This window comes from Actinoplanes sp. NPDC049598 (assembly GCF_040675435.1).
Classification (GTDB): domain Bacteria; phylum Actinomycetota; class Actinomycetes; order Mycobacteriales; family Micromonosporaceae; genus Actinoplanes.
This window is the reverse complement of record NZ_JBFAOX010000015.1, coordinates 1-115343: the sequence shown is the minus strand read 5'-3', so window position 1 is coordinate 115343 and position 115343 is coordinate 1. Positions and strand designations below refer to the sequence as shown.

The following is a 115343-nucleotide window of genomic DNA, read 5'->3' as shown; positions in this document are numbered from 1 at the left end:
GACCTCCGCGGCCGCTTCGACAGCGTCCTGACTCAAGGGGCCAACCTTTCCAAAACCCACAGATCCGATTCCGTACGGCGGTAGCGCAGCCGGTCGTGGAGGCGGTTGCTCCGCCCCTGCCAGAACTCCACCGTCTCCGGCCGCACACGGAGACCACCCCAGTGCGGGGGCGCCGGCACCGGCCCGTCGCCGAACCGCTCGGTCACCGCCCGCAGGCTCTCGTCGACCGTCTCGCGGTCGGGCACCACCGTCGACTGCGCGCTGGCCCAGGCCCCCAGCTGCGATCCCCGCGGCCGCGACGAAAAGTACTCCTCGGTCTCGGCCCGCGTCACCTTCTCCACCGAGCCGGTCACGATGACCTGCCGCTGCATCGGGAACCAGGGGAAGACCAGGCTGGCGTACGGGTTCGCGGCCAGCTCGGCGCCCTTGCGCGACTCGTAGTTGGTGAAGAAGACGAAGCCGCGGGCGTCGTACTCCTTGAGCAGGACCGTACGCGCCGACGGGTGACCCGACGGGGTGGCCGAGGAGACGATCATGGCGTTCGGCTCGGGCAGGCCGAACCCGGTCGCCTCGATGAACCAGGCGCCGAACTGTGTGGTCCAATCGGCGGCCATGCCGGGCTCGAGCAACGCCTCGCGCGCGGTGTAGTCGCGCCGCATGCTCGCGGGCGAGGGAGGTTCGAGGGTCACGCAACGACCGTAAGACCCATCGGCCGTCACGTCAGGTCGGTGAGGATGGGTGTCGCACAGAGCACATACAGAGCGCATCATGCGGTGTCGACCTGCCGTTACCCAGCGAGCAAGATGAAACACCTACAGCATTCGTTCACAGGGAGAATCGTGACCTTCGAGACCGAGATCGCCGAGCCGGATCAGGACGGTGGCGCGCTGCGGTACCGCGGTGTCGACATCGAGGATCTGATCGGTCAGGTCTCGTTCGGTGACGTCTGGGGACTGCTGGTCGACGGCAAGTTCGGGCCCGGCCTGCCGCCCGCCGAGCCGTTCCCGGTGCCGGTGCACTCCGGCGACATCCGGGTCGACGTGCAGTCGGCGGTGGCCATGCTCGCGCCCTACTGGGGCCTGAGCCAGCTGCTCGACATCGACGACGAGCAGGCCCGGCGCGACCTGGCCCGGGTCTCGGTGACCGCGCTGTCGTTCGTCGCCCAGGCCGCGCGCGGGCTGGGCCTGCCGGCCGTGCCGCAGAAGGACATCGACAAGGCCGGGACCATCGTCGAGCGCTTCATGCGGCGCTGGCGCGGCGAGCCCGACCCGCGGCACGTCAAGGCCGTCGACGCGTACTTCATCTCGGCCGCCGAGCACGGGCTGAGCTCCTCGACCTTCACCACCCGGGTGGTCGCCTCGACCGGGGCCGACGTGGCGGCCTGCATCTCCTCGGGCATCGGGGCGCTCTCCGGTCCCCTCGACGGCGGGGCGCCGGCCCGGGTGCTGCACATGCTCGAGGAGGTCGAGCGGGGCGGTGACGCCGAGGCGTACGTCAAGGGTGTCCTCGATCGGGGCGAGCGCCTGATGGGCTTCGGGCACCGGGTCTACCGGGCCGAGGATCCGCGCGCCCGCGTGCTCAAGCGGGCCGCCCGCGAGCTCGGCGCGCCCCGCTACGAGGTGGCCATCGCGCTGGAGCGGGCCGCGCTGGCCGAGCTGCAGGCGCGCAAGCCCGACCGGCCGCTGCCGACCAACGTCGAGTTCTGGTCGGCCGTGATCCTCGATTTCGCCGAGGTGCCCGGTCACATGTTCAGCTCGATGTTCACCTGCGCCCGGGTCGCCGGGTGGAGCGCGCACATCCTCGAGCAGAAACGCCTCGGCCGCGTCGTGAGCCCGCACGCCCACTATGTGGGACCACCGGTCCGCAAGCCGCAGCAGGTCGAGGGCTGGGCTGATTTGGCCCAGGCTGGGCTCCGCGCATAATGCTCTCCGTGAGTGACATCCGGATCCCAGACGAGATCAAGCCGGTCGACGGGCGCTTCGGCTCGGGCCCGAGCAAGGTGCGCCCCGAGGGCGTCGAGTCGCTGTCCGCGGTGTCCCGCACGTTCCTCGGCACGTCCCACCGGCAGAAGACGGTCAAGGACCAGGTGGCCCGCCTCCGGCGCGGCCTGGCCGACTTCTTCACCCTCCCCGACGGGTACGAGGTGATCATCGCCAACGGGGGCACGAGCGCGTTCTGGGAGGTCGCGACGTTCGGCCTGATCCGCGACCGGGCCCAGTTCGCCGAGTTCGGCGAGTTCGGGGCGAAATTCGCGAAGGCCGTCTCGGACGCGCCGTTCCTGAGCGAGCCCACGATCCACCAGGCGCCCGGTGGCCAGGCCGCGTTCTTGCGGGCCGAGGCGGGCGTCGACGCGTACGCCTCGGTGCAGAACGAGACGTCGACCGGAGTGGCCGTCCCGGTCCGCCGCGTGGCCGGCGCCGACCCGGGCGCCCTGCTGCTCACCGACGCCACCTCGGGCGGCGGGAGCCTCGACGTCGACCTGCGCGAGACCGACGTCTACTACCTGGCCCCGCAGAAGGCGCTGGGCTCGGACGGCGGCCTGTGGATGGCCTTGATGTCACCCGCCGCGATCGAGCGCGCCTTCGAGATCAAGGGCTCGGGCCGGTACATCCCGCAGTTCCTCGACCTGGTGACGGCGATCGAGCAGTCCCGGCTGGAGCAGACGTACAACACGCCGGCCCTGGCCACGGTCTTCCTGGCCGCCGAGCAGCTCGACTGGATGAATTCGCAGGGCGGGCTGGCCTGGGCGGTCAAGCGCAGCGCCGAGAGCGCGGCCGCCCTCTACGGCTGGGCCGACAAGTCGTCGTTCGCCACGCCGTTCGTCACCGACCCGGCCCTGCGCTCGGCCGCGGTGGCCACGATCGACTTCGCCGGCGAGATCGACGCGGCCGCCCTGGCCAAGGTTCTGCGCGCGAACGGGATCGTCGACACCGAGCCCTACCGCAAGCTCGGGCGCAACCAGCTGCGGATCGCCCTCTACCCGACCGTCGAGCCGTCGGATGTGAGCGCGCTGACGGCCGCGGTCGACTACGTGGTCGAACGTCTCTGACCACCCCACGCGAAACGCGCGTCGCGGCCTCGAGTTGCCGCTGGGCCGCGCCGAGGGCAGGGTGGGGCGCCAGTGCTCTTGGTCACTCGACGACGCGTACTTCCTCGGGGTTTTCATGATCATCGCAGGTCAGTGAACTTGCCCGGCGTGGCTTACCCCCATCGGGTGACCGGGGAGCGTACCGTGTTCCGAAACGCGCCCGGGTGGCTGAGTCTCGGGAGCACGGGCCAACGCGACGGGACGGAGGCAACGCATGCGGCCGGTACGCTTCGTCGCCCTCTCCGAGGACGGTCAGGCCATGGTGCTCGCCGACGAGGTCGGCCGGCTCCTGGCGCTTCCCATCGACGACCGGGTCCACGGTGCGCTCACCCACGAGGGCCACGCCGCCCCCGCGGGCACCGCCGTGGCCGTGATGTCACCCGAGGCCCAGCAGGCCTCGCTGTCGCCGCGTGACATCCAGGCCCGCATCCGCCAGGGCGAGTCCGCCGAGGATGTCGCCCGCATCGCCGGCGTCCCGGTCGACCGCGTCCTGCGCTACGCGGGCCCGGTGCTGCAGGAGCGGGCCATGCTCGCCCAGCACGCCCGCCGCACCCGCCTGAAGACGTCGGATTCCGGCGCCCCGCTGGCCGAGGTCGTCGACAGCCGCCTGGCCCAGCACGGCATCGACACCGAGAAGATCTCGTGGGACGCGTTCCGCCGTGAGGACGGCACGTGGCGCATCGTCGCCACCTGGCCCTCCGGCAAGGCCACGGCCCAGGCCATCTGGGATCTCGACAAGGGCCGCCAGGTCGTCTCGCCGCACGACGACATGGCCCAATATCTCTGCGCCGAGCGGCCCACCCAGATCCTGGGTCAGGAGCCCGCCCCCGAGCGCGCCTTCACCGAGCGGGGCGGCCACGGCCTGCCGGGCCCGGCCCGCTCCACCGAGCCCGCCCGCGGCGGCCACGGCCTGCCCGCGGCCGAGACACCCACCCAGCGCCCGGCCCGCGACCCGATCCGCGCCGGCCGCGACGCCCTGCTCGCCTCGCTCGACCGCCCGCTCGGCCAGACACCCGGCCGCAGCCTCGACGCCGGCCCGGCCGAGCAGCGCCGCCCGGTCGCCGGTGGCGCCGCCGCCCTGCTCGGCGGCGGTTCCGGCTCGGCCTTCGACGAGGACTCCGACCTGCCCAAGGAGGTGCCGGCCGTGCCCTCGCTGGCCGTTCTGCGCCCCCGGCGCACGGTGGGCCAGGGCAGCGGCGGCCAGCAGGCCTCCGCCGAGACCGACGAGGCCAAGCCGCGCAAGCGCCTGCCGAGTTGGGACGACGTGCTGTTCGGCGGCGGGCCCGCGGCCCGCGAGTCGTCCTGAATCGTCTGTTCGTCGCGGTCTTCCCCCCGCCCGGCGAGCTGGCCGCCCTGCAGCGGGCCCTGCCCGCGGGCGGCCGCGTCTCGCCGATCGCCAAGTGGCACATCACTCTCGCCTTCCTCGGCGACGTGCCCTCACCCGACCCGATCGCGGCGCTCCTGGGCGCGGTGCGCCCGCCCGGCCCGTTCACCCTCCGCCTGTCCGGCAGCGGCCGGTTCGGCGCGGCCGAGTGGATCGGCGTCGAAGGCGACCGGGATCAGCTCACCACCCTGCACACCCGCATCGCGGACGGCCTGGCCGCGGGCGGCCACCCGATCGACGACCGCCCGTACCACCCGCACCTGACCGTCTCGTACCACGCGGACAGCGCCCTGCGGAAAGCCCTGGGCAACTACGTCGGCGCCCCGTGGCCGGTCACCGAGTTCTCGCTGGTCCTGAGCCACAACGGCCGCTACGAGAAGCTTCAGTCCTGGCCCCTGTGATCAGCCGGCCTCCTGGCGGATGCCGTTGAGCATCAGGCGCAGCCCGTAATCGAATTGCTCGGCCGAGCCCACGACCGGCGTCTCACCCCGCAGCGCCTCGTTGACCTGCCGCCACCGCTCATCCGGCTCGCCGGCCTCCACCGCCATGCGCAGGCCGGCCGCCGAGTAGGCGATCAGCGCTTGAGCCGCCTTCACCACATCACCCGGTCCCAGACCGGCTTCGGCGAGCGCACCCATGACGACCGCGGCCAGCCGCCGCCCGGCCGGGCCGAGCGGCGGCCGCGAGGCGACGTGCCCGGCAATACCCGGATGCCGCAGCGCGGCTTCTCGAACCCCGGTCAGCACGGCCCGGATGCGCCCCTCCCAGGGTTCCCTTGGCGCGGGCGTCTCGACCTCCTCCACCGCGAGGTCGGCCACAGCGTCGAGCAAGGCCTGCCGGTCAGCGAAATGCCGATAGATCGCCATCGGATCGCAGCCCAGGTCGGCCGCTATCCGGCGCATGGACATCGCGGCCGCGCCCTCACGATCGCCAAGCGCCAAGGTCGCCCTGGCAATCACCGCGGGAGTCAGCGCCATGGCCGCCGAGTCTACGCCGTAGACGTCATTTCGCAGATGGCGTCCGCCCTGTCTACACCGTAGACAATTCCGTCTACGGTGTAGACATGCGACTCCTCACCGTGGGCCGCCTCGTCGCGGCCATGCTCAGCCTGACGACCTTCGTGTTCCTCTTCGTGCACGACTCTTGGCGCGCGGAGAATCTCTTCCTCGTGCCCGACCTGATCCTCATCGCCGCCCTGGCGGTGGCGGCCACGATGCCCGACCACTCCGCCGCGGCCGCCCTACCGGTGGCTTTCGCCTATGCCGGCGGCGTGCTGGCCACCTCGGTCGCCTCGTATGCCGTCCGCTCCGAGCTTGGCCTGCCGAGCCTGGCCGGAGCAGTCATCGCGTTGGCCCTGACCGCTCTTCTCGCCCGGCCCAGGCCAGCCGCCCATCCGGCGGGGGCCTGACCGGCTCACCTCAAAGTCAGCGCAGCTCCAGGCCGGCGGCCTCCAGCTCGTCCTCGACGCGCAGGCGCTCCAGCTCGCGGTCGAAGCCGGCCAGGGGGCGCAGGTTCTCCCGGACGCCGAGGCACTCGCAGGCCATGCAGAGCCGCTCGTCGTAGGCGACCAGCACCGCCGCCGTCCAGCGCTGGGAGCCCAGCGACGGGCCGCCGCGCTGCTGGCGGTGGAGGCGGCGCAGGTCGAAGGCGAGCTGCTCGATCGGGGCCGGGCCGCGCCCGGCCAGAGCCGCGACCGGGTCGTTGTGCTGCATGTAGCGGTCGAGCCGGTGCAGCGCACGGCCCTCCGGGGAGTTTCGGGCAGTGTCGCGCCGCCGGCGGGCCTCATCGCGCCGGATCATTGTCGCCACCGCGTACGGGACGAAGATCGGAACCACGAGGGCCGCCGTGAGCACAGCAATGTGCACTAGGGCCACCAGAAGACGCTAAGTCGGCGGCACCCCGAACCGGAATACCCGTTCGGCGGAAATGCCCTGCCAAATACCCGTCAGGCGGCCGTGCGCTCGGGCTCGGGCGTGGCCGGCAGGCCGGCGGCGGCCAGCGGCGGCACCAGGGTCAGCCGGGGCCGGGGCCGCAGCGTCATCTCGAGCCGCTCCCCGCTGGCCCGCAGCTGCCAGACCAGAGCCACGGCGGCGGCGACGAAGCAGATGATGCCCGCGACCCAGATGCTCGACGCAACCCCGTACCGCTCGCCCCACCAGCCGGCCAGGCTGGCCCCGATCGGCGTCGTCCCGAGGAAGACCAGCACGTAGAGGGCCATCACCCGGCCCCGGAACTTGGGGTCGACACCCATCTGGACGCGGTGGTTGGCCGCCTGGGCCAGGAAGATCGAGAAGAAGCCGGTCGGGAAGAGGACGATCATCGCGACCACGAAGTTGGGGGTGAAGCCGACCGCCACCTCGAGCGCGCTGAAGATCAGGGCGGCCCCGATGACCAGGTAGACGCTGGGCCGCTTGCGGCGCGCGCTGCCGGCCAGGGCCCCGCAGAGCGACCCGGCGGCCAGGGCCGTGGTGAGCAGCCCGAACGAGGACGCCCCGGCGTGGAAGTTGATTTTCGCCAGGGCGGCCAGGGTGACCGGGAAGTTGAAGCCGATCATGCCGATGACGGCCATCAGGCAGATCGGCACCATCAGGTCAGGGCGGCGGTACGCGTACTTCAGCCCGTCGAGAATGCGGGTGTCCTTCTTACCCGGCGGGTCGGAGCGCAGCAGCTCGGCCGCGCGCATGGCCGTGTAGCTGAACACCGGGGCGATCGACAGCGCCGTGGCGATCAGGAAGACCGGGCCCGTCCCGAAGATCGCCAGGGCCACGCCGGCCAGTGCCGGACCGCCGACCCGGGCCGTGTTGAAGGTGGCCGCCGAGAGCGCCAGCGCGTTCGGCAGCAGCGGCATCTCGACCAGCTCGGAGACGAAGGACTGCCGGACCGGGGTCTCGATGGAGTTGGCGACGCCGAAGAGCGCGGCGAACAGGAACACGTGCCAGAGCACGATGTGCCCCGAGGCGACCAGGATCGCGAAGACGATCGCGGTGACCGCGAAGACCGCGTTCGCCGCGACCAGCAGCTTGCGCTTGTCGTAGCGGTCGGCGAGCTTGCCGCCGTAGAGGGTGAGCAGCAGGACGGGCAGGAACTGCAGGGCGGTCACCGTCCCGAGGGCGCCCGGCGAGTTGTTCGACAGGTCGAGCACCAGCCAGTCCTGGGCGGTGAACATCATCCACACGCCGACGAGCTTGACGAGCTGGCCGACCGTGAACAGCCGGTAGTTGCGGACCTTCAGGGATCGGAAGGTGGTGTTGAGCACTGACCGCACTGGGTGGTGCCTCCTGTTCGGTCGTACGCGTCATCGTCACGTGACGAAGCGCCGCGTCGAGCCGAACCCTCAGCCCCGGGAGACCTTCTGCAGGATCTCCGTGGCCCGGGCCAGCGTCTCCCGTTCGTCCGGGGTCAGCTGGGCCAGCTGGGTGGCCATCCACTCGTTGCGAGCCTTCTCGAACTGGGCGTGGACCGCCCGGCCCTGTTCCGTGGCCGCCAGGAGGACCTGGCGGCCGTCGGTCGGATGCGGCGAGCGCACGACGAGCCCGCGCTCCTCCAGCTTGCCGACGATCTTGGTCATCGTCGGCGGCTGGACCCGCTCGACATCGGCGAGCTCACGCGGAGTCAGCGCGCCGGCCAGCTGGAGGCTGGTCAGCGCGGAGAGCTGACTGAACGTCAGGTCGCCGATCGGACGGGCTTGCCGGACGCGCCGGTTGAGCCGCTGAATCGCCTCGCGCAGCGTCTTGGCCAGCTCCTCGGCTGTGGCCTGCCCATCCTTGGGACCCAGTTCAGCCGTCACCGGCCACTCCATCACGATTCTTAGCTTAGCTAATAAGCTTGGCTAACGACATTGAACAGGTGTGTAACCGCCGTTACAGGATCCAGCTCTCCAGCGGACCCCTCAAGAAGTACAGGACGAACAGGGCCGCGACGCCGTAGAGGATGGGGTGGATCTCGCGGGCCCGGCCCGTCGCGATCTTGAGGACGACGTACGAGATCACGCCCGCCCCGATGCCGTTGGAGATCGAGTAGGTGAACGGCATGAACGTGATCGTCAGGAAGGCCGGGATGGCGATCGTGTAGTCGGTCCAGTCGATCTGCCGGATCGAGAGGATCATCAGGAAGCCGACCACCACGAGCGCGGTCGACGCCGCCTCGAACGGCACCACCGAGACCAGCGGCGACAGGAACATGGCGAGCAGGAAGAGCACGCCGGTGACCAGGTTGGCCGCCCCCGTGCGGGCGCCCTCACCCACGCCGGCGGCGCTCTCGATGTAGGACGTGTTGCTGGAGACGCTGGCCGCGCCGCCGGCGGCCGCCGCCACTGAGTCGACCAGCAGGATCTCCCGGGTCCGGGGCGGGTTGCCGTCCTCGTCGAGCAGGTCACCCTCCTGGCCGACGGCGACCATAGTGCCCATCGTGTCGAAGAAGTCGGTGATCAGCAGGCTGAAGACGAACATGACGACCACGAGCCAGCCCGCCCGCGACCACGAGTCGAGCACGTTGAAGTGGCCGATCAGCGAGAGATCGGGCGAGCTGACGATCTTCTCGGGCAGCTTCGGCACGTTCAGCGACCACGTCTTCGGGTGGGCGATCGCCTCCACGATGATGGCCAGCACCGTGCTGCCGAGGATGCCGATCAGGATCGCCCCGCGGACCTTGCGCACGAACAGGATCAGCGTGAAGAGCAGGCCGACCACGAAGACGAAGGTGGGCCAGCCGGCCGGCTTGCCGCCGATGCCGAGCTCGACCGGGACCGTCGAGTTGGCCGCGTCCGGCACCCGGCGCACGAAGCCCGCGTCGACCAGGCCGACGATCATCAGGAAGAGGCCGATGCCGACGCCGATCGCGGTCTTGAGCTGGGTCGGCACGGCCCGGAAGACCATCGTCCGCAACCCGGTGAGCACCAGGATGCCGATCAGCACGCCCTCGATGACGACCAGGCCCATGGCGTCGGCCCAGGTCATCTCCGGGGCGATCTCGTACGCCACGAGCGCGTTGACTCCGAGCCCGGCCGCCAGCGCCAGCGGGAACCGGGCGACCACGCCCATCAGGATCGTCATGATGCCGGCGACCAGCGCCGTGCCGGCGGCCAGGGCCGCGATCGGCAGCGCCTTGTTGTCGCCGTCGAGGCCCCCGCCGAGGATCAGCGGGTTGAGCACCACGATGTAGGCCATCGTGAAGAAGGTGGCCAGGCCACCGCGGATCTCGCGCCCCAGCGTCGAACCCCGGGCCGAGATCTCGAAGAAGCGGTCAAACGCGGTGAGCATGCGCGGCCTTCCCGATCATCGACAATGTCGGAGGTCATGCTCTCAGCAACAATGACCTGCACAAAAACGAAACGATGTCGGCCCGGTCACAAGTACCCACCGGTGATCTCCGCCCACCTATCCTGGCGGGGTGGAAGAACGCAAGCCCCCGGTCGAGCCGCTGGACCCACCCATGGTCCCGTTCGCGCTCGCCGGTCTGGCCGGTTTCGCCGTGGCCGCCCTGATCGTGTGGCTGGCCGACGGCCCCGACGGCTGGCTCGAGATCTGCGTGGCCGGCTTCCTGGTCGGCATCCCGGGCCTGATCACGATGATCGTGCACGACCGGCACCGCAAGCAGCGCCGGTCCGTCACGCACGCGGAGTTCCGCGTAATCAGCTAGCTGTGGCCGAGCTCCTCAGCCGGCTCCGCTTCCTCGACCGAGCCGTGGCCGCGGCTGACCGCGACCGATTCGACCTCGCTGTCGTCGTACACCGTGGGCAGCTCCTCGACCGGCTGCTCGGCCGAGCCGAGCAGGGCCTCGGAGTGGGCCCCGCAGCCGTGGTCGGAGCTGACCGCGCGGCCGTCGTCGGGCGCGTAGAGGTTGCCGCAGACGCCGAACATCGTCCGCATCGAACCGGCCAGCGGCAGGTAGAAGCCGCAGGTACCGCAGCGGGCGTTGCGCGGGGCGGCGACCGAGATCGGCGCCTCGGGGCCGGACTCGCCGTCGTACCACCGCTGGGCGGTCTCGATGCGGCCCTCGCGGGACATCACCCGGGACCGGCCGAGGCCGAGCTCCCAGCTGACCTCCTCGACCGCGGGGTCGTCGCTGAGCACGTAGCCCTGGGCGAGCCGGTCGTCGTCGGGGGCGGTCGGCATGAGGTCGCCGACACCCAGGTCGCCCGGCTGCACCCGCTCGTTCCACGGCACCCAGCCGGGGGCGAGCAGCGCGTCGGGACCGGGCAGGAGCACGGTCTCGCAGACGGTCACGTGCCGGCTGCGTGGCACCCGGGTCACCGTGACGGCCCAGCGCCAGCCGCGGTAGCCCGCCAGGTGGCTCTCGAAGAAATGGGTCACCACGCGGTCGCCCTCGGCGATCGCTTCCAGGTGGTCACCGACATCGTCGGGATCCACCTCGGTGATTGCGCCCCGCGCCACACCGACCGCATCGGCACAAACCTGGTCGAGGCGGGCGGCGCGTGTGGTGGTCCGAGTCGTCACATATCCATTGTCCCCTACCGGGGTGGTTGATCCGCAACGACTCCCCCGGATTCCGCGCGCACGCCGACGGGACAGCACTGGCCCCGATCAGTCAGGATGGGACCCATGCCTGTGCTTCCCTCGATCGGGCGCACCGTCGGCTCCGGCATCAAGGCCGCCCGCCTGCTGGTGCGTGGCTCCGTGCGCGGCGGGGCGTGGGCCACCCGGCGGGTCGGCACGGCGCGGGCCAGGGGCGCGGCCAACGAGGTCGGCATGATCCGCCTCTTCGATCTGCACGCGATCTCCTGCGCGGGCGACACGCTGATCGCGATCGGCCTGGCCGGCACGATCTTCTTCAACGTCCCGCTCGGCGAGGCCCGCAGCAAGGTCGCCCTCTACCTGCTGATCACGATGGTCCCGTTCGCTCTGCTGGCCCCGGTCGTCGGCCCGCTGCTCGACCATTTCCGGCACGGCCGCCGCTACGCGCTCGCGGTGACCATGCTCGGCCGGGCCTTCCTGGCCTACGTGATCTCCGATCACCTCTTCGGCTGGGGCCTCTATCCGGCGGCCTTCGGGGTGCTTGCGCTCTCCCGGGCGTACGGGGTGGCGCGCTCGGCGGCCGTGCCGCGACTGCTGCCCGAGGGGATCGGCCTGTCCCAGGTCGGCGCGCGGGCCAGCGTCTACGGCACGTTCGCGGGGGCGGTGGTGGCCCCGCTCGGCCTGCTCGCCTTCAAGTTCGGGCCGCAGTGGCCGCTGCGCGTGGCCGCGATCCTCTTCGTCGTCGGCATGGTCATCTCGCTGCGCCTGCCGCCCCGAGCCGACTCCGAGCCGCCCGAGGCCGTGCCCCGCCCGTGGCGGACGATGCTGCGCCTGGGCCGCGGCGAGGACCGGCCGCTGGCCGGCCGGCTCGTCATCGCCACCCTGGTCGGCAGCGCCAGCCTGCGCCTGCTCTACGGGTTCATGCTGCTCTTCCTGGCCTTCGTGATCATGGCGAACGACCTCGACACGACGGTCCTGGGCAACGACATCGGCAACAAGGGAGCGGTCGGCCTGATCGGCGGCGCGCTGGCCGTGGGCACCTTCCTGTCCACGGCCGTCGGCACCCGCCTGCGCATCCGACGGCCGCTCGCCCTGCAGTCGACCGGCCTGACCGTCACGGCCGGCGTCGGCGTGCTGGCCGTCGTCTTCTACAGCCTGGCCACGGTCACCCTGTTGGCCCTGGTCGTCGCCATCTTCAGCGGCATCGCCAAGCTGGCCGTCGACGCCACCATCCAGGAGCGGGTCCCGGAACGCCTGCGGGCCAGCGCCTTCTCCCACTCCGAGACCGTCCTCATGATCGCCTGGGTCCTCGGCGGCGGCATCGGCCTGCTCCCCCTCCCCGGCCGCCTCGGCGTCGCCCTGGCCGCCCTGCTGGCCGTCGCCGCCGCCGTCCGCGCCGGCTGGGCCGCCGCCCGCCTCCACAACGAACGCCTGAGCGGCCGCGCCGGCGACCCCGAGCCCCCCGCGGCCCCCGAGCCCACCCCAACCGCCGCCGGACCCGCCCCAACCGCCGGACCCGCCCCAACCGCCGGACCCGCCCCAACCGCCGGGCCCGCGCCGACGGCCGCCGGACCCGCCTCGACCCCCGCCGCGCCCTCGGCCCAGCCGTCCACGCGCGCCGGAGCCGGCCCCTCGGCTCAGCCAACCGACCCCTGGCCGGACGCGCCCACCATCCCCGAACGCGCGCACCCCAACCCGACGCCGCCCGCCCGAAGCCGCCGAGCCGAGCCGTCCACGCCGCCCACTCAGGGCCGCCGCTCCGAGCCACCCACCCGCGTCGAGCCCCCCACCAAGATCGACCCCGCCGCGGGCAAGAAACGCTGGTTCAACCGCGACAAGGACAAGCCGGCCCCGCCACCCCCACCCCCGGCGCCGGCCGAGCCGAAGCCCGAGCCCGCGGCCGCCCCACCCGGTTTCCACGTCTACCGCCCGTCATCGGCCGACCACCCCACCAACGGCTCAGCCCCGGACGACGCCGACAACCGCTGAACGCCCGCGCCCCGACCCGGGCGCCGTCCGGTGGGGGTCGTTCCACCAACCAGCCATGATCGGGGCCAAGCCATCGGCCCGCCGCGCCGGTCGCCGCCCGGCCAAACCCACCCGCCGCGCCGGTCACCGCCCAGCCAAACCCACCCACCCCGCCACGCGAGTCGCCACCCGGCCAAGCCAGGTGGCCGCCCATCCCCGATCCGGCCAAGCTCGCCGACCGCGCCAGGCCAATGGGCGGCCGTGATGGGGTCAAGCCCGCCGACCGGGCCGGGCCGCGCGATTCGGCGGAGCGGTATCCGGCTCGTAGCCCTCCTTGCGGAGCCCGGACCGGTAGGCCCGGTTCATCACCAGCCGCAGCAGGCGGTCCACCCCGGGGATCGACCCGAGCGCCTTCAGCGCGACGGCGGACGGGCCGCTGTTCGCGGCGAGGTGCTTCGCCGCCAGCGCCATCAGGTCGGGCATCGAGCCGCTCTCGACGTGGGTGTCCGTGCTCCACATCCGCGAGTCGGCCACGGCCGAGTTGGTGACCAGCTCGGCCCGCTCGACCTCGATCACCAAAGCCAGATGCGGCGGCTGGCCCCGGAGCGCCATCGTCGCCAGCAGGGCCGGATCGTCGGTGATCGCGCCACGCCCGCGGAGGTGCAGCACGGCGCTGCGCCCGGGCACGAGCGCGGCCAGCGCCAGCCGGTCGTCGGTGAGCAGATTGTGCAGCGTGTCGGCGCGTTTGTTGCCCCGCCGGTCCGGGATGACGAGCGTATGACCGTCCAGGATCCGGGCCACCGCCTGCCGGTCACCGCGCGGGCTCGTGTCGCTGCCGCCGGAGGAGTCCCACGAGGAGAGCGCCAAGAACGGCGCCGCAGCCATAAACTCCGCCACCTCGGGCCGATCCAGCGGCCCGTCTCCCCCGACCCCGACGACCGACCCCAGCGGCGCGCCCGACCCCAGCGGCGCGCCCGAACCCTGCGGCGCGCCCGACCCCAGCGGCGCGCCCGACCCGAGCGGCGCGCCGGGAGAAGGCGGCGCGGCTGGAGACGGCGCCGCGCCCAGAGACGGCGCCGCGCTCGGAGACGGCGCCGCGCTCGGAGACGGCGCCGCGCTCGGAGACGGCGCCGCGCTCGGAGACGGCGCCGCGCCCGGAGACGACGGCTTCCACAGTCGTGAGCGCAGCACCGCCTGCGCGCAGTGCACATACGCCTCCCCCACGGTGAAGGTGACCCGGCCGCCGCTGCCGGTGGCCGCCGATCCGTTGACCCGCAGGACCTCCCCCACGCCCGGCAGGAGGTAGAACAGCGAAGCCGGCCCCTTCGCCGAGCCGGGCCCGCTGAACGAAAGCCGGGTAGCCGAATGGACCCGCGTAAACCCCGGCGCCCCGCCGACAAAGGTGGTCCGGCCGGCGCCGTCGGCATCCCGGTAACCGAAGGCCGCGATCGGGCTCCGGCCCAGGATGATCCGGCACCCGTCGTCGAGGGCGTCGAGCTGCTTCAGCATGATGACCGGCGCCGGACGGCCCACGATCTCTTCCACCTCAGCCGCCGCGGTCAAGAGGCGCACTTTGTTTTCCCAGCTCACGACATTATTGTGAGCAATAGCTCAGCTCTCTGGCTACTCGCTTTCGCGTCCGAGGAGGAGGCCCCGCGTGCCGTCGGCCGACCGTCGTCTTTCGCCTCGTCGCACGCCCCGGCAGGTGCGGGCCGAGCTGACCCGCGAGCGCATCCTGACCGCCGCTGCTCACGTTTTCGCCGAGTTCGGCTATGCCGCCGGCACCACCAACCGCATCGCCGAACGGGCCCGCGTCTCCATCGGCTCGCTGTACCAGTACTTCCCGAACAAGGACGCCATCCTGGCCCAGCTGCTGGTGCGGCACATCGACCGCGGCCGGTGGACGGAGGCCGATCAGCTCGACCTTTCGCCCGGGACCCTCGAGGCGACCGTGCGGGCCCTGGTCCGGGACGCGATCGACAACCACGACGACGATCCCCAGCTGCTGCGGATCATGATCGAGGAGGCGTCGCTCTCCCAGGAGCTGCTCGACACGATCGAGCGGCACGGCGAAGAACGCATCGCCCAGGTGCGCGATCTCCTGGCCCGGCACCCGGACGTACGGGTGGGGAATCTCGGCACTGCGGCCGAGTTGATTACGTTCACGGTGGAGATGAACATCCACAAGCTCCTGGCCGCCCCGCGGACCGTCCCGGTCGAGGCGGTCGAGGCGGTCGAGGACGAACTGGTCGCCATGATCACCCGCTACCTGCGAGGACCGAGTTGACAAGAAAAATGTTGGTGGTCACCGCGGTGGCGGCTGAGGCCGAGGCCGTACGGGCCGGAGCCGATCCCGCTCACGTGGTCGTCGAGCCGGTCGGTGTCGGTCCCGCCGCGGCCGCCGCCGGCACGGCCCGCCTGCTCGCCACCGGCGAGTACCGCGCAGTGATCTCGGCCGGCATCGCCGGTGGTTTCGCAGGCCGGGCGCCGGTCGGGGCCACCGTCATCGGCGCCCGCAGCATCAGCGCGGATCTTGGCGCCGAATCCCCCGACGGTTTCCTGCCGATCGAGGAGCTCGGTTTCGGCACGAGCCGTGTCACCGCCCACCCCGAGTTGATCAAGGCGCTGACCACGGCCCTCCCCGACGCGATCGTCGGTGACGTCCTGACCCTCAGCACTGTCACCGGCACGGCAGAGACCGCCGCGTCACTGGCAGCTCGCTTCCCGCGGGCCGTCGCCGAGGCCATGGAGGGTTTCGGGGTGGCGGTGGCCGCCGCCGGGCTGCCCTTCGCCGAGTTGCGCACGATCTCCAACCCGATCGGCCCCCGCGATCGGGCCGCCTGGCGCCTGAAGGAAGCCTTCGCCGCGTTATCCACAGCTTCTACCGCCTTGTGGACAACCTGTGGATAACGGCCTGTGACCCTTGCCGCTCCCACTAAGAACCACGAGCGTGAGGGCCAGGTGGCGCTGAGTGTGGGATTGGGAACAGGCGTCGCGTCACGCTGTCCCGGTGTCACCCGTTTAGCGTGGACGCCGTGGCGCTTTCACTCGCGGTTTCGCCGTGTCCCAACGACACGTTCGTTTTCCACGCTCTGGTGCACGGGCTGATCCCGGGCGCACCCGAGGTCAACCTGACCTTCGCCGACGTCGACGTGACGAACACGGCGGCCGAGCGGGGCGAGTTCGACCTGGTCAAGGTGAGCTACGCGGCCCTGCCGTGGCTGCTCGACGACTACGAGCTGCTGCACACCGGCGGCGCGCTCGGCCGCGGCTGCGGCCCGTTGGTCCTGACGAAGGACGGCAACGAGGACCTCACCGGCCAGACGGTCGCCGTGCCCGGTGACCGCACCACCGCCTACCTGCTTTTCCGGCTCTGGTCGGCCGACCGGCCGCCGGCCCGGATCGAGGTGGTGCCGTTCCACCAGATCATGCCGGGCGTGGCCGACGGCACGTACGACGCCGGTCTGGTCATCCACGAGGCCCGCTTCACCTACCAGCGCTACGGCCTGGTCTCGATCGTCGACCTCGGCGAGTGGTGGGAGCGGGACACCGGCCTGCCCATCCCGCTCGGCGCGATCCTGGCCCGCAAGGGCGCGGTCGACCCGGCCGAGGCCACCGAGTGGATCCGTAACTCGGTCAGCATGGCCTGGGCCAACCCGGACGCCAGCCGCGACTTCATCCTGGCCAACGCGCAGGAGATGGAGCCGGAGGTCGTCCAGCAGCACATCAATCTTTACGTCAACGAGTTCACGCTCGAGCTGGGCCGGGACGGACTCGCCGCCGCCGACGCCCTGTTGCAGCGTGCGACGGCGGCGGGTCTGACGCCGGCGGTCAAGCCCTTCCAGTGACGGGCTAGACCTCGAACTCTTTAGCGACCGCGTGGACGAGCTGCGCGATCTTCTGCGCGGTCCGCTTGTCCGGGTACCGCCCGTGGCTGAGCCCGGGCTGTACCTGCGACTCCAAGACCTTGATCATGTCTTCGACCATGCTGTGCAGCTCCTCCGCCGGACGGCGGCGCAGCTCGGACAGCGACGGCGGGGCGTCAATCAGCTTGACCCCCATGGCCTGAGGGCCCCGGCGGCTGTCGACCAGGCCGAAATCGACCCGCTGGCCCGTCTTCAACTCGACCACACCGGCCGGCAGCGCGCCCTTGGGCAGGAACACGTCTCCGCCCTCATCGCTGGTGACGAAACCGAATCCCTTCGCCGCGTCGTACCACTTCACTCGACCCGTGGGCACCGCTGACCTCAACTTCACTCAATGGAAACAACCGCTCACCGCAAAGGCTACTTAAGCGGCGGGCCCGGACCCAACTGCAATCTCACGCAGGAGGGCGGGAAACCCATTGAGATCGGACAGGACGTACGCGGCGCCGGCCGCCCGCAGCTCATCGGGCGAGCACGGTCCGGTGGCCACCCCGATGCCGGGCACGCCGGCGGTCCGCGCGGCCACCATGTCACCGACGTGGTCGCCGACGTACCAGCGCACGCCGTGCTCGGTCAGCGCGGCCGCCTTGCCCTCGGCGAACAGGTCACCCGCGAGCTCATCGGCCGCCATCCCGAGATGGGCCAGGTGCAGTTCCGCCAGTCTGCCCAGCTTGGACGTCACCACGACGACCCGCAGACCCCGATCGCGTACGGCCGCGAGCGCCTCGACCGCGCCCGGCATGGGCACGGTCGGGGTGATCGCGTAGTCCGGGTAGAGCCCCCGGTAGGTAGTGACCGCCTCCTCGACCTGGTCGGCCGGGAACCAGTTCCGCATCTCGGTGCGCAGGGGCGGCCCGAGCCGGCTGACCACCAGATCGGCGTCGACCGGGACGCCGGTCAGCTCGGTCAGCGCATGGTAGGCGGCCCGGATCCCCGGCCGGGAGTCGATCAGGGTCATGTCCAGATCGAAACCGACCGCCCCCCTCACGCGGGGGTCGACGGGATGTACTTGAGCTGGTTCACCGGCAGCGGGAACGTCTGGTCGTCACCGAAGGGCGAGGGCGCGGCGGCCCGGTCGGACAGGATCTCGGAGACGTCCATGTGGCCCTGCGGAGCGGCCGGCTTGGTCTGGCGCGGGCCGGCGCCACCCTCGACGGCGGTACCCGGCAACTTGTTCTGAGCGGCCACTGGTTCTTCCCCTTAAGCGTCACATCGAGAGGTAGTGAGCCAGCCCGCTGGGCTGGTCCCTTCAATATCGTCCCACGACGGCTAGCGTTGAACACGATGGCCACCACATTCGCCGATCAACTCCGGTCGCTCACCGACGAGGCGCTGAGCGCGCTCATTCAGCTGCGCCCCGACCTCGTCGTGCCCGTCCCCGCCGACGTCTCCGCCCTCGCCGTGCGCGCGCAGTCCCGCGGCTCGGTCGCCCGCTGCCTCGACGGCCTGGACGAGTTCACCCTGCAGATCCTCGACGCCGCCCGGCTGACCCGCTCCGCCACGACGGCCCTGACCTCCATCGACGCCATCCTCGAGCTCGCCCCCGGGGTGGCCGCGGACGACGTCCGCGTCGCGGTCGACCGCCTGCGGGTGCGCTTCCTGCTGCACGGCCCCGAGGACGCGCTGGAGGTCACCCGGGCCGTGGACGAGGTCACCTCGCCCTACCCGGCCGGCCTGGGCCGCCCGGCCGACTTCCTCGACCCGCAGGCCGCCGCCCTCTGCGCCGACAAGGCGAAACTGCGCCGCACGGTGCTGGCCGCGCCCCCGGCCGCCCGGGCCGTGCTCGATCGGCTGGCCGAGGGGCCGCCGGTCGGGGCGCTGCGCCGGGAGACCGTGGCCGAGCCGGTGCGCTGGCTGGTCGAGCAGCACATCCTGGTGCCGGTCAGCGAGGCCGGCCGGTCCCCGCGCCCGGACGGCGAGCTGGTCGAGCTGCCCCGTGAGGTGGGCCTGCTGCTGCGCCGCGACGGCGGCCCGCTGGGCCCGATGCGGCCGTTCCCGCCGCTGCCCGAGGGCACCGGCCGCGATCCGAAATCGGTCGACTCGGCCGGCGCCGGTCAGGTCATGGAGGCCGTCCGCAGCGTCGAGGCGCTCCTGGAGGCGCTCGCGGCCGAACCGGCGCCGGTGCTCCGGGCGGGCGGCCTCGGCGTCCGGGACCTCAAGCGTCTCGCCCGCTCGGCCGGCCTGGACGAGCCCGCGGCGGCGCTGCTGCTGGAGATCTCGCACGCGGCGGGGCTGCTCGGCGAGAGCGACGTCGCCGGCTCCGGCCGTTCGGTCACGGTGAGCCGCGCGACCGGCCCGGTCGACGAGATCTTCCTGCCCACCGGCGCCTTCGACCTGTGGCGGGCCCTGAGCATCGCCCAGCGCTGGACCGCGCTGGCGCGGGCCTGGCTGGTCATGACCCGCCAGCCGGGCCTGGTCGGCCAGCGGGACGAGCGGGACCGCCCGATCAACGCGCTCGCGCCGGACGCCGAGCGGGCCGGCGCCCCGCAGGCCCGGCGGGAGGCGCTGCTGGTGCTGACCGACCTCAAGCCGGGCACCGCCCCGCCGGTCGACGAGGTGCTGGGCCTGCTGGCCTGGCAGAGCCCGCGCCGGGCCCGCGGCCGGGAGGCGACCCACCGCGACGCCCTGGCCGGCGCCGCTCAGCTCGGCCTGACCGCGCTCGGCGCCATCACCTCGTACGGCCGCCTTCTGCTGGAAGACCCGGACATCGACGAGAGTGACCCGCTGGGGGTGCGGCCGGCCAGCTCGGCCGAGGCGCCGGGTGACGCCGTCCGGCAGCTGGACGCCCTGCTGCCGGCCCCGGTCGACCACGTGCTGGTGCAGGCCGACCTGTCGGTGGTCGTGCCCGGCCCGCCCGAGCCCGAGCTGGCGGCCGAGCTCGACGTGGTGGCCGAGCCCGAGTCGGCCGGCGGCGCGAGCGTGTTCCGGGTGACCACGGCCAGCGTGCGGCGCGCCCTCGACGTCGGCTACACCGCGGCCGACCTGCACGCCCTGTTCCGGCGGCGGTCGCGCACGCCGGTGCCGCAGACGCTGACCTACATGATCGACGACGCCGCCCGCAAGCACGGCGGCCTGCGCGCCGGCTCGGCCGGGTCCTACCTGCGCAGCGACGACGAGGCGCTGCTGACCGAGGCGCTGGCCGACAAGCGCCTGGCGTCGCTGGGCCTGCGCCAGATCGCGCCGACCGTGCTGGTCAGCCCGCTGCAGGTGGCACGGCTGCTGGGCGGGCTACGCGACGCCGGCTTCGCCCCGGTGGCCGAGGACGCGGGCGGCTCGGCCGTGCTGACCCGGCCCAAGGTGCGGCGCGCGCCGACCCGTACGTCGGTGGCAGCGCGAGCGGCCGAACATGCCGGACCACCCAGTCTCGTGGGGCCCCGGCTGGCCGGGGTGGTGGAGCAGATCCGCCGCGGCGACATCGCGACCCGGGCCGCGCGACGGGCCCCGGTGGGCGTGCGCGCGGCCAACGGGCAGGGGGCGCCCGGCCTGACCCCGGTCCAGCAGCACGGGCAGGCGATGGCGGTGCTGCAGCAGGCCGTCCGGGAGAAGGCGCGGGTCTGGGTCGGCTACGTCGACTCGCACGGCGCGACCCTGTCCCGGCTGGTCAAGCCGGTCTCGCTGAGCGCCGGCTACCTGCGCGCGGAGGACGAGCGCACCGAGACGCTGCACACCTTCGCCTTGCACCGCATCACCGCGGCCGTGCCCGAGGAGGAGTAATGCGGGCCGCATACCCCCGATGCTGATGCGGCCCGCGTAAGACCCAAACGCGGACTCCGCCGGAAAGGTTGCACGCGTGTCAGACTGGAGGGTCGTTGTTTGCTCTCCGGAGGGTGTGCACGTGAGCGGCGGACCGCTGATCGTTCAATCCGACAAGACACTTCTCCTCGAGGTCGACCACCCGGACGCGCAGGCCTGCCGGATGGCGATCGCCCCGTTCGCCGAGCTCGAGCGCTCCCCCGAGCACGTGCATACGTACCGCCTGACCCCGCTCGGCCTGTGGAACGCCCGCGCCGCCGGGCACGACGCCGAGAGCGTGGTCGACTCGCTGATCAAGTTCTCCCGCTACCCGGTGCCGAACGCCCTGCTGGTCGACGTGGCCGAGACGATGGACCGGTACGGCCGGCTCCAGCTGGTCAACGACCCCAACTACGGCCTCGTCCTGCGCGGGCTCGACAAGATCGTGCTGATCGAGGTGGCGAAGTCGAAGAAGCTCGCCGGCATGCTCGGCGCGAAGATCGACGACGAGACCATCGTGGTCCACCCGTCCGAGCGCGGCCGCCTCAAGCAGGCCCTGCTCAAGCTCGGCTGGCCGGCCGAGGATCTGGCCGGTTACGTCGACGGCGAGGCCCACGAGATCGATTTGGCCGAGGACGGCTGGACGCTGCGGTCGTACCAGCAGGAGGCGGTCGACGGCTTCTGGGCCGGCGGCTCGGGTGTGGTCGTGCTGCCCTGCGGCGCCGGCAAGACGCTGGTCGGCGCGGCCGCGATGGCCACGGCCAAGGCCACCACGCTGATCCTGGTCACCAACACGGTGGCCGGCCGGCAGTGGAAGCGGGAGCTGATCGCCCGCACGTCGCTGACCGAGGAGGAGATCGGCGAGTACAGCGGCGAGCGCAAGGAGATCCGCCCGGTCACCATCGCCACGTACCAGGTCCTGACCTCGCGCCGCGGCGGCGCGTTCACCCACCTCGACCTGTTCGGCGCCCGCGACTGGGGCCTGGTCATCTACGACGAGGTCCACCTGCTGCCGGCCCCGATCTTCCGGTTCACGGCCGACCTGCAGGCCCGGCGCCGGCTCGGCCTGACCGCCACGCTGGTCCGCGAGGACGGCCGCGAGGGTGACGTCTTCTCGCTGATCGGCCCCAAGCGCTACGACGCCCCGTGGAAGGACATCGAGTCCCAGGGCTGGATCGCGCCCGCCGAGTGCGTCGAGGTGCGGGTCACCCTGACCGAGGCCGAGCGGATGACGTACGCGGTGACGGAGGCCGAGGAGCGCTACCGGGTGGCCGCCACCGCCCGCACCAAGCTGCCGGTGGTCAAGGCCCTGGTCGACAAGCACGCCGGCGAGCAGGTGCTGGTCATCGGCGCCTACATCGACCAGCTGCACGAGCTCGGTGAGTACTTGGACGCGCCGATCGTGCAGGGCTCGACCACCAACAAGGAGCGGGAGCGGCTCTTCGACGCGTTCCGCTCCGGTGAGCTGCGGGCCCTGGTGCTCTCCAAGGTGGGCAACTTCTCGATCGACCTGCCCGAGGCGGCGGTGGCCATCCAGGTCTCCGGCACGTTCGGCTCCCGGCAGGAGGAGGCCCAGCGGCTCGGCCGGGTGCTGCGCCCCAAGGCCGACGGCCGCCAGGCCCACTTCTACACGGTCGTCTCCCGCGACACGATCGACACCGAGTACGCGGCGCACCGCCAGCGCTTCCTGGCCGAGCAGGGCTACGCCTACACGATCGTCGACGCCGACGACGTGCTCGGCCCGCCGCTCCCTCAGATCGACTGAGGCTCAGCCGGTGACGGTGGGCTCGGGGGCGGGCTCGGCCGGCGCCTCCGTGCTCATCGGGGCCGGGGCCGGCCCGCTGCTCGACTGGGCGAAGAACATGAAGCCGCAGAGCACGAAGAGGACGACGAGCGCCCCGGCCGCGATGGCCACGACGGTCCAGTTGACCTGCTTGCGCGGCCGCTCGGGGCGGGTGCCGGCCTCCTCGTGGGCGGCCGCGGCGATCGCCTCGGGGCTGCCCAACCGCTCCAGGACCTCGATGACCTCGCCCTCGGAGGCGAGGTTGCGCTCCGCCCGCTCGGCGGCGATGTGCGCCGCCAGATCGGCCAGGAGCTCGCGGCGCTGGAGCACGGGCAGCCCGGCCAGGCGCTGATCGACCTCGTGCAGGTACGCCGCCACGACGTCGGTCTGATTGGTCTTCATGCGGCCTCACCGGTCCCCACGAGTCGGTCCACGGTCTGTCGGAAGGAAACCCATTCGCTGCGGAAGTGCTCGAGCGCGGCCCGGCCGGTCACGGTGAGCCCGTAGTAGCGGCGCGGCGGCCCGGTCGGCGACTCGACCCACTTGCTCTCCAGCCAACCCGATCGGCGCAAGCGGGAAAGCAACGGATAGATCGTGCCCTCGCCGGCGGCCAGATTGGGCTCGTCGCCGAGCCGGCGCACGATCTCGTTGCCGTACCTGTCCTCGGTCTCGACCATCGCCAGGACGCAGAACTCGAGCGTCCCCCGCCGCAACCCGGTCGCCAACGACGATCCCTCTGCCATGCGGCACACGGTACCTTGCGACACCAAGTAGCGCTACGCCGGCAGTACGGGCCCCTTCTCCAACAGGGCTTCCAGGAGGTCACCGTGCTGTTCGACGCGTTCGAGGACCTCCTCGGCGTGGTACTGCCGGGCCTCCTGGTCGCCGGTGGCGATGGCCTCGACCTCCTCCCACGTCAAGGGGGTGGAGGCGGTCGGCTCCTCCTGGGCCCGCAGCGAGTAGGGCGTCACGGTGGTCTTCGCGGCCGCGTTCTGGCTCCAGTCGATGAAGATCTTCCCGGGGCGGATGGCCTTCGCCATCTTGGCGGTGATCGAGCCGGGGACCATCGCCGCCAGCTCTTCGGCGACCTTCTTGGCATACGCCGACACGACCTCCGAGTCCTGCGTGCCGGAGATCGGGCAGCACAGCTGCATGCCCTTCTTGCCGGAGGTCTTGGGGTACGCCTCGACGCCGTCGGCGGCCAGCCGGTCGCGCATCAGCACCCCGACCGCGCAGCACTCCCGCAAGCCGGCCGGCGCCCCCGGGTCGAGGTCCACCACGAGCAGGTCGGGATCCTGGCCGATCTTCCATTGCGGGGTGTGCAGCTCGAGCGCGGCCAGGTTGGCCAGCCAGACCAGGGTCGCCAGCTCGTCCACCACGACGAAGTCGACGGTCTCGCGGCTCTTGGTCGAGCCCGGCACCGGCAGCGTCTCGAGGTGCACCCATCCGGGCGTACCGCCGGGCTTGTTCTTCTCGAAGAAGTGGGCGCCGTCGACGCCGTTGGGGAAGCGGATGCGGGTGACCGCCCGCCCGGCCAGGTGCGGCAGCATCACCGGGGCGATCCGCGTGTAGTAGTCGATGACCTCGCCCTTGGTGAACCCGGGAACCGGGTACATCACCTTGTCGAGGTTGGAGAGCTCGAGGTCACGGCCGTCGATCGAGACAGGAAGCCGGTCACCGGCCATCCTCGTCCTCCTCCACGCACTCCTGCGGCGTCTTGTCGTCCCGCAACCGCAGGAACCGGGGGAAGCGCAAGCGCCCGTCCGGCGTGCGGTTGCCGTAGCGGATCTCCACCACCAGCTCCGGTCGTACCCAGTGCGCCCCGCGTGAATCCTCCCGCGGCACCGCTCCCGGCTGGAACGGGCTCTTGGCCACGGCCAGCGGTTCCAGCGCGGCGAGCAGCTCCTTCTCGGCCACCGCGCCGATGCCGCCGCCCACCCGGCCCCGGAACCGGAGCCCGTCCGGCGTCGGCAGGCCGACCAGCAGCCCGCCGAGTCTGCGGGCGCCCGCGCGCCAGCCGCCGATCACATAATCGCCCGTACGGTCGAACTTGACCTTGATCCAGTCCGGCGAGCGCGTGCCGGGCAGGTAGACCGAGTCGGTGCGCTTGGCGACCACGCCCTCCAGGCTGTTCTCCCGGGCCGCGGCCGCGGTGGCCGCCCCGTCGCCGAACGACGGCGGCACCATCCAGCTCGGCCCGGCCAGGCCGAGCTCCTCGAGCTTCTCCCGCCGGGCCAGGTACGGCAGGCCGGTGTAGTCCAGGCCGTCGTGGTAGAGCAGGTCGAAGACCATGTACGTGACGGGAGCGGTGACCATCAGACGGGCGGCCTTGCTCGTGTCCCGGACGTGCATCCGCTCGGCCAGCGCGGTGAACGACGGCCGGCCCTTCGCGTCGAGCACCACCATCTCGCCGTCGAGCAGCGTCCCCTCGGGCAGCTGCAGGCCGGCGATCTCCGGGTAGGCCGCGGTGACCACGGCGCCGGAGCGCGCGAACAGCACGGGTGGACCCCCGGCGAAGAGCGCGAGAACGCGGACCCCGTCCCACTTGAACTCGTAGCTCCACTCCGGCCCGGCCGGCAGCGCACCGGCGGTGGCGAGCATGGGAGACAGCGGCGCACCGGGCACCCGATCACCTTAGGCAGGATCGAACACCTTACGCAGGCGTCTCACTAATGCCATTCTGATCAGGAGTTCTTCTCAAACGGGGGTACGGGAGGCGACATGCGAGCGATCTGGAAGGGCGCCGTCTCCTTCGGGCTGGTGTCCATCGCGGTGAAGCTGTACTCGGCCACCGAGGAGAAAGACATCCGGTTCCACCAGGTGCACCGCACCGACGGCGGCCGGATCAAGTACCAGCGCACCTGCTCGATCGACGGCGAGGTGGTCAGCTACGACGACATCGCCAAGGGGTACGACATCGGCGGCGGCGAGATGGTCATCCTGACCGACGAGGACTTCGCCGACCTGCCGCTGACCACGTCCCGGGCGATCGACGTGCTCGAGTTCGTCCCGGCCGAGCAGATCGACCCGATCCTGTTCGCCAAGACCTACTACCTCGAGCCGGAGGGCCAGGCCGCCAAGCCGTACGTGCTGTTGCGGGACGCCCTGCAGGACGCCGACCGGGTCGCCGTCGTCAAGATCGCGCTCCGCCAGCGGGAACAGCTCGCCACGCTGCGGGTGCACGAGGGCGTGCTCGTGCTCAACACGATGCTCTGGCCGGACGAAGTACGCACCCCCGACTTCGGCTTCCTCGACGAGGACATCGAGACCCGCCCGGCCGAGCTGGCCATGGCCTCGTCGCTGATCGACTCGATGGCCGGCAGCTTCAAGGCCGAGGAGTTCACCGACAACTACCGGGCCGCGCTCCAGGAGGTCATCGACGCCAAGGTCGAGGGCCGCGAGGTCGTCCAGCCCGAGGAGACCGAGGAGGCGCCGGCCGCGGCGGTCGACCTGATGGCCGCGCTCAAGGCCTCGGTCGAGCGGGCCAAGGCCGCCCGTGGCGAAAAGGCGGCCCCGCCCGCCGCGCCGAAGAAGAAAGCGGCCTCGCCGGCCAAGAAGACCACCGCAGCGAAGAAGGCCACACCCGCCAAGAAGGCCGTGAAGAAGTCCGCATGATTAAAGTTGGCCCGTGGCACTGACGTGGTCTGAGTCTTACCTGGGCAAGGTTCGCGCGAGCGTGGGCGACACCGACACGATCCTGTTCGTGGGCGCGCGCGGCGTGATCATCGACGATCAGGGCCGGCTGCTGCTCATCCAGCGCTCCGACAACCACCGCTGGGCCATCCCGGCCGGCGCAATGGAGCTCGGCGAGAGCATGGAGGAGTGCGCCGTCCGCGAGGTGTGGGAGGAGACCGGCCTGCGGGCGACGTCGCTGACCCCGTTCGCGTTCTACTCGGCCTACACGTACACGAACGACTACGGCCACACCTACCAGCAGATCCTGATGTCCTTCAAGATCGACACCTGGGAGGGCGAGCTGCTGCGCGAGACCGAGGAGTCGGTCGATGCCGGCTTCTTCGCCCTGGACGCGCTGCCCGGCCCCAAGTCCTTCGTCATCGACGAGACGCTGGCCGACCTCGCGTCCTTCCAGGCCACCGGCCGCCTCGTCCTGAAATAGGTCGCCCTCGGGCCCCGCCATGGGGCACGATCCCGCCCGTGGACCTCACGCCCCTGCGCACCTCCCGCGACTATCGCCTCGTCTTCGCGGGCGGCACGGTCTCCGGTTTCGGGTCGTTCATCACGTACGTCACCATCCCGTTCCAGGTGGCGCACTTGACCAACGACCCGCTCATGGTCGGCCTGCTGGGCGTCTGCGAGCTGGTCCCGCTGCTGGTCATGGCCTTCGTCGGCGGCGCCTTGGCCGACTACCTGGACCGGCGCCTGCTGGTCCGGGGCGGCGAGTTCGCTCTGGCCGCGCTCACGGGCGTACTGCTGGTCAATGCCTTTTCCTCCTCGCCCCATCTGTGGTTGCTCTACGTGGTGGCCGCGCTGACCGCCACGGTCGACGGCCTGCAACGCCCGGCCCTGGAGGCCATGGTCCCCCGGCTGGTACGCCCCGAAGAGCTCCCGGCCACGATGGCGCTGCAGTCGCTCGGCATGCAGATCGCCCAGCTCGGCGGCCCGGCCCTGGCCGGCCTCCTGATCGCCTCGGTCGACCTGGCCTGGGTGTACGCGTTCGACCTGCTCACCTTCGCCGTCTCGCTCACCTGCCTCACGCTGGTGCGGGCCGTGCCCCCGCCACCCGACGCCGACCGCCCGTCCCTGCGCGCCGTCGTCACCGGTCTGCGGTACGCCCGCTCCCGCCCCGAACTGCTCGGCACCTACCTGGTCGACATCAACGCCATGTTCTTCGGCATGCCGCAGGCCCTCTACCCGTTCCTCGCGACCCAGCTGGGCGGCCCCCGCGTGCTCGGTCTGCTCTACGCCGCCCCCGCCGTCGGCTCCCTGCTGGCCACCCTGGGCAGCAGCTGGACCGCCCGCGTCCACCGCCACGGCCTGATGGTCGTCATCGCCGCCGCCTTCTGGGGCGTCGGCATCATCGGCGTGGGCCTGTCCAACACCCTCTGGCTGACCCTGTTCTGCCTGGCCTTCGCCGGCGCGGCCGACATGATCTCGGGCATCTTCCGCGCCATCATCTGGAGCCAGACCATCCCCGACCACCTCCGCGGCCGCCTGGCCGGCATCGAAATGCTCTCCTACACCACCGGTCCGCTGCTGGGCCAGCTCCGCTCCGGCCTGATGGCCCGCACCCGCCTGGGCGTGACCGGCTCCATCTGGCTCGGCGGGCTCCTCTGCGTGGCCGGCACCGCGGCCTTGGCCTTGGCCCTCCCTCGCTTCCTCCGCTACGACGGCAAGGACGGCATGGCCTTGAAGAAAGCCGCCGACGAGGCCTGGGCGGCCGCCGCCACCAGCCGCGCCTGACAGATCGAGTCACCCGGATCGCTGACGTCAGCGGAACCATCTGCGAGGTAGCTTGTCAGGTACGAGATCCACCCACTTCCCGTCTCAGTGAAGAGGGAACGATGGAAGCGACCTCCCCCACGATCGCGCGCCGACGTGTACGTATAGCGATTCGCGAGGCACGCGAGGCGGCCGAACTCACCCAGGCGCAGGTCGCCGAGGAGTTGGAGTGGTCGCTCAGCAAGGTGATCCGCATCGAGAACGGCGACGTCTCCATCTCGGTCAATGATCTCCGGCTACTGCTTCCCTACCTTGGCATCAGGGACAGGGCACAGGTCGCCGCACTGGTCAGCGACGCCCGGATCGCCCGCGCCCGGACCAAGACAGCGTGGTGGGCGGAGGGCCGCTTCCGCGAACTCATGTCCGATCCCCTGCGCCGATACATCGAATTCGAGGCAGAGGCCTCCGAGATCCGATCGTTCTCCATCCTCTATCTGCCAGGTCCGCTGCAGACGTCTGACTACGGCAAGGCGCTGACCGGTTCGTGGCTAGACGAAGAGGACAACTTCACGCAAGAGAAGATCGACACCCTCGTCGAGGCTCGTCAACGCCGGCACGAGGCGCTGATCGCGCGGACCGGATCGGTGCGCGTCTTCGTCGTGCTCGACGAGGGCGTATTCAACCGCCCGATCGGTGGCAACCGGGTCTTCGCGGGTCAGCTTCGCCAACTCGTTGAGCTTTCCGAGCGCGGGCTGACATACATCCGCATGCTTCCCTTCGACATCAAGGTCTCGATTGCCAACAACGGCAGCTTCGACCTCCTGACGGTTGGCGCCGGCCAGGCGACGGGTGAGGTGATGTACCGAGAGAACGGCATCACCGACGAGATGATCGAGAACCGTCGCGAGACGGCGCGGCACCGCAGGCGTTTCGAGCAACTCTGGCAAGCGGCCGACGACGAAAACGACACGATCGAGTTCATGAAAAAACGCATCACCGCTCTCGAAAGTGCCTCTCCCTAGCCGTGCCACAACACGCTGAAAGTCCTAGCCCCCAGGAGGGCCTTATGCAGACCGAATCACCCAGGTGGCGTCGCAGCAGCCGGTGCAGCGGCGGCACATGCGTCGAAGTAGCGGTGGTCGAGGGACAGTACCTGGTCCGCGACGGCAAGAACCCCGAACAGCGTCATCTCTCGTTCACGCATGACGAGTGGGTGGCCTTCGTCGCCGGCGTCAAGAACGATGAGTTCAACTGAGTAACCGCAAGTGCCACGCGAATTCTGATGGAGCGGGTTTCGACCTGATCGCTGGTATGCCCCGGGCCGATCGGGGCATACTTCGCGAGTGACGGCCGATCCGCACATCACCGGCTCCATCCGCTTCAGCGTGCTGCATGACGCGGCCGGGGCGCTGCTCGCCGAGTTGGACGAGCGCTACATGGTCGACCGTCGGGAGACCAAGGAACAACTGGGGCCGGCCGAGGCCCTGGTGCGGATCGAGCGGCTGATGCCGCGTACACCCGCCGCGGCGCCGCTGGCCATCGCGTTCACCGATTTCCCAGGCCTCCGCCTGCGCCTGGGCCGGTGGTGGGTCGAGACGCTGCCCGCCTGCGGATGCGACGACTGCGAGGAAGATCCGGCCCAGCTGGTCGAGGTGCTCCGGACCCAGGCGTACGCCCTGGTCGAGGGTGGTCTGTGGGAGCGAGTCAGGCGCGGCGTCGGTGGCTCCTGGTTCGAGACCCGGCTGATCGGCGTGGGCGTCAACGGCCGCCGAGAAGGTCCGCTGACGCGGCAGGACGGCCGTGAGGCCCGGCGTAGCGGTTTCGCCGCGCCCGTGCTGTGGGCGCCGTGGCCCCGGCGTGCCTAGCGTGCCTCCGGCAGTTGCTTGACCGATCCCGCCAGAGTGATCGACACGATGAGTAGCACGGCCACGGCTACGAGGGCGTTCTTGACCGTCACGTGATCGCCGAGGAAGCCGATCAGCGGCGGTCCACCCAGGAACGCGCAGTAGCCGATCGACGCGACCACGCTGACCCGCGCGGCGGCGTGGGCCGGGTCGTCCGCGGCGGCGCTCATGCCGACCGGGAAGCCGAGCGACGCGCCCAGGCCCCACAGGAGGGCGCCGAGGAAGGCGACCGGCGTGTTCGGCCCGAAAATGTACAGGGCCAGCCCGGCCAGCGAGACCACGGCCAGGACGCGGACCACGGGCACACGGCCGTACCGGTCGAGCAGGGGTGGGCCGAACCAGCGGCCGGCTGTCATGGCGGCCAGGAAGACGGCGAAGGCCAGCGTGCCGACGGCGGCCGACGCCCCGTGGCTGTCGATCATGGAGACGCTGATCCAGTCGATGCCGGCCCCCTCGGTGAAGGCGAAGGCCAGCACGAAGACACCGACCAGGATCGTGCGGGGCTCACGCCACGTGGTCAGCGCCCGGGCGAGGCGACTCTGTGTGGTCACCGGCGCGGTGGAGCCGACCATCGTGGGATCGGACGGGGTGACGGCGGGTGCCGGGCCGTCGTCGTCCGGCCCGAACGAGCGTACGGACAAAACGACGACCACCGCGATCACGACGGCAGTGGCCGCCAGATGGGCCGTGACCGAAATGTCAAAAGCCACCGCCGCCGCGCCGACGAGCGCGCCGGCCACGGTCCCCACGCTGAAACCGGCGTGGAAGCGCGGCATGATCGCTTTCCCGAGCCGCCGCTCGACGATCGCGCCCTGGACGTTCATGCCGACGTCCCAGGCGCCGTTGGCGAAGCCGAAGAAGAACAGGGACACCACCACCGGCAGCACACCGTGCCGGAAGCCGACGGCGGCGCCGACCATGGCGAAACCGAGCAGCACGCCCATCGCGCCGACCGTCCGCCGGGAGCCGAAGTGCGACACGATCTGCCCGGCGAGCAGCAGCGACACGATCGAGCCGGCGGCCAGCGAGAGCAGCACGAGGCCGAGCCGTGACGGGCTCAGCCCCAGCTCGTCGCGCACCTGCGGGATGCGGGCGGCCCAGCTGGCGGCGGCCACCCCGGCGAAGATGAAGGCCAGGTAGACGGCGCGGGTGGCCGCCCGCACCTCCGGCGCGGTCGAGGCGGTGGTGGTCACTCCGGAACTCCGAGCAGGCGGCGCACGATCGAACGGGTCTCCGCGCGATCGAAGGGGGCGGTGGAAAGGGTGCGGTGCATGACGAGGCCCTCGATGAGCGCGTCCACCCCGCGGGCGGTCACCGGGTCGATGAAGCGCTCGAGCACCGCACGGGAGCGGCGCATCCACGAGTCGGTCACGCTGCGCAGGGCGGGGTCGCGCAGCGCGGCCAGGTAGAGCTCGTAGGAGACCACCCAGTCGCGTTCGGTGCCGCCGGCGTCCCCGTTGATCAGGTCGGCCACCGCGTCGGCGAAGCCCTCGAGGTCGCGTACGTCCGCGAAGTGCGCCTCGTAGCGAGGCGACATCTGCTCGGAGAGCCGCCGGAACGCCTGGGCGAGCAGGTCGTCGATGCTGTCGAAGTGGTAGGTGATCGAGCCGAGCGGCACGTCGGCCGCCGCCGCTATCCGCCGGCTGGTGGTGCCGGCCACGCCGTGATCGGCCACCACGTCGATGGTGGCGTCGATGATGCGGCTTTTACGCTCCGGGTCGTACCGGCGCGGTGAGCGCGCCGCGGGCACCGTGGTTGCCATGCGTACGATCGTACATAGAACCCTGGATAGAATGCCGCCGTGATCGTGGAGCCGGCTTGGGACGTGGTGGTGGTCGGCGGCGGGCCGGCCGGTTTGTCGGCGGCGCACGCGGCCGCCACGGCCGGAGCGCGCACCCTCGTCCTGGAACGGGCCGAGCACCCGCGCTACAAGACGTGCGGCGGCGGCCTCCTCGGCAGCTCACTCGCCCTCTCGGCCCCGCTCATCGACGTGCCGGCCCGGGACACGATCAACGCGATCACCTTCACCCGCGACGGCCGCCGCTCCTTCACCCGCCACGCGAGCGGCCGCCCGGTGCTGACCCTGGTCCGCCGGGACGAGTTCGACCTGGCCTGGTCCAAGGCGGCGACCGCGGCCGGCGCCACCGTCCGGCAGAACAGCCAGGTCCGCGCCGTGAGCGAGAACGACCAGGCGGTCACCGTCACGCTGGCCGACGGTGAGGAGATCACAGCCCGGGTGGTGATCGGCGCCGACGGTTCGGCCGGCATCACCTCCCGCCACGTCGGGGTCACCCTCGACCAGCAGGACCTGGGCCTCGAGGTCGAGCTGGCGGCGACCGACGCCGACCGCGCGACGTGGCGCGGCCGGGTCCTGCTCGACTGGGGCGCCTTCCCCGGCTCGTACGGCTGGGTCTTCCCGAAGGACGACGAGCTCACCGTCGGCGTCATCATGGCCAAGGGCAACGGCGCCGACACCAAGCGCTACCTGCACGACTTCGTCCACCGTCTCGGCCTCGACGCCCGCGAGGTCCGCCGCGACTCCGGCCACCTGACCCGTTGCCGCCGCCCCGACTCGCCGCTGCGCAAGGGTCACGTCCTGGTCACCGGCGACGCTGCCGGCCTGCTCGAACCGTGGACCCGCGAGGGCATCAGCTACGCCTTACGCTCCGGCGCCTGGGCCGGCCAGGCCGCCGCCACCGGCGACCTGGACGCCTACGAGCGTCGCGTCGCCGCGGAGCTCGCCCCGGAGATGGCCGCTGGTCGACGATTGCTGGGCGCGTTCTCACGCCATCCCGCCATAGTCCACCTGACGATGGGCACTCCGTTGGGCTGGCGGGCGTTCGAGACCTTCTGCCGGGGTGAGCTGTCCATGGCCAGCGTCATCCGTCGCCGTGGCATCAGAGCCCTGCTCACCCTTTTCGGCGCGTGAAGTCGCGCCGCGTACGGGCTGACGGCCGGCGGCCCGTCAGCACTCAAGTCGACTTCGCCTCAGGCGAAGTCTCAGGTGAAGTCGAACTCGCCGCTCTTGACCGCGGCGGTGAATGCGCTCCACTCCGCGCTCGTGTATTCCTGAACGGCTTCGGGGCTCTTCGAATCACGAACCAGGACCTTGTCGCCCGATCGGGCGACCTCGACGCACGTGCCACCTGAGCACTTCGTCGCGCGTCGCCACGAGAGCTCTTGCGTGTTCCGACTCATCTGCACACCTCCGTGCGGTTCCCGAAGTCCACGGTAAGCGAACCTTCGACCACACGGCAGGAATGAATACTCGGGATGAAGCAGAAATGACCGCAATGACCTCTTTGGACACGCCAAGTTTCTGCTTGATCACGATTCGTCCGTTTTACGGCACCCCCGCGATGCCGAAATCCGACAGTTGTACCGCTACCTCAGGGAGAGGCGCCGGCCCCGCCCGCCCGGGTTGATGGATCTCCACGAGGCGGGCGGGGTACGGCTACGACATCAAAAGCTGAATTCGTCCGCCTTCACGCCGGCGACGAAGGCATCCCACTCGGCCTTGGTGAACGAGTACGGCGCCACCTGCGGGTTCTTGCTGTCCCGGACCAGGTAGTTGTCGCCATCTTTGGCCACTTCAACGCAGTTGCCGCTGGCACACCGGCTGCTCCGGTGCCACTGCGACACACCCGACTCGCTCATCTGACATTCTCTCCTGAGACTCACTGAAACCAGTATTTAATATTCAATTCAACAAGCTTCAGCGGGTTGCTTCGAGCTCATTGATGCGCTGCTTCACGTAGGCAAGGGTGTCGCCTTCGGTCGCCGCAACACTCCAAAGTTGGTCAAACCGTATGCGGTGTCGCTTGGTCTCGGCGGGCGTTTCCACGATCTCGTCGCCCACGCCGTTCTCCCTGTACAGAACCTCATGCGCGGAAAGGCCGGCGCCAACGGTGGCAAGCTCGAAACTGCCGTTGTTGGCGATGGCGACACCAAGGTCGAAGGGAAGCATGCGCAGTTTGAACAAGCTGCCACTGCAGAGCTCGACGATCTGGCGCAACTGGCGCGCGAACAGCTCGGCCCCGCCGAACGTTCGCAGCAGCACAGATTGATCGACGAGAATGAGGTACTCCAGGGAGCCGCCCCTGGCCATGAGCCCTTCCCGCCGGCGCCGCCGGGCATCGACCAGGACGCGGACCTTCTCCCGGGTGAAGTCGTCCACTTCCTCCACCCACGTTCCGGTCAACGCTGTCCCGTAGTCCGGGGTCTGCAGCGGACCTGGCACGTAGAAGATATTGAACGATCGAATTTTCGACGCTTCGGCCTCGTACTCGACGAACTTGCGCAGGTGATCGGACGCGAGTTCGCGGAACCGCCCCTCTTGCCACCATCCGGCCGCGGCCCGCTGCCGGGCGCGAGCGAGTCGCGCGTCGGCGAGCAGGGAGTTGACCCTGTCCTTGTCGCGCACGCCCAGCAGATTGAGCAAGTTACGGAGATCGCCAACGGAGATCGTGACATCGCCGTTCTCGATCCGGATCACCTTGCTGAGTGACCACTCGAGTTCCTCGGCCACCTGCGCTTGGGTGAGCTCGGCCCCATCGCGCGCCTCTCGGAGGGCACGACGGACGCGCAAACGCGCAACGGTAGGCGAATCGCCCTCGGCCATAGGTCCTTCATCGTTGAAGTGGCAGCGGAAGCAAGGTCGGTGCAGGATGCTACCTCGCTGATTGCCTACTGGCTATCAGCGAGGCGGCTCATCTTATTACGGTTACCAGAACGACCGCGGTGCGGGTGCCGTTTCGCCCAGGAAACCCACGTCACCCGCTCGCAGCCGTCAAGCGGCAGCGAGATTCAAGTCCCCCGCCGGTGGCCGGGCATCCTCCATGGACCTCCTCAAAGCACGTTTGACCTGGTTGAACTGCCGTTCCTCGCCACAGGAGTAGAGCATCACCTCGGTGCCACGGACCGTGGCGTACAGCTCCCACGCCCGGGAGCGACGGAACATCGACGGAACGGCGCAGGCCACGGGAACCGTCACGGCCATCAGTCCGATGGCATACGCGTGCGGAGGCTCAAGCACCGTCCAGCCGGCTCCGATCACCCCAACGGTGACGGCGGCTGCTACGGAGACCTTCACTGAAGAAGCGGGTTCGGCGATTGCTCGTACCTGCCCGACGTTACGGAGGTCGCGGACGGCGAAGCTTTTCACCGGCGTGGTCCGCCAGATGAAGAGTTCGTCGGTGACCACAGCGTCCGGCCCACGGTAGTAGGTACGTTTGCTCATGGCGCACTCCTCTCGGCTGAGGCTTGCGAGGAGAGGAAATGCGGGCCAGTATGGCGCAAGAGACGTACTATCCTCGCCCCGCTGTTGATCGAAGACAGAGCAACAGTGGACAGAGGCAAGAACGGCACCCGGTTGCCGCCGGGTGCCGTTTGTTTTCCGTCTTCCCTTCTTCCGTCTCCGCCCTTCTTGCTCTACTGGTAGTACAACACGCCAGGCGGCTATCCGCTACACATCAATCTGCCATGTGGCAGATAGCGAGAAGGCTGACTCCGCCTGAGGGCCCCGTCACTCTGACCGGGTTGTGGCGTTTCATGGGCGAACAGGCCGGGTAGGCCAACGATGGATGCCACTGTCGATCCTGTAAAAGCGCAGGTGGAAGGGCGATGAACCCGCATGGAGAGCCGACTCAAGATCGCAAACCAGGCGGTGCAACCCATCCTGGTGATGTTCCCGCTGGGGCTGTTCGCGATGGCCCTCATCTTCGACACCGCGAACCAACTGGGTGGCCCCGACATTCTGGGAACGCTGGCCTACTGGAACATCGTGGCCGGCCTGGTCGGCGGCATCCTCGCCGCGACGGCGAGCGCCATTGATCTCGCTTTCGTGCGCCGCGCCGACACCAAGCGCCTCGGCGTCCTGCGGACACTGCTCAACATGGGCGTCCTTTTCCTGTTCGCCGTCATTCTCATGGTGCGCGTCGGCAACCCCGATCGCGCCGCCGGAACAGGCCTCTACCTTCTCGAGATCCTCGCCGTCGCCATCTGCGGTTTCGGCGCCTGGTTCGTCGCCCAGCTGGCCAACGGCCGCACGCCGGCGTTTGCCCGGGCCGCCGTGGGGAACCGCGGTTACTGATCTTTTAATCGACGAAGGGGCAACCGGAATGACCACCTCGATCCAGGGCAAGCGCGTTGCCTTCCTGGCCACCGACGGCGTGGAAGAAGTCGAATACACCGAGCCCCGCAAGGCCGTGGAATCGGCCGGTGGCACCGCCGAACTGATCTCCATCAAGGACGGCAAGATCCAGGCCGTCAACCACATGGACAAGGCCGGAACGTACAGCGTGGACAAGCTGGCCAAGGACGCCGACGCCGCCGATTACGACGCCCTGGTCCTGCCGGGCGGCGTCGCGAATCCCGATTTCCTGCGCGCCGACACCGACGCCGTGCGCTTCGTCCGCGACTTCGTGGCCACCGGAAAACCCGTCGCCGCCATCTGCCACGGCCCGTGGACCCTCGTCGAAGCCGGCGCCGTCAGCGGCCGCACCCTCACGAGCTGGCCCAGCCTGCGCACCGACCTCACCAACGCCGGCGCCACCTGGGTCGACCAGGAAGTCTTCGTCGACAACGCCCTGATCACCAGCCGCAAGCCCGACGACCTGCCGGCTTTCTGCGGCGAGTTGCTCTCGGCGCTCTCTTAGAGGTACGCAGTCAAGAAGGCCACCCGAGGCGAGGGGCCGCCAACTGCAACACCGGCTCCACGCCCGGCCGCCGGGCTGTCCCGGCGGGTCAGGCTCCAGGCCCAAGAGACGAAAGCCCAGGTCGGTGGCCTGGGCTGATCAGGGCTACCGGAAGGTGTGGCACCGCCTGACTACCGACTACACACCCTGACTCCGACCGCATCGCACCCGCGGCCGGCGCATTACGTCAGGCCCGCCAGCGCGCGGCCTCGCCTACCTGAGCCGAGCTATCGGACCTCCCGCCCTGGATACGGGCCTCAGCGTACCGCCGCGGTGCCCTGGCCAGGGGGCTCTTCCAGATCAGGCTCGGGCAGCGCGCGCAGTCTCGGTAGCGGCGAGAAGATGATCCACAGCACGCCCAACAGCCCACCGCACACCGCGATCCAGACCGTGGGTTCCAGCCCGATCGTGGCGCCCAGCGCACCGCCGAGCAGGGCGCCGATCGGACGGATGCCGTAGTTGACGGTGCGGCGCGCGCCCTGTATGCGGGCCAGCATCGGCGGTGGGGTGGCGGCCGTCTGAACCGCGCCGGCGTTGATGTCGAGCATCACCACGCCCATCCCGGAGACGAACTCGGCGACGAACAGCATCGCCAGCACGAGGATCAGCGGACCGTCGGCGAACGGAACCAGGATCAGCGGTGCGGGGAAGATGACATAGGCAGCCACGAGCGTCGGGCCGATGCCGAACCGGCGAGTGATCCGACCGGTGACGACGGCCCCGATCAGGCCGCCGGTCGCACCGGCGCCGATGACGATGCCGAGTAGCCCGGCGCTTACGTTGAGCTCGGTGGTGGCGTAGAGGATGAACAACGCCTCGAACATATAGTTGAAGAGGTTGAGCGTCGTGCTGGCCAGCAGGATGGAGCGAAGTGTCACCGACCGAGCGAGATATCGGAGCCCGGAGACGGCGTTGCTCAGAGCGCCCTTGCGGGTGGACGGCGCAATTTCCACCGCCTTCGTCCGGGCCAGCAGCAAGGCCGAGAACAAGTAGGACGCCGCGTCCACGATTACCGCGATCGGTGCGCTGAACACCTGCACGAGCACGCCACCGATGCTGGGCCCAGCCACCGACGACATCGCTCGTGACCCGTTGATCAGGGCGTTGGCGTCGAGGTAGTCATCGCGAGCCACCAGGGCGACGAACAGGCTGCTGTAGGCCACCTGGAACACCATCGACAGCGTGCCCACAGCGAACATGACCACGTACAGCTGCGGCAGGGTCAGCATCTCGGCGAACCACAGCACCGGGACGGCGGCCAGCAGCAGGGCCCGGCCGAGGTCGGCCGCGATCATGACTCGTCGCTTGTGCGGGTAGCGATCCACCCATGCGCCGGCGAGCACCGAGAACAGCAGGTTCGGCGCGAGACCGGCGGCGGTGAGATAGCCCATCTGCGCCGGACCGGCCCCGGTGGCCAGCACCGCCAGCAGCGGTATGGCCAAAGTGGACACCTCGTCGCCGAAGAGCGACACTGTCTGAGCTGACCAATAGCGCCGGAACGCCGCCTGGCGCAGCAGCCTCGGCAGCCAGCGCGGCCCCGGGCCGGGCGGCTCCGGAAGGGTCGGGTCAGGCATGGTCGTACCGTCTCAATAGATCCCCATCTCTTCGAGAGAGGTAGCGTAGTCGCAAAGGATTTCTCCGGCGAGCCCGGCAGCGGTCCGCACGGGTCACCCGAAGCGCTCCTCGAACGGGTACCGTTCGTCCATCAAGGACGAAGCCAGGGCGTCTTCTCACGCACCAGGCGGAGTTGGAGGAGCGGCGCATCGTGGTGTCTCCGGTTCAGACGTTGGACGAGATCCTGCGCCGCGGCGCCGCCGCTCGGCCCGGCAGCCCGGCGCTGATCGGGGAGAACGTCCGGCTCACCTACGCCGAGCTCGACGTCCGGGTCGACGCGCTGGCCTCGGCACTGGTGGAGGCGGGGCTGGCGCCCGGCGACCGCGCGGCCGTCCTGGCCGACGGGTCGGCCGAAGCGGTCCTCGCGCTGGCCGCCACGATGCGCGCCGGCGCCTGCGCGGTTCCGCTCGACGCGGCCCACCCCGTCGCCCGGCGAGCCGAAGCCCTGCGCGACGCCGGATGCCGGATGGTCGTCTCTCCCGACCTCGTCGCCCAGACCGCCGCCGCGCCGCCCGGAGCAGCGCCGGAGAGCCCGGCGTACGCCATCTACACATCCGGGTCGACCGGTCGCCCCAAGGCGGTCGTCGTCGGGCATGCCGCCGCGGCCCGGCATGCCGCCGCGGCCGCCGACTACTTCGGGATGACGCCCGGCGACCGAGTGCTGCAGTTCGCGTCGCTGAGCTTCGACGTCGCGCAGGAGGAGATCTGGCCGACCTGGCTGGCCGGGGGCACAGTGGTGACCCGCCCCCGCGAGGTACTCCATGCCGCGGCGCTCGGACGCTTCGTCGCCGAGCACGGCATCACCGTCCTCCAGCTGCCGACGGCGTACTGGCGTGCCGTGCTGCCGGATGCCGAGATGATCGAGGCGTCCGACCTGCGAACGCTGCGGTTGGTGGTGATCGGCGGGGAGGCCGCGTCGCTGGCCGACGTCTATCGGTGGCGCGACAGCCCGTTCCACAACATCGATCTGGTCAACGGGTACGGACCGACCGAGTGCGTGGTGACCGCGACGGCATTCCGGCTCGCCGGGACAGACCCCGTGCCGGTCACCGGCGGCGGTCTGCCGATCGGCTCCGCCCTGCCCGGCCGCCGGTTGTGGATCCTGGACGACGCCGGCCGCCCGGTGGTCACGGGATCGGCCGGCGAGCTGTACGTCGGCGGAGTCCTGGCTGACGGCTACCTCGGCCGGCCCGAGCTGACGGCGGAACGCTTCCGGGACATCGAGGTCGGCGGTGAGCGGCACCGGACGTACCGGACCGGCGACCTCGTTCGCGAGTGCGAGCCCGGCGTCCTCGAGTTCCTCGGGCGACGGGACAACCAGATCAAGGTGCGCGGCTACCGGATCGAGCTGGAGGAGATCGACGCGGTGCTGCGGGACTGCCCCGGTGTCCAGGACGTCGCCACGGTGCTGGTGGCGGCGCGCACCGGCGAGCCGGTGCTGGCCTCGCTGATCGTCGGCGACGACGCCTCGGTGATCGATGAGGCGTCCCGCCGCCTGCCGGCGTACATGCTGCCCACGGTGACCGTCACCGCCGAGCGACTGCCGCTCACGACCGCGGGGAAGGTCGACCGCGTCGCCGTTCAGACCCTCCTGGTGGAGGCGCTGGCCGCGCGGCGGCCGACTCGAGCGGGAAGCCCGACCTGACCATCTCAGCAGAGGAGGAGAACGTCTGTGTTCAGGCACCGTTCGGCCGAGCTGGCCGTCACCGTCGAACCGGCCGACGCATTCATCCGCACCCCGCGCCCGGCGCAGAGGGAATGGTGGCTGCAGCGGGCCGGCGAGGAGCTGGTCGACGACCTCACGCACCTCGACCGGCTCGCCGCGGACATGGTCACCGGATCCGATCGTCCGGCCATCGCCGGTGGATGGCGGGACAGCGACGCCCACTATGCGGCCGATGAGCTGATCATCGAGGGCCAGCAGGTCATGCAGGACTGGGAGGCGCCGCTGATGCGCGCCATGGCCACGCAGGTCGCAGCCGGTGGTGGCGACATCCTGGAAATCGGTTTCGGAATGGGCATCTCCGCCACCTATATGCAGGACATCGGCATTCGCTCATACACTGTTCTGGAAGCCAACGAGGACGTTGCGCAGGCATTCGCCAACTGGCAGAAAACGGTTCCTGAGGCGGATACCAGGTTGATCCTCGGGCCGTGGCAGGAGACGCTGCCGACACTCGGTCTCTACGACGGGATATTCTTCGACACCTACCCGGCCGACGAGACCGAATACATGCAGTACGTCGTCGAGGACGTCACCTTCGCCGCCCATTTCTTTGCGCACGCGGCGGCTCATCTGCGGCCCGGCGGGGTGTTCAGCTACTACAGCAACGAGATTGATTCGTTGAGCCGCCGGCATCAGCGACGGCTTCTCGAACACTTCAGCGGCTTCTCGGTCGAGGTCGTCCGCGGTTTGGTGCCACCCGACGACTGTACTTACTGGTGGAGCAATTCGATGGCGGTCGTGCGGGCGGTCAAATAACAAATCTTGATCAACCACCGTCACTGTATGTGAAAAAAGGCGCGCTGACCAGCGTCTATGCGGTGCCGGGAGATCTTGGGCCTCGACAGGTGCTGCTGATCATGGTCAAATAGCAACGGATTCGGGCTTGCAGGGCGTCGGAGATGCCTCCAGCTGCGACAAGACTGATCTGACTGATCCGGGGGGTCGGCAATCATTCGTATCGAATCACTCCTGGGCGACCGTGCCATTACGCCGGTCGCCCCGTCCTACGACAAGCACCGGTCCGTGTGGAATGCGGTGCACGATCGGCGGCCGGCACTGATTGCCCGGTGCGTGAATGCCGCTGAAGTCTCGGCGGTGCTGCGGTACGCGCGGTCCGCCGGCCTCTCAGTCACCGTGCGCGGGGGCGGCCACAATGTCGCCGGCAAGGCTGTCTCGGACGACACGGTCATGATCGATCTGTCGCTGATGTCCGGCGTCTCGGTCGATCCGCGGGCCCGGCTGGCAACGGCGCAGGGCGGGTGCCTGCTCCGGGATCTCGACGCCGCCACCATCCCGCACGGGCTCGCGTGTCCGGCCGGCGTGGTCTCGCACACGGGGCTGGGCGGGCTCGCGTTGGGTGGTGGATACGGCTGGCTCGCCCGCCGATGGGGCCTGACCTGTGACCACATCGTCGCGGCCGAGGTCGTCCTGCCGGACGGGTCGATCGTCGAGGCCACCGACAGCGAGCAGGGCGAGCTCCTGTGGGCGTTGCGCGGTGGCGGTGGCAACTTCGGCGTTGTCACCCGGTTCACCCTTCGCCTGCGCCCGGTCGGCCCGGTCGTCCACCGGACCGGGATCTATCCGCTGGACGACGCGGCGGATGCGCTGGCCGCCTATCGCGACTTCGCGGAACACCAGTCGGCGGATCTGCACGCGGTCGGGGCGTTCAAGATCGCTTCCAATCAGGATTGGATCCCGGCCAAGCTGAACGGCCGGCCTGTCCTGCAGCTCACCGCGGCCTGGCTCGGCGACCCCCACGACGGAGACGGCGCCATCCGGCCGCTGTTCGACAAGGCCGCTCCGGCCGGAAGGCTGGAGCGTGAGATGTCCTTCGCCGAGCTCCAGGCCCTCGGCGATCACAGCGAGCCGGCCGGGCACCGCTACTTCACCAAGACCTGCTATCTCAGTGAGCTCGGCCCGGCGGTGGCCGAGGCGATGATCGCCAACGCCGAGGACATCCGATCGCCGCTGTCCTGCGTCGACTTCGAATACCTCCGCGGGGCCATCACCGACGTCCCGGAAGAGGAGTCCGCCTTCCCGGGACGGGCGGCGCCGTACATGTACACCGCCTCCGCGCACTGGCTGGATCCGGACCAGGACGACGAGGAAGCGGCCTGGTCCCGGCGCAGCATCGCGCGGCTCGCGGATCGGCATTACGGCGGTTCCTACGTCAACTACGTACAGGACCAGCCGACGCTCGGATCGGTCGACATCTACGGTGCCGACCGGTACCGGCGGCTCGCGGCGGTCAAACGGCGCTACGACCCGGACAACCTGATGCGGCACAACCAGAACATCGCTCCCGACCCGGGGGCTCGCATGACGATCGAGGAGGATGGCCGGTGACGTCGTTCGACACCACGCGTGTCTCCATCAACCCGGTGGGCCGGCGTGACAGCAACAACCCCCGGACGGTCATCGACGACCTGCGCTCCGGCTGGTACGGGCTGATCGCCGAGCTCAATGACGTGGTGCACAGCGAAACCGTCCGCTATGCCGCAGGGCAGGGCCTCAAGCATCTCTTCCTCCCGATCACGACGCGTACGGTGACCTGCCCGACCGCGCTGGGCAGCGACGCGGAGCCGGTGCCGGTGACGGTGACCGGGGTGCACACCTATCTCGCCGACTCCATGCAGTTCGCGCTCGAGTACGGGTGCCGTGTCGCCCCGGGCGGCTGCTACACGATCATGCCGTCGTTCCGGGCGGAGCAGGCCGACGAGACCCATCTCGGCCAGTACACGCACAGCGAGGCCGAGATCCCCGGTGACCTGAACGCGGTGATCGCCTATGTGACCGGCTACGTCAAGGCGCTGTCCGGCGCCATTCTGGAGAACCTCGGTGAGCGGCTGGAGGCGGCTCGCGGAGACGTCTCCCATCTGGTGCGGATGGCGGGCAGCGGTGCATTCGAGCAGATGACGTTCGAGGAGGCGGCCGCGCGCGTCGCCGACGTGCCGGGCACGGTCCGCGACGAAGGTACCTGGCGCGTGCTCACCCGCAAGGGCGAGCAGTTGCTGCTGGACCGGGTCAGCGAATTCCTGTGGGTGCACCATTACGACAGCCTGGCGGTGCCGTTCTACCAGGCCGCCGGCGATGACCGGTTCCGGACGGCCCGAGCCGCCGATCTGTTCTTCGGCATGGGCGAGGTGGTCGGCGCCGGCGAGCGGCACTCCGACGCCGAGCCACTGCGCAGATCCATGACGTTGCACGGCGTCGACGAGCGCGAGTACGCGTGGTACGTCCACATGAAGCAGGAGCTCCCGATGGTGACCTCCGGCTTCGGAATGGGCGTCGACCGGTTCCTGATGTGGGTCCTGGGCCACGGCGACATCCGGGACCTGCCGTTGATCTCCCGTATCGACGAGCCCGAGGACTGGCCCGTCGCGGTCGTCCGGCCGTAGCGCCAGGGAGGCGAGAATGACCGCGAGCACGCTCTCCCCGCAGTCGGCCCGGCACGATTCGGTGCTCCGCCGATTCCTTCACCAGGCCGGCCGTGTTCCCGACGATCCCGCGATCCGCTGCGGCGCCAACGTCACGACCTACCGGCAGCTGGCGGCGTGGGCCGAGTCGATCTCGGCCACCCTGACCGACCACGGTGTCCGCCCGGGAGACCAGGTGCCCCTGCTGGCCCCGGCGACCGCGGACACGCCGGCGGCGATTCTGGGCTGCTGGCTGGCCGGTGCGGCGTTCGTGCCGCTGGACCCCGAGTGGCCGCGGGGCCGGATCGAGACGATCCTGCGGCACCTGGAGGCCGAGCTGGTGCTGGTTCCCCGAACCCTCGAGGAGTTCACCTGCTCGGTCGATGCCGTCGCCGTTCCGCCATGCCCGCCCCCGACCGCCACAGCACAACCCAGCCCGGCCGCCGAGTCGGACGTGGCCTACGTGATGTTCACGTCGGGCACCTCGGGCGAGCCCCGGGGCGTGGTCATCGGACACACCCAGCTGGCCCACTACGCGGCGGCCAGCCGCTCCGAACTGGATTTGCGGGACCGCGCGAGCTTCGCCGCCGTCTCGACGATGGCGGCTGATCTGGCCTATACGGCGGTCTTCCTGCCGCTGACGAGCGGCGGATGCGTGCGGTTGGTCGACGCGGACCGGGCCGCCGACCCGCGGCTGCTGGCCGCCGAGTTCACCGACCGGCCGGTGGAGGCGCTCAAAATAACGCCGTCGCGACTGGCGGCACTGATCGCCGAGCCGGCCGCCGGCTGGCTGCCGACCGAGGTGCTGGTGGTGGGTGGTGAGTCGCTTCCTCCGAGCCTGGCCGAGCGCGTGGCCGGGCTGAACCCCGGACTGCGCGTCTACAACGAGTACGGCCCCACCGAGACCACGATCGGCGCGTCGTGCGCGCTGGTGCGACTTCCCGTCGATCCGCGCTGCGCCTCGATCCCGGTCGGCACGTCGCTGGGTGACTCCGCGCTGACCGTGGTCGACGAGTCCGGGCACCCGGTCCCGCCCTGGGTCCCGGGCGAGGTGGTCGTCTCGGGCCCCGGGATCGGGATCGGCTATCTCGACGAGGTGCGGGCCGGGCGGGCCGGCTTCGGTGAGCGCGGAGCACCGCCGTACCGGACCGGTGATGTCGGGCGCCTGGTGCCCGGGGCCGGCGTCGAGGTGCTGGGCCGGCTGGACGACCAGGTCAAGGTGGGCGACCACCGGATCGGGTTGCTGGAGATCGAGACGCTGCTGCGGCGTCAGCGCAGTGTCGAGGCCGCCGCCGTCGTCGCCCGGCGGGACGACACCGGGCTGGTCACCCACCTGGACGCCTACGTCGTCCGCCGCGACGGGTTCGGCGACGTGCAGGCCGAGGCGCTGCAGAAGTCGCTCGGCCGGCTGCTTCCCCCGTCGGCCGTACCGGCGGCCGTACAATTCCTCGATGCCCTGCCGCTGACCGGTAACGGCAAGGTCGACCGGGACGCGCTGTCCCCGATCGAGGTGCGCCGGATCGGCTCGGCCGGTCCCGGCGACGCGTCCGTGCAGCGGATGGTGGCGGTCTGGGCCGATGTCCTCGGCCTTGCCGACATCTCGCCGGACGACGACTTCTACCTCCTCGGCGGCCACTCGTTGCACGCCATTCGGTTGATCTCTCGGGTCAAGGCAGCCTTCGGCATCGAGCTTTCGATGGCCTCGGTGCTGACCGCCCGTACGCCCGCGGCCATGGCCGGCCTGGTCGGCTCAGAAGGCGGTGCCCGATGACGGCCGCGAAGCGCCGGCCCGAGCTCCACCCGGTCGACCGGCCCGCGCGGATCCCGCTCTCCTTCGCCCAGCGACGGATGTGGTTCCTGCACCGCTACGGCGAATCGGGAGCTGCGTACAACCTGACCTATCTCTGGCGGCTGGAGGGCGAGGTCGACGACCAGGCGCTCGCCGGGGCGCTCCGGGATGTGATGGTCCGTCACGAGACGCTGCGCACGATCTTCCCGGAGGAGGCGGGCGAACCGGCGCAGATGGTGCTGGACCCGTCGGCCGTCACGACGCCGCTGACCGTACGCCGGGTCGCCGCCGACGAGATCGACGAGGTCGTCCGGGAGCTGGCCGACCTCGACTTCAGCCTGCGCAGCGAACCTCCGTTCCGCGCGGCGCTGCTGATCAGCGACCGCCGGGTGAGCCACCTGGCCCTGTTCGTCCATCACATCGCCTGCGACGGCTGGTCGGGCGGTCTGCTGGCGCGGGACCTGTCGACGGCCTACCGGGCCCGCGTCGCGGGCGTGGCTCCGTCCTGGGCCGCGCTCCCGGTCCAGTATGTCGACTACACGATCTGGCACCAGGCCCTGCTGGGCACCGACGAGCAGCCCAGCGAGCTGACCACCAAGCAGCTCGAATACTGGACCGAGACGCTGGCCGGGGCGCCGGAGCTGATCGCCCTGCCCCTGGACCGGCCGCGACCGCCGGTGGCCAGTTACCGGGGCCGCACCACCGAGCTGACCATCCCGCCCGGCCTGCACGCCGATCTGGTCGATCTGGCCGCCGAGCGGGGCTGCACGCTGTTCATGGTGCTGCACGCGGCGCTGGCGGCGGTCCTGTCGGCGTACGGCGCCGGCCGGGACGTCGTGCTCGGCACCGCGTTCGCCGGGCGTAGCGACCGCGCACTGGAATCGCTGGTCGGGTTCTTCGTCGACACGCTGGTGCTGCGCCTCGACCTGTCCGGCGACCCGACCTTCGGCGACCTGCTCGACCGGGCCCGCGACACCGATCTGGCCGCCTTCACGCACCAGGATGTGCCCTTCGAACGCATCGTGCAGGCGCTGAGACCGGAGCGGTCGAGCGCCTACCACCCGGTCTTCCAGGTCTTCTTCGCCTTCGACGACGGTGCCACCACCAACGAGCTGCGGCTGCCGGACGTCGTGAGCACCGCGCTTCCGGAGCCGCTGGACACCGCCAAGTTCGACCTCTCGGTCGACTTCTTCCAGCAGCTCGGCGTGGACGGCAGCGCCGCCGGCGTGCGAACCGTCTTCGAATACGCGACCGACCTGTTCGACCCGGCCACCGTGGGTCAGCTGGGCGCTCGGCTGCTGCGGTTGCTGACGCTCGTGTCGGCCGACCCGGACGTGCCGCTCAGCCGGCTCAGCCTGCTCACCGCGGCCGAACGGCGCCTGCAGCTGGAACAGTGGAACGGGCCGGTCACCGACGAGCCGCCCCTCGACCTGGTCGCGATGGTGCGGCAGATCGCCGAGCAGCGGCCGGAGGCGATCGCAGTCTCCGGCGCGGACGACCGCATCACTTACCGCGAGCTGGTCGGGATCGCCGCCCGGATCGCCGATGACTTGCGGGCCGCGGGCGCCCGGCCGGACACGCTGGTCGCGGTGCTCGCCCACCGGGCGCCCTGGTATGTCGCGGCGGTGCTCGGTGTGCTCGGCGCCAGCTGCGGATTCATGCCGGTCGACGTCAGCACGGGTGTCTCGCGAGCGGCGCAGATGTTGGAGGACGGGGAGGTGGGCCTGCTGCTCGCGGCCTCCGACGTGCTCGACCGGGCCGAGTCGATCGCCGCCTCCGCCGGGCTCCCGGTCCGGGTTGTGGCGCCGGGCTCCGGCCAGGCCGACGTCGCGGGATTCGCCGCTCAGCCGAGCCGGGACGAACTGGCCTACGCCGTGTTCACCTCCGGCTCGACCGGCCGCCCCAAGGGTGTTCTGGTGCCCCACCGGGGTCTGTCGAACCACCTGAACGCGATCATCGAGCTGTACAAACTGGATGAGCGCGACGTCCTGATGTTCAACGCGCCGCTGACCTTCGACGTCTCGATCTGGCAGTCGCTGACCATGCTGGCGGTCGGAGGCCGCGTCCACACGGTCGACAACGACGTCGCGCGCGATCCGGTCGCCATGGCCGAATGCTGTGCCGAGCAGAACATCACGATCGTGCAGATCGTCCCCTCCCTGCTGCGGGCCGTGCTCGAGTCCTGCGCGGAGACGCCGCGGCTGGTCGAGCGGCTGGCCGGGCTGCGGTGGATGCTCGCCCACGGTGAGGAGCTACCGCCCGACCTGATCAGCTGGTGGCATCGGCAGGTGCCCGGCGTGCCGCTGGCCAACGTGTACGGCCCGGCCGAATGCTCCGACGACGTGTCGATCGCCATGCTGGACACCGACGTGACCGACGCGTTCGGCCGAGCCTCGATCGGCCCGCCCCTGATCAACACCTTCGTGTACGTGCTGGACGACAAGCTGGCCCTGGTGCCGCCCGGTGTGACCGGCGAGCTCTACGTCGCCGGAGCCGGCCTGGCCCGCGGATATGCGAGCCGCCCGGCGCTGACCGCGGAACGGTTCATCCCCAACCCGTTCGGTCCGCCCGGGCAGCGGATGTATCAGACCGGCGACCTGGTCCGCTGGACCCCGAACGGGGAGCTCGAGTTCCTCGGCCGGGCCGACGGCCAGGTGAAGATCCGGGGGTTCCGGATCGAGCTCGGCGAGATCGAGCACCACCTACGGTCGGTGCCCGGGGTCGGCCAGGCGACGGTCGTCGTCCGCGAGGACCGGCCCGGTGATCGGCGGCTCGTCGCTTATTACACCGCCGACGACCGGGTGCCGGCCGCCGCGCTCCAGAAGGCGGCCGCGGAGTCGATGCCCGGCTACATGGTGCCTGCCGCGTTCGTGGAGCTGACCGAGATGCCGCTGACCGGCAACGGCAAGCTCGACGTACGGGCCCTTCCCGTCCCGGATCACCGCGCCGGCGGCCGGGGACCGTCGAGCCCGGAGGAGCACCAGCTGTGCGCCCTGTTCGGCGAGATCCTGGGCGTCGAAGGGGTCGGCGCCGACGACAGCTTCTTCGAGCTGGGCGGGCACTCGCTGATGGCAACCCGGCTGCTCAACCGCATCCGGACGGTGATGGGCGCGGAAGCCTCGGTCCGCGACATCTTCGACGCGCCGACCGTGGCCGGCCTCGCCGGCACGCTGGCCGGCCGCACCCGCTCCGCGCGGCCGGTTCTGCGGCGCCGGACCCGCGAGGGCGAGCTGTTGTGATTCCCCTGTCGTTCTCCCAGAGCGGCCTCTGGTTCCTCAACCAGTTGGATCCGTCCGACACCTCCTATCACGTCCCGCTGGTGTGGGACTTCTCCGGCGACGTGGATGATCGCGCTCTGCGGGGGGCGCTGCGCGACGTCGTCGTGCGGCACGAGAGCCTGCGCACCGTCTTCCCGGACACCGATGGCGTCCCGCAGCAGCGGGTCGTGTCTCCGGCTGAGCTCGGTCCTCTCCTCGTCGACGTGCCGGCCGGCGAGGAGGGGGCGTTCATCGCCCGGCCGTTCGATCTGGGCACGGACATCCCGCTTCGCGGAGCGTTGTTACGGACCGGTCCGAGCCGGGGCCGCCTCGTCCTGGTCGTCCACCACGCGGCCTTCGACGGCTGGTCCGAGCCGGTGTTCTGCCGGGATCTGAGCCGGGCCTACGCCGCCCGCGCGGCCGGCCGGGCTCCACAGTGGCCCGAGCTGCCGGTGCAGTACGCCGATTACGCGCTGTGGCAGCACGAACTCCTGGGTGACGAGCTCGACCCGGACAGCCTCATGGCTCGCCAACTGGGCTATTGGCGAGACCGCCTGGCGGGTCTGCCGCAGGAGTCCGGGCTCGCGTCCGAGCCCCGTACCGGACGATCGGGACCGGGCCGCACCCGCCACTTGCAGGTCGACGCGGAGACCCATCGGAGCGCGGTGAAACTGGCGCAGCAGACCGGCGCGACGCTGTTCATGGTCATCCACACCGCTCTCGCCGCCGCCGTCACCAGGCTCGGAAAGGCGACCGATCTGCCCCTGGGCACGGTGGTCTCCGGGCGGTCGGACGAAGCGCTCAACGACCTCGTCGGCTATTTCACCAACACGGTCGTGCTGCGGACCGACACCTCGGGAAGCCCGACGTTCACCGAGCTGCTCGGCCGGGTCCGCGAGGCCGACCTGAGCGCGTTCGCCCACCAGGACGCCCCGTTCGAGAAGGTGGTCGCCGCGGTGAACCCCGCGCGACGGCGGTTCGGCAGCCCGCTGATCCAGATCCTCTTCTCGGTCGCGGACCGCGCTGAGCCGGCGCTCGACCTGGGTCCGGTAGACCTCACATTCCAGAATTGGGCCGCCACGGCGGCGAAGTTCGACATCGAGGTTCTGCTGGAAGAGGAATTCACCGGCGCCGGCGAGCCCGGCGGGTTGACCGGCGCCGTCGAGTACCGCTCGGACCGCTTCGATGCCGCGCTGATCGATGCTCTCGTCGACGAGTTGGTCCGTTCGCTGATGGTGATCGCCGTCGACCCCGACCGCCGGATCGACGCCGATTAGCGGGCCGTCGCCAACCAAGGAGCTGAATGTGGTCTCGCGCTTTTCCAGCATGACCGAGTTTCCGCCGCGGACGGCCGGCGGCGACCTCGAGCAGGATCTCGACATCGCCCACACCCTGCACGAGCTGATCCAGGCGCAGGCCGACCGGACGCCGGACGCGGTCGCCGTCGAGTCGGGATCTCGGCGGATCCGGTACCGCGAGCTCGATGACGCGGCTCGCGCGTTCGCCCGGACCCTCGCCGACCGGGGAGTGGGCGCGCAGGCGCTGGTCGGCGTCTGGTGCGACCGTGGTCCGAACCTGCTCGTGGCGCTGCTCGGTGTGCTGCACGCGGGAGCGGCGTACATCCCCTTGGACCCCGACCTCCCGCCCGCCCGGGTACACACCCTGCTCACCGAGGCCGGTGCCGGTCACTGCGTCGTCGACGCCTCACCGTGCGGTCCGGTGGACGGCCTCGACGTCGAGGTGGTCACGGTGACCGGCGAGGCCGGCGAGCCGTTGAGCGTCCCGGTCGATCCCGACGATCTGGTATCCCTCTACTTCACCTCGGGCTCGACCGGGAAACCCAAGGGCGTGGCCATCCCGCACCGCGGCTGGGTGAACCGGATGCGCTGGATGCAGCAGCGGCATCCGCTGCGCCCGGGCGAGGGCGTCCTGCACAAGACGGTCCTCAGCTTCGACCCTTCGGCGGTCGAGCTCTTCTGGCCGCTGATCGTCGGCGGCCGGGTGGTGATGCTCGAGCCCGGCCTGCACCGGGACCCGCAGGCCATCGCACGGGCGGCGGCGGCCCACGAGGTGGCGGTGCTCCATTTCGTGCCGAGCATGCTCGGCCTGTTCCTCGAGGAGGTGGCCGGGAGTCCGCCGCCATCGCTGCGGACCGTGGTGTCCAGCGGTGAGGCGTTGCGTCCCGAGCTCGTCGGCCGGTTCCACGAGGTGTTCGCCGGTACGCCGTGCCGGCTGCACAACCAGTGGGGCCCGACCGAGGCGTCGATCGATGCCACCATCCACACGTGTTCACCCGCCGACGCCGCCCTACCGATGATCCCCATCGGCCGGGCGCTGACGAATTACCGGGTGCACGTGCTGGACGATGACGGCCGGCCTGCTCCCCCGAATGTCGAAGGCGAGCTGTACGTCGGTGGCGTCGGGCTGGCCCGCTGCTACTGGAACGATCCGGCGAAGACCGCGGCGGCGTTTCTGCCCGATCCGGCCGTGCCGGGGGCGCGGCTGTACCGCACCGGGGACCGGGCGGTGTGCGGGCCGGACGGTGCGATCACCTTCCGGGGGCGCCGGGACCACCAGGTGAAGATCCGTGGGATCCGGGTCGAACTCGGCGAGATCGAGCGGACCCTGGCCCGCCACCCCGCCGTCGCCGAGGCGGTGGTGACGGTTTCCGAGGCGCAACCGGGGGACAAACAGCTGCTCGCGTACGTCGTCGGCCGTAACGGCGTGGTCGACCGCGACACCGTCCGCCAGTTCCTGAGCGAGCGGCTTCCGGCGTACATGGTCCCGGCCGATCTGATCTCGATCAGCGAGTTGCCCCTGACGGCCAGCGGCAAGGTGGACCGCAATCGTCTGCCGGCTCCCTCGAACGAGCCGGCCGAAGGCCGTCCTCCGCGTACTGAGTCCGAGCTGCTGGTCGCCGAGGTGTGGGGCCGCTTCCTGCCGGCCACCGACGCCGAAGCCGACTTCTTCGACCTGGGCGGGCACTCGCTGCTCGCCACCCGGGTCATCAGCGGATTACGGCGGGCCCTGGAGGTCGACCTGCCGGTGGTGCTGCTCTTCGACAATCCGACGATCGCGGAGCTGGCGCTGGCCATCGAGCACGAACTGCTGGGTGAGGAGACCGCCGATGAGTGAACTTCAGGACCGCCTGAAGGCCGCTCGGGCCCGCGTGGCCGGCAACGCGGAACCGGCCGCCGGGGCGATGCCCGGTCAGGGCGATCCGGCCCGGCATGTGTCGGCCGAACAGAAGTGGCTCTGGCTGGTGGACCGGATCCTCGGCGACTCGGCGGCCTACAACGTGGCGGAGGCAGTCCAGCTCGTCGGCGATCTGGACCTTCCCAGCCTGCGCACCGCGGTCGCCGCCGTGGTGACCCGGCATCCGGTGCTGCGGACCGGATTCACGGATCGGGACGGCGCGCCGGTGCCGGTCGTCCACCGGCCCGACGCCGTACAGGTCCGGGTGGGCGACACGTCGGAGGAGACCGATCCGGTCGCTCTCGCCGCCGCGGCGGCCGCCGAACCGCTGCTTCTTGCGACCCAGCCGCCGATGCGCGTCCACGTCTACGAGATGGCCGACCGGCGGTGGCTGGTCGTGCTGGTCGTACACCACATCGTGGTCGACGCACCGTCGATGTCGTTGCTGTGGAACGAGATCGCCGAGGGGTACGGCCGGGTGCGGGCCGGCGAGCCGCCGGTGCTGGAGCGACCGCGGCTGACCTACGCCGACGTCGCTGCCGCCGCTACGGCGCCGTCGAGCGCGGATCTCGACTACTGGACACGCACGCTGGCCGGAGCGCCGGAGCTGGAGCTGCCGCTGGACCGGCCCCGGCGTGCGGCGGGCGGCCGCCCGGGTGCGCAGACGTCTTTCACCGTGCCCGCGGCCCTGGCCGCGCGCGTCCGGCGCCTTGCCCACGACTGCGGCGCGACCGAGTTCATGGTCTACACGGCGGGCTTCAGCGCGCTTCTCGGAATGCTCAGCGGGCAACCCGACGTGGTCGTCGGGACGCCGGTGCTCGGCCGGTCCGACACCGAGTTGCAGGACGTGATCGGCCCGCTCCTCAACATGGTGGCGTTACGGATCGACGTGGCCGACGAGCCCGACTTCGTCGAAGTGATCCGGCGGACCCGGCACGCCGCGCTGGCCGGGTTCTCCCGGCATCGGGTGCCGTTCGCCGAGGTCATCGAACGGCTCGGCCGGTCCTCGGTGCGCAACCGGAACCCGCTGTTCGAAACGATCATCACTATGCAGCAGGGCGAACCACCGCTACCGCGGTGGCCGGGCCTGACCGCGTCCTGGGTCGAATTCCCAGTGGAGTACGCCAAGTTCGACTTCGAGCTGTTTCTGACCAACGGGCTGTCGGACGGCGGGGCCCGGGGCGACGTCGTCTACGCCGCCGACGTGTTCGACGCGGTCACCGTCGACAAGATGGTCACGCTGTACATCCGGCTCCTCGAGGTCGCCACCCGTCGCCCGCATGATCCCGTCATCGGGTTGATGCTGGTGAGCGCCGAGGACCCGCCGGTGATCGCCGGGCGCGACCTGGCCGACGCCCCGATGCTGGTGCACCGCATCATCGAACAGGCGCGGCTCCGCCCCGGTGCGCCGGCGGTCGGCAACCGGACCCAGGTGCTGACCTACGCCGAGCTGATGGCCCTCGCCGCTGGGGTGGCCGCGCAGCTCCGCGCGGCCGGGGTGCGCCCCGACGACACCGTCGGGGTCTGTCTCGAGCGGACGCCCGTCATGGTGGCCGCGCTGCTCGGCGTCTGGCTGGCCGGAGCGGGCTATCTCCCGCTGGACCCCTCGTACGGTGCGAAGCGCGTCGACTACATGCTCCGCAACAGCGGCACCTCGGTCGTCCTGACCGACGGCGCCACCGAGCAACTGCTGGACTGGGCCGCGGCCGGGGCCCGGTCGCTGACCGTCTCCGAGACCCGCACGGCCGTCGTCGAGCCCGCACCGGTGGATCCCGAGAACCTGGCCTACGTGATCTACACTTCCGGATCCACCGGCCGTCCCAAGGGCGTGATGCTCCGGCACGGCGGTCTGGCGAACATCGCAGCGGACTGGATCGAGATGGTGGGGCTCGAGCCGGCGGACACGGTGGCCGCGACCATCACGATCTCGTTCGACGGGGCGGTGCTGGAGCTCATGGCACCGCTCGCGGCCGGAGCCCGGGTGGAGGTGATCGACCGGGACACCGTCGTCGACGGCCGGCGCCTCGCCGAGGTCATCAGCGACGCCGGGGTGACGGTGATGAAGTCGTCCCCGGCCGGGTGGTCGTTGCTGATCGCCTCGGGCTGGAAGGGCGGCCCGATCCGGGCGTTCTCCGGCGGTGAGGCCCTCTCCGCCGAGCTGGCCCGCAACATCACCGCGCGCACCGAGCGCCTGTGGAACTCCTACGGCCCGACCGAGACGACCATCAATTCCACTCAGCAGCTGGTGCCGGAGGCCACGACGGTCCCGCCGGCGTTGGGTGAGCCGGTGGCCAACACGACGCTGGTGGTGCTCGACGGGCAGGGCAGGCCGGTGGCCCCGGGCGCTCCGGGCGAGCTCTACATCGGCGGCAGCGGGCTGGCCCGCGGCTACATCGGCGATCCGGCCGCCACCGCAGCCCGGTTCGTCCCCGACCCGGCGAGGCCGGGTGCGCGTATGTACCGCACCGGAGACCTGGTGCGCCGCCGCTTCGACGGGTCCCTCGAGTACCTGGGCCGAGCGGACAACCAGTTGAAGATCCGTGGCTTCCGGATCGAACCGGAGGAGGTCGAGGCCCGGCTGCGCGAACACCCGGCCGTCGCCGACGCCGCGGTCGGCCCGGTCGGTCGGGGCGTCGAGCGGACGCTGGCCGCCTACGTCGTGTGGAACGATCCGGCCCCGCCGAGCTGGCCGCAGGTGCGGCAGGATCTCGCCGACGTGCTGCCGGACTACATGATTCCCACGGTCCTGGTCACGATGGAGCGGCTTCCGGCGACCCCGAACCGCAAGCTCGACCGGGCGGCGCTGCCCATGCCGGTGCCGGCCGTCGGCCGCGGTTCCGTGCGCCCGGAGACCCCGCTGCAGCGCCGGCTGGCGGCGATCTGGGCGGCCGTGCTCAAGCTTGACGGCATCGGCCTGGACGACGACTTCTTCGCCCTGGGCGGCCACTCCCTGCTGGCCGCGCGGCTCGTGGCCGCGGTACGGGAGCAGCTCGGCGTCGACATTCCGATGCGGCAGCTGTTCGCCCATCCGACGGTCGGTGCGCTGTGCGACTTCATCGGTGACCTCACCGAGGCGACCGAACCCGCGCCGGCCGGACCGGCCGATGAGAGCGCGGCCCCGCTGTCCTCGACCCAGCAGCGCTTCTGGTTCCTCGAGCAGTTGCGGACCGCCCGCACCGACTTCCACGTCAACGCGACGGTCATCCTGCGCGGCGCGGTCGATCCCGGGCTGGTACACGACGCACTGCTGTCGGTCGTGGCGCGGCACGACATACTCCGCACCAGTTACGGTGACGGCTCCGTGCAGGTGGTCGGCCCGGTCCGCCCGCTGTGGGACGAAGTCGTCGAGTTGGGCCACCGCACTCCGGTCGCCTTCGCCGACGAGTGCGCGGCCGAGCCGTTCGATCTGGCCGAGGGACCGCTGGTCCGCGCCGCGTTGGGCCGTTCCGGCGCCGACTACGTGCTGGCCTTCGTGATCCACCACAGCCTGGTGGACGGCTCCTCGATGGCCATCCTGTGGCGGGAGTTCAGCGCGGCCTATCGGGCGCTGGCCGCCGGCGACCGGCCGGCCGGGCGTTCGCCGGTCCAGTTCGCCGGCTACGCCCGCTGGGAACGCTCACATCCGGACGACGGACCCGACTCGGCCTACTGGCGGCAGCGTCTGGCGGGGGCCTCGGCCACCGAGATTCTCCCCGACCACCCGCGACCGGCGGTGTTCGTCGAGGACGGTGCCGAGCACCGGTTCGAGCTGGATGTCGCCACCTCCCAGGCCGTCGACGAGCTGGCCCGAGAGAGCGGAACGACGACGTTCGGCGTCCTGTTGGGAGCGTTCGCCATCACCGTCGGTCTGCTCTCGGGCACCACCGACGTCGTGCTGGGCACGCCGATCGCCGGCGCTGGGCGCAGCCGGCCCGAGTTCGCCGAGCTGGTCGGCCCGCTGCTGAACAGCATCGTGATGCGGATCGACGTCGGTTCCCGGCAACGGTTCACCGAACTGCTGGCCACCCTGCACCTGGACATCGCGGACGCCCACGACCATCAGCAGCTGCCCTTCGAGCGGCTGGTGGAACAGCTTGATCCGCACCGCGACCTGGCTCGGCACCCGCTCTTCAACATTCAGTTCACCCTCGATGTCGGCAGCGCCGGCGCGATCGATCTCCCCGGTGTGACCGCCGAGGAACTGGACACCAGCCGGGTCAGCGTCAAGTTCGACCTGAGCATGACGCTGTCGCGCCAGTCCGGCCGCTTCACCGGATCCCTCCTTTACGCCACCCGCCTGTACGACCCGGAGTCGGCGGCCGTCCTGGCGTCGGTTTTCCGCCGGGTGCTGTCCACGGTCGTCTCCACGCCGGACGCGGCGCTCGGCGCCCTGCCACTGGCCGGAGCAGATGCGGTCGTACTGCCCCTCCCGGCGCAACCGGAGGCGGACACCACGCTGACCGAGCTGGTCGGCCGCGGTATCCGACCGGCCGCGCCGACCCTGACCGCCGATGGCGTGACCCTGACCGGCGAGCAGCTGTGGACACGGGCGGAGGATCTCGCCGCTCGGCTGCACGAGGCCGGCGCGGGTCGCGGCGTCCACGTCGGGGTGCTGCTACCCCGATCGGCGGCTCTCGTGGTTGCCATGCTGGCCGTGCTGCGCAGCGGGGCCACACTGCTCACCCTCGACCCCCTCCAGCCGCCCGCCCGGCTGCAGCGCCTCATCACCGGCCTCCCACTGGTGATCACCGATCGGCGGGCCGGCGATCCGGCCTTGCCCGGCGACGTACGGATCATCGACCCCGACGGCGTTCCCTCGTCCCCGCTGACCATCGACGGACCCGTGCCGGACGACATCGCGTACGTCACCCACACCTCGGGTTCCACCGGGACGCCGAAAGCCGTGACCACCACGCACGGCGCCGCGGCCGGTTATCTGCGGCACGTGATCAGGGAATACCGGCTCGGCCACCAGGACGTGGTGCTGCAGTTGGCGGCGCTGTCCTTCGACGCCGCCGTGCGCGAGATCCTGGGCACGCTCGCCGCCGGTGGGCGTCTCGTGCTGCTGTCCGACGAGCAGGCTCGCGACCAGCGGGCCATCGCGTCGGCACTGTCGGACAACCACATCACCGCGTTGCTGGCCGTGGTGCCGTCGATGCTGGGTGCGCTGGTGACCGAGGCCGCGCGGGAGACCCGCCGGCCCGGACTCCGGCTGATCCTCAGCAGCGGCGAGGAGTTACCGGTGGCGGTGGCCGCGGCGGTGGCCGCCCTGGGCGACCACGTCGAGGTCGTGAACCAGTACGGCCCGACCGAATGCACCATGACCACTACCTTCCACCGGTTCAGCGCAGCCGACCTCGAGGCCGGGTACATCCCGGCCGGCCGGCCGTTGCCCGATGCCTGGATCTACGTCCTGGATTCCCGGGGACGGTTGCTGCCGCGCGGTGCGGTCGGTGAACTGGCGATCGGCGGGCCCCGCGTCTCGGCCGGCTATCGGGGCGACCCCGCACTCACCGCGAGCCGCTTCATGCCGGACGAGTTCCACCCCGGGCAGCGGGTTTACCGCACCGGAGACCTCGGGCGCATCGGTCCCACCGGCGAGGTGCGATACCTCGGCCGGCTGGACCACCAGGTCAAGATCCGCGGAATCCGGATCGAGCCGGGGGAGATCGAGTCGGCGTTGCTCGCGGTGCCCGGCGTCCGGGCCGCCGCCGTGGTGGTGGCCGGCGACAAAGAACTGGTGGCCCACGTGGTGGCCGACCCGTTCGACGCCGCCGCGCTGCGTGCCGCGGTGGTCGAGACCCTGCCGCAGGCCTATCACCCGGCTCGCTTCCTGGCGGCCGACGAGCTGCCGCGAACGGTGCACGGCAAAGTCGACCGGGCCGAGCTGGCCCGGCGGACGCCGCCACCGGCCGACACCGGGGCGGAGGTGCTCGAGCCGCGGGACAGCACCGAGCTGCGCATGGTGACCGTGTGGGAACGGGTTCTCGGACACGGTCCGATCGGCGTACGGCAGGACTTCTTCGAGCTCGGTGGTCACTCACTGAAGGCCGTAGAGCTAATCGGCGCGCTCACCACCGAGCTGGGCATCGACCTGCCGTTGAACGCGGTCTTCCAGCACCGGACCATCGAGGCGATGGCTGCGCACGCCGGACGGCCCCACAACCGGTTGGTCGTGCCGCTGACCGCACCCGGCCCGGGCGGCCCTCCGCTGTTCCTGATTCATCCGCAATCCGGTGACGTCTGCGGCTATTTCGCGCTCGCCCGCGAGTGGGGACAGTGGCGGCCGGTCTACGGGATCGAGGCCGTCGGCTACAACACCGATGACGCCCCGTTGACCGACATCACGGCCATGGCCCAGCGGTACCTGGCCGAGGTACGGGAGGTGGCGCCACGGGGACCGTACCTGCTGGCCGGTTGGTCTTTCGGCGGCAACGTGGCCCTGGAGATGACCCGACAGCTGGAGGAGGCCGGCGAACAGGTCGCGTTCCTGGGCGTGCTGGATGCTCGCGCCTTCGGCGTCGACTCCACGGAGGACCGGTTCGCGGACGTGCCGGATCTGGCGAGATTCTCGCTGTCCCACGCCGCCGAGATCGCGGACGACGCCGATGTCGAGACGGTTCTCGACCGGCTGACCCGGTATCTCGTCGACCGGGGACATCTGCCGGCCGGCGCCCGGACACCGACGGTGCGGCGGATGTACGACGTGTTCACCGCCAACGGTCACGCGGCCGATCGCTTCCGGCCGGCCGAGGTCGCCGCCGACATCTGGCTGTTCAAGGCGACCGAGCAGCACCCCACGCTCTCCCGCCCGGTAGTCAGACCGGAGAGCTGGCAGAAGCTGACCCGGGGCGAGACCCACGTGAGCCTCCTGCCCGGCAACCACCACAGTCTGTTCAGCGAGGCGAACGTGGGCACGGTGGCTGCTCGGCTGCGCGACGCCGTGGACACCGTTCTCGCCACCGGAGGCGACGCATGAACCGGCTCGGCATCGTCGGCGGTGTCGGGCCGTACGCGGCGGCGCACTTCTACCGGCGGGTCCTCGACCTGTGCCCAGCGGTGACCGACGAGAAGTACACCGCCGTCATCCTGGTCGCTGAGCAGATCCCCAGCCGGATCGACCACCAGCTGGCCGGTGGCCCGGACCCGCTGCCCGCTCTGCGGGAGGCCGTCCGCCGGCTCGACGCGGCCGGAGCGGATTTGATCGCCATCCCCTCGGCCACCACGCACATCTACCGAGCCGACCTTCTCCGGGAGTCCCGGGCTCCGATCGTGGATCTGCTCCGGGAGGCCACCGCACATCTGGAGCGCGCAGGCCTCGCCCGGCCGCTGATGCTGGCCACCGAGGCGACCGCCACGCTGCGGACCTTCGATCCGCACTTCGCCCCGGACATCCGCGCGGTGTACCCCGAGGCGGACGGGCAACGGCAGATCACCGACTTCATCTACCGGGTCAAGCGCGGAGAACCGGCCGATCCGGCCCGGGCCGGGTTCACCCGGTGCGTACAGGCGCTGCTGAGCGCTCATCCGGACGCGGATTGCGTGGTGCTCGGCTGCACCGAGCTGTCGGTGATCGCCCCGGCAGCCGACGTCGGCGTCCCGGTCGTGGATCTCACCGACGTGCTGGCCCACGCCGCCCTGAACTTTCTGGCCGGCGCGGAGGTTCCGCGTACCGGCAAAGATGAACTGGAGGTCCGGCTGTGACAAATATCGATGTCGACGACCAGTGGCTGGTCGTGATCAACGACGAGGAGCAGTACTCCATCTGGGCCGCCGATCGGCCGGTCCCGGCCGGCTGGCGGGCGGTGGGTGAGCCGGACGAGCGCGAGAACTGCCTCAAGCGCATCGAGGAGCTCTGGACCGACATGCGCCCCAAGAGCTTGCGAGACCGAACTGCCGCCGCGGCGGACGGACGATGAGGACGCCGTGACCGATCGGCAAGACGAGCGGGAGTTCGCCGTCGTGGCCGGCGCGGCGTCGGCTCGGTGATCTTCGGCGGACCACCCGGGACCCGGCGGCTGCCCTGCCGTTGCTGCCCGAGCGGTCCCGCGTGGTCACGCTGTTCCCCGACCGCGGCGAACGCCATCTGGACCTGATCTTTTCGGCCGCCGAACAACCCGACATCCAGAAACGGGGAGAAGAACGATGAACGGTCAGGACACCCAGGCTCAGGTCCAGGCGCTGGTCCAGATACATCCGCAGCTCCGCGACCGCGTCGACCCGGTCCGGATCGCCGAGCAGCAGCGTCCGGCTGACGAGACCGCCGGAGACGACTTCGGCGCGGCCGGGCGTGGTGCGAGCTACGTCGTCGCGCAGCGGTCCGTCCGCACCCGGCTGCGGGGCATCGACCAGCTGACCGACATCCTGAGCAGATACAGCCGGGCGGAGTCCGATGTCGTGCTCGATCTGCTGGGCGGCGACGGGCTCGTCCACCGGGTCCTGTCGCTGCTCGGCAAGGACACCCCCCTGGTCATCACCTGCGATGCGTCACCGTTCATGGTGGAGGCGGCCTGGGCTCAAGGTATTCCGGCGCTGCGACAGCGGGCCGAGGAGCTGCTCTTCCACAACGCGTCGGTGGGTGGAGTGTTGCTCGCCTACGGGACCCACCACATCCCGATCGCCGACCGGCAACGGGTGGTCGGCGAGGCGTACCGGGTCATCGAAGCGGGGGGCGTCTTCGTCCTGCACGACTTCCTGGCGGGCTCTCCGGTGGACACCTGGTTCAGCAAGGTCGTGGACGTCTACTCGGCGACCGGCCACGATCACCGCCACTTCGAGCGCGAGGAGACCGAGTCGTACCTGCGCTCGGCCGGCTTCGGTGAGGTGGAGTTCCGGCTCATGGACGACCCATTCGTGGTTTCCGGTCCAAGCCGGACCGAGGCGGAGCTCGAGCTGGGCCGCTATCTCACCGACATGTACGGCCTCGTCCGGCTGGTCGACGAGTACGGGCCGGAGTCCGCCCACCGTCGGGCCTTCGAGCTCGCCTGCGACATCTTCCGGTACGAAGAACGCGAACCGGGACGCCGCGAGGTGCGGGTCTTCCCCGACGCCGCACAGGGCACCTGGACGGCGACCATGCCACGGGAGGCGCTGGTCGGCATCGGCCGTAAGCTGGGGTGATGGTTCCTCGGCCGGATCGCGCACTGCCGACCTGGGCGGGGTGCGCCGGGGCGCCGTTCTGCACGGGCCTTTACACCATCGCCGTTCCCTGACCAGCGCCGTCTACGAGCCGGACCTCGCCGCGGCCTTCACCATCGCCATCGTCCGATGCGGCTCCACCCCGGTTCGCAGTCGCCATGCTCCTGGCTCGGAAGGTCTCGGCCGCCGACAACCCGTACGACGCGATCTTCGCGTCCCGGCGCCGGAAGGCTGGCTACTGCCCTCAGCGCACCATGCAGATGCGGTCCAACCGAGCTACCGGTCTACGACCTGTCGACGCCGGCCAGCGTCGACCGGCGGACCGGGCTCGTGCTGAAGTAGCCGAAGGGCAAGATCAAGCGGACGGTGCCGTTGTCGCCCGAGCTGGTCGCCATGCTTCGCGAGCACCAGAAGGCGCAGATGGTCGAGCGGATCCTGGCGACGTGACGTGGCAGGACCACGGCCTGGTCTTCACAGAGGAGGACGGCCGGCCGGTCGACCCGAAGCATGACTATCTGGCCTGGCGGCAGCTGCTTGCCGACTCGGAGGTGCCGGAGATCAAGTTGCACGCGGGCCGGCACACGGCGGCGACGATCCTGATCGCGCTCGGCACGGGGATCGAGGTGGTCCAGGAGATCCTCGGGCACTCGGATTCGCGGACGACGCGCGGCTACGTCCACATCGCGTCCGAGATGGCGCGGGCGGCTACTCAGCGTATGGGTGGTGCGCTCTTCGGAGGCACTCAAGAAACGCCGAGTACGCCCTGAGCTACACCCTTGATCATGGTGAGGGCACGAAAAAGGCCCCGTGACACAGGCTGTTTCGCCTGGTCACGGGGCCTATCTGTTACCCGAGCCGCCTGACGGAATCGAACCGTCGACCTACGCATTACGAGTGCGTCGCTCTAGCCGACTGAGCTAAGGCGGCAACGATGACCAATCGTACGCCATGGGTCCGGGGGCGGTGCGGCGGGTCCGGTGTAATCGGGCAAGCAAGCTGTCGTGTGGCGGGGCTAGTGTGCCTGGCGTGACTGACGATCACCCGACGCCCGCGCCGCACCGGCAGGTCGTGCCCCGGCGGCCGACCAGCATGGATCCGAAAGAGCTGGGCTTCAAGCCGGAGCGGCCGGTCGGCTGGCTGGCGCCGCTGTTGCTGCTCAGCACCGGCCTGCGGGCGCTGCTGGCGGTGCTGTTCGGGGCTTACCTCGACAAGCGCGAGCTGCAGAACTCACTCGACGGGGGCTGGTTCGACCATTCCCGCACGCCCGACGGCGAGCTGTGGTTCGACTACGTGGCCGACCTCGGCGACGGCTTCCACGCGACGTATTCGGTGGCTTACCTGCTGGCCCAGCCCGGCCTCGAGGTGGGCGGGACGACGCTGCCGCGTGGGCGGCTGCTGCTCATGGGCGGCGATCAGGTCTATCCGCTGGCCAGCGGGGACGGCTACGAGAGCCGGATGAAAGGCCCCTACCGGGCGGCCCTGCCCGAGGCGCCGGCCGAGGGGCACCGGCCGATCCTGTTCGCGCTGCCGGGCAACCACGACTGGTACGACGGGCTGACGGCGTTCCTGCGGCTGTTCGCACGGCGCAAGGACGGGCACATCGGAGGCTGGCGCACCGAGCAGCGCCGGTCCTACTTCGCGGTCAAGCTGCCCCAGGACTGGTGGCTGTTCGCGATCGACGAGCAGTTCGGGGCGTACATCGACGATCCGCAACTGCTGTACTTCGAGAAGGCGGCCCGCGATCTGGGGCCGGAGGACCGGGTCATCCTGATGACGCCGTCGCCGAAATGGGTCAAGGCGGCCGACGACCCCAAGGACTACGACGCGATCGACTACTTCGTCCGGACCATCATCGCGCCGCGCCAGGCGACGGTCCGGGTGATGGTCTCCGGCGACCTGCACCACTACGCGCGCTACAGCGACGACGAGCAACAGCTGATCACCTGCGGCGGCGGCGGGGCGTACCTCCTCGGCACCGCCCAGCTGCCGAAACAGATCGTGGTGCCGCCCGAGGGCACGCTGACCCGCAACCGCAGCGTCAGCCGGACCTTCCCGTTCCGCCAGGCCTTCCCCGACGCGGCGGCGTCACGGCGGATGGGCTGGGGCGTCTTCCACCGGGTGCCGACCCGCAACCCGGGCTTCGTGACCATGCTCGGCCTGATCACCACGCTGACCATGCTGGCGATGGCCGGCGCGGTCGGGCAGGAAGGCGAGCAGGACATCTTCCGGCGGCTGTTCAGCATCCCGCTGGTCTTCATGATCGCGTTGATCCTGGCCGGTGCGGTGCTCTTCGCCCAGCCACCCGGCGCCGACAAGCCCAAGCACTCCCGGCATTGGATCCTCGGGCTGCTGCACGGCTTCGCCCAGATCGCGCTGGCCGCCGGCGGCACCTGGGTGTGGCTGCGGGTGCCCGCCCACGGCTGGGAGTGGCCGGGCCCGCTGGTGGTCGCGGCGGTGGTCTACCTGCCGATCGGCGGCTTCGTGGCCACCCAGTTGTGCGCGCTCTACCTGCTGATCGCGAGCCGCTTCGACGTGAACGTCAACGAGCTCTTCGCCGGCCAGGGCATCGAAGACGCGAAAAGCTTCCTCCGCCTGCACATCGACCGCGAGGGCACCCTGACAATCCACCCGATCGGCCTCGAAAAGATCAGCCGCAACTGGCAGGCCGACCCCGACGGCGCCCCGGAAAGCCCCTGGCTGCGCCCGGCCGAGCCGCTGACCCCGCACTACATCGAGGAGCCGATCAAGGTGAGCTGAAGGCTCAGCCACGGTCAGCAAACCTGGCAGACCCGGAACCTTTCACGCGCGCGCCGTAGCCTCTAAGGTAGTCGCGTGCCTAGCACTCCGCGCATCAGGAGCGCAGCGAGACGCCGCGCCATGCAAGCCGCCTCAGCGACCACAACGCCCTTACGGGCTGTGCTCTATCTGCGTATGAGCATGGACAGGATCGGCGACGGCGCAGGCCTCCAGCGCCAAGAACAGGCATGCCGCGCACTCGCCCTGGCCAGGGGATGGGATGTGGCCGATGTCGTGGACGACACGATCTCCGCCACGACCGCCCGACTCGCTGACCGCCCGGGTTGGCAACGCGTGCTTCGGAAGATCGAAGCGGGCGGCGCGGACCTCATCGTGTCCTGGCATCTGGACCGGTTGACCCGCTCCATGAAGGATTTGGAGTACCTGATCGACCTAGCGCTGGACCGTGACATCGCTGTGGCCACCGCCACCGGCGACATCGATCTGACGACGGATGTCGGTCGCATGGTCGCGAGGATTTTGGCCGCTGTCGCATCGGCCGAAACCGAGCGAAAAGCCGAACGCCAAATTCTCGCCAACGACGCTCGGGTGGCCGCCGGTAAGCCGCAATGGATCCGCCGGCCTTTCGGTTACGAGATGGACGGCACGATACGCGAAGCCGAGGCTGCAGCCGTGTTGAGGGCTTATCACGACGTACTCGCGGGCAAAGCACTGACCACCGTAGCCAGGGAGTGGAACGCAGCCGGGTTCCGGACGTCCGCGCCGGACTCGGCGACCGCCCGACCACGGACGACCCGTACCAATAATTACGACCCCTCCGGCCGATGGAACAATGTCGCGGTCCGGGCGCTGCTACGGGCACCCCGCAACATGGGGAAGTCGGCCCTGTATGGCCAGATCATGGGTGACGGGACATGGACGCCGATAGTCGACGAACCGACCTGGCACGCGATGGATTCGCTCTTGGCCGGCCGTGAACGCCCGGACAGCTCGGTAGGCAAGTTGACCCAGCTGCTATCGCGAATCGCCACGTGTGGGGTGTGTGGCGGGCCGATGGGGGCGAGTAAACGGGGCGATGTACCGATTTATGTCTGCCAGGGTCCCAAAGAGGAGGCCGCGAGCCGCGGACACTGCCAACTGCCGCTGGAATTCGCTGATGGGGTGGTCCTGTCCCGGCTGATCCAGCAGATGGCGGCAACCGGCCGAAGGGCGTTCAGGTCGCAAACCGATGCGGTGGACCTGGCCTCGCTGCAGGAGCGCGAGTCGGAGATCGAGACTCTGATGGCGGAATTGGTGGAAGACCGAACGGCAGACCTTATCGACAGGACTGCCCTAGTCACGGGCTCCGCGACACTTCGCCACGAACTAACTGAAATCAGGACGCGTCTCGGCGAGGCAGCCGGGCATGAGACCGCCGGACCGATCGACATCGCGGTGGCGCGCGCGGAGTTTAATCGGCTGAACCTTGGAGAGCAACGCGCCGCCGTACGGAAGGTATTCGCCGCCATCAGAGTAATCCCGCGCGGGAAGGGGAGACCGAAAACCGGGTAGCCGACTTATCGGGCGGAACAGATCGAGACCAAGTTCAAACCAGGCTGGGCTTGAGGACGAGCCGAAATCAGGCGGAGGTGGCTCCATCGACCTGAGACGACTCGCGACCCTCGTAGGCCTGTCTGGGGCCGCAGACTGAAGCGCGCGAGCAGGAGCACCGAGACCCATCGGAATCCAGACGCACTGTCACCGAATCCTTCGGGACGCTGTGCCCCACCACCCGACCGTCACCTTCAGGGGTGGTCACTCGACTTCCGACAGGCGGCGCGGACTCCGCAAATCGGGCGTACAGCGGATGTTCATACTTGAGGCAGCACATGAGGCGGCCGCAGGCGCCGGAGATGCGCAGGGGGTTCAGGGGTAGGTCCTGGTCCTTGGCCATGCGGATGGTGACCGGCTCGAAGTCGGTCAGGAAGGTCGCGCAGCAGAGGTCGCGGCCGCAGGAACCGATGCCGCCCTGGACGCGGGCGGAGTCGCGGGCGGAGAGCTGGCGGAGCTCGACGCGGCAGTGCAGGGTGGCGCCGAGGTCGCGGACCAGCGACCGGAAATCGACGCGGTGGGGTGCGGTGAAGTAGATCGTCGTGCGGGCGCTGTTGCCGCCGGTCGGGTCGAGCACGTGGTCGACGGCGACGACCTTCATCGGCAGCTCGTGTGCCTTGATCAGCTTTTTCGCGGCGACCTTGGCCTCGGCCTTGCGTTTACGGAGCAACTCGTCGCGGCGCAGATCGTTCTCGTCGGCGATGCCGGCGACCTTGGGGAAGCCCGAGGTCTCCTCGCTCACCCACTGCGCCGCCCAGACGCACTCCGCCACCTCGGGGCCGTCGTCCGTGGGCACCAGCACACGGTCGCCGACCTGGGGCGAGAACTCGCCCGGGTCGAGGTAGTAGAGGCGGCCGTACCGGTTGAAGCTGACCGCGCACAGCATGCCCATGACCACCACCCTACGACTTCCTCAAGCGCGCACCAAATGCCGGTTTTGGGGTACCCGGCAGGGTTGTCGCATAGATGCGGCACAACTACCCGAATAGACCGTCGTTGGGCAGACCCGTAGACGTCGCTCAACACGGAACACATCGGGAGGGAACCACCCATGACGCCCGCCAGATCGCTGGCCGCCAGTGTCGTCGCGCTCGGATTCACGGGGGCTCTCAGCTCTCCGCTGCCCGCAGTGGCCGCGCCCGCACCATGCGAACGGGCCGAGAGCTACGCGGCTCAGGCCGGGGCCGAACTGCTCCGGATCGACAAGCTCGCGGTGCAGGTTCCCGAGGTCCGCTACAAGAAGTCGCCGGTGACCGAGAGCGCCGAGGCGAGTGATGCTGCGGCTCGGGTGCTGGGCGCGGTGGACGATCCGATCCCCGATCCGGAGGACAGCGACACCCTGAGCGAGGGCATCGGGATGCTGGGAACGGCGGTGCTGGGCACGCTGGCACCGCGGCGGTCGGCGGATGCACAAGGTTCGGCGGCCGCGAAGGGCTCGCCGGCGACACCGGGGGCCGCGCAGCGATCGGCGACCGGGCAGGGTTCCAAGGCGGCGCAGCGATCGGCGACCGGGCAGGGTTCCAAGGCGGCGCAGCGATCGGCGGCGAGGCGAGGCTCTACGGCAGCGCAGCGGGCGGCGGGTGGGCAGGGCTCGGCGGCGGCGCGACCTTCGGTGGCGGGGCAAGGCCCGGCGGCGGCGCGACCTTCGGTGGCGGGGCAAGGCTCGGCGGCGGCGCGACCTTCGGTGGCGGGGCAGGGTTCGGTGGCGCCGCGGTCGAAGGCTGCGGTGGGGAGTGACGGCGACGCCGACGTGGTGCGGCCGGCGGATGCGGTGACCGGGCAGCTGGGCGAGGCGGTCGAGCGGGGCGGCGGCGTCGTGAGTGGACTGACCGAGGCCGAGGACCCTCGTGGGATCGTGCAGGCGGTCGGTGTGGCAGCCAGGAATCCCGGCGGCGACGAGGCGGATGGGACCTCGGTGGTCGAGGACGAGGGCAACGACGACGACGCGGACGACTCCGGCAGCGACAAATCGGGCGATGCGCGCGGCGACGGATCGGGAGACGCTTCGGACTCGGCCGGGAACGATGACTCGCGGACGAAGAGCGCGCCCGGCGAGGACGAAACGGAAGCACCGACCGGCGGCGTGGCGGCCGAGAAGGGCCGGAGCGCCTCGGTGTCCGATGTGGGCGTCGGTGAGACGCGGACCGCGATGATCGCCCAGGCGCAGGTTTCGTCGGCGGCCTACGGGCGCATGCTGGACGGGCAGTCCAAGGACAACACCAACCTGAGCAAGCCGCTGCTGCAGAAGGCGCCGCCGACCAACGCGAAGCCGGCGCAGCGGTCGACGCCGGCCGGCCAGGCCGGGCCGCTGCGTGTGGGCGCCGGGCAGGTCAGCGCGCACGCCCAGTGGAACGCCGGCATGGCCTGCGGTCGCACTGTGGGTGAGACGACCCGCGCGGAGTCGCGGCTCACGAACTTGCGCTTGTTGGACGGGCTTGTCCGCGTACCGCAAAAGCTCTCGAGCCTGAGCACGACGGCGCTGGAGCGTAACGGCGAGGCGGCCCGATCGGTGGCCTCGGCCACGGTGACCACGGGGCGGATCGAGCTGGCGGACGGGAAGGTTCGCGTGCGCGTGCTGCGGCCGCCGACGCTGACGACGGCCATGTCGGCCGAGGGCGGGACGGTCGACTACCGGCCGGCCGTGCTGGAGGTGTCGGGCGACGGCATCGCGACGAAGCGGCTGGCGGCGGTGGGCGACCACGCGGACATCACGCTGACCCCGGACCGCCACGCGACGGAGTCGGTGCCGCTGAGCCACCTCACCGAGCTGACCAAGCTGGGCCAGGGCAGCCCGCTGGCGGCGCCGAGCGTGCCCGGCCTGCCGCCGGTGTCCGCGGCGCCGGGAACTGCCATCCCCAAGACGGAGTCGGCCCGTGCCGGTACGCGGCTGCGCATCTCGGTCGGGGACGTTCGGCACGCGCAGAAGGGGAACGCCATCGCCGCCCGGGCCGCGGCCGTCAAGGTCTCGCTGGTCCAGGGCGCCGACGCCAGACCCGGCGCAAAGGACCGCGGGCGGACCGGCTATGGCAGCAAGCCGCAGGTCCGGACCACTTTGGACATGACGTTCGGCGTTCTGGAGTCGGCAGCGGTCTCCCCGGCCGCCGGGCAGCCCGCCGCCGGTACCGGGGGCGCGGGCGGTGGTCTCCCGGTGACCGGCCCGCGAGTGGACCGGCTGGCCATGGTCGGCGGCGGCCTCCTGCTGGCGGGCATCGCGGCAGTGGCCCTGGGGATGCGACGTCGGCGCTCCCAGCCCTGAGGGAGGCACTCCAGGGACGATCCGGAACCGGGTCGTCCGTATGGAGAGTTGTCGATCTCCTGATGGCTGAGTGAGCGGCGACACACGTCCGGTCCTGCTCCCCCGAGCGGCCCGAAGCCGCCGGAACCCCGAGACAACGATCTATGAATGGCGTTGAGTAGTCGGTACACCTGCGGGGGGTGCAGGAGGTCGCGGCGTCGTATTCGGAGTTTTCCGGTTGTCCGAATACGGCGCCGCGCCCATGTCTACACCGGGATCGGCGTGGTCAGATGCGTCGAGTTGTGTATCAGATCCTCCGCTTCGGCGTAGAGGTCGGCGATGGTGCGCAGGACGTGGGTGGCCACGGTGACGGCCGCTTGAAGGTCGGCCGGCTCGGGCGGATGAGCGACGGGCGAGGTCTGCAGGGTCAGGGCCTCGGCCGACATGAGCACCTCGGCCAGGACCGCGGCCACGGCGTCGCGGGATCGGCTCATCCAGTCGTGCAGGGCGTCGGCCAGGTCGGCCGTGGCCTCCAGGCGTTCGTCGAGGCTGTCACCGTCGCCGGCCAGGTGGGTCGCGACCCGGCGGCGCAGGTCGTCATACGTCTCGGCGGCCTCGCCCTCCCACTCACCGGGCGGCGGGAGAGCGGCGGCGACGCCGGCGCAGGAACGGGCGGCGGAGCGTAATTCGGGCACCGCTTCGGCCAGCGCGGCGGGGCGAAGCGCGGCCACCGCGGTGACGGCGTCGGCGGGCAGAAGGCGTACGCGCCGCAGTTGATCCCAAAGAGGGTCTTCGGCCGGAGCGCCGGCCTCTTCGAGCAGATCGCCCGCGCGGCGCAGCAGGGGCGTGGCGGCGTCTAGTAGTTGGTCGAGGCGATCCATCACAGCTCCCGGGCCAGGCGGCGGCGGACCGCGTCGTCGGTCTCGAGGTAGTCGTCGCGCACGGCCCGGACCGCGGTGGCCATCGCGGTCAGGCGGGCCGAGGCGCCGGCCGCTTCCTGGGCGCGGGCGGCCACGGCGGCCGTCCAATGCTCGTGCAGGTCCCGGCCCAGACGGCCGGGCGCGCCCGTCGGCGTGGCTTCGCCGAACGTGCCGGGTGGGACGGTCAGCTGGGCCATTGCCCGCTCGACGGTGCGCAGGTCGTCGGCCGCGCCATCGAGGGTCTCGGCGAGATGGTCCATGTCACTCCTCCCCCAGGGCGCGCGGCTGACCGAAGACCTCGCCGCGCAGCTTCTCGCGGGCCCAGCGAGCGGCGTCCGCCGCCGTCGCCACCACGGCCTGAAGCTCGCGGGAGAACTCGGCCGCATCGCGGTGGTGCAGGCCGCCGTGGACGCGCATGTCCGTTATGCGGCCGGTGGCAGTCACGGTGGCCTCGATCGAGCCGTCGGGCGAGTGCACGGAGACCGAGTGCGCCTCGACGGCACGGTCGAACTCGGCCCGGAGCTGCTCGACGCGACGATGTCGGTCGATGGCCTCACTGATCCACGCCTCGTCGATCTCACGCACCATTGCCGAGTCTCCTCACCGTGCGTCAGGGCCGCGTCGCTCATCGGGACCAGAACGTACCCGGAAGAGTGACGGCTCCGCTATGTCAACTTCTCCACTGTGGATAACCGGCCGGCCTGTGGATAACTTCGAGTTCTGTCGGACCGGCGCAATACCATCGTGGGCGTGAGTGAAGTCTTCGCAGATCTGGTCGGTCAGAACGAGGCGGTCGCCACGCTGCGCCAAGCGGCGTCGGCGGCGGCCCAGGTCGTGGCCGGCGAGGAGGTGCCCGCCGGGGCGATGACCCATGCGTGGATCTTCACGGGCCCGCCCGGCAGCGGTCGCTCGGTGGCGGCGCGGGCCTTCGCGGCCGCGCTCCAGTGCGAGCGGGGCGGGGTCGGCTGCGGCGAGTGTCACGGCTGCCACACCGCGCTCGGCAAGACCCACGCGGACGTACGGTTCGTGGTGCCCGAGGGCCTCTCGATCGGCGTCAACGAGATGCGGGCCCTGGTGCTGCGGGCGGCCAGCGCGCCGTCCGGCGGCCGCTGGCAGGTCGTCGTGATCGAGGACGCGGACCGCCTGACCGAGCAGGCCGGCAACGCGCTGCTCAAGGCGATCGAGGAGCCGCCGCCGCGGACGGTCTTTCTGCTCTGCACGCCGTCGACCCATCCCGACGACATCTCGGTGACGATCCGCTCCCGGTGCCGCGTGGTCGCCCTGCGGCAGCCACCGGCCGAGGCGGTGGCCGAGGTCCTGGCCCGGCGCGACGGCATCGCGGCCGAGGTGGCGGCGTGGGCTGCGGCGGCCGCTCAGGGGCACGTCGGCCGGGCGAAAAGGCTGGCCAACGACCCCGAGGCCCGCAGCCGGCGCGAGGCCGTGCTGGCCGTGCCGCGGAGGCTGAGCAGCGTGGGCGCGTGCTACGAGGCGGCGGCCGCGCTGATCAAGGCGGCCGAGGCCGAGGCGGCGGAGTCGTTCGTCGAGGTGGACGCGGCCGAGCGGACGGCGCTCGAGCAGGCGCTGGGCGCGGGCGGCACGGGCCGGGGGGCGGCCGGGGCCATGCGCGGCGCCGCCGGCCAGCTGAAAGAGCTCGAGAAAAGGCAGAAGTCGCGGGCCACCCGCTCCAAGCGCGACGCGCTCGACCGGGCGCTGGTCGATCTGGCCGGCTTCTACCGCGATGTGCTGATCACCAACCTGGGCGCTCCGGTCGCGGTGGTGCACACCGACACCGCGAACCAGTCGGCCGCGGCGGCCGAGAAATGGAGCGCGGACAGCACCCTGCGGCGCCTCGAGGCCGTGCTCGCCTGCCGCCAGGCCATCGACCAGAACGTCAAACCGGACATCGCCGTCGAAGCCATGATGCTCACCCTCTGGCGCGGCTGAGACCGCGGGCGCGGCTGAGACCGCGGGCGTGCCAGCGCCCGGGGGCGCGGCTGAGACCGCGGGCGTGCCAGCGCCCGGGGCGCGCCAGCGCCCGGGGCGTGCCAGCGCGCGATCCCGCTCGTCCTGAGCCCGGTCAGCGGTAGCGGCGCGGGCTGGGCCGTCTGGGGTAGCGCGCAGCGGCGGCCGGCACGGGCAGGGTCACCCGGAGCTGCACTCAGCAGTGACCGGGCCGGCTCGAGCCACGGACAGCCGTGATCCCCACGCCCAGGGCCGTGGGGTCGCGCTCAGCGGTGGGTGGTGCGGGTGGGGCCGTCCGGGGTGTCGTCGTCGTTGATACCGATCAGCTCGGCCATCTCTTCGAGCGGGGGCTCCTCGCCGGCGCGGGACTCGCGCGGGAATGAGCTGTCGGCGCGAGACTCGCGCGGGAGCGGGCTCTCAGCGCGGGACTCGCGCAGGAGCGGGCTCTCAGCGCGGGACTCACCCGGCAGCGGGCTCTCAGCGTGAGACTCGCGCGGGAGCGGGCTTCCGGGGCGCGGCTCGCGCGGGAGCGGGCTTTCGGGGCGCGGCTCGCGCGGGAGTGGGCTTTCGGAGCGGGTCGCCTGGGGTGAGGGGGTGCCTGCGCGGGAAGGTGGGGCGTCGGTAGAGGGCTCGGGGGGTGGGGCCAGCAGGTCGGGGGCCTCGAGGTCGGGGCCGGGGGGCACCGACGTGGAGGCGGGGGCGGGGTGGATGCTCTCGCCGGTCAGGAGGGTGGTCAGGCGGTCGTCGACGGCGGCGCCGATCTCGGCTGGGGGGCGGGCGGCGTCCAGGACCAGGTAGCGGCGGGGGTCGGCGGCGGCCAGGTCGAGGAAGGCGTAGCGGACGCGCTCGTGGAAGGAGCGGGACTCGCTCTCCAGGCGGTCGGCGCCCTCGCCGCGCGAGTCGACGCGGCCCAGGCCGACGGTCGGGTCGACGTCGAGCAGGACGACCAGGTCGGGCTTGAGGCCGCCGGTGGCCCAGGAGGACAGCCAGGAGATCTCGGCCACCGGCAGGGTGCGGCCGGCGCCCTGGTAGGCCAGGGACGAGTCGACGTAGCGGTCGCTGATCACGACGGCGCCGCGGGCCAGGGCGGGGCGGACCACCGTGGCCACGTGGTGGGCTCGGTCCGCGGCGTAGAGGAGCGCCTCGGCTCGCGGGGAGGGGGCGTCGCCCTTGTCGAGGACCAGGCCGCGGATGCGGGCGCCGACGTCGGTTGCTCCGGGCTCGCGGGTGACGACCACGTCGTGGCCGGCCGCTTCGAGGGTGGCGGCCAGGCGGCGTACCTGGGTGGACTTGCCGGCGCCCTCGCCGCCCTCGAAGACCACGAAGACGCCGCTGCGGACGAACTGCTCGTCGGGGGCGAGGGGCCGGCCCCGGATCGAGCCCCACAGGTCGGCCAGCACCGGCACGCCGCGCTTGTCGTCCATCTGGCGGAACGAGCTGATCCCCACGACCACGCCGGCCGCGCCCGCGACCAGCAGCAGCACGCGGGTGAAGGAGACGTCGACGCTGAACGCGCCCAGGTCGACGCGGCGGGAGCTGCCCAGGCCGACCAGGAAGCCGGCCAGCGTGATGGCGAGCAGCAGCACCATGCGCACGCCGATCTGCACGACGGCGAAGACCCGGCCGCGCACCGCGTCCTCGACCTCGCCGTACAGCAGGGTCGTGCCGGCCAGGAAGGCCATGCCGGCCCCGGCCCCGACCAGCAGGGCGCCGACGAGGGCCATCGACAGGTGGAAGGCGACGCCCAGGAACATCACCGAGCCGCTGGCCAGGACGATGCTCATGCCGAACCAGCGGCGGCGCGAGAGCTCCCGGATGATCATCGGGCCGAGGCCGATGCCGAGGGCCAGGCCCATGAAGATGGTGCCGAAGAGCAGGTAGAACGCGGCCTCGCCGGCGCCCAGGGAGGTGGCGAAGGTCTTGGCCGCGCCGATCACGATGCCGCCGGCCGCGAACGCGCCGAAGATGCCGAGGACCAGGCCCCGGACGAGCGGGGTGCCGCCGATGTATTTCCAGCCCTCGAGGAACTGGCGCATCATGCTCTGCTGCTGGGCTTCCTGCTGCCGCTCGGCGCTCTTGCCGCCGATCTCCTTGATGCCGAAGAAGACGGTGAGCGCGGTGACCAGGCGGGAGATCGCGTTCAGGTAGAGCGCGATCTGCACCGGTTCGGCCCAGTCGGGCAGGGTCACGCCGGACTGCTGCACCCCGGCGGTCAGAGCGGAGAGGGCCAGGGCGGCCAGGATCGGCGTGATGCCGTACGTGGTGACCAGCGTCAGCTGGTTGGAGACCTCGATCCGGGATTTGGGGATCAGGTTGGGTACCGCGGCCTCCTTGGCCGGGATCCAGATCAGCGTGATCGTCTCGCCGACGAAGGTGGCGATGGCGGCCCAGGCCACGGTGACGCCGGGCGAGCCGCCGAGCAGCGGCACCAGCGGGATGGAGCCGTAGAAGACGAAGCGGATCAGGTCGGTGATGACCATCGTGTAGCGCCGGTCGAACCGGTCGGCGAAGACGCCGGCGATCGGGCCGAGCAGCAGGGCCGGCAGCAGGCGGACGGCGATGGTGCCGCCGAAGGCCGCGCCCTGCCCGGCGCTGCTCTGGAACTGGGCGGCGGCGAAGATGCCGGTGGCCAGCAGGCCGATCCAGTCGCCGAAGGAGGCGAGGCCGAGCACGAGCCAGAGCCGCCGGAAGGGCCGGATGCGCAGCACCGACCGGAGGGCCGCCGCTCCCGACAGGTCTACCGGTCCGGTTTCCCGCTTTTCGGTGTCGATGGCCGTACCTCCCGTGATCCCCGCAGGGTGCACTCTATCGGGCGGCCACGACCGCCCTGTTCACCCACGTTCGGGTATCAAAAAAGTGAAGCCCTTTCGCGTTGCCTTCATCACGCGTTAAGTTGCTCGCGTGATCGACCGCACACTGCTGCAGAAGCGGCTCGACCGGGCCACCGCACACCTCGAGACGCCGGTCGCCGCCGTCGACCTGGCCGCCTTCGACGACAACGCCGCCCAGCTGGTGGCCCGCGCCGGTGGCAAGCCCCTGCGGGTGGCCAGCAAGTCGGTGCGCTGCCGGGCCCTGCTCGAGCGGGTGCTGGCCCGGCCCGGCTGGCACGGCGTCATGGCGTACACCCTGGGTGAAGCGATCTGGCTCGTCCGTCAGGGCCTGACCGACGACGTCCTGGTCGCGTATCCGACGGTCGACCGGATCGCCCTGCGTGAGCTGACCACCCAGCCCGACCTGGCCGCCGCCATCTCGATCATGGTCGACCACCCCAGCCACCTGGATCTCGTCGACCAGGTGACGCCGCCGGGGGCCCGCCCGGCGCCGGTGCGGCTCTGCCTCGACCTTGACTCCTCCTGGCGGCCGGCCGGTCAGATCCACCTGGGCGTACGGCGTTCGCCCGTGCACTCCGCGGCCCAGGCCGGCGCCCTCGCCCGGCGGCTGGTCGAGCGCCCCGGCTTCAAGCTGGTCGGGATGATGTCGTACGAGGCCCAGATCGCCGGACTGGGTGACCTGCCACCCGGTCGGACGCTGAAGGGCCGCGCCATCCGCCTGATGCAGTCCCGGTCCTTCCCGGAACTGCTCGAGCGCCGGGGCGCCGCCGTGAAAGCCGTCCGCGAGCACGCCGACCTGGAGTACGTGAACGGCGGCGGCACCGGAAGCGTGGCCGCGACCGGCGCCGACCCGGCGGTCACCGAGGTCACCGCCGGCTCGGGGCTGTACGGGCCGACCCTGTTCGACGCCTACAGCGCGTGGCGCCCGACCCCGGCCGCGTTCTTCGCGCTGAGCGTCGTGCGCCGCCCGGCCCCGCGGATCGCCACGGTGCTCGGGGGCGGCTGGATCGCGTCCGGCCCCGCCGAGACGTCGCGCCAGCCCACCCCGTACCTCCCGGCGGGTTTGAGGTTCAAGCCCGACGAGGGACCCGGCGAGGTGCAGACGCCCCTGGTCGGCCCGGCCGCGGCGACGCTACGGCCGGGTGACCGGGTCTGGTTCCGTCACGCCAAGGCCGGCGAGTTGTGCGAGCACGTCAACGAGCTCCAGCTGATCGACGGCGAGACAGCCACGCCGACCCCGACCTACCGCGGGGAGGGCCATGCCTTCCTGGGGTGACGCGAACGCCTCAGTTGGTCACATGACGGTGCAGGTACTCCCGGATCAGCGCCTTGGCCTCGGTCAGCACCGACTCGTCACCGCCCTGGTCGCGCCGGAAGGCCAGCTTGATCAGCGCGTCCGCCGCCTCGACCGAGATCTGCAGCGCGAACCGCAGCCGCGCCCTGTCCATCAGCTGGAACTGGTCGACCAGCAGCTCGGCCAGGCGGTCGGCGATCACCGCGTTGTTGTCGCGCTCGACGTCGAGCAGGTGCACGTCGACCACGTCGCCGAAGTGCAGCGTGCGGAAGCCGGGCACGCTGCGGTGCATGTCGATGTAGGCGTCGATCGCCGCGTCGACCCCGTCCCACCAGTGGGCGAAGGTCTCGCTGCCGAAGCGGTCGGACAGACTCTGCAGGTACGCGTCCATGTTGCGCATGGCCAGGGCCTGGACGATCGCCCGCTTGTCGGGGAAGAACTGGTAGACCGAGCCGATGGCGACCTCGGCCCGCTCGGCGAGCAGCGTCGTGGTCAGGCCCTCATAGCCGACCTCGTCGACGAGCTCGGCGCAGGCGTCGAGCATGCGTTGGACCCGGGCAACGCTTCTGCCCTGCACCGGAACCCGGCGCAGGGGCCCGGTGGTGACGGTTGGTGTCGACACGCGTCGCCACTCCCTCTCAGCAGTGATAATCGGAACGTTACTCGGATCAACGAGCGAGAGGCATCGACGGGACGCGCGGGACACGCCGCTTTCCCGGTTTTGTGCGACTGTGCGCTCGTACGGAGGACAAAGCCATAATGACGACCCCCCTGAACGCCCGCCGTTGGATCAACTGGGGCGGCAACCAGCAGGCCATCGCCGCCGACGTCCTGACCCCTGGCACTGTCGACGAGGTGGCCGCCCACGTCAAGGACGCGTCGGGAAACGGACGCAAGGTAAAGGCCGTGGGCAGTGGCCATTCATTTACCGACATCGCTGTCGCTAATGATCAGCGAATGGTGCTTCACCGTTTGAACGAATTGGTCTCGGTGCAGGGTGATCTCGTCACCGTGCAGGCCGGCATGCCCTTGGCCAAGCTGAACGTCCTCCTCGCCGAGCACGGGCTCGCCATGCCCAGCCTCGGCGACATCGATCAGCAGACGGTCGCCGGCGCGATCTCCACGGGGACGCACGGCACCAGCGAGACCTACTGCACGCTGGCGTCCTGCGTGGAGGATGTCAAGATCGTCACCGGTTCCGGCGAGATTCTCACGGTCGGCCGGGACGACGAGATCTTTCCGGCCACCCGGATCGGCCTGGGCGCGCTGGGCGTTCTCGTCGAGGTGACGCTGCGCTGCGTGCCGGCGTTCACGCTGCTGGCCGACGAGCGGCCGATGGCGCTGGCCGACGTGCTGGCCGGGCTCGACGAGTGGATCGGGAGCAACGACCACGTCGAGTTCTACTGGTACCCGTACACCGACCGGGCCCAGCTCAAGCGGAACAACCGGGTGGCCGAGCACGACCGCCCACTGTCGCCGTTCCGGGGCTGGCTGGACGACGAGTTCCTGGCCAACACCTTGTGGGAGGGCGTCTGCCGGCTCGGCAAGGCGGTGCCGGCCACCGTGCCCACGATCCAGTCGATCGCGGCCCGCGCGCTCACCGCGCGCACCTACACCGAGCGATCCGACCGGGTCTTCTGCACGCCCCGGCGGGTGCACTTCACCGAGATGGAGTACGAAGTCCCGCGCGCCGCGCTGCCCGAGGTGCTGGACGCGCTGCCCCGGATCATCGACGGCCTGCCGTTCAAGGTGCAGTTCCCGGTCGAGGTGCGCTTCACCGGCCCGGACGACGTGTGGCTGTCGCACGGCTACGGCCGCGAGTCGGCGTACATCGCGGTCCACCAGTTCTCCGGGGTTACCTACGAGCCGTACTTCCGGGCCGTGGAGGCCGTCTGCCGGCCGCTGGGCGGGCGCCCGCACTGGGGGAAGCTGCACTACCGCACGGCCGAGGACCTGCGACCGGTCTACCCGAAGTTCGACGACTTCCTGGCCGTACGGAACCGGCTCGACCCGGCCCGGGTGTTCGCGAACGATTACCTGGACCGGGTGCTCGGCGCCTGATCACTCGGCGGACGCGGCGGCCTTCTTGGGGGCCGCCTTCTTCGGCGCCGCCTTCTTGGCCGCGGCGGTCTTCTTGGCCGGCGCGGCCTTCTTGGCGGGAGCCTTCTTGGCCGCGGGCTCGGCCGTCTTCTTGGCCGCCGCCTTCTTGGCCACCTTCTTCTTCGGGGCCGGGCCCTTGGCACGCTTCTCGGCGAGCATCTCGGACGCCTGCTCGACGGTCAGCTCCTCGGGCGTCTGGCCGCGGCGCAGCGACGCGTTGTACTCGCCGTCGGTCACGTACGGACCGAAGCGGCCCTCCTTGATCACCATGGGCTTCTCGGTGACCGGGTCGGGACCCATCTCGCGCAGCGGCGGCTTGGCCTCACGGCGCTGCCGGGTCTTGGGCTGCGCCAGCAGGGCCAGGGCCTCGTCGAGGGTGACGGTGAAGAGCCTGTCCTCGTTCTCCAGCGACCGGTAGTCGGTGTCGCGCTTGACGTACGGGCCGTAACGGCCGTTCGCCGCCGAGATCTCCTTGCCCTCGGCGTCGACCCCCAGCACGCGGGGCAGGGTCAGCAGCTTGAGCGCCTGCTCCAGGGTGAGCTCGTCCGGCACGTGCGACTTGAACAGCGAGGACTTGCGGTCGCCGCTCTGCACGTACGGCCCGAAGCGCCCCGACTTGAGCTGGACCGACTCGCCGGTCGCGGGGTCCTCGCCGAGCGAGCGCTCGCCGCCACCGCCCAGGTAGAGCTCGTCCACCTTGGCCGGGGTGAGCTCGTCGGGCGCGATGCCCTCGGGCAGCGAGGCGCGGTCGCCCTGCACCTCTTCCTCGTTGGCCTCCGCCGGCAGGCGGCGCTCGAGGTACGGCCCGTAGCGGCCGACCCGGACCACGACGTTGCGGCCCTGCTCGTCGGTGAAGAGCGGGATCGAGTTGACCGAGCGGGCGTCGATCGCGCTCAGGTTCTCGGTGACCATCTTCTTCAGGCCGCCGGCATGGGCGATCGAGTCGTCCGCGCCCGCGGTCTGGCTGCCGAAGTAGAAGGAGGTCAGGAAGTCCAGCGCGGCGTGGTCGCCCCCGGCGATGTCGTCGAGCTGGGTCTCCATCGAGGCGGTGAAGTTGTAGTCGACCAGGCGCGGGTAGTGCCCCTCGAGCAGGCCGATCACCGCGAAGGCGAGGAACGTCGGGATCATCGCCTGGCCGCGCTTCTCGACGTAGCCGCGGTCCTGGATCGTCCGCATGATCGACTCGTACGTCGACGGGCGGCCGATGCCCAGCTCCTCCAGTGCCTTGACCAGCGACGCCTCGGTGTAGCGGGCGGGCGGCGAGGTGTGGTGGCCGACCGCGGCCAGCTCCTCGGCGGTCAGCGGCTGGTCCTTGACCAGGGTCGGCAGGCGGCGCTCGGCGTCCTCGGCCTCGGCGTTCTCGTCGTCCGAGGACTCCACGTAGGCCCGCAGGAAGCCAGGGTCGGTGATCGTCTTGCCGGAGGCGGCGAAGTCGACCTCCTCGTTCGCCGTGGAGATCGCGCGGATCCGGACGCTGACCGAGTTGCCGACCGCGTCGGTCATCTGCGAGGCGATCGTGCGGCGCCAGATCAGCTCGTACAGCTTGAACTCGTCGGTCGACAGCTCGTTGGCCACCTCGCCCGGCGTGCGGAAGTTGTCGCCGGCGGGGCGGATGGCCTCGTGCGCCTCCTGCGCGTTCTTGACCTTGCCGGTGTAGCGGCGGGGCTGCGGCGGAACGTTCGACGGCCCGTACAGCTCGGCGATCTGGCGGCGGGCCGCGGTGAGCGCGGTCTCCGACAGGTTGACCGAGTCGGTACGCATATAGGTGATGTAGCCGTTCTCGTACAGCTTCTGCGCGGTGCGCATCGTCTGCGAGGCCGAGAAGCGCAGCTTGCGGGCCGCCTCCTGCTGCAGCGTGGAGGTGATGAACGGCGCGTACGGGCGGCGGCGGTACGGCTTCTCCTCGACCCGGGTGACCGTGAAGGGCCGGTCGTCGAGGCGGGCGGCCAGGCCGCGGGCGCCGCTCTCGTCCAGGTGGACCACGCCGGCGCCGGTCTTGACCTGGCCGGTGGTGGGCTCGAAGTCCTTGCCGGTGGCGATCCGGTCGCCGTCGAGGGCGATCAGGGTCGCGTTGAAGCTGCGCGGGCCCTCGACCTGGCCCTGGACCGCCAGGGTGGCCAGGATGTCCCAGTACTCGGCCGTCCGGAACGCCATGCGCTGGCGCTCCCGCTCGACCACGATGCGGGTCGCCACGGACTGCACCCGCCCGGCGGACAGGCCGGGCATGACTTTCTTCCACAGGACCGGGCTGACCTCGTAGCCGTACAGCCGGTCGAGGATGCGCCGGGCCTCCTGGGCGTCGACCAGGTCGCGGTCGATCTCGCGCGGGTTGGCCACGGCGGCCTGGATGGCCGGCTTGGTGATCTCGTGGAAGACCATCCGCTTGACCGGGACGCGCGGCTTGATCGTCTCCACCAGGTGCCAGGCGATGGCCTCGCCCTCGCGGTCCTCATCGGTGGCGAGGAAGATCTCGTCTACTTCCTTGGCCAGTTTCTGCAGCTTGGCGATCTGCGCCTTGCGGTCCTGGGAGACGACGTAGAGCGCGTGGAAGCCGTTGTCGACGTCGACGCCGAGGCGGGCCCACGACTCGCCCTTGTACTTGGCGGGCACGTCGGCTGCCTTGCGGGGCAGGTCACGGACATGGCCGAAGGAGGCCTCGACAAAATAGTCGGGCCCCAGATAACCGGCGATCGTCTTGGCCTTCGACGGAGACTCGACGATGACCAGACGGGTCGTCCTGGCGTCACTCGGCACGGCACTCCCATACTTCGCACTCAGCGTTCCGCCATCCGGACTGCGGCGGAGCACAGACTTTCAACGTAACGCGCCGGACGAGCAGCCATTCCCTCCGTACCCCGAAGTCGGATGGTAACGGTCCGGCCACCGCACGCGTCCGACGGCGACACCGTACACCGGGAACATGCCGTCGTGTCGCACACAATCCAGGAAGATCACGCACCCGCGCCCCGTGGCCAGAGGTCTTCCGGCGCCGCCGGGGGCCGTTCGCCGACCAGCTCGGCCAGCCGCGCGACCCGCCGCTTTCCCTTGATCAGATATTGCCGTCCGTCATCCGACAGGCGGCCGGCCAGACCGGCCCGGACCAGCGCCGCGTCGATCTCCACGGGGTCCTTGCCGGGGCCGAGACCCAGCGCGAAGCCCCCCGCGATCGGCTCCCCGGCCGCGGCCACCCAGAGACGCAGCCGAGGTCCGCTGAGGAACAGCTGAGCGGCGGCCTCCGGCCAGCCGCGGGCAAGACCGTTCAACCGCCGGGAGTACGCCGTGAGCACCTCGAAACGGGGCCTGGCCCCGGGCTGATCTTCCACTTCCGTGATTTGCGCCTCGGCCGCATCGTCGTCGCCCGATTCCTGAGCCATCGTCACCGACTCGCCGCTATTATCCTTTTCGTCGTCTTGGACGGGCCGCCAGTTGACCACGAGCCCGCGGCTCACCAACTCGGCAGCCAGCACGTGCACCCGCCAGGCCGCATCCACGACCACCGACACCCGGGCCGTGCCGCCCATCCGGCCCAGCTTCCCCGGGCCGGCGAGCAACCCGGCCAGGTCACCCGGCGACGGCTCGGTCGTCTCGGCCCCGAAGATCGGAAGTTGCCTTCCCGACTCCGAGGTCTGCCCCGGCGTCCGGGGCGGCGGCCGGCGCTTGGCAGCCGGGACCGGCGCGGGGAGAACCTCGCGCGGGATCAGCGGCCACCCCGTCTCGGTCATCTCACCGGCACTCGGGCACTTCGTCGAAGGCGGCCTGCAACTCCTGCGAGTTGAGCTTGCTGGTGTCGAGCCCGCTCGCCTCGTAGTCGGTCTGCAGCTGCGAGACGACCTGGGTCACCTGCTGATAGAAGGTCTCGGCGGGCGCGGTCGGCAGCCCCTGGATGCCGCCCTTGGCCTTCGCGTAGGCGTCGCGCATCGCGGAGAGCGAGGTGAGGAAGCCGTCGGCGATCGTCTCGCCATCGTCCACGTCGGGCACTCCGGCCTTGGCCACCCCGGCCCGGGCGCGCTCACTCGCGTCCTCGGCGCCGGCGAACAGGCGGGACAGGTTCTCCTTGGCCTGATTGGGCGTCGTGGCGCTCTCCATCTGCTGCTGGGTGCGGGTGGTCAGCGAGCCGATCTCGCTGCGCCACGGCTCGAGCGTGGTGCAGACGGAGGTCGCCCAGGCCCGGGCGCTGTGCGCGCCGGAGCAGGCGGTCAAAGAGGTCACGAGCGCGAGTAGAGCCAGCAGTGCGAGGGGTCGGGCCGGGCGCATGGGAAGCAGCGTACGGGCATGGTCCGACAACCTCATCTGTGGTGCGGGGGCACCCGGCGCAGCCGGATGCCCCCGCGAGTTGGATCTCCATCCAACCGCCCCGCCCGGCCACCCTCGGCCGGACTGAAGGCTGAGCTGCTATCAGGCGGTGACCTTCGCGGTCGGCGTGGTGTCGCCGGCCGCGGGGGTCGGGGTGTCGTCACCCATCGAGATCGGCTTGCGCTTGCTCCAGACGACCGCGCCCACGATGATCGCCGCCGCCACGAGGGCGATGACGATGCGCAGCGGGTCGTTCTGGTCGTTGCCGATGCTCCAGGCCACCACGGCCGGGGCGATCAGCAGCGAGACCAGGTTCATCACCTTGAGCAGCGGGTTGATGGCCGGGCCGGCGGTGTCCTTGAACGGGTCGCCGACGGTGTCGCCGATGACCGTGGCCGCGTGCGCCTCGGAGCCCTTGCCGCCGAAGTTGCCGTCCTCGACCAGCTTCTTGGCGTTGTCCCAGGCGCCGCCCGAGTTGGCCAGGAAGACCGCCATCAGCGTGCCCGCCCCGATCGCGCCGGCCAGGTAGGCCGCCAGCGCGCCGGCGCCGAGGCCGAAGCCGACCGCGATCGGCGCCATGATGGCCAGCACGCCGGGGGCGAGCAGCTCGCGCTGCGCGTCGCGGGTGCAGATGTCGACGACCCGGCCGTACTCGGGCCGCTGGGTGCGGTCCATGATGCCCGGGAACTCGCGGAACTGGCGGCGGACCTCCATCACGACGGCGCCCGCGGAGCGGGAGACGGCGTTGATGGCCAGGCCGGAGAAGAGGAACACGACGGCCGCGCCGGCCAGCAGGCCGACGATGCTGCGCGGGTTCGCGATGTTGAGCAGGCCGAGGATCTCGTTGCCGACCTGGTCCGGGTTGATCCCGGCGTCGGCCAGCGAGGTGGCCAGGCTGTTGGTGTACGACCCGAACAGCGCCGTCGCCGCGAGCACGGCCGTGGCGATCGCGATGCCCTTGGTGATCGCCTTGGTGGTGTTGCCGACCGCGTCGAGCTCGGTGAGGATCTGCGCGCCCTTCTCGTCGACGTCACCGGACATCTCGGCGATGCCCTGCGCGTTGTCGGAGATCGGGCCGAAGGTGTCCATCGCGACGATGACGCCGACCGTGGTGAGCAGGCCGATGCCGGCCAGCGCGACCGCGAACAGCGACAGGGTGAGCGACGCGCCGCCGAGCAGGAAGGCGCCGTAGACGCCGGCGCCGATCAGCAGCGCCGAGTAGACCGCGGACTCCAGGCCGACGCTGATGCCGGCGAGCACGACGGTGGCCGCGCCCGTCTGCGACGACTTGCCGATGTCCTGCACCGGCCGCCGGTTGGTCTCGGTGAAGTAGCCGGTCAGCGCCTGGATGGCGGCGGCCAGCACGATGCCGATGACGACGGCGCCGATCGCGACCCAGCGCGGGTCGCGGCCGCTGGCGAGCACGCCGGCGTCGATGTCGTCGTCGCCGAAGCCGGCGAACGTGCTCGGCAGGTAGATGAAGGTGACCACCGCGACGGCGATCGCCGAGATGACCGCGGAGATGTAGAAAGCCCGGTTGATCGCCGTCAGGCCGTTGCGGTCGCTCGGGCGCAGGCGGGTGATGAAGACGCCGATGATCGCGATGACCACACCGATCGTCGAGACGATCAGCGGGAAGATCAGGCCGTCCTGACCGAAGGCGGCCTGGCCCAGGATCAGCGCGGCGACCAGGGTCACGGCATACGACTCGAACAGGTCGGCCGCCATGCCGGCACAGTCACCGACGTTGTCGCCCACGTTGTCGGCGATCGTCGCGGCGTTGCGCGGGTCATCCTCGGGGATGCCCTGCTCGACCTTGCCGACCAGGTCGGCGCCGACGTCGGCGGCCTTGGTGAAGATGCCGCCGCCGACCCGCATGAACATGGCGAGCAGCGCGGCGCCGAAGCCGAAGCCCTCGAGCACGGTCGGGGCGTCACTGCGGAAGATGAGCACGACCAGCGCGCCACCGAACAGGCCGAGGCCCACGGTGAGGAAGCCGACCACGCCACCGGTGCGGAACGCGATGCCCATCGCGGTCTCCCGGCCGCCGCTCTCGCCGGCGGCCGCGGCCACCCGGAGATTGGCCCGGGTCGCGAGCGCCATGCCCGCGCCGCCGATGAACGAGCTGAAGACGGCGCCGACGATGAAGAACAGCGAACGGCCGATCTTGACCCAGACCTCGTTGTCGGTGTCGTGCACCGGAAGGAGGAAGAGCAGGACGACCGCGATCACCACGAAGATGGCGAGCGTTTTGAACTGACGGAACAGGTACGCCGACGCGCCTTCTTGAACGGCCCCGGCAATCTCCTGCATGTTCTTGGTTCCCCGGCCGGCCTTGAGCACCGACTGGACGAACATGGCGGCAAAACCGAGCGCGATGAGCGCGAATACCAGCGCCACGATGACAAACGTGACGTTGGAACCACTTAACGAGGTCCCGGACATCAATGTCCTCCTGTACACCGACCGCGCCCGGGTCGGCGGACGAAACCGTCCGGGCGCTCCCCGTTGAAGGGGGAAACGACAACTGGGCCCCGCGGGGCGCGGGACCAGGAGCAGTAGTTGATAACTCGCGTACTGTATCGGCCGACGTGGCGATGGTCACACCCGGATCCGGCCGTGTCGTGGTGATGTTTGCCGCTGTGTTAGCCGGCGGGAAATAGGGTATAGAAGCTGATTTATCTCTGGAGGCTTTGTCCGAATTGTCTCAACGGCGCTGAACGGGCCAGACCATGCGGACCTCGGTCCCGGCACCGTCCTCGACGGGGCGTACCTGCAGGTCATCCACGAAACCGGCGAGCAGGGCGAAACCGACGCCGGTCGTCAGGTCCTCGTCGGTCAGCGTCTCGGCCGCCAGCTCGTCGGGGGGCAGCTTGGCCAACCCGATGCTCGCCTCGATCGGCGCGTGGTCGACGACCCGGACGGTGTACGCGTCCGAATCAGACATCTCGACGGTCACCAGCTCGGCCAGGCCGTACTGGTTGTGCAGGGCGACGGCCCGCGTGCAGGCCTCACCGATGGCCAGCCGGACCTCGTCCAGCAGCTCCTCGGCGACACCGGCCCGGCGGGCCACGGCGACGCCGACCAGCCGGGCCGTGCGGACGTGCACGGGCGCGGGTGAGAAGGACAGCCGAACGGTCGCCATCACGAATTCGAACCGCTGCCGTCGCTGTCCTGGGTCGCCGCCTCGATCGTGGGGTAGATCGGGAACACCTGGTCCAGCGCCGTGATCCGGAAAATCTTCAGCAGCGCTTCCTTGGAGCAGACCAGCCCGAACTTTCCGTTCGCCACGCGTAGCCGCTTCATCGCGCCGACCAGCACACCCAGGCCGGTCGAGTCGAGGAACTCGACGCCGCCGAGGTCCACGACGACGTTGCGGGCGCCGGAATCGACCAGCTCGACGAGGCGCTCCCGCAGCCTCGGAGCCGTGTAGACGTCGACCTCGCCGCCGACCTCGAGCACCGTGTGCTCGTCGACGGTCCGGGTCGCAAGGGACAGCTCCATCGCTCCTCCTCCCTGCGGGGGACGCTGATCCGGCAGCCGATCTCCCCAGCGAATCTAACCATCGCCCGGATACAGCCGACGCATGGCACCCACCGTCGTACCCGTTTGAGGTTCGCGCCATTCCGGTGTCACAGTGCTGTGCGTGACTTTGACCGCCTTCGGCCCCGCCGACCTGCTGCATCTGCTGAAGGCCCGGACCGCCTCGGCCCCGGAGTCGCCGGTCACCCACATCGAGGAGCTGCCGGCGCGCGTGGGGCGTACGGCCGCCTGGCCCGAATGGGCCTCACCCGAGCTGGTCGCGGCCCTGACCGCGCACGGCATCCCCGCACCCTGGGAGCACCAGGCCCGCGCGGCGTCGCTGGCCTCGAGCGGTACGCACGTGGTGATCGCGACCGGAACGGGATCGGGCAAGTCGCTCGCCTACCAGCTGCCGGCCCTGACCCGCCTGCTGTCCGACGAGCGGGCGACCGCGCTGTACATCTCGCCGACCAAGGCGCTGGCCGCGGACCAGTTGCGCGCCGTCGCCCGCCTCGGCCTGACCGGGGTGCGCCCGGCCACGTACGACGGCGACACCTCCCGCGAGGAACGTGAATGGATCCGCCAGCACTCGCGGCTGATCCTCACCAATCCCGACATGGTGCACCATGCGATGCTCCCGGGGCATGCGCGCTGGGCGTCCTTCCTGCGCCGTCTGACGTACGTGGTGGTCGACGAGTGCCACGCCTATCGCGGGGTGTTCGGCTCCCACGTGTCGCACGTGATCCGCCGCCTGCGCCGGACGGCGGCCCGGTACGGCGGCACGCCGACCTTCGTGCTGGCCTCGGCCACGTCGGGCGACCCGGCCGACGCGGCCTCGCGGCTGACCGGCCTGCCGGTGACCGCCGTGACCGAGGACGCCTCGCCGCGGGGCGCGATGACCTTCGCCTTGTGGGAGCCGCCGCTGCAGCCCGCGCCCGCCGACGATCTTCAGGAGCTGGTGGAGGCCGAGCTGCCGCAGGTGCGCCGGTCCGCGCTGCGCGAGACCGCCGACCTGTTGACCGACGCCGTCACGGCGGGCACCCGGACGCTGGCCTTCATCCGCTCGCGGCGCGGGGCCGAGGTGGTCGCGTCGATCACCCGGCGGCAGCTCGACGAGGCCGTCCCCGGCCTGGGCGACCGGGTGGCCGCCTACCGCGCGGGCTACCTGCGCGAGGACCGCCGGCAGATCGAGCGTTCCCTGCTCTCCGGCGAGCTGCTGGCCCTGGCGTCGACCAACGCGCTGGAGCTCGGCGTCGACCTGGTCGGCCTGGACGCCGTGCTCATCTGCGGCTATCCCGGCACGCGGGCGTCGCTGTGGCAGCAGGCGGGCCGGGCGGGCCGGGCCGGCGGCGAGGCGCTGGCGGTGCTGATCGCCCGCGACGACCCGCTGGACACCTACCTCGTGCACCACCCGGAGGCGCTGTTCGGCCGGCCGGTCGAGGCCACGGTCCTCGACCCCACCAACCCGTACGTTCTGGGCCCGCAGCTGTGCTGTGCCGCCTCCGAGGGCCCGCTGACCGAGGCCGACCTCGCGCTGTTCGGCGGCGAGCCGGCCCGCGCGGCGGTGGAGGGCCTGACCGCCTCGGGCGCGCTGCGCCGCCGCCCCTCCGGCTGGTACTGGACCCACCCCGGCCGGCCCGACGTCGACCTGCGCGGCGCCGGCGGCGCACCGGTCTCGGTGGTCGAGGCGTCCACCGGCCGCCTGCTCGGCACGGTGGACCAGAGCTCGTCGCACATGATGCTGCACACCGGCGCGGTCTACCTCCATCAAGGCGTGAGCTTCATCGTCGACGACCTCGACCTGGACGACGCGATCGCCCTGGTGCACCCGGAGGAGCCGGACTGGTCGACCCACGCCCGGGACGTGACCGACGTGGCGGTCCTCGGCGTCCGGGACCGGGTGGACGCCGGCCCGGTCAGCCTCTTCCTCGGCGAGGTCGAGGTGACCAGCCAGGTGGTCTCCTACCAGCGCCGCCGCCACGGCTCGGGCGAGGTGATCGACACCAAGCCGCTCGACCTGCCGGTCCGCGACCTGCGCACGGTCGCGGTCTGGTTCACGATCACACCGGAGGCGCTGACCGCGGCCGGGGTGGAGCCGCCGGACTTCCCGGGCGCGCTGCACGCCGCCGAGCACGCCGCGATCGGCCTGCTGCCGCTGATCGCGACGTGCGACCGCTGGGACATCGGCGGCCTCTCCACGGCCAACCACGTCGACACCGAGGCGCCCACGGTCTTCGTCTACGACGGCCACCCCGGCGGCGCGGGCTTCGCCGAACGCGCCTACGCCACGGCGGCCGACTGGCTCAGCGCCACCCGGGAGGCCATCGCCGCCTGCACCTGCGACACCGGTTGCCCGTCCTGCGTGCAGTCCCCCAAGTGCGGCAACGGCAACAACCCGCTCGACAAGCCGGGCGCCGTGCGGGTCCTCGACACCGTGCTCACCGCCCTCGCCGGTCGCCAAGCTGTCCCGGCTCAGCCTGGGCCGGCAGCGCCGTGACCGGCCCGGCCCGGGCCGCCGCCGTGACTTGGCGCGTCAGGCCGGGCAGCGGCTCCACCCGCACCGTCACCTCGACCACCATCTCGAGCCCGGTGACCGTGCAGGCAGTCATCCGCCCGCCGTTGGCCGCGACGAACCGCCGAGCCCGCTCGCAGGCCACCTCCGCCCCGTAGATCGCCTTCGCGGCCCCGGCCAGCACGCCGAGGTCAGCCGCCAGCCGGGCCTGCTGCCGCCCGAGCCGCGCCGCTCCGATCGCCGCCCCGGCCAGCCCGGCCGCGACGAGGAACAGCCCCGCCGCCAGCATGAAGATCGACGCGGCACCCCGGTCGGGCTCACCACGCGGCCTCATCGAGCGGCGCCGGGCACGGCTGACGGCTCACGGGCGGCCGTGGCCGAGCCGTCCACCGTGACGATCGCGAGGCCACTGCCGAGCAGGTGAATCGGCGCGCTCACCCGAGCCGTGACCGCGTCGCCGCCGCCGCCCAGCTCGATGACCGCGCCGGGCGGAGCCCCGGCGAGACCCGGCCCGCGTTCGCCGCGGGCTTCGGCCAGCGCCACCTCCCGGGCCACGGCGAAACACTGAGCCTGAACGGTCACCGCCTTGACCACGGTCAGACCGGCGAAAAGCAGCAGCATGAGCGCCGGCAGCCCGGCCGCGAGCTCGGCCGTGAACGCTCCCCGGTCGCGGCCGGGCCACCGGCGCCGTCTCACTTCAGGGCCCGTTCGATGACCCCGCCGAGCGCCGTCTGCACACCGGGGCTGGTGACGACCTTGAACAGGATCCCGGCGAACGCGACGGCGGCCAGGGTGCCGACGGCGTACTCGGCGGTGCTCATCCCGGCGTCGGCGGCCTCGGTCCGCAGCCGGGCGAAGTTGGCGATCAGTTTGCGCACGTGGTTCTCCTTCAGTTGTGTTCCCGCCGGCCGCCGGCGCGGCGACCGGTTGTCGAATGGGCGGCGGAGCGTCAGAGCACGTCCCCCAGCACGGCGATCACGACGGGCACGAGCCCGGCCAGGAAGAACGCGGGGAGGAAGCACAGCCCGAGCGGCAGCACGATCAGCACGCTCGCGCGCTGCGCCGCCGCCTCCACGGCGACCGCCGCATCGGCCCGCAGATCGCCGGAGAGCCGTCCCAGCGCCCCCGCCAGCGCTCCCCCGCTCGCGCTGGACCGGACGGCGGCGGCCACCAGCCGCTGGGCCCCGGTGACGTCCGAGAGGTGCGCCCAGGCCTCGGCCGGTGTCGCGCCCAGGCGCAGCGACCGCGCCGTCCGGCCGAGCCGCTCCCCCAGCGGTCCGCCGAGCGCGTCCGCCACCGCGGCCGTAGCCCGGTCGACCGGAGCCCCGGCCCGGAGCGCCGCCGTCAGCAGGTCCGCGCCGAGCGGCAGGTCGGCCGTCGCGGCGAGCCTTTCCTGCCGGACCCGGGCCGGCTCGCGCCGCCGGAGGAGCCGCTCGGCCCCCACTCCGGCGACCACCCCGACCGGCACTCCCCACCAGGTGCCGAGGAAACCGGCCACAGCCACCCCGGCCCCGACCGCCAGCGCGATCCGCCCCCGCTTTCCCCCGGCCGACGACGGCGGCCGCCGCAGCACCAACTTCCGGCGCGAACCGGCCGGGACCGGCGCCAGCAGCACCGCCACCGCCGCCGCGATCAGCAGGAGCGTCATGAGCGCGCCACCGTCACCCTCATGAGCGCCCCACCGGCGTCAGCAGAGCCGCCGCTTCCTCGAGCTCGCCGACGTCACCCGCCTGCGCCTCGCACAGCCCCGCTTCCTGGGCGCCACGGCCGACCAGCGCGGCCACACAGCACGACCGCGTCGGCATCCGCACCGGGCCGGTGGCTCGAAGGAACTCCGCCAGTTCGCACGTCTCCGTCACAGCCGCACCAGCCTTTCCGTCCAGAGAAGTCCACCGCTCTGCAGCAGCACCGCCGCCACCGCGCAGGCGCCACCGATCGGGGTCCGGAGCAGGACGTGCAGCGGGTCGGCCCCGACCACCCCACCGAGCCCCAGCCCGCCCAGCGGCAGGGCGGCCAGCAACATCGCCGTCGCCCGGGCGCCCGCCGCCTGTGCGGTGGCCGAGGCCTTCGCCCGGTCGGTGGCCCGCGCGTCGGCCTCGATCCGCTCGACGAGGTCGGCCGCCGGCGCTCCGGTGCGCTCGGCGAGCCGCCACACCGAAGCCGTCAACCTGGACAGCCGATCCGTCGCGCCGCCCCCGGCCGGGACCGCCGGCAGGCCCGCCGGCGGCAGACCCGCCCGCAGATCGGCCGCGAGGGCACCCAAGGTGTCCAGCGCGGCCGCCCGGCCGGCCGAGGCGCGGCGACGGCCCGCCCGGCGGATCAGCCCCCGCCCGCCGAGGCCCGTGTAGGCCGCTCCCACCACCGCGGCGACCGGTCCGCCGACCACCAGGCCGAGCGCCGACACCCCGCACACCGCACTCACCAGCACCCGCCGCGGCCGTCGCGCCGAGACCGCCACCATCCACTGCCGAAGCGCGCCGACCGGCACCGCCGGTGGCCGGGGCCCGCCCCGCCAGACGAGCATCAGCGCCGCGGCCACCAGCAGACTCGGTCCCCACCAGCTCATGACGCCCTCGGAGGAGGCACGAGCACGGCCGGCGCCCGCACTCCCCGCACCGCCAGCAAGTGGGCCAGCGCCCCGGCGCCCGGTCCCGAGCCGCGCTGCCGCCGCCAGGCCGGCACCACCGTGGCCAGCCGCTGCTCGCCGGCCGGCAGCAGGACGCTCACCGACTCGAGCACCCGGCCCTGCTCGGTCCGCCGGACCTGCATGACCACCTGGAGCGCCGCCACGACCTGCGCGTGCAGCGCCGCCCGGGGCAGCCCGCCGAGCAGACCGAGCGCCTCGAGCCGGGCCGGCACGTCGGCCGGGGCGTTCGCATGCAGCGTGCCCGCGCCGCCGTCGTGGCCGGTGTTGAGCGCGCCCAGCAGGTCGACGATCTCGGCGCCCCGGCACTCGCCGATCACGAGCCGGTCGGGCCGCATCCGAAGTGCCTGCCGGACCAGGTCGGTGAGCCCGATCGCGCCCGCACCCTCCACGTTGGAGGTGCGCGCCTGCAGGGCCACCACATGCGGGTGCACCGGGCGGAGCTCGGCCGCGTCCTCGACCAGGACGATCCGCTCGGTCGGCGGCACGAGGCCGAGCAGGGTGGCCAGCAGCGTCGTCTTGCCGCTGCCCGTGCCCCCGGTGACCAGGTAGGCCAGCCGGGCCGCGACGATCGCCGCGAGCACGGGGGCGACCGTGGGCGGCACCGTGCCGTGCTCGACCAGCTCGTCGAGCGTGAACGGGCGGTGCCGGAACGTGCGGAGCGACAGATAGGGCCCGTCGGTGGCGACCGGCGGCAGCACCGCGTGCAGGCGGGTGCCGTCGGGCAGGCGCGCGTCGGCGAACGGCTGCCCGTCGTCGAGCCGCCGCCCGCACGCGGCCGCGAGGCGCTGGGCGAGCCGGCGTACCTCCTCGTGGTCGCCCAGCCGGACCGGCACCCGGGCCAGGCCGCCGCCGCGGTCGACCCAGACCTCCAGGCCGTTGACCAGGATGTCGGTCACCGTGGGGTCGTCGAGCAGCGGCGACAACGGTCCGGCCCCGACCAGCTGGCCGTGCACCCGGTCGGCGAGCCGCAGCACAGCCGTGTCACCGAGCACCGCCGCGCCCGACTCCCGGCGCACCGCGTCGACCACCGCGGCCGGGGTCGCCTCCACCCCGTCCGTCGCGAACCGGTGGCGCACCCTCGCGACCACCTCGGGGGCCGGCGACGCCGGGCCGCCGCCGAAGATGGTCATGCCGCCTCCAGAAGCTCGCCGACCAGGCGGCGGCAGAGACCGGCCAGCTCGCCCCGGCCGCTCTGGCCGGGGGCGACACCTCGTTCCAGGCCCTGACACATCGCCGGCTCGGGCCGCAGCGAACCGGCCAGCGGCAACCCCAGCGACTTGGCCACGTCGCGCGGCTTTAGCCGCCCCGGCGCCGGGCCGCGGACCACCACGGACAGCTCGCTGCGATGGGCCAGCACGGTCCGGGCGACCCGGGACGCCGCGGCCACCGCCCGCAGCTCGGCCGGGACGATCAGCAGCGCCCGGTCGGCGCTCTCCAGCGCGAGCACCGCGGCGTCGTCCATCTGCCGGGGCAGATCGGCGACGATCACGTCGCGGGCCCGGCGGGCGGCGTCGATGGTCGCGGCCATCGCCATGGCCGGCACGATCGGCGCCTCGTGCCGGGCGAACGACAGCAGCACGAGATCACCCCGGTGGGGCAGGGCGCCGATCAGCGCCGGCGGGTCGACCCGGCCCTCCGCGTCGGCCAGCGCGGACCAGCGCAGACCGTCCACGTCCTCCCACCCGAGCAGCAGGTCGAGCCCGCCGCCGAGCGGGTCCCCGTCGATCAGAAGGGTGCGGTGACCGGCGTCGGCGGCGGTGATCGCGAGACCGCCGGACAGGATGCTGGCGCCCGCGCCGCCCCGGCCGCCGATCACGGCCAGCACCCGGCCCACCGGCTGATCGTGCTGCTCGGCGAAGCGGTCGACGATCCACGCCTCGGCCGTCGGCAGCTCGACGATGTGGTCGACGCCGAACTGCCGGGCCAGCCGCTCCAGCGGCGGCGGCAGGTCGCCGCGGAACACGAGGGCGACCCGCGACCGCCGGGGCAGCCGGGCCCGGCGGCCGGCCTCGAGTTGATCGGCCCCGAGCATGACCAGCGGCGCGAAACCGTACCGGGAGCGGGCGGCCACCGGGTCGGGCGCGACGTCGACCTCGGTGCCGCCGGCGGCGGCCAGGCGGAGCAGATCGTCGAGCAGATCGGGGTCGGCGGTGACGACAAGGGGCAGGCGGGGTGCGGACATGGCGCCCACCGTCGCGGAGGGCGATCGGGGTCGGCAACCGGCCCTGTGGACAGGGCAGACACCTGTGGATACCGGCCGGAGAACGCGTTGATCTGCTATGCCCGGCCGCCCACGAAGGGTGGATCGCGCCGCCGTTGGGTATGTTGTTCCGGACACGGACCAATGGGGTTGGCATGGAGAGCTCGTTCCAGCGCGCACTGGCCGACGACGGCGCGGCCACGATCACCGTCGTGGGCGAAGTCGACTTCTCGAACGCCGATGAGCTGGCCGAGTGCGTCCGCGGGGCGGTCGCCGACTGGTCGCCGCCGGCCATCCGGGTCGACCTGCGCGGGGCGAGCTTCATCGATTCCAGCGGCCTCGGCGCCCTGATCGAGGGCTACCGCGCCGCCACCGAGGCCGGGGCGTCTTTTCTGGTCGTCAACCCCACGCCGACTTTCCGGCGCGTTCTCGACGTCACCGGGCTGTGCGAATTCTTCGGCCTCGCCACGGAGGACGAAAAGGCCGATCAGACCCAGGCCACCGGCGCATAGGGAACGACCCCCGTCGGGGGAGACGGGGGCCGTCCGAGGATTCGGCTCCGGGGGGGTCGAGCCGAATCGGCTCGGTGATCACGGGGGGCGTGATCACCGAGGGCTTGTCGAAAGTCCAAGAACGGCGAACAGACAACATGAATCCCGATCGCAACAGCACAAGCATGCCTCACAGAAGCAGCGCAGTCGAGTACCGATTGTGTCCGAGTGGGATAAGCCTGCCTGTCTGACCGTTTTCACAGCGCGTCACCAACGGTGGGTGGGCCGGGCCAAGGGCGACGAGGGCCGGGGCCATACGGCTACACTTGCCGCCCGTGGGCCTCAGTGCCGCGTTTTTCGACCTCGACAAGACCGTCATCGCCAAGTCCAGCGCGCTGGCCTTCGGACGGCCTTTCTATCGTGATGGCCTGATCAGCCGCCGTGACGTCGTGAAATCCGCTTACGCACAGCTCATGTTCCGGCTGGGCGGCGGCTCCGACGAGCAGACCATGACCCGCACCCGCGACTACCTCGCCGCGCTCTCCAAGGGCTGGCGGGTCGAGCAGCTTCAGCAGATCGTCGCCGAGACGCTCGAGGAGCTGATCAACCCGTATGTCTACGCCGAGGCCGCGACGCTGATCGCCGAGCATCAGGCCGCCGGCCGCGACGTCGTGCTGGTCTCCGCCTCGGGCGACGAGATGGTCCGCCCGATCGGGGCGCTGCTCGGCATCACGGACGTCATCGCGACCCGCATGAGCATCGTCGACGGGCAGTACAGCGGCGAGATCGAGTTCTACGCCGCCGGCCCCAGCAAGGTCATCGGCATCCGCCAACTCGCCGCCGAGCGCGGCTACGACCTGGCCCAGTGCTACGCCTACTCCGACTCGGTCACCGACCTGCCCATGCTCGAGGCCGTCGGCCACCCCAGCGCCGTCAATCCGGACCGCGCCCTGCGCCGCGCCGCCGTCGAGAACGCCTGGCCCATCCTCGAGTTCCGCCATCCCATCCCGCTGAGCCGCCGCCTGCGCGATCGCCCCGCCGTCCCCGTCGCGGCCGCCCTGAGCGTCGGCGTCGGCGCCGCCATCGGCATTGCGATCTACGCCCGCCACCGCCGGACCAAAACCCCGGCATAACCCAGAGGTACGCGTCGTCTCCAGTGGGCCGCCTCTTCGGGCCGCCAGTCAGTGGTCACTCCCCACGCCCAGCCGCCGGGCGGGCCCGGCCCTCACCCTCAAGACCCTCACCCGGCCCCGCGCGCACCCTTAAGACCCTCACCCGGCCCGCGTCGCACCCTCAAGACCCTCACCCGGCCCCGCGCCTCACCCTCGCAGCCCTCACCCCTCCACGCCCTCACCCCGCCCCGCGTCCAACCCCACAGCGATCACCCCTCCAGGCCCGCACCCGGCCCGCGTCTCACCCTCGCAGCCCTCACCCCTCCACGCCCTCACCCGGCCTCGCGTCCCAGCCTCGCAGCCCTCACCCCGCCCGGCCTCTCCCGCTCGGACCGGCCGGCCCGCGCGGCCTTTCCCGCGAGGCGTTGTGGCGTTCCGCGACCACTGCGGCGGGGGCGGCGCAAGGTCAATGACCAGCGCGAATGGCTTCCGTCTGACTAATTTTTGGGACCGGCGAAACCCTGGCGATCAAGCCGCGACGGGCGTAGAAAGAACTGGCGAGGTTCGAAGCGGAAAGACCCGGATTCCCGGGAAGTTCCGATTCGGGTCTCGTGCACGGCCACCGGGAACCCACGCGCGATCAGCCACGGCAGGCACGTTGCGGCGGGACCTGGGCCACCGGGCTCCCACAGCGGACTCGCGAGGCTCTGGACCGTCGACAACGACCCAGGTGCACGCTTGATAACCCGGTCCGGACGCGCAAAAGCCGGCGCCCCATGCGGGACGCCGGCTCTATATTTTCAGCCTTTGCACCGAACCGGCCGGTCGTGGGTGAGGAGGGTGAGTTGCAACCAGCCGGCGTGACGAAGCGGGTGCCTTTCGAGGATCCGTACTATATGGGGTTGCGGGCCTTGAGATGACGGCTGCGCAGTTCCTGATAGACGGCGCGGAAAAGCTTGGGCCGTGAGTGGAAGTCGACGCCTTGCGCCCACAGTTCGGTGTTGACCGTGGAGCCGTCGGCGCGCTCAATGAGAACCGTGAGTCCGCTTTCGATCTCCCACGGGCCGAGTTTGTGGGTGGCTTTGTGCAGGCGCACGTGGGCGATCTCGGCCCAGCTCATGGTGTGTGAGCGCAACAGGCCGCGAATGCGCAGGCCGGCCGGGCCGACGTAGGCGCCCATTTGCAGAATGCGGTAGGAGCCGAGCACCCAGACGGCGGCGAGAATGCCCGCGAGGATGCGGATGCCGTGGCCACTGAGATCGAATTGGCGGACCGAGCTGTAACCCAACAGGGCCAATGCAGCGATCTCCCAGCCAATTACCAGCCAACGTCCCGTTCCGGGGGTGTAAGGCCGCTCCCAGCTCGTGTCCACGCGAGCGAGTATTCCAGCGGATTTATCAAGATCTGACAGACTGCCAAAAAGACTGACCGATCAGACGGAGGCGAGGACCCCGTCGCCGATGCGCGTGATCTCCTCGGCGGCTTCCGTGACCGCCGCGGCGTAGTGGCGCAGCCACGAACGGACACCGTCGGGCGTGCCGGTCGCGTAGGCGCCGGCCGAGCCGACGTACTCGGGCTCGCGGTGGTGGTGGCCGACCTCGACGGCGACCAGCCCGCGGGGGTCGAAGCCACGGTTGATCAAGGTGAGGTGGGCGGCGGCGCGGGCCACGACACCGGCCGGGCCGGCGAACGGGCGCAGCGTGATCAGCTCGGCGTGCACGATCGCGGCGAGCAGCAGCGGGGGTGTTTTGTCGTTTCCGGCGACCAGGCCGGAGAGGTCGTCGATGCGCGACGCGGCGCCGGTGAGCCGACCGAGATCGTCGGCAGGCACTACGCCGCGGGCGGCCAGCACATGCAGCTTGGCCAGCACCTGGCGCGGGGCGCGGGGCCAGAGGTCGACCAGGCCGCCGAGGCTCTCGGCGACGCGCAGGGCGCCCTGGACCACGGGGTCGGTGACCGTGCCGCCGCGGACCTCGTCGAGATCGTAGACATTGCCCTCGAGAGCGGCGCTCGCCACGGCGGCCCGCAGGCTGGCCTCGGCCGCGACCTGACCACCGTGCCGGCGCAGCGCCCGATGGCGCATGGCGGCGTCGACCCGGTCCCGCGCCTCGGTGAGGGCGGGGGCGACGTCGGCGAGCTCTAGCAGCGGGGCAAGCGGATCCACGCCGGTAAGACTACCGAAACAAGTACTGCACAAATGAGCGCGGAACTGGCAAGATTCGCGCAGGACTGATCAAGGATCGGTCATCCAGCGCGCCCATGATGCCACCCGGCGCGCTGGATGGCACAGCCCTCGCCGGTCCCATCACGCCTGACTAATGTGCAACGAAGAAGCCCCGGCCAGCAGTGAAGAGGAGCCGCCCTCATGAGCGAGACATTGGCGAACCTGTCGTCGGAGACGCGGCAGTTCCCGCCGCCAGCGCAGATTGCCGAGGACGCCAACGTCAAGGCCGACGCGTACGAGGAGGCGGCGGCCAATCGCCTCGACTTCTGGGCGACGCAGGCCGACCGGCTCACCTGGGCCAAGAAGTGGGACCAGGTGCTCGACTGGTCCAACCCGCCGTTCGCCAAGTGGTTCGTGGGCGGCGAACTGAACATCGCCTACAACTGCGTCGACCGGCACGTCGAGGCCGGCCACGGCGACAAGGTCGCGATCCACTGGGAGGGCGAGCCCGGCGACACCCGCACCATCACCTACGCCGACCTGCTCAAGCTGGTCAGCCAGGCCGCGAACACGCTGACCGACCTCGGCATCGGGGCCGGCGACCGGGTTGCGATCTACCTGCCGATGATCCCCGAGGCCGCGGTGGCCATGCTGGCCTGCGCGCGCATCGGCGCGACGCACAGCGTGGTCTTCGGTGGCTTCTCGGTCGACGCGCTCTCCACCCGGATCAAGGACGCCGAGGCCAAGCTCGTGATCACCGCCGACGGCGGTTACCGGCGGGGCAAGCCGTCCGCGCTCAAGCCGACCGTCGACGAGGCCGTGGCGCAGAGCCCCAGCATCGAGAACGTGCTGGTCGTGCGGCGCACCGGCCAGGACGTGGCGTGGACCGACAAGGACAAGTGGTGGCACGAGACGGTCGAGCAGGCCAGCGGTGAGCACGAGGCGCAGCCGTTCGACTCGGAGCACCCGCTGTTCATCCTCTACACGTCGGGCACGACCGGTAAGCCGAAGGGCATCCTGCACACCACCGGCGGGTACCTGACCCAGACCTCGTACACGCACTGGTCGGTCTTCGACCTGAAGCCGGCGACCGACGTCTACTGGTGCACGGCCGACATCGGCTGGGTGACCGGCCACTCGTACATCGTCTACGGCCCGCTCTCCAACGGCGCCACCCAGGTCATGTACGAGGGCACCCCGGACACCCCCGGCCGTGACCGGTTCTGGCAGATCGTCGACAAGTACAAGGTGTCGATCCTCTACACCGCCCCCACCCTGATCCGCACCATGATGAAGTGGGGCGACGACATCCCGGCCGGCTACGACCTGTCGTCGCTGCGCATCCTGGGCAGCGTCGGTGAGCCGATCAACCCCGAGGCCTGGATGTGGTACCGCAAGAACATCGGCCACGACAAGACCCCGGTCGTCGACACGTGGTGGCAGACCGAGACCGGCGGCGTGATGATCTCGCCGCTGCCCGGCGTCACCGCGACCAAGCCCGGCTCGGCCATGACCGCGCTGCCCGGCATCACCGCCGACGTCGTCGACGACCAGGCCCAGTCGGTGCCGAACGGGGGCGGCGGCTTCCTGGTGCTGCGCGACCCGTGGCCGTCGATGCTGCGCACGATCTGGGGCGACGACAAGCGCTTCATCGACACCTACTGGTCGCGTTTCGGCGCGGGCGCCGGCAGCGGAGCCGAATGGATCTACTTCGCCGGTGACGGGGCCAAGAAGGACGACGACGGCGCGATCTGGCTACTGGGCCGGGTCGACGACGTCATGCTGATCTCGGGCCATAACATCTCCACCACCGAGGTCGAGTCGGCCCTGGTCTCGCACCCGTCGGTGGCCGAGGCGGCGGTGGTCGGCGCGACCGACCCGACGACCGGCCAGGCGATCGTGGCCTTCGTGATCCCGCGAGGCAATGTGGACACCGAGGGTGACGCGGGCGAGAAGCTCAACGTCGACCTGCGCAACCACGTGGCCAAGACGCTCGGCCCGATCGCCAAGCCGCGGCAGATCATGCTCGTGCCCGAGCTCCCCAAGACCCGCTCCGGCAAGATCATGCGCCGGCTGCTCAAGGACGTGGCCGAGCACCGCTCGCTGGGTGACGTCACGACGCTGCAGGACTCCGCCGTGATGGATCTGATCTCGTCGGGGATGAAGGACACCAAGTCCGAGGACTGACCGTTAGGCTGTGGCGCCGCGGCCCGCTCGGGCCGCGGCGCCAGGGTCACGGGGGTGCGATTTTCCATGGTCAAAACCGTTGGGGGTACGGCCGTAGCGCTGGCCCTCGGCCTGGTGGCGCTGACCGGATGTACGAGGGAGACGCCGCCGCCCGCCGTGGTACCCGTGGCCGCCGCACCGGTTTCCGGTCCGGCCGCCGGCCCTTCCGCCTCGTCCGCCCCGGCGCTCTCCTCGCCCGGCCGGCCCTCAGCTCCCGGCCAGGTTTCCTCCCCCGGGCCCTCGTCCCCGCGGCCGACGCCCAGCCGGCCCGTGGGTGTGCGGGTGCCTGACGTCAGCGGCAACCAACCCGGCTGGGTCAACGGAACAGTCACGGCCGCCTCGGCGTCCTGTGTCACCGTCAAGGACGGCTCCGGGGCCACCTGGAGCCTGTACTCGGCCACCGCCGTCCCGGTCGGCCCGGGCGATCAGATCCGGGCCCGCGTCAACCCCGGCCCGACCAAAGTCAACTGCGGGACGGGCAAGCCGGGCACCCTCGTCCGGGCCCTGGTCGCGGCTGGCTGATCCCCGGTCGACCCGAGCGCCTACCCTGGAGACCATGGGCGGACGGGTGGACGAGTCGTGCGTGCTGGTGGACGGCCCCTGGACACATCGCTTCGTCGGCGCCAACGGCAGCCGCTTCCACGTCGTCGAGGCCGGCACGGGCCCGCTCGTGCTGTTCCTGCACGGCTTCCCGGAGTTCTGGTGGGCCTGGCACGACATCCTGCCCCGGGTCGCCGACGCCGGCTTCCGGGCCGTCGCCATGGACCTGCGCGGTTACGGCGCCAGTGACAAGCCACCGCGCGGCTACGACGGCTACACCATGGCGGCCGACGTCACCGGCACCATCCGCGCCCTCGGCGAGCGCAACGCGACGCTCGTGGGCGCCGGGGCCGGCGGCATGATCGCCTGGGCCGCCGCCGCCTTCCACCCCAAGCTGGTCAACCGTCTGGTCGTGCTCGGCGCGGCCCACCCGCTGCGGCTGCGGGCGGCCCTGTTCGCCGACCCGCGCGGCCAGCTCTCGGCCTCGACGTCGGCGCTGCGCTTCCAGGTGCCGCGCTACGAACACGTGCTCACCCGCGACGACGCGGCGCTGGTGGGCGAGCTGATGACCCGCTGGGCCGGTCCGCAGTGGAAACAGACGCCCGACTTCGACGACTACGTGCGCCGGTGCCGGGAAGCCATGCAGATCCCCCAGGCAGCGTTCTGCGCGCTCGAGGCGTACCGCTGGGTCTTCCGCAGCGCCATCCGGCTGCAGGGCTACCGCTTCGTCAAGCTGATGCAGAAACCGCTGGTCACGCCGACCCTGCAGCTGCACGGCGAACTCGACACGGCCACCCTGCCGCGGACGGCCCAGGGCTCCGGCCGGTACGTGATCGCGCCCTACGAGTGGCGACTGATCCCCGACGCCGGCCACTTCCTGCACCAGGAGGCGACCGAGGTGGTCACCGGCGAAGTGCTCCGCTGGGCCAAGACCAGTTAGATCCGCTGCTCGTGCAGCTCCGAGACCTCGTGGATCGGCGCCCAACCCTGGTAGACCCCGAAGTCGAACTCCTCCAGGCCCAGCTGGCGGGCGATCGGCGAACGGCCGCCCGCGTACTCAACCCGCAGCCACGAATCGGTCTCGGCCAGCACGATGAACGGCGCCCCACGCCACGAACAGGCCGTGCGCACGTAGACCAGTTCTTCGTACTCGTTGGGCGAGAGCACCCGTACGAAGCGGCCCGGGCGGACCTCCTCGAAGCCCGCACCCGGCTCGGTCTGGTAGATCCGGACGTTGTCGCCGTCCGGAACCGCGTCGTACTCCCGGCCCTGCCAGGTCGCCACGTAACCGTCGCGCATCATTGCTCACCAACCCGGCGCCACAGCGGGCCGTCGTTGTCGAAGATCGCCACCATACGCTCGCTGCCGTCCGCGTCCATCCGCCACAGCTGCGAGCCGTGCGGCAGCCGGACACTGTCCACCTTGAACTCGGCGATCACGTCACGGCCCTCACCCGGGGCGAAACCGTTGCCCCGGAACGGCGGGCGCTCGATCACCCAGCCGTCCATCGCGCGCAGGGCCTGCTCGTTCTGCCCGCCGTACGGGATCCGGTAGAGGCTCGGCCGGTACGCGGGCCAGCGCAGGACGTACGCCTCCTTGGCATCCGGCTGATGCTGGGAACCCTCGTAGCTCAGACCCAGCGCCGCGAACAGCTCACCCGGCGTCCGCAGATGCTCCACCTCGGTCGCCCGGTGCACGAAACCGGCCACCCGGTCGTAGCCACGCTCCAGGTAGTAGTCGACCTGATCGGGCGGAAGCGTCTTCTGCATCACCGTGGCGTGCTGGGCGTCGTCGCTGGCCGGCTCGGGAGCGGGCACCGGCGCGGCCGTCTCGTCGACGGCCGCGGCGTCCGGGTCGGTGCCCAGACCGGCCTCGGCGGCCCAGTTGGCCAGGGCGATGACCTGCGGGCCGGGATACTTGGCGCCGATCGGGCTGTTCGGGTTGACCGCGAACGACCAGGCCGGATCGGGCCAGTTGCGGATCAGCTCGAAGAACCGGACCCCGACCGTACGGGTCGGCTGGCCGTAGTGCTCGTCCAGCCGGTCCTTGCTCGTGAAGACGATGAGGTACGCCTCGCCGTCCATCTGCTCGGTGCGGAAAGCGAAGCCGGACTCGCCGGGAGCGCTGCCCGGGCGCGAATGGTCGGCCACGGGCACGTGCACGGTAGCGAGCAGCAGAGTGGAGAGGAAAGCGTCGGTGCTACCGCCGCCGGCGGCGTCGTAAAGCTCCCGCTCGACGTCGTTGGCCGGGACGAACGACGGCGCCGAGGGCAGCGCCGGCGGCGCGGCGGGCGCACGGAAGTCCTGCGCAGGCTGAGCGCCGAACCGAGCCGGGCGGTCGCTACCGGGCGAACCGGGAATGACGGGCGGGGCGAGACCGGGGCTCGGGGCCTCGGCCCGCGCGGCGGTGTCGGCCCGTGTCTGGAACGCCGGGAACGACGTCATGGAAGCGGGCGGGCCGTCCGACGGCGAGGTGGCCTGGCGGCGCGGCAGCGGGGTGCCGAAGCCGCGACCGGGCTCGCTGAACCCCTGCTGGTCGGCTTGAGCCGGACTGGTCTGGGCCAGGCCCGCCTGCGCTTGGCTGGCCTGCGGCAGGCCCGTCTGCGCAGCAGCCTGCGGGAATGCCGGGCCCGCCTGTGCCGCGGCCTGCGGGAAGGCTGGGCCCGGCTGTGCCGCGGCCTGCGGGAAGGCTGGGCCCGGCTGTGCCGCGGCCTGCGGGAAGGCTGGGCCGGGCTGTGCGGTGGCGGCGTGTGGGGAGGCTGGGCCCTGCGGGAAGCCACCGCGCTCCTCGGCGAGCGGCGGGGCCGACCGGCGGGGCAACTCGGCCGGAGTGGCCACGGTGGGCTGGGCCCAGCCCGGGTCGAAGGGGGTCTCGGCGGGGTCGCTCGGCACGAAGTGCTCGGGAACCGGCGGGGTGTTGGCACCGGGGTTGCGGACCGGCAGCGGCGCGTTCGGGTCTTGCAGCACGCCGCGCGAGTCGTCGGCGGGGGCGGCGGTCGGCATGGGGCCCGGGGCGGGAGCCGGGGCGGCCGACCGGCGGCTGCCGAGGGCACCGAAGGCCCCGCCGAGCGTGGGTGCCGAGGGCGGGCCGGAAGCCGGGATGCCCGAGGCGGGAATCCCGGAGGCGGGAATCCCGGAAGCGGGGATGCTCGACGACGGGATGCTCGAGATCGGGGCGTTCGCGGCCGGGGTCATCGGCACGGACGGCGGCTGGTAGGCCGGAGGCACCGCGGGCGGAGCGGCCGGCGCCGGGGCGGCCGCGGAAGGGGTGCGGGCGGGCAGGCCGCTGGGCAGCACGTTGCCCGGGGTGCGGATCGGCAGGCCGCCGGGGCCGAGCGGCTCCGGCTTCGGCTGCTCGGCGGCGGGCGGCTGCTGGCCGGCGGACCGGACGAAGGCGGCCGACTGACCGGCATACGTCCCGCCCGGGCCGGAGGCGGGCGGAGCGCTCGCTGGGCTCGAAGGCTGGCCGTAGGCAGGCGGAGCGCTGGCCGGGGCGGGGCTGGAGGGCTGGCCGTACGCCGGCTGAGAGCCGGCCGGGGCCGGGCTCGAGGGCTGCCCGTACGGCTGAGAGCCGGCCGAAGCGGGGCTCGAGGGCTGCCCGTACGGCTGAGAGCCGGCCGAAGCGGGGCTCGAAGGCTGGCCGTACGGCTGAGAGCCGGCCGGAGCCGGGCTCGAAGGCCGGCCGTACGCCGGTGGAGCGCTGATGGGGGCGCCGTACGCGGGCCCGGAGGGACGGCCGCTGGTCGGCTGGCCCGTGGGCTGGCCGACCGGCTGGGCCGCGGGTTGGCCAACCGGCTGGGCCGTGGGCTGGCCGTAGGCCGACGGCGCCTGCCCGTAGGCGGGAGCGGCGCTGGCGGCTTGGCCGTACGCGGCCGGCGCATTCGCAGTCGGCGCGCTGGCGGCCGGCGCATTCGCGGCCGGCGTGTTCGCGGCCTGACCATAGCCCGGCGACTGACCGAAGGCGGCCGGGTCGTCCAAGGGCTGGCCGTAAGGCGTGTTACCCGCGCCGTAGGCGGCGGAGGCCGCCTGCCCATACGCGCTGGGGGCAGAGACCGCCGAGGTGCTCGCGGGATATTGCGGGTAGCCGGCCGCCGCCGGAGCCGGCTGGGCTCCCTCGGTGGTCGGCCCGCCCGGGCGGACCGGGTCTTCCGACCGGCTGGCCGCCAGCGCGGCGGCCTGGAAGTCCTGCATCTTGCCGGAGGCGGGCGTGGCCTCACGACCCGGGCCGCGGGTCGGCAGCCTCAGATCGCCCCGCGACAGCTGGGCGACGAACCACGCCGGCAGGTATCCCTCGATCGGCAGGCCGGGGTTGACGGCGAGCCACCACTCGAGGTTGGGCCAGGTGTTGGCCAGCTCCTGGTACGGCACGCGGCGGGCCGAGCCCGTGTAGTCGGCCAGGCAGGACTGCAGCGCGGCGGTCGACGTGAACGCCAGCACATGGGTGCGACCACCCGTGCTCCAGGTGCCCCAGCCGAGCGGCGCGAGGCCCGCGAGGGCGTCGGCCGAGACCGGCAACAGCAGGTCAACCTTGGAGAGAATGCGGAAGTACGACTCCTGATCGTCGGTGCGCAACGCATCGCGCATCGCGACCTCGGCGTCCGTAGCCGGCTCCCACTCGGACACGTCCACCTCTCCCCACGCGCGACGAGGGCCACCTCAACGCGTACAACCTACAAGGTCAGGCCGCGATCACAATGGGCGGCAGTACGCGGAGAAGTAAAGCAGGTGTACGACGCCCTCGGCACGCGCCCGGCGGAACTCCGAAGCGCGCTGTTCAGTGGCTGGCAGCGATGAGCCAACAACCGATCGTAGCGTGAACGGACTTTTCGGCCAATACGCGTTCGGGGGACAGCAACGCTCGCAAGAACGGACTAAACGGAACGGCCGGCCCAGTCATCCTCGACTGTCCGGCCGTATCGCGCCAGGGGCTCCGCGCTCACTGGAAGCGCTGGGTCGCCGCCTTCTCGGTGTGGATGTAGTCCTCGACCGACGCGTCGACGGCCGACTTGATGTTCTGCAGGATGCTCTGCAGATCGGCCGACGCCGCCCGCCACGTGGCCTGGCGCTGCGCGTACGCCTCCTTGGCCTCGCCCTCCCAGGTGTCGACCAGCGGCGCGGCGTGGCTCTCGAGGGCTTCGAGCTGCGACTGCAGCGTGCTGACCGCCTTCTGGATGTCGGCGCTCGCGTTCTGCAGCGCGCCGAAGTTGACGAGCAGCATTCCGTCGTTGGGCATGTCTTCTCTTCTCCCCCGTCAGAGCGGCAGCTGGAAGCTGCCGCCGGAGTTGGCGACCCGGCTCTGGGCCTCGGAGTCGGAGGCGTCGTAGCCGGCGCCGGACACCTTGATCGAGTCGGCGGTCTGGGCCAGGGCCGCGTTCAGCTTCTTGAGGTCTTCCGCATACTGCACCTTGACCTGCTCGAAAGCGGCCGCGCCGAGACCCTTCCACGCGCTGCTCAGCACGGAGAGCTCGTTCATGAGCGTGCTCAGCATCTGCTGCAGCTGCCCGTTGACGTCGTCGAACTTGTTGGCGGTGCTAGCCATCACCGCGGATTGCGCCTGCGTCTGGGCCACCCCGGACGTCACCCCGTTTCTCGCTCGGTTCGCCGATCGCCCGGATCCGTGATGGACGGACGGTGATCACCGCCCTCGACGTATCGACGGTGGCCACCAGGCTAGCCCCGGTCCACAAGCTTTCGGGGCGGGCCGTGAGCGGCCGACTACTCTTCAGGTACGTCGCCGACCGTAGCGAAGTTCGTCAAGACGCAAAAGCTCGGGATCGCCACCTGTGGATAACTTTCGCGGCTGTCCACAGGGCGCCCCGGGGGTGGGCCATTCCCCCTACGATGGGCCCGCACGAGCAACGATGCGGCACAAGAGGCGGTGTGAGATGACGGTCGGCGTGGCGGGTGACCGCGACTACCGCGGCCTCAGCGGCCCGGCCAAGTCGTCACCCAAGGTCAGCACCCGGCCCGTCCGGCGTGGACGATTGTTCGGTCTCCGGGCCGGACAGCTGGTGGCGACCCAGGTCGCTGCGGTGGCCGTGCTGGTCGGCGCGCTGAACGGCCCGATCGGCCTCGTCGTGGGCGCCGTCGTCGCCCTGCTGATCCTGGCCGTGACGTGGCTACGGCTGCGCGGGCGCTGGCTGTTCGAGTGGATCGGCGTGATGCTCCACTTCGGCGGCCGCCGGCATTCCGGGGCGGCGCTGCTTGATCTCGTCGCGCCCGGCGCGCGCGTGGAGCAGACCGACCTGGCCGGCGACCCGGCGGCGATCATCGTGGACGGTCACGGCCTGACCGCCGTGCTCGAGCTGGGCGACCCGGCCGGCCTACTCGCCGAGGAGCCGGCCACGCTGCCCTCGCCCGCCTCGCTGTTGCCCTCGGCCGAGGCCGAGCTGCCACCCGTGATGATCCAGATGCTGTTCACCGGCGCGCCCGCCCCGTCGCTGCGGGCCGGCGCCGGCACCCCGGCCAACTCCTATCGGCAGCTCACCGAGGGCCGTCTCCTCGGGCACAGCCGCGTGCTGCTGACCGTCCGGGTGCTGCGGGCCGAGGGCTGGTCCGAGGAGGAGCTGCATCGCTCTCTTTCCGGGCTGGTACGCAAACTGGTCCGGCGGATGTCGGCGGTGCCGGCCAAACCGCTGGGCGAGGCGGCGGCGATCCGCGTCATCGCCGAGCTCGCGCACGACGACGGCGCGGGCCCGGCCCAGGAGACGTGGCCCGGCCTGCGGATCGGCGGCCTCGCGCAGAGCACGTTCCGGCTGCGCCGCTGGCCCGACCCGCGCGTCGAGACGTCCCGGCGGCTGGTGTCCCGGCTGCTCACCCTGCCCGCGGCCGCGACCACCGTGGCGCTGACGGCCGGGCCGCGACCGGCGAACGGCCCGACCCCGCTCGACCTGACGATCCGGGTCGCGGCGCCCGACGCCGCCTCGCTCGGTGCGGCCGCCCAGGCGCTGCGCAAAGTGGTCTCGGCCGAGCAGGCCGGCGTGCGCCGGCTCGACGGCGAGCACCTGAGCGGCCTGTCGGCGACGCTTCCGCTGGGCGGCGTGCCAGCGTCGGTGCCGGGCCTGACACCCGACGGCGTGCAGCCGGCCGAGCAGCTCGACGGCCTTCACCTGCCGGTCGGCACCTCCGGGCTGATGCTGGGCCGCAACCGTCACGGCAACCCGGTGGTGGCCCGGCTGTTCCGTCCCGAGCAGACCCGGGCGCTGCTGGTCGGGGGCGTCCGCTGCGCCCAGCTCGTGGTCCTGCGGGCGATGGCCTTGGGCGCCCGGGTGATGGTGCAGACAGCGCGCCCACGGGCCTGGGAGCCCTTCGTCCGCGGCGCCGCCGTCCCCGGCGAGTCGATCGCCGTCGTGCCCCCCGGGCGCCCGGTCGAGATCGCCCCCGGCTCCGCCCTGCACCCGCTGCTGGTCGTGGTCGACATCGGCCCGGTCGGCTCGGACAACCGCCCCGGCGCCGGCTGGCAGGCCACCCTGGTCGTCCGCGACGAGTTCTCAGCCGCCGACGTCGACGTGGCGTCCCGCGCCGACCTGCTCATCCTGCAGCCGCTGCGCCCGGAGGAGGCCACCCTGATCGGCGCCGCCCTGGGCCTGGGCGAGGTGGCCCAGTGGATGACCCGCATCCGCCCCGACATGATCGGCGTCGTCAACCGCCGCGCCGTCCGCTGGGCCGCCCTGGCCCACACCCCCATCGAAACCCAGCTGGTCGGCCCACCCGGCCGCTGACCCACCCCACCGACAACCCCTCACAGCCTGCCAGCCCTCTCACCGACCAGCCTCTCCCCCACAGCCGGGCCCACTCTCGCCGCCGGTCTCACCACCGCGACCCCCATGGGTTGGTCTCCGACGAGGGCGAAGCGGCGGGCAGCGGGCAGCGGGCAGCGGGCAGCGGGCAGCGGGCGGCGCAGTTTGGTGGGTGCTGCTCGATGGGGCGGCGCTCGGCGGCACGGTGTGGTGGAGGCTGCTCGGTGCGGCGGCGCGAGGGGAATAGCCGATATGCCGGGATCTCGAAAACGACATCGACAAGATCGGTGTGTGGTGTCGTGGCTGGTGGCGGGGGCGTGGCACCATTCCGGGCCATGGGCCTCATCATCCGGCTATTGATCACCGCGTTCTCGCTGTGGCTGGCGACCGTGCTGATCGACGGCATCGAGCTGACGACCGATTCGACGTCTCAGAAGATTGTCACGCTGCTGGTCGTCGCGGTCATCTTCGGCGTGATCAACGCGGTTCTCCGGCCGATCATCAAGATCGTGGGGTGTGGGCTCTACGTTCTCACCCTCGGCCTGATCGCGCTGGTCGTGAACGGGCTGCTGTTCCTGCTGACCAGCTGGGTCGCGGGCCAGTTCGACCTGCCGTTCCACGTCGACAACTTCTGGCCGAGCGCCGTGCTGGGCGCCCTGCTCGTCGGCGTCGTCAGCTGGCTGCTCAACATGCTCGTCCCCGACGGCGACGACTGACGGCGGCGGCGGGGGCGGCGGCGACTGACGGCGGGGGTGCGGTTGCGGGATTGCGGTGGCGGGTCGGCCAGATCCGCGCTTGACTCGCGGTTGTGCTGCTAGAACGCCGTGACGACGGGTACGAGTTGAGCTCCGAGCCGGAGCGGATCGATCTTCCGCTGGTGCACCGGTGGCTGTCCACCGATGCGTACTGGGCCATGGGCCGTCCGATCGAGGAGGTGCGGACGGCCTTCGCCGGGTCGGACGCCTTCGGGATCTATCGCGACGGTGGTGAACAGGTGGCCGTCGCTCGCGTGATCAACGATGGGGCCGTGTTCGCCTACCTGTGCGACGTCTATGTCGATCGGGCGCACCGGGGCCGGGGGCTCGGCGGCTGGATGGCCCGCGGCCTGCGCGATCACTACGCGGAGCTGGGCCTCAAGCGTCTGCTCCTCACGACACGGGACGCGCAACCCGTCTACGCGGCCCAGGGCTTCGTCGAAGTCGATCCCGGCCGCTGGATGGCCTGCGACCTGGCCGCCGTCCGCGCAGCCGCCAAAGCCTGAGGCCCGTCCAAGGCCAGGGACGGCCGTAGCCTGAGACCTGGGCCATATGCAAGGACCGACCACCGGGTAAGGCCTTACGGTGGGGCCATGAGCGACGAGCGGCGCGGATATCTCTACGGCCTCGCGGCGTACGTGATGTGGGGATTTTTCCCGATCTACTTCAAGCATCTGCAGCCGGCGTCGGCGTTGGAGATCCTTGCGCATCGGGTCGTCTGGTCGGTCATCTTCGTCAGCCTGCTGCTGGCGGCGCTGCGGAACTGGCGGTTCCTCGGGCGGCTGCTGCGCTCGCCCAAGCTGCTCGGCGGCATCGCGCTGGCGGCCGTGCTGATCGGGGTGAACTGGGCGACCTACATCTACGGCGTGAACACCGACCGGGTTGTCGAGACCGCGCTCGGCTACTTCATCACGCCGCTGGTCGTCGTGCTGCTCGGCGTCACCGTGCAGGGTGAGCGGCTTCGTCGCTGGCAGTGGATCGCCGTCGGGGTCGGCGCCGTCGCCGTCGTGGTGCTGACCATCGACTACGGGCGGCTGCCGTACATCGCGTTGCTCCTGGCCGCCAGTTTCGGCACGTACAGCCTGGTCAAGAAGCGCATGTCGCTGCCGCCGGCCGAGGGTTTGTTCGTCGAGTCGTCGGTGCTCGCCGTGCCGGCGCTGATCTTCCTGGCCTGGCTCACCGTGGCCGGCGACGCCGAGTTCGGGCACGTTTCGACCACGCACACGGCGCTGATGATTCTTTCGGGGCTGGCCACCGCCGTACCGCTGCTGCTTTTCGCCGGGGCGGCCAACCGGGTGCCGATGGTCGGCATCGGGATTCTGCAGTACATCGCGCCGATCCTGCAGCTCGCGGTCGGTCTGCTCATCTATCACGAGCCGATGCCGGCGGCCCGCCTCGCCGGTTTCGCGCTGGTCTGGGTCGCGCTGATCATCTTCACGATCGACGCGCTCCGTCAGCGCCCGAAGAAGAGGGGGACGATCGGCTCCGCGGCCGCCACCGCCGAGCCGATCGCCACCCTGCCACCCCGCTGACCCGGAATCAGAGGGTCAGGGGACGTCGTAGGCCAGGAGCGCCTTTCCGTCGTACTGCACCAGCTCGAGCCGCGACAGGCTGCCCGGCCCGAAGTGGGTGGCGGCCGGCATCGTGAACTGCGCACCCGGCTCGGCCTGCCAGGAGCCGAGCTGCTCCTGCTGCTCGTCCGGGCCGTAGGCGATCAGCCGGAACGTGTACGGCTTGGCCGCGGTAGCGCTGTAGTTGCAGGTCATGTCCACTTTGGTGCCGCCCGGGGTACTGGTCAGGCGGAGCGTCGCCTTGACCGGCGAGCCGCCGACGACGGCCGTCATGGCGACCGCGGGCCCGGGTGGCGGAGTCGCGGGCGCGGCGTTTCCCCTGGTCAGCAGGAACACCCCGACGCCGATGAGCGCCACCAGCACGAGCGCCGCGGCGGTGCTCACGACCCGTACGGGCAAGCCTTTCTTGCGACGCTTGGCGGAAGGCGCCAACGTAGCCCACTCCGACGTGGCCCAGTCGCGAAGCGACGCTCCTGGATGACTCGAGCCGCCGGACAGCGTGGGGTCGAGGAGCTTGGCGAACTCCTTGGCGTCGAGGCGCGCGAGCAGATCGGGCATGGCCGACAGATCGGCCACCGCCTCGCGGCAGAACGAGCACGTCGCCAGGTGCTGCTCGTAGGCGGCCCGCTCGGCCGGCGACAAGGCACCCAGTACATACGCCCCGTCGTCGTGCTCATGCTCACAGCGCACCCCGTCACCACCCTCCGCTGATCTCCCGCTTGCACCCTGTCTTACGAGAGGGACGAACGTGAGGTTCAACGGAGTCTTAGGTTCCCTTGTCAGGCCGTGGCCGACTCGCCCGCGGAGAGCGCTTCCGCCACATTTCGGGCAGCGGCCGTCAGCTTGGCCCGGACGACTCGGGCCGAAGTCAGCATCTCGGCCGCCGGCAGCGCGCAGGAGAGCACGAGCCGGCGCTCGATGTCGCGGTCGGCGATGACCAGCACCGCGGCACACGCCAGGCCCTGCCGGAACTGTCCCATTTCGAGCTGCATGCCCCGCCGCTCCCCCGCGGCGAGGTCGGCCTCGAGCGCCTCGGGCGTGGTGAGCGTGGCCGGGGTGAACGCGCGCATGCCGTAATCACGCAGATAGCGGGCGCGCTGATCGGGCGTCAACGTGGCCAGCAGCGCCTTGCCGAGCGCGGTCGCGTGGCCACCCTCGTCGAAGCCCGGGGTCATGTCGTCGATGAACGGCGAGCGGGCCCCCTCGGCCGAGGCGGTCACCGCTATCCGGCCGCCGACGAAGCGGCCCAGATAATGGCTGTAGCCGCTGTCCAGGGAGGCGCGCCGCAACGCCTCGCCGACCGCGGGCGGGCCCCGGAAGGCGGAGACGAGCTCCCTGTACCGGTCGGCGATCTCCAGGCCCACGATGTACGTGCCGTCCTCGCGGCGGATCACGTAGCCCTCGTAGGCCAGAGTGCGCACAAGGTGGTACGTCGTCGCGACGGTCAACTCGCACCGTCGCGCTATCTGCTTCACGGTGAGTCCGCGCGGGGCCCGACCAACCGACTCGAGAACGCGCAACGCGCGTGACACGCTCCGGATCAGATCGGACGGCTCCGCCAGGGGGTCGCGCACAGCTACCTCCGACGCCAGGGACTTACACCATATGAATAATCTTCCTCCGGGGGAATGCCAAAAGCATGTGGATCACGATCGATTTACACGAGCCGTGTGGTCATTAGCACTCAGCGCGCTCGATCGGGTACGCCTGACATAGCCTGCCTTTGATGATCATTTCGCCGCCCCGGGCCATGATCGGCGCGCTGACCACCACGATCGCGGTGAGCGTTCCGGTCTTCCTGGTCGGCGGCCTGGCCGTCCAGATCGGCTTCTCCCCAGCCGGCCTGGGCCTCGTCGTCTCCGCGTACTTCGGCGCGAGCGCCCTCGCCTCCATCCCGGCCGGCGCCCTCGTCGAGCGGTACGGCCCCGGCCCGGTGTCACGCATCGGAGTCGCCCTCTCGGCCGCGTCGTTGCTCGCCGTAGCGGCCTTCGCCGGTCCACTCTGGAGTTTCGTGGTCATCCTGGCCGTCGGCGCCGGCGCCAACGCGATGGGCCAGCTCGCCAGCAACACCAGCCTGTCCCGGCACGTGCCCACCCGCCGGCAAGCCCTGTCGTTCGGCGTGAAGCAGGCCGCCATCCCGATCAGCACCCTGCTCTCCGGCGCCGCCGTCCCGCTGATCGCCCTGACCGTGGGCTGGCGCTGGGCCTTCGCGCTGGCCGCGGCCTTGGCGCTGGCCGCTCTTCTCCTGATTCCGCGCGACGCCGCCATGCCCGCCGACAAGACATCACAGCCGGCCAAGCGAGCCACCGGCGCCCTGATCGTCGTCGGCCTCGGCGCCACCCTCGCCGCCGGCTCGGCCAACGCGCTGAGCACCTTCCTCGTCGACGCCTCCGTCGCCCGCGGCATCTCCCCCGGCCCGGCCGGCCTCGCGCTCACTCTCGGTGGCGCCGTCTGCGTCGCAGCGCGCATTCTCGGCGGCTGGCTCGCCGACCGCCGCCCCGACAACCAGATCGGCGTCATCGCGGTCGTCCTGATCGGCGGCGCCGCCGGCCTGGCCTTGGTCGCCGTCCCCGGCCCGCTCCCGCTGATCACCGGCGTCATCCTCGGCTTCGGCCTCGGCTGGTGCTGGCCCGGCCTGATGAACTTCGCGGTCGTCCGCCTCCACCCGCAGGCCCCCGCCGCCGCCACGTCAATCACCCAAACCGGCGTCTATGCCGGTGGCTGCCTCGGTCCGCTCGGCCTGGGCACCGTCGCCGCCACCACCAGTTACCCCGTCATGTGGTCGGTCGCCGCCGTCGCCATGCTGCTGGCCGCCGCCCTGATGCTGCTCGGTAGCCACCGCCTACGCCACCACGCCCTCACGTAGCGACCTGAGTGAGTGGTTGAATTTCGCCCTCAACGGTCAAGACTTGTCCGCAATACCGGGCAGGTTCGGGTCATGACTCTTGATCGAGCAGGATCCCGCATCGACCACCTCAACGTCGCCGTGCCCGACTTGGACGCCGCCGTCGCCTTCTACGAGCCGGTGCTGGCCTCGATCGGGATCACCAAAATGCTCGTGATCCCGCCGAACGCGACCCCCAACCAGCCCACCGCCATGACCGGCTTCGGCCTGGCCGACGTCAAGCCCTACTTCTGGCTCATCGACGGCGGCACCGTCGGCACCAACATGCACCTGGCCTTCACCGTCGACACCCACGCCGACGTGACCACTTTCTACCGCGCCGCCCTCGAGGCCGGCGCCACCTCCCTGCTGGAACCGGCCGTCCACCCCGAATACCACGACGACTACTACGGCGCCTTCGTCCTGGACCCCCACGGCATCAACCTCGAAGCCGTCTGCCACCACGCCTAGCGTCTCGCCACCCCATTCCACGCACGACCGGCGCGACCACCCCGGCGCAGCGTGCCTCGGCCGCAGCGGGGTGCCCGGCCGAAGTCTGTGCGTGGAGGGGTGGCCTGCGGCGAAGCCTGCCTGCTGTGGGACAAGAGGGCCCCATGGGTGGGCCGAGCGGCGGGGTGCCGGCTGGGTTAGGCCGTGACGGGCATGCGCCTCGGGGCTTGGGCGGCTTGCGACGACGTCGGGCCTACCGGGGCCGCAGCTTGAGTGGCGCGGAGTGGGCGAGGACGCAGCTTCGGGGGCGGGGAGTGGGCGAGGGCGCAGCTTCAATGGCGCGGAGTGGGCGAGGGCGCAGCTTCGATGGCGCGAGGTGGGCGGGTTCGGCTGTCGGGGCGTACGTGTGCCAGATCCTGATTTTGATCTTGTGGCTGTGACCCCTGGGGCCGTGCGGGTCTGGACCATGTGGCATCGTGAAAGCGTGGTGAGCACCGGGGATATGACGCCTTCCGACATGGCGCTGTCGTCGCTCGGCCTCGACGTCGATCCGAGGGTCGACGCATCGGTGACGGCGACTCTGGCGGCCGTGGAGGAGGAGCTTCGGGCCAACGTGGCCAGCGCCGATCCGCTGGTGGCCGAGGCCGCGCGGCATCTCGCCGATGCGGGCGGCAAGCGGTTCCGGCCGCTGCTGGTGGCGTTGGGGGCGCAGTTCGGCGATCCGCGGGCGCCCGAGATCGTGGCAGCGGCCAACGTGGTCGAGCTGACCCACCTGGCCACGCTCTACCACGACGACGTCATGGACGAGGCGCCCGTGCGCCGCGGGGCGCCGAGCGCCAACGCGCGCTGGGGCAACTCGGTGGCCATCCTGGTCGGTGACTATCTGTTCGCGCAGGCGGCCGACCTCGCCGCCACGCTCGGGCCCGAGGCCGTCCACCTGCAGGCGCGGACGTTCGCCCGGCTCGTGCACGGCCAGATCGCCGAGACCGTCGGCCCGCGCGGCACCGACCCGATCGAGCACTATCTGCACGTCATCACCGAGAAGACGGCGTCGCTGATCGCCACCTCGGCCCGCTTCGGCGGCCTCTTCTCGGGGGCGCCGGCCACGTCGGTCGAGGCACTCGCCGGCTACGGCGAGACCATCGGCATCGCGTTCCAGCTCTCCGACGACCTGCTCGACATCGCCTCCGAGTCGGTCCAGTCCGGCAAGACGCCCGGCACCGACCTGCGCGAGGGCGTGCCGACCCTGCCGGTGCTCTATGCGCTGGCCGGCGACGACACCGACGCCTCGGCCGTACGGCTCCGTGAGCTCCTGGCCAGCGGCCCGCTCACGGACGACGCCCAGCACGCCGAGGCCCTCACCCTGCTGCGCGAGTCGGCAGCCATGAAGAAGGCCCGCGAGACCGTCCGGACGTACGCGGAGGAGGCCCGCGCCCAGCTGGCCCCCCTCCCGGCCGGCGACGCCAAACGAGCCATGGAGTCCCTCTGCGACTTCATCGCCGACCGCACCAGCTGAGCCTCCGCGCCCGCTAAGCAATCAGCGCCAACTGGCGTGTCCGCGGTAGCAAGGCATCCGCGGCCGGCCCGACCGTTCGCACTGGCTGAGCCATCCGCGGCAGCTGGCTGTCCGCGGCAGCTGGCTGTCCGCGGCAGCTGGCTGTCCGCGGCAGCTGGCTGTCCGCGGCAGCTGGCTGTCCGCAGCAGCTCAACCACCCCGCCACCTCACCCCGCCCGGCCACCTCACCCCGCCCCGCCCCGCCCCGCCCCGCCCCGCCACCTCACCTCACCTCGCCCCGCCAGCTCGACCACTGCGCCACCTCGCCCCGCCGCACTGGCGCGGCACCTCACCTCGCCGCCACCCTCCGCCGCCGCGCGCCGGGGGAATCGACGATCTGGTCGAGTGGCCGATCAGGGAGGCGGGTCAGCGCTGGCGCAGAAAGTCACGGAGAGCGGACAGCCACGCCGCCGGGTTGTCGAAATGCGCCATATGCGCGGCATCGGGCACCTCAACCAGGGTGCTGGTGGGGACCTCGGCATGTAGGCGCCGTGCCAGGGAGATCGGGAAGCTCATCTCCCGGGCACCCTGGAGCAGCAGCACCGGACCGCCCCACTCCCGCAGCACGCGGGCCGGATCTTCCGGGGCCGCGGGCTTCAGCCGGCCCGCCACGTACGGCTCGTTCCAGTCGCTGGAGAAGCGGACCCGATCCAGGATCTTGTGCCACTCCGCCAGCCGATCCAGCCGCCAGATGCCCAGCGGCGCATCGGCGACCGCCATGGCCCGGCTGAGCGCGCCGTCCGGGGCTTCCGGCCCGGTCAGGGCGGGATCCCCGAAGTCGACCGGCTGGCCCAACCGCCTGCGTTCCTGGTAGTCAGGCAATTGTTCGAGCTCGTCCTCGAAGTCGCGATAGGCCGTGGTCGACGCCAGGATCACCGAACGCACCACCTCGGGATGCTGGTCGACGACCCGCATGGCGATCATGCCGCCGTAGGAGAAGCCGAGCACGTCCGCGCGCGCGACCCCGAGGTGCCGCACCAACGCGGCCACGTCGTCGGCCAGCTTGTCCGGTTGCAGCGCCGACACCGGCAGCGTGCCCACCGGCGCGGTGCGACTGCTCCGCCCGCATCCCCGCAGGTCGAACAGCACGACGTGGGCGATGTCGCTCAGCTCTTCCACCGCCGGCAGCAGGTAGGAGTGATCCCAGGTCGGGCCGCCGTGGACGATGACCAGCATGGGCAACCCCGGGTCGCTGAACCGCCGCACGAACAGTTCGACGCCGTTCACCGAAACGCATTCGCCATCCATCAGGATCATCTTCCTCGGAAGGCCAGGGGAGGGCTCACGGCGGGCCGGGAGGCCGAAGGCGGCCCGGGAGGTCGAGGGCGGCCCGGGAGGTCGAGGGCGGGGCGAAGACCCAGGGCAGGCCGCTTCCAGGCCTGACGGCGGTCGGCCCGGCGCCGGGCCCGGGCGGGCCGGAGGTGGGGCCGGGCGGGCCGGAGGTGGGGGCGGGCGGGCCGGAGGTGGGGGCGGGCGGTCCGTGATCGGGAGCCCGATCCGGGAGAGCAGGCGGTCCGCGGTGGGCGA

The 115343-nt window shown here is 71.2% G+C and carries 105 protein-coding genes, 1 tRNA gene and 1 pseudogene (1 of these 107 running past the window's edge); 53 read left to right on the top strand and 54 right to left on the bottom strand.

What is annotated here, in order from left to right; translation table 11 throughout:
• Together AB0J66_RS30830 and pdxH are read right to left on the bottom strand one after the other, a co-directional pair.
• Window positions 1–36, bottom strand: the start of a protein-coding gene (locus AB0J66_RS30830; protein ID WP_364667995.1) for an MFS transporter. The gene continues 1284 nt to the left of window position 1, outside the view; the window shows 36 of its 1320 coding nt (coding positions 1–36); the start codon lies at window positions 34–36; its stop codon lies beyond the left edge, outside the window.
• On the bottom strand, window positions 33–689 hold the full coding sequence (gene pdxH / locus AB0J66_RS30825; RefSeq protein ID WP_364667992.1) for a pyridoxamine 5'-phosphate oxidase: 657 nt from the start codon (window positions 687–689) through the stop codon (window positions 33–35). The genes AB0J66_RS30830 and pdxH overlap by 4 nt, the downstream gene beginning before the upstream one ends.
• 114 nt (window positions 690–803) lie before the next feature.
• On the opposite strand from pdxH, the gene AB0J66_RS30820 reads away from it, so the two are divergent.
• The 4 genes from AB0J66_RS30820 to thpR all read left to right on the top strand — a co-directional run bounded on the left by AB0J66_RS30820 (window position 804) and on the right by thpR (window position 4873).
• Window positions 804–1922: a citrate synthase 2 gene (locus AB0J66_RS30820; protein WP_364667990.1), complete on the top strand. Its 1119-nt coding sequence runs from the start codon at window positions 804–806 to the stop codon at window positions 1920–1922.
• Window positions 1922–3049: a phosphoserine transaminase gene (serC, locus tag AB0J66_RS30815; protein ID WP_364667988.1), complete on the top strand. Its 1128-nt coding sequence runs from the start codon at window positions 1922–1924 to the stop codon at window positions 3047–3049. The genes AB0J66_RS30820 and serC overlap by 1 nt, the downstream gene beginning before the upstream one ends.
• A gap of 253 nt (window positions 3050–3302) precedes the next feature.
• On the top strand, window positions 3303–4394 hold the full coding sequence (gene sepH / locus AB0J66_RS30810) for a septation protein SepH (protein WP_364667986.1): 1092 nt from the start codon (window positions 3303–3305) through the stop codon (window positions 4392–4394).
• On the top strand, window positions 4343–4873 hold the full coding sequence (gene thpR, locus AB0J66_RS30805) for an RNA 2',3'-cyclic phosphodiesterase (RefSeq protein WP_364667983.1): 531 nt from the start codon (window positions 4343–4345) through the stop codon (window positions 4871–4873). The genes sepH and thpR overlap by 52 nt, the downstream gene beginning before the upstream one ends.
• Here thpR and AB0J66_RS30800 read toward each other — a convergent pair whose 3' ends face one another.
• Entirely contained in the window at window positions 4874–5449 is a 576-nt protein-coding gene (locus AB0J66_RS30800; protein WP_364667981.1) for a TetR/AcrR family transcriptional regulator C-terminal domain-containing protein, read from the bottom strand.
• An 86-nt stretch (window positions 5450–5535) separates the two neighbouring features.
• On the opposite strand from AB0J66_RS30800, the gene AB0J66_RS30795 reads away from it, so the two are divergent.
• A complete protein-coding gene (locus AB0J66_RS30795; protein ID WP_364667979.1) occupies window positions 5536–5880 on the top strand; it encodes a hypothetical protein in 345 nt (114 codons plus the stop codon).
• A 16-nt stretch (window positions 5881–5896) separates the two neighbouring features.
• Here AB0J66_RS30795 and AB0J66_RS30790 read toward each other — a convergent pair whose 3' ends face one another.
• The 4 genes from AB0J66_RS30790 to AB0J66_RS30775 form a co-directional block, all read right to left on the bottom strand.
• Window positions 5897–6346, bottom strand: coding sequence for a hypothetical protein (locus AB0J66_RS30790; protein ID WP_364667976.1), 450 nt, complete (start codon window positions 6344–6346; stop codon window positions 5897–5899).
• A gap of 71 nt (window positions 6347–6417) precedes the next feature.
• Window positions 6418–7737 (bottom strand): MFS transporter, encoded by a 1320-nt coding sequence (locus AB0J66_RS30785; RefSeq protein WP_364667974.1) that lies wholly within the window; start codon window positions 7735–7737, stop codon window positions 6418–6420.
• Window positions 7738–7806: 69 nt separating this feature from the next.
• Entirely contained in the window at window positions 7807–8271 is a 465-nt protein-coding gene (locus AB0J66_RS30780) for a MarR family transcriptional regulator (protein WP_364668259.1), read from the bottom strand.
• Window positions 8272–8332: 61 nt separating this feature from the next.
• A complete protein-coding gene (locus AB0J66_RS30775; protein WP_364667971.1) occupies window positions 8333–9730 on the bottom strand; it encodes an NCS2 family permease in 1398 nt (465 codons plus the stop codon).
• 130 nt (window positions 9731–9860) lie between these two features.
• Here AB0J66_RS30775 and AB0J66_RS30770 point away from each other — a divergent pair, with 130 nt between their 5' ends.
• Window positions 9861–10109: a DUF2530 domain-containing protein gene (locus AB0J66_RS30770; protein WP_364667969.1), complete on the top strand. Its 249-nt coding sequence runs from the start codon at window positions 9861–9863 to the stop codon at window positions 10107–10109.
• Here AB0J66_RS30770 and AB0J66_RS30765 read toward each other — a convergent pair.
• Window positions 10106–11005 (bottom strand): DUF3027 domain-containing protein, encoded by a 900-nt coding sequence (locus tag AB0J66_RS30765; RefSeq protein ID WP_364667967.1) that lies wholly within the window; start codon window positions 11003–11005, stop codon window positions 10106–10108. The two genes, AB0J66_RS30770 and AB0J66_RS30765, sit on opposite strands and share 4 nt — an antisense overlap.
• 27 nt (window positions 11006–11032) lie before the next feature.
• Between AB0J66_RS30765 and AB0J66_RS30760 the strand changes: the two genes are divergently transcribed.
• Entirely contained in the window at window positions 11033–12934 is a 1902-nt protein-coding gene (locus tag AB0J66_RS30760) for an MFS transporter (RefSeq protein ID WP_364667964.1), read from the top strand.
• Between the two features lie 249 nt (window positions 12935–13183).
• Here AB0J66_RS30760 and AB0J66_RS30755 read toward each other — a convergent pair whose 3' ends face one another.
• Window positions 13184–14503 carry a pyridoxamine 5'-phosphate oxidase family protein gene (locus tag AB0J66_RS30755; RefSeq protein WP_364667961.1) on the bottom strand — a complete coding sequence of 440 codons (1320 nt, stop codon included), beginning with the start codon at window positions 14501–14503 and terminating at the stop codon, window positions 13184–13186.
• A gap of 67 nt (window positions 14504–14570) precedes the next feature.
• On the opposite strand from AB0J66_RS30755, the gene AB0J66_RS30750 reads away from it, so the two are divergent.
• From AB0J66_RS30750 to AB0J66_RS30740, 3 genes are all read left to right on the top strand, one after another.
• Complete coding sequence (locus tag AB0J66_RS30750) at window positions 14571–15200, top strand: TetR/AcrR family transcriptional regulator (protein WP_364667958.1); 630 nt, start codon at window positions 14571–14573, stop codon at window positions 15198–15200.
• A gap of 8 nt (window positions 15201–15208) precedes the next feature.
• Complete coding sequence (locus tag AB0J66_RS30745) at window positions 15209–15823, top strand: futalosine hydrolase (RefSeq protein ID WP_364667955.1); 615 nt, start codon at window positions 15209–15211, stop codon at window positions 15821–15823.
• A gap of 125 nt (window positions 15824–15948) precedes the next feature.
• Window positions 15949–16761, top strand: a complete 813-nt coding sequence (locus AB0J66_RS30740) for a 1,4-dihydroxy-6-naphthoate synthase (protein WP_364667953.1) — start codon at window positions 15949–15951, stop codon at window positions 16759–16761.
• A gap of 4 nt (window positions 16762–16765) precedes the next feature.
• Here the strand turns inward: AB0J66_RS30740 and AB0J66_RS30735 are convergent, their stop codons facing one another.
• Genes AB0J66_RS30735 through AB0J66_RS30725 form a run of 3 tightly spaced genes read right to left on the bottom strand, consistent with a single transcriptional unit; the run spans window position 16766 to window position 18027 of the window.
• Entirely contained in the window at window positions 16766–17152 is a 387-nt protein-coding gene (locus AB0J66_RS30735) for a cold shock domain-containing protein (RefSeq protein ID WP_364667950.1), read from the bottom strand.
• A 51-nt stretch (window positions 17153–17203) separates the two neighbouring features.
• Entirely contained in the window at window positions 17204–17827 is a 624-nt protein-coding gene (locus tag AB0J66_RS30730; RefSeq protein WP_364667947.1) for an HAD family hydrolase, read from the bottom strand.
• Entirely contained in the window at window positions 17824–18027 is a 204-nt protein-coding gene (locus AB0J66_RS30725) for a hypothetical protein (RefSeq protein ID WP_364667944.1), read from the bottom strand. The genes AB0J66_RS30730 and AB0J66_RS30725 overlap by 4 nt, the downstream gene beginning before the upstream one ends.
• 96 nt (window positions 18028–18123) lie before the next feature.
• Here AB0J66_RS30725 and AB0J66_RS30720 point away from each other — a divergent pair, with 96 nt between their 5' ends.
• Entirely contained in the window at window positions 18124–20553 is a 2430-nt protein-coding gene (locus AB0J66_RS30720; RefSeq protein WP_364667942.1) for a helicase-associated domain-containing protein, read from the top strand.
• A gap of 121 nt (window positions 20554–20674) precedes the next feature.
• A complete protein-coding gene (locus AB0J66_RS30715; RefSeq protein ID WP_364667939.1) occupies window positions 20675–22336 on the top strand; it encodes a DNA repair helicase XPB in 1662 nt (553 codons plus the stop codon).
• 3 nt (window positions 22337–22339) lie between these two features.
• Here AB0J66_RS30715 and AB0J66_RS30710 read toward each other — a convergent pair whose 3' ends face one another.
• The 4 genes from AB0J66_RS30710 to ligD (AB0J66_RS30695) are packed head-to-tail and all read right to left on the bottom strand — an operon-like array spanning window position 22340 to window position 24979.
• Window positions 22340–22756, bottom strand: a complete 417-nt coding sequence (locus AB0J66_RS30710; RefSeq protein ID WP_364667936.1) for a hypothetical protein — start codon at window positions 22754–22756, stop codon at window positions 22340–22342.
• Entirely contained in the window at window positions 22753–23097 is a 345-nt protein-coding gene (locus AB0J66_RS30705; RefSeq protein WP_364667933.1) for a PadR family transcriptional regulator, read from the bottom strand. The genes AB0J66_RS30710 and AB0J66_RS30705 overlap by 4 nt, the downstream gene beginning before the upstream one ends.
• 33 nt (window positions 23098–23130) lie before the next feature.
• Window positions 23131–24039, bottom strand: coding sequence for a non-homologous end-joining DNA ligase (ligD, locus tag AB0J66_RS30700; protein WP_364667931.1), 909 nt, complete (start codon window positions 24037–24039; stop codon window positions 23131–23133).
• Window positions 24029–24979: a non-homologous end-joining DNA ligase gene (ligD, locus tag AB0J66_RS30695; RefSeq protein ID WP_364667930.1), complete on the bottom strand. Its 951-nt coding sequence runs from the start codon at window positions 24977–24979 to the stop codon at window positions 24029–24031. Before ligD (AB0J66_RS30695) ends, ligD (AB0J66_RS30700) begins: the two co-directional genes overlap by 11 nt.
• Before the next feature lie 96 nt (window positions 24980–25075).
• On the opposite strand from ligD (AB0J66_RS30695), the gene AB0J66_RS30690 reads away from it, so the two are divergent.
• From AB0J66_RS30690 to AB0J66_RS30665, 6 genes are all read left to right on the top strand, one after another.
• Window positions 25076–25969, top strand: coding sequence for a Ku protein (locus tag AB0J66_RS30690; protein WP_364667927.1), 894 nt, complete (start codon window positions 25076–25078; stop codon window positions 25967–25969).
• A gap of 13 nt (window positions 25970–25982) precedes the next feature.
• A complete protein-coding gene (locus AB0J66_RS30685) occupies window positions 25983–26471 on the top strand; it encodes an NUDIX domain-containing protein (RefSeq protein ID WP_364667924.1) in 489 nt (162 codons plus the stop codon).
• Between the two features lie 38 nt (window positions 26472–26509).
• Entirely contained in the window at window positions 26510–27775 is a 1266-nt protein-coding gene (locus tag AB0J66_RS30680) for an MFS transporter (protein ID WP_364667921.1), read from the top strand.
• A 101-nt stretch (window positions 27776–27876) separates the two neighbouring features.
• Window positions 27877–28776: a helix-turn-helix transcriptional regulator gene (locus AB0J66_RS30675; protein ID WP_364667918.1), complete on the top strand. Its 900-nt coding sequence runs from the start codon at window positions 27877–27879 to the stop codon at window positions 28774–28776.
• A 44-nt stretch (window positions 28777–28820) separates the two neighbouring features.
• Window positions 28821–29009 carry a DUF397 domain-containing protein gene (locus tag AB0J66_RS30670; protein WP_364667915.1) on the top strand — a complete coding sequence of 63 codons (189 nt, stop codon included), beginning with the start codon at window positions 28821–28823 and terminating at the stop codon, window positions 29007–29009.
• Window positions 29010–29097: 88 nt separating this feature from the next.
• Window positions 29098–29619, top strand: coding sequence for a DUF6226 family protein (locus AB0J66_RS30665; protein ID WP_364667912.1), 522 nt, complete (start codon window positions 29098–29100; stop codon window positions 29617–29619).
• Here the strand turns inward: AB0J66_RS30665 and AB0J66_RS30660 are convergent.
• Together AB0J66_RS30660 and AB0J66_RS30655 are read right to left on the bottom strand one after the other, a co-directional pair.
• Window positions 29616–30851 (bottom strand): MFS transporter, encoded by a 1236-nt coding sequence (locus AB0J66_RS30660; protein WP_364667910.1) that lies wholly within the window; start codon window positions 30849–30851, stop codon window positions 29616–29618. The genes AB0J66_RS30665 and AB0J66_RS30660 overlap by 4 nt on opposite strands.
• Window positions 30848–31420: a TetR family transcriptional regulator gene (locus AB0J66_RS30655; protein ID WP_364667907.1), complete on the bottom strand. Its 573-nt coding sequence runs from the start codon at window positions 31418–31420 to the stop codon at window positions 30848–30850. Before AB0J66_RS30655 ends, AB0J66_RS30660 begins: the two co-directional genes overlap by 4 nt.
• 39 nt (window positions 31421–31459) lie before the next feature.
• Between AB0J66_RS30655 and AB0J66_RS30650 the strand changes: the two genes are divergently transcribed.
• Window positions 31460–32587, top strand: coding sequence for a geranylgeranyl reductase family protein (locus tag AB0J66_RS30650; RefSeq protein ID WP_364667904.1), 1128 nt, complete (start codon window positions 31460–31462; stop codon window positions 32585–32587).
• 71 nt (window positions 32588–32658) lie between these two features.
• On the opposite strand, the gene AB0J66_RS30645 is transcribed toward AB0J66_RS30650, so the two are convergent.
• The 4 genes from AB0J66_RS30645 to AB0J66_RS30630 all read right to left on the bottom strand — a co-directional run bounded on the left by AB0J66_RS30645 (window position 32659) and on the right by AB0J66_RS30630 (window position 34897).
• Complete coding sequence (locus AB0J66_RS30645) at window positions 32659–32856, bottom strand: DUF397 domain-containing protein (RefSeq protein ID WP_364667901.1); 198 nt, start codon at window positions 32854–32856, stop codon at window positions 32659–32661.
• Between the two features lie 264 nt (window positions 32857–33120).
• Window positions 33121–33315, bottom strand: coding sequence for a DUF397 domain-containing protein (locus AB0J66_RS30640; RefSeq protein WP_364667898.1), 195 nt, complete (start codon window positions 33313–33315; stop codon window positions 33121–33123).
• 58 nt (window positions 33316–33373) lie between these two features.
• Window positions 33374–34279, bottom strand: coding sequence for a helix-turn-helix transcriptional regulator (locus AB0J66_RS30635; RefSeq protein ID WP_364667895.1), 906 nt, complete (start codon window positions 34277–34279; stop codon window positions 33374–33376).
• A 168-nt stretch (window positions 34280–34447) separates the two neighbouring features.
• The gene (locus tag AB0J66_RS30630) at window positions 34448–34897 is read right to left on the bottom strand and encodes a DUF6232 family protein (protein ID WP_364667892.1); all 450 of its coding nucleotides are present in this window, start codon (window positions 34895–34897) and stop codon (window positions 34448–34450) included.
• 393 nt (window positions 34898–35290) lie between these two features.
• Here AB0J66_RS30630 and AB0J66_RS30625 point away from each other — a divergent pair, with 393 nt between their 5' ends.
• Window positions 35291–35749, top strand: coding sequence for a DUF2231 domain-containing protein (locus AB0J66_RS30625; protein ID WP_364667889.1), 459 nt, complete (start codon window positions 35291–35293; stop codon window positions 35747–35749).
• 28 nt (window positions 35750–35777) lie between these two features.
• Window positions 35778–36314 carry a type 1 glutamine amidotransferase domain-containing protein gene (locus AB0J66_RS30620; protein WP_364667887.1) on the top strand — a complete coding sequence of 179 codons (537 nt, stop codon included), beginning with the start codon at window positions 35778–35780 and terminating at the stop codon, window positions 36312–36314.
• A gap of 296 nt (window positions 36315–36610) precedes the next feature.
• On the opposite strand, the gene AB0J66_RS30615 is transcribed toward AB0J66_RS30620, so the two are convergent.
• A complete protein-coding gene (locus tag AB0J66_RS30615) occupies window positions 36611–37927 on the bottom strand; it encodes an MFS transporter (RefSeq protein ID WP_364667885.1) in 1317 nt (438 codons plus the stop codon).
• Window positions 37928–38118: 191 nt separating this feature from the next.
• Here AB0J66_RS30615 and AB0J66_RS30610 point away from each other — a divergent pair, with 191 nt between their 5' ends.
• The 13 genes from AB0J66_RS30610 (at window position 38119) to AB0J66_RS30550 (ending at window position 61234) form a co-directional block, all read left to right on the top strand.
• The gene (locus AB0J66_RS30610; RefSeq protein WP_364667882.1) at window positions 38119–39612 is read left to right on the top strand and encodes an amino acid adenylation domain-containing protein; all 1494 of its coding nucleotides are present in this window, start codon (window positions 38119–38121) and stop codon (window positions 39610–39612) included.
• Between the two features lie 27 nt (window positions 39613–39639).
• Window positions 39640–40449 carry a class I SAM-dependent methyltransferase gene (locus tag AB0J66_RS30605; protein WP_364667879.1) on the top strand — a complete coding sequence of 270 codons (810 nt, stop codon included), beginning with the start codon at window positions 39640–39642 and terminating at the stop codon, window positions 40447–40449.
• A 267-nt stretch (window positions 40450–40716) separates the two neighbouring features.
• Window positions 40717–42039 (top strand): FAD-binding oxidoreductase, encoded by a 1323-nt coding sequence (locus AB0J66_RS30600; RefSeq protein ID WP_364667876.1) that lies wholly within the window; start codon window positions 40717–40719, stop codon window positions 42037–42039.
• Complete coding sequence (locus tag AB0J66_RS30595; protein WP_364667874.1) at window positions 42036–43091, top strand: amino acid--tRNA ligase-related protein; 1056 nt, start codon at window positions 42036–42038, stop codon at window positions 43089–43091. Before AB0J66_RS30600 ends, AB0J66_RS30595 begins: the two co-directional genes overlap by 4 nt.
• A gap of 16 nt (window positions 43092–43107) precedes the next feature.
• Window positions 43108–44880 carry a non-ribosomal peptide synthetase gene (locus AB0J66_RS30590; RefSeq protein ID WP_364667871.1) on the top strand — a complete coding sequence of 591 codons (1773 nt, stop codon included), beginning with the start codon at window positions 43108–43110 and terminating at the stop codon, window positions 44878–44880.
• Entirely contained in the window at window positions 44877–48137 is a 3261-nt protein-coding gene (locus AB0J66_RS30585; protein WP_364667868.1) for an amino acid adenylation domain-containing protein, read from the top strand. The genes AB0J66_RS30590 and AB0J66_RS30585 overlap by 4 nt, the downstream gene beginning before the upstream one ends.
• Window positions 48134–49432, top strand: a complete 1299-nt coding sequence (locus AB0J66_RS30580) for a condensation domain-containing protein (protein ID WP_364667865.1) — start codon at window positions 48134–48136, stop codon at window positions 49430–49432. Before AB0J66_RS30585 ends, AB0J66_RS30580 begins: the two co-directional genes overlap by 4 nt.
• Window positions 49433–49481: 49 nt before the next feature.
• Window positions 49482–51290 (top strand): non-ribosomal peptide synthetase, encoded by a 1809-nt coding sequence (locus AB0J66_RS30575; RefSeq protein WP_364667863.1) that lies wholly within the window; start codon window positions 49482–49484, stop codon window positions 51288–51290.
• On the top strand, window positions 51283–58308 hold the full coding sequence (locus tag AB0J66_RS30570; RefSeq protein ID WP_364667860.1) for an amino acid adenylation domain-containing protein: 7026 nt from the start codon (window positions 51283–51285) through the stop codon (window positions 58306–58308). The genes AB0J66_RS30575 and AB0J66_RS30570 overlap by 8 nt, the downstream gene beginning before the upstream one ends.
• Window positions 58305–59033: an amino acid racemase gene (locus AB0J66_RS30565; protein WP_364667858.1), complete on the top strand. Its 729-nt coding sequence runs from the start codon at window positions 58305–58307 to the stop codon at window positions 59031–59033. Before AB0J66_RS30570 ends, AB0J66_RS30565 begins: the two co-directional genes overlap by 4 nt.
• Window positions 59030–59248: an MbtH family NRPS accessory protein gene (locus tag AB0J66_RS30560; protein ID WP_364667855.1), complete on the top strand. Its 219-nt coding sequence runs from the start codon at window positions 59030–59032 to the stop codon at window positions 59246–59248. Before AB0J66_RS30565 ends, AB0J66_RS30560 begins: the two co-directional genes overlap by 4 nt.
• A gap of 226 nt (window positions 59249–59474) precedes the next feature.
• Complete coding sequence (locus AB0J66_RS30555) at window positions 59475–60449, top strand: methyltransferase domain-containing protein (RefSeq protein ID WP_364667852.1); 975 nt, start codon at window positions 59475–59477, stop codon at window positions 60447–60449.
• Window positions 60450–60910: 461 nt separating this feature from the next.
• Window positions 60911–61234, top strand: a complete 324-nt coding sequence (locus AB0J66_RS30550; protein WP_364667849.1) for a tyrosine-type recombinase/integrase — start codon at window positions 60911–60913, stop codon at window positions 61232–61234.
• Between the two features lie 86 nt (window positions 61235–61320).
• On the opposite strand, the gene AB0J66_RS30545 is transcribed toward AB0J66_RS30550, so the two are convergent.
• Window positions 61321–61394, bottom strand: a tRNA-Thr gene (locus AB0J66_RS30545).
• Window positions 61395–61556: 162 nt separating this feature from the next.
• On the opposite strand from AB0J66_RS30545, the gene AB0J66_RS30540 reads away from it, so the two are divergent.
• Both AB0J66_RS30540 and AB0J66_RS30535 read left to right on the top strand, forming a co-directional pair.
• Complete coding sequence (locus AB0J66_RS30540; RefSeq protein ID WP_364668256.1) at window positions 61557–63224, top strand: metallophosphoesterase; 1668 nt, start codon at window positions 61557–61559, stop codon at window positions 63222–63224.
• Between the two features lie 159 nt (window positions 63225–63383).
• Window positions 63384–64775: a recombinase family protein gene (locus AB0J66_RS30535; RefSeq protein ID WP_364667846.1), complete on the top strand. Its 1392-nt coding sequence runs from the start codon at window positions 63384–63386 to the stop codon at window positions 64773–64775.
• Window positions 64776–64842: 67 nt separating this feature from the next.
• Here AB0J66_RS30535 and ricT read toward each other — a convergent pair whose 3' ends face one another.
• Window positions 64843–65706, bottom strand: a complete 864-nt coding sequence (gene ricT / locus AB0J66_RS30530) for a regulatory iron-sulfur-containing complex subunit RicT (protein WP_364667843.1) — start codon at window positions 65704–65706, stop codon at window positions 64843–64845.
• Window positions 65707–65865: 159 nt separating this feature from the next.
• Here ricT and AB0J66_RS30525 point away from each other — a divergent pair, with 159 nt between their 5' ends.
• Window positions 65866–68070, top strand: coding sequence for a hypothetical protein (locus AB0J66_RS30525; RefSeq protein ID WP_364667841.1), 2205 nt, complete (start codon window positions 65866–65868; stop codon window positions 68068–68070).
• 245 nt (window positions 68071–68315) lie between these two features.
• Here AB0J66_RS30525 and AB0J66_RS30520 read toward each other — a convergent pair whose 3' ends face one another.
• From AB0J66_RS30520 to AB0J66_RS30510, 3 genes are read right to left on the bottom strand one after another with little or no spacing between them, the layout of a single operon-like run.
• Complete coding sequence (locus AB0J66_RS30520) at window positions 68316–68930, bottom strand: hypothetical protein (protein WP_364667839.1); 615 nt, start codon at window positions 68928–68930, stop codon at window positions 68316–68318.
• A complete protein-coding gene (locus AB0J66_RS30515) occupies window positions 68930–69229 on the bottom strand; it encodes a hypothetical protein (RefSeq protein ID WP_364667836.1) in 300 nt (99 codons plus the stop codon). Before AB0J66_RS30515 ends, AB0J66_RS30520 begins: the two co-directional genes overlap by 1 nt.
• A 1-nt stretch (window position 69230) precedes the next feature.
• Entirely contained in the window at window positions 69231–69557 is a 327-nt protein-coding gene (locus tag AB0J66_RS30510; RefSeq protein ID WP_364667834.1) for a YbaB/EbfC family DNA-binding protein, read from the bottom strand.
• A gap of 162 nt (window positions 69558–69719) precedes the next feature.
• Between AB0J66_RS30510 and AB0J66_RS30505 the strand changes: the two genes are divergently transcribed.
• Window positions 69720–70913, top strand: coding sequence for a DNA polymerase III subunit delta' (locus tag AB0J66_RS30505; protein WP_364667831.1), 1194 nt, complete (start codon window positions 69720–69722; stop codon window positions 70911–70913).
• A gap of 284 nt (window positions 70914–71197) precedes the next feature.
• Here AB0J66_RS30505 and tmk read toward each other — a convergent pair whose 3' ends face one another.
• Window positions 71198–73603 (bottom strand): dTMP kinase, encoded by a 2406-nt coding sequence (gene tmk, locus AB0J66_RS30500; protein ID WP_364668253.1) that lies wholly within the window; start codon window positions 73601–73603, stop codon window positions 71198–71200.
• Between the two features lie 229 nt (window positions 73604–73832).
• Here tmk and AB0J66_RS30495 point away from each other — a divergent pair, with 229 nt between their 5' ends.
• Window positions 73833–75038, top strand: coding sequence for an amino acid deaminase/aldolase (locus tag AB0J66_RS30495; RefSeq protein ID WP_364667828.1), 1206 nt, complete (start codon window positions 73833–73835; stop codon window positions 75036–75038).
• 10 nt (window positions 75039–75048) lie between these two features.
• On the opposite strand, the gene AB0J66_RS30490 is transcribed toward AB0J66_RS30495, so the two are convergent.
• Complete coding sequence (locus AB0J66_RS30490; RefSeq protein ID WP_364667825.1) at window positions 75049–75678, bottom strand: TetR family transcriptional regulator; 630 nt, start codon at window positions 75676–75678, stop codon at window positions 75049–75051.
• Window positions 75679–75815: 137 nt separating this feature from the next.
• On the opposite strand from AB0J66_RS30490, the gene AB0J66_RS30485 reads away from it, so the two are divergent.
• On the top strand, window positions 75816–77117 hold the full coding sequence (locus AB0J66_RS30485) for a D-arabinono-1,4-lactone oxidase (protein WP_364667822.1): 1302 nt from the start codon (window positions 75816–75818) through the stop codon (window positions 77115–77117).
• Here the strand turns inward: AB0J66_RS30485 and topA are convergent, their stop codons facing one another.
• The 6 genes from topA to AB0J66_RS30455 form a co-directional block, all read right to left on the bottom strand.
• Window positions 77118–79910 (bottom strand): type I DNA topoisomerase, encoded by a 2793-nt coding sequence (topA, locus tag AB0J66_RS30480; protein WP_364667819.1) that lies wholly within the window; start codon window positions 79908–79910, stop codon window positions 77118–77120. It lies immediately after the preceding gene.
• A gap of 197 nt (window positions 79911–80107) precedes the next feature.
• Window positions 80108–80878, bottom strand: a complete 771-nt coding sequence (locus AB0J66_RS30475) for a hypothetical protein (RefSeq protein ID WP_364667816.1) — start codon at window positions 80876–80878, stop codon at window positions 80108–80110.
• Window position 80879: 1 nt separating this feature from the next.
• Window positions 80880–81410: a hypothetical protein gene (locus tag AB0J66_RS30470; RefSeq protein ID WP_364667813.1), complete on the bottom strand. Its 531-nt coding sequence runs from the start codon at window positions 81408–81410 to the stop codon at window positions 80880–80882.
• A 141-nt stretch (window positions 81411–81551) separates the two neighbouring features.
• Window positions 81552–83894: a sodium-translocating pyrophosphatase gene (locus tag AB0J66_RS30465; RefSeq protein ID WP_364667811.1), complete on the bottom strand. Its 2343-nt coding sequence runs from the start codon at window positions 83892–83894 to the stop codon at window positions 81552–81554.
• A 262-nt stretch (window positions 83895–84156) separates the two neighbouring features.
• Window positions 84157–84597, bottom strand: coding sequence for an ATP-binding protein (locus AB0J66_RS30460; protein ID WP_364667808.1), 441 nt, complete (start codon window positions 84595–84597; stop codon window positions 84157–84159).
• The gene (locus AB0J66_RS30455; RefSeq protein ID WP_364667805.1) at window positions 84594–84953 is read right to left on the bottom strand and encodes an STAS domain-containing protein; all 360 of its coding nucleotides are present in this window, start codon (window positions 84951–84953) and stop codon (window positions 84594–84596) included. Before AB0J66_RS30455 ends, AB0J66_RS30460 begins: the two co-directional genes overlap by 4 nt.
• A gap of 142 nt (window positions 84954–85095) precedes the next feature.
• On the opposite strand from AB0J66_RS30455, the gene AB0J66_RS30450 reads away from it, so the two are divergent.
• Window positions 85096–87468: a DEAD/DEAH box helicase gene (locus AB0J66_RS30450; protein WP_364667803.1), complete on the top strand. Its 2373-nt coding sequence runs from the start codon at window positions 85096–85098 to the stop codon at window positions 87466–87468.
• On the opposite strand, the gene AB0J66_RS30445 is transcribed toward AB0J66_RS30450, so the two are convergent.
• The 8 genes from AB0J66_RS30445 to ssd all read right to left on the bottom strand — a co-directional run bounded on the left by AB0J66_RS30445 (window position 87410) and on the right by ssd (window position 92312).
• Window positions 87410–87817, bottom strand: coding sequence for an Rv3654c family TadE-like protein (locus AB0J66_RS30445; RefSeq protein ID WP_364667801.1), 408 nt, complete (start codon window positions 87815–87817; stop codon window positions 87410–87412). The two genes, AB0J66_RS30450 and AB0J66_RS30445, sit on opposite strands and share 59 nt — an antisense overlap.
• On the bottom strand, window positions 87814–88179 hold the full coding sequence (locus AB0J66_RS30440) for a TadE family type IV pilus minor pilin (RefSeq protein WP_364667798.1): 366 nt from the start codon (window positions 88177–88179) through the stop codon (window positions 87814–87816). The genes AB0J66_RS30445 and AB0J66_RS30440 overlap by 4 nt, the downstream gene beginning before the upstream one ends.
• Window positions 88176–88361 (bottom strand): DUF4244 domain-containing protein, encoded by a 186-nt coding sequence (locus AB0J66_RS30435; protein WP_364667795.1) that lies wholly within the window; start codon window positions 88359–88361, stop codon window positions 88176–88178. Before AB0J66_RS30435 ends, AB0J66_RS30440 begins: the two co-directional genes overlap by 4 nt.
• 71 nt (window positions 88362–88432) lie before the next feature.
• Window positions 88433–89131, bottom strand: coding sequence for a type II secretion system F family protein (locus AB0J66_RS30430; RefSeq protein WP_364667793.1), 699 nt, complete (start codon window positions 89129–89131; stop codon window positions 88433–88435).
• Between the two features lie 19 nt (window positions 89132–89150).
• Complete coding sequence (locus AB0J66_RS30425) at window positions 89151–89342, bottom strand: hypothetical protein (protein WP_364667790.1); 192 nt, start codon at window positions 89340–89342, stop codon at window positions 89151–89153.
• Complete coding sequence (locus AB0J66_RS30420; RefSeq protein ID WP_364667787.1) at window positions 89339–90049, bottom strand: hypothetical protein; 711 nt, start codon at window positions 90047–90049, stop codon at window positions 89339–89341. Before AB0J66_RS30420 ends, AB0J66_RS30425 begins: the two co-directional genes overlap by 4 nt.
• Window positions 90046–91260 carry a TadA family conjugal transfer-associated ATPase gene (locus AB0J66_RS30415; RefSeq protein WP_364667784.1) on the bottom strand — a complete coding sequence of 405 codons (1215 nt, stop codon included), beginning with the start codon at window positions 91258–91260 and terminating at the stop codon, window positions 90046–90048. The genes AB0J66_RS30420 and AB0J66_RS30415 overlap by 4 nt, the downstream gene beginning before the upstream one ends.
• On the bottom strand, window positions 91257–92312 hold the full coding sequence (gene ssd / locus AB0J66_RS30410; RefSeq protein ID WP_364667781.1) for a septum site-determining protein Ssd: 1056 nt from the start codon (window positions 92310–92312) through the stop codon (window positions 91257–91259). Before ssd ends, AB0J66_RS30415 begins: the two co-directional genes overlap by 4 nt.
• Before the next feature lie 173 nt (window positions 92313–92485).
• Between ssd and AB0J66_RS30405 the strand changes: the two genes are divergently transcribed.
• On the top strand, window positions 92486–92842 hold the full coding sequence (locus AB0J66_RS30405) for an STAS domain-containing protein (protein WP_364667779.1): 357 nt from the start codon (window positions 92486–92488) through the stop codon (window positions 92840–92842).
• A gap of 314 nt (window positions 92843–93156) precedes the next feature.
• Window positions 93157–93954: an HAD-IB family hydrolase gene (locus AB0J66_RS30400; RefSeq protein WP_364667777.1), complete on the top strand. Its 798-nt coding sequence runs from the start codon at window positions 93157–93159 to the stop codon at window positions 93952–93954.
• An 871-nt stretch (window positions 93955–94825) separates the two neighbouring features.
• On the opposite strand, the gene AB0J66_RS30395 is transcribed toward AB0J66_RS30400, so the two are convergent.
• Complete coding sequence (locus AB0J66_RS30395) at window positions 94826–95305, bottom strand: PH domain-containing protein (RefSeq protein ID WP_364667774.1); 480 nt, start codon at window positions 95303–95305, stop codon at window positions 94826–94828.
• Between the two features lie 60 nt (window positions 95306–95365).
• Window positions 95366–96097, bottom strand: a complete 732-nt coding sequence (locus AB0J66_RS30390; RefSeq protein WP_364667771.1) for an oxidoreductase — start codon at window positions 96095–96097, stop codon at window positions 95366–95368.
• A gap of 201 nt (window positions 96098–96298) precedes the next feature.
• On the opposite strand from AB0J66_RS30390, the gene acs reads away from it, so the two are divergent.
• The 3 genes from acs to AB0J66_RS30375 all read left to right on the top strand — a co-directional run bounded on the left by acs (window position 96299) and on the right by AB0J66_RS30375 (window position 99803).
• Window positions 96299–98284 (top strand): acetate--CoA ligase, encoded by a 1986-nt coding sequence (gene acs / locus AB0J66_RS30385; RefSeq protein WP_364667768.1) that lies wholly within the window; start codon window positions 96299–96301, stop codon window positions 98282–98284.
• Window positions 98285–98605: 321 nt separating this feature from the next.
• Entirely contained in the window at window positions 98606–98845 is a 240-nt protein-coding gene (locus tag AB0J66_RS30380; protein WP_364667766.1) for a hypothetical protein, read from the top strand.
• A gap of 34 nt (window positions 98846–98879) precedes the next feature.
• Window positions 98880–99803, top strand: coding sequence for an alpha/beta hydrolase (locus tag AB0J66_RS30375; RefSeq protein WP_364667763.1), 924 nt, complete (start codon window positions 98880–98882; stop codon window positions 99801–99803).
• On the opposite strand, the gene AB0J66_RS30370 is transcribed toward AB0J66_RS30375, so the two are convergent.
• From AB0J66_RS30370 to AB0J66_RS30350, 5 genes and pseudogenes are all read right to left on the bottom strand, one after another.
• A complete protein-coding gene (locus tag AB0J66_RS30370; RefSeq protein ID WP_364667761.1) occupies window positions 99800–100165 on the bottom strand; it encodes a hypothetical protein in 366 nt (121 codons plus the stop codon). The genes AB0J66_RS30375 and AB0J66_RS30370 overlap by 4 nt on opposite strands.
• A complete protein-coding gene (locus tag AB0J66_RS30365; RefSeq protein ID WP_364668250.1) occupies window positions 100162–101307 on the bottom strand; it encodes an SseB family protein in 1146 nt (381 codons plus the stop codon). The genes AB0J66_RS30370 and AB0J66_RS30365 overlap by 4 nt, the downstream gene beginning before the upstream one ends.
• Before the next feature lie 1782 nt (window positions 101308–103089).
• Window positions 103090–103446 (bottom strand): annotated as a pseudogene (locus AB0J66_RS30360) (SseB family protein); the annotation flags it as partial.
• Between the two features lie 352 nt (window positions 103447–103798).
• Entirely contained in the window at window positions 103799–104095 is a 297-nt protein-coding gene (locus AB0J66_RS30355) for a WXG100 family type VII secretion target (RefSeq protein WP_364667759.1), read from the bottom strand.
• Between the two features lie 18 nt (window positions 104096–104113).
• Window positions 104114–104431, bottom strand: coding sequence for a WXG100 family type VII secretion target (locus tag AB0J66_RS30350; RefSeq protein WP_364668247.1), 318 nt, complete (start codon window positions 104429–104431; stop codon window positions 104114–104116).
• Window positions 104432–104747: 316 nt separating this feature from the next.
• Here AB0J66_RS30350 and eccE point away from each other — a divergent pair, with 316 nt between their 5' ends.
• The 4 genes from eccE to rarD all read left to right on the top strand — a co-directional run bounded on the left by eccE (window position 104748) and on the right by rarD (window position 108888).
• Window positions 104748–106583: a type VII secretion protein EccE gene (gene eccE / locus AB0J66_RS30345; protein WP_364667757.1), complete on the top strand. Its 1836-nt coding sequence runs from the start codon at window positions 104748–104750 to the stop codon at window positions 106581–106583.
• A 353-nt stretch (window positions 106584–106936) separates the two neighbouring features.
• Window positions 106937–107317: a phage holin family protein gene (locus tag AB0J66_RS30340; RefSeq protein ID WP_364667755.1), complete on the top strand. Its 381-nt coding sequence runs from the start codon at window positions 106937–106939 to the stop codon at window positions 107315–107317.
• A 92-nt stretch (window positions 107318–107409) separates the two neighbouring features.
• Window positions 107410–107862 carry a GNAT family N-acetyltransferase gene (locus AB0J66_RS30335; RefSeq protein ID WP_364667752.1) on the top strand — a complete coding sequence of 151 codons (453 nt, stop codon included), beginning with the start codon at window positions 107410–107412 and terminating at the stop codon, window positions 107860–107862.
• An 87-nt stretch (window positions 107863–107949) separates the two neighbouring features.
• Window positions 107950–108888, top strand: coding sequence for an EamA family transporter RarD (gene rarD, locus AB0J66_RS30330; RefSeq protein WP_364667750.1), 939 nt, complete (start codon window positions 107950–107952; stop codon window positions 108886–108888).
• Between the two features lie 15 nt (window positions 108889–108903).
• Here rarD and AB0J66_RS30325 read toward each other — a convergent pair whose 3' ends face one another.
• Together AB0J66_RS30325 and AB0J66_RS30320 are read right to left on the bottom strand one after the other, a co-directional pair.
• Entirely contained in the window at window positions 108904–109617 is a 714-nt protein-coding gene (locus AB0J66_RS30325) for a zf-HC2 domain-containing protein (RefSeq protein ID WP_364667748.1), read from the bottom strand.
• An 89-nt stretch (window positions 109618–109706) separates the two neighbouring features.
• A complete protein-coding gene (locus AB0J66_RS30320; protein WP_364667745.1) occupies window positions 109707–110501 on the bottom strand; it encodes an IclR family transcriptional regulator C-terminal domain-containing protein in 795 nt (264 codons plus the stop codon).
• Between the two features lie 152 nt (window positions 110502–110653).
• Here AB0J66_RS30320 and AB0J66_RS30315 point away from each other — a divergent pair, with 152 nt between their 5' ends.
• From AB0J66_RS30315 to AB0J66_RS30305, 3 genes are all read left to right on the top strand, one after another.
• Complete coding sequence (locus AB0J66_RS30315; RefSeq protein ID WP_364667743.1) at window positions 110654–111793, top strand: MFS transporter; 1140 nt, start codon at window positions 110654–110656, stop codon at window positions 111791–111793.
• 72 nt (window positions 111794–111865) lie between these two features.
• Window positions 111866–112282: a VOC family protein gene (locus tag AB0J66_RS30310; protein WP_364667740.1), complete on the top strand. Its 417-nt coding sequence runs from the start codon at window positions 111866–111868 to the stop codon at window positions 112280–112282.
• 481 nt (window positions 112283–112763) lie between these two features.
• Entirely contained in the window at window positions 112764–113777 is a 1014-nt protein-coding gene (locus AB0J66_RS30305) for a polyprenyl synthetase family protein (RefSeq protein WP_364667737.1), read from the top strand.
• 405 nt (window positions 113778–114182) lie between these two features.
• Here the strand turns inward: AB0J66_RS30305 and AB0J66_RS30300 are convergent, their stop codons facing one another.
• Entirely contained in the window at window positions 114183–115073 is an 891-nt protein-coding gene (locus AB0J66_RS30300) for an alpha/beta hydrolase (RefSeq protein WP_364667734.1), read from the bottom strand.
• Window positions 115074–115343 lie beyond the last annotated feature (270 nt).

Excerpts from the sequence above, each read along its gene's own strand:
- AB0J66_RS30820 (WP_364667990.1), top strand. The coding sequence starts at position 804 with ATGAAACACCTACAGCATTCGTTCACAGGGAGAATCGTGACCTTCGAG.
- serC (WP_364667988.1), top strand. The coding sequence starts at position 1,922 with ATGCTCTCCGTGAGTGACATCCGGATCCCAGACGAGATCAAGCCGGTC.
- sepH (WP_364667986.1), top strand. The coding sequence starts at position 3,303 with ATGCGGCCGGTACGCTTCGTCGCCCTCTCCGAGGACGGTCAGGCCATG.
- AB0J66_RS30800 (WP_364667981.1), bottom strand. The coding sequence starts at position 5,449 with ATGGCGCTGACTCCCGCGGTGATTGCCAGGGCGACCTTGGCGCTTGGC.
- AB0J66_RS30795 (WP_364667979.1), top strand. The coding sequence starts at position 5,536 with ATGCGACTCCTCACCGTGGGCCGCCTCGTCGCGGCCATGCTCAGCCTG.
- AB0J66_RS30780 (WP_364668259.1), bottom strand. The coding sequence starts at position 8,271 with ATGGAGTGGCCGGTGACGGCTGAACTGGGTCCCAAGGATGGGCAGGCC.
- AB0J66_RS30775 (WP_364667971.1), bottom strand. The coding sequence starts at position 9,730 with ATGCTCACCGCGTTTGACCGCTTCTTCGAGATCTCGGCCCGGGGTTCG.
- AB0J66_RS30760 (WP_364667964.1), top strand. The coding sequence starts at position 11,033 with ATGCCTGTGCTTCCCTCGATCGGGCGCACCGTCGGCTCCGGCATCAAG.
- AB0J66_RS30745 (WP_364667955.1), top strand. The coding sequence starts at position 15,209 with ATGTTGGTGGTCACCGCGGTGGCGGCTGAGGCCGAGGCCGTACGGGCC.
- AB0J66_RS30720 (WP_364667942.1), top strand. The coding sequence starts at position 18,124 with ATGGCCACCACATTCGCCGATCAACTCCGGTCGCTCACCGACGAGGCG.
- AB0J66_RS30710 (WP_364667936.1), bottom strand. The coding sequence starts at position 22,756 with ATGAAGACCAATCAGACCGACGTCGTGGCGGCGTACCTGCACGAGGTC.
- AB0J66_RS30705 (WP_364667933.1), bottom strand. The coding sequence starts at position 23,097 with ATGGCAGAGGGATCGTCGTTGGCGACCGGGTTGCGGCGGGGGACGCTC.
- ligD (WP_364667931.1), bottom strand. The coding sequence starts at position 24,039 with ATGGCCGGTGACCGGCTTCCTGTCTCGATCGACGGCCGTGACCTCGAG.
- AB0J66_RS30690 (WP_364667927.1), top strand. The coding sequence starts at position 25,076 with ATGCGAGCGATCTGGAAGGGCGCCGTCTCCTTCGGGCTGGTGTCCATC.
- AB0J66_RS30675 (WP_364667918.1), top strand. The coding sequence starts at position 27,877 with ATGGAAGCGACCTCCCCCACGATCGCGCGCCGACGTGTACGTATAGCG.
- AB0J66_RS30670 (WP_364667915.1), top strand. The coding sequence starts at position 28,821 with ATGCAGACCGAATCACCCAGGTGGCGTCGCAGCAGCCGGTGCAGCGGC.
- AB0J66_RS30655 (WP_364667907.1), bottom strand. The coding sequence starts at position 31,420 with ATGGCAACCACGGTGCCCGCGGCGCGCTCACCGCGCCGGTACGACCCG.
- AB0J66_RS30645 (WP_364667901.1), bottom strand. The coding sequence starts at position 32,856 with ATGAGTCGGAACACGCAAGAGCTCTCGTGGCGACGCGCGACGAAGTGC.
- AB0J66_RS30640 (WP_364667898.1), bottom strand. The coding sequence starts at position 33,315 with ATGAGCGAGTCGGGTGTGTCGCAGTGGCACCGGAGCAGCCGGTGTGCC.
- AB0J66_RS30635 (WP_364667895.1), bottom strand. The coding sequence starts at position 34,279 with ATGGCCGAGGGCGATTCGCCTACCGTTGCGCGTTTGCGCGTCCGTCGT.
- AB0J66_RS30630 (WP_364667892.1), bottom strand. The coding sequence starts at position 34,897 with ATGAGCAAACGTACCTACTACCGTGGGCCGGACGCTGTGGTCACCGAC.
- AB0J66_RS30625 (WP_364667889.1), top strand. The coding sequence starts at position 35,291 with ATGGAGAGCCGACTCAAGATCGCAAACCAGGCGGTGCAACCCATCCTG.
- AB0J66_RS30620 (WP_364667887.1), top strand. The coding sequence starts at position 35,778 with ATGACCACCTCGATCCAGGGCAAGCGCGTTGCCTTCCTGGCCACCGAC.
- AB0J66_RS30615 (WP_364667885.1), bottom strand. The coding sequence starts at position 37,927 with ATGCCTGACCCGACCCTTCCGGAGCCGCCCGGCCCGGGGCCGCGCTGG.
- AB0J66_RS30590 (WP_364667871.1), top strand. The coding sequence starts at position 43,108 with ATGACCGCGAGCACGCTCTCCCCGCAGTCGGCCCGGCACGATTCGGTG.
- AB0J66_RS30585 (WP_364667868.1), top strand. The coding sequence starts at position 44,877 with ATGACGGCCGCGAAGCGCCGGCCCGAGCTCCACCCGGTCGACCGGCCC.
- AB0J66_RS30575 (WP_364667863.1), top strand. The coding sequence starts at position 49,482 with ATGACCGAGTTTCCGCCGCGGACGGCCGGCGGCGACCTCGAGCAGGAT.
- AB0J66_RS30570 (WP_364667860.1), top strand. The coding sequence starts at position 51,283 with ATGAGTGAACTTCAGGACCGCCTGAAGGCCGCTCGGGCCCGCGTGGCC.
- AB0J66_RS30565 (WP_364667858.1), top strand. The coding sequence starts at position 58,305 with ATGAACCGGCTCGGCATCGTCGGCGGTGTCGGGCCGTACGCGGCGGCG.
- AB0J66_RS30555 (WP_364667852.1), top strand. The coding sequence starts at position 59,475 with ATGAACGGTCAGGACACCCAGGCTCAGGTCCAGGCGCTGGTCCAGATA.
- AB0J66_RS30540 (WP_364668256.1), top strand. The coding sequence starts at position 61,557 with ATGGATCCGAAAGAGCTGGGCTTCAAGCCGGAGCGGCCGGTCGGCTGG.
- ricT (WP_364667843.1), bottom strand. The coding sequence starts at position 65,706 with ATGGGCATGCTGTGCGCGGTCAGCTTCAACCGGTACGGCCGCCTCTAC.
- AB0J66_RS30525 (WP_364667841.1), top strand. The coding sequence starts at position 65,866 with ATGACGCCCGCCAGATCGCTGGCCGCCAGTGTCGTCGCGCTCGGATTC.
- AB0J66_RS30520 (WP_364667839.1), bottom strand. The coding sequence starts at position 68,930 with ATGGATCGCCTCGACCAACTACTAGACGCCGCCACGCCCCTGCTGCGC.
- AB0J66_RS30515 (WP_364667836.1), bottom strand. The coding sequence starts at position 69,229 with ATGGACCATCTCGCCGAGACCCTCGATGGCGCGGCCGACGACCTGCGC.
- AB0J66_RS30510 (WP_364667834.1), bottom strand. The coding sequence starts at position 69,557 with ATGGTGCGTGAGATCGACGAGGCGTGGATCAGTGAGGCCATCGACCGA.
- AB0J66_RS30485 (WP_364667822.1), top strand. The coding sequence starts at position 75,816 with ATGACGACCCCCCTGAACGCCCGCCGTTGGATCAACTGGGGCGGCAAC.
- AB0J66_RS30475 (WP_364667816.1), bottom strand. The coding sequence starts at position 80,878 with ATGACCGAGACGGGGTGGCCGCTGATCCCGCGCGAGGTTCTCCCCGCG.
- AB0J66_RS30470 (WP_364667813.1), bottom strand. The coding sequence starts at position 81,410 with ATGCGCCCGGCCCGACCCCTCGCACTGCTGGCTCTACTCGCGCTCGTG.
- AB0J66_RS30465 (WP_364667811.1), bottom strand. The coding sequence starts at position 83,894 with ATGTCCGGGACCTCGTTAAGTGGTTCCAACGTCACGTTTGTCATCGTG.
- AB0J66_RS30455 (WP_364667805.1), bottom strand. The coding sequence starts at position 84,953 with ATGGAGCTGTCCCTTGCGACCCGGACCGTCGACGAGCACACGGTGCTC.
- AB0J66_RS30445 (WP_364667801.1), bottom strand. The coding sequence starts at position 87,817 with ATGAGGCCGCGTGGTGAGCCCGACCGGGGTGCCGCGTCGATCTTCATG.
- AB0J66_RS30430 (WP_364667793.1), bottom strand. The coding sequence starts at position 89,131 with ATGACGCTCCTGCTGATCGCGGCGGCGGTGGCGGTGCTGCTGGCGCCG.
- AB0J66_RS30420 (WP_364667787.1), bottom strand. The coding sequence starts at position 90,049 with ATGAGCTGGTGGGGACCGAGTCTGCTGGTGGCCGCGGCGCTGATGCTC.
- AB0J66_RS30415 (WP_364667784.1), bottom strand. The coding sequence starts at position 91,260 with ATGACCATCTTCGGCGGCGGCCCGGCGTCGCCGGCCCCCGAGGTGGTC.
- ssd (WP_364667781.1), bottom strand. The coding sequence starts at position 92,312 with ATGTCCGCACCCCGCCTGCCCCTTGTCGTCACCGCCGACCCCGATCTG.
- AB0J66_RS30405 (WP_364667779.1), top strand. The coding sequence starts at position 92,486 with ATGGAGAGCTCGTTCCAGCGCGCACTGGCCGACGACGGCGCGGCCACG.
- acs (WP_364667768.1), top strand. The coding sequence starts at position 96,299 with ATGAGCGAGACATTGGCGAACCTGTCGTCGGAGACGCGGCAGTTCCCG.
- AB0J66_RS30375 (WP_364667763.1), top strand. The coding sequence starts at position 98,880 with ATGGGCGGACGGGTGGACGAGTCGTGCGTGCTGGTGGACGGCCCCTGG.
- AB0J66_RS30370 (WP_364667761.1), bottom strand. The coding sequence starts at position 100,165 with ATGATGCGCGACGGTTACGTGGCGACCTGGCAGGGCCGGGAGTACGAC.
- AB0J66_RS30365 (WP_364668250.1), bottom strand. The coding sequence starts at position 101,307 with ATGACGTCGTTCCCGGCGTTCCAGACACGGGCCGACACCGCCGCGCGG.
- AB0J66_RS30355 (WP_364667759.1), bottom strand. The coding sequence starts at position 104,095 with ATGCCCAACGACGGAATGCTGCTCGTCAACTTCGGCGCGCTGCAGAAC.
- eccE (WP_364667757.1), top strand. The coding sequence starts at position 104,748 with ATGACGGTCGGCGTGGCGGGTGACCGCGACTACCGCGGCCTCAGCGGC.
- AB0J66_RS30340 (WP_364667755.1), top strand. The coding sequence starts at position 106,937 with ATGGGCCTCATCATCCGGCTATTGATCACCGCGTTCTCGCTGTGGCTG.
- rarD (WP_364667750.1), top strand. The coding sequence starts at position 107,950 with ATGAGCGACGAGCGGCGCGGATATCTCTACGGCCTCGCGGCGTACGTG.
- AB0J66_RS30315 (WP_364667743.1), top strand. The coding sequence starts at position 110,654 with ATGATCATTTCGCCGCCCCGGGCCATGATCGGCGCGCTGACCACCACG.
- AB0J66_RS30310 (WP_364667740.1), top strand. The coding sequence starts at position 111,866 with ATGACTCTTGATCGAGCAGGATCCCGCATCGACCACCTCAACGTCGCC.
- AB0J66_RS30305 (WP_364667737.1), top strand. The coding sequence starts at position 112,764 with ATGACGCCTTCCGACATGGCGCTGTCGTCGCTCGGCCTCGACGTCGAT.
- AB0J66_RS30300 (WP_364667734.1), bottom strand. The coding sequence starts at position 115,073 with ATGATCCTGATGGATGGCGAATGCGTTTCGGTGAACGGCGTCGAACTG.